99 protein-coding genes and 1 riboswitch (1 of these 100 running past the window's edge) are annotated in these 115,343 nt (G+C 67.7%); of the genes, 61 read left to right on the top strand and 38 right to left on the bottom strand.

What is annotated here, in order from left to right; genetic code table 11:
* The coding region (locus QRN07_RS04840) for a beta/alpha barrel domain-containing protein (protein WP_502934779.1) at positions 1-535 on the bottom strand (535 nt) is incomplete at its 3' end.
* Between the two features lie 102 nt (positions 536-637).
* Positions 638-1,318 carry a GntR family transcriptional regulator gene (locus QRN07_RS04845; RefSeq protein ID WP_050687827.1) on the bottom strand — a complete coding sequence of 227 codons (681 nt, stop codon included), beginning with the start codon at positions 1,316-1,318 and terminating at the stop codon, positions 638-640.
* A 123-nt stretch (positions 1,319-1,441) separates the two neighbouring features.
* Between QRN07_RS04845 and purU the strand changes: the two genes are divergently transcribed.
* The 4 genes from purU (at position 1,442) to QRN07_RS04865 (ending at position 6,510) form a co-directional block, all read left to right on the top strand.
* A complete protein-coding gene (gene purU / locus QRN07_RS04850; protein WP_285240496.1) occupies positions 1,442-2,356 on the top strand; it encodes a formyltetrahydrofolate deformylase in 915 nt (304 codons plus the stop codon).
* A gap of 53 nt (positions 2,357-2,409) precedes the next feature.
* Positions 2,410-4,902 (top strand): GcvT family protein, encoded by a 2,493-nt coding sequence (locus QRN07_RS04855; RefSeq protein WP_056595493.1) that lies wholly within the window; start codon positions 2,410-2,412, stop codon positions 4,900-4,902.
* Between the two features lie 112 nt (positions 4,903-5,014).
* Entirely contained in the window at positions 5,015-5,641 is a 627-nt protein-coding gene (locus tag QRN07_RS04860; protein ID WP_056595496.1) for a cyclodeaminase/cyclohydrolase family protein, read from the top strand.
* Positions 5,638-6,510, top strand: a complete 873-nt coding sequence (locus QRN07_RS04865) for a bifunctional 5,10-methylenetetrahydrofolate dehydrogenase/5,10-methenyltetrahydrofolate cyclohydrolase (protein WP_285240497.1) — start codon at positions 5,638-5,640, stop codon at positions 6,508-6,510. The genes QRN07_RS04860 and QRN07_RS04865 overlap by 4 nt, the downstream gene beginning before the upstream one ends.
* Here QRN07_RS04865 and QRN07_RS04870 read toward each other — a convergent pair.
* On the bottom strand, positions 6,507-7,157 hold the full coding sequence (locus QRN07_RS04870) for a GntR family transcriptional regulator (RefSeq protein ID WP_056595813.1): 651 nt from the start codon (positions 7,155-7,157) through the stop codon (positions 6,507-6,509). The genes QRN07_RS04865 and QRN07_RS04870 overlap by 4 nt on opposite strands.
* A gap of 217 nt (positions 7,158-7,374) precedes the next feature.
* Here QRN07_RS04870 and QRN07_RS04875 point away from each other — a divergent pair, with 217 nt between their 5' ends.
* The 7 genes from QRN07_RS04875 to QRN07_RS04905 all read left to right on the top strand — a co-directional run bounded on the left by QRN07_RS04875 (position 7,375) and on the right by QRN07_RS04905 (position 15,880).
* Positions 7,375-8,235: a methylenetetrahydrofolate reductase gene (locus QRN07_RS04875; protein ID WP_285240498.1), complete on the top strand. Its 861-nt coding sequence runs from the start codon at positions 7,375-7,377 to the stop codon at positions 8,233-8,235.
* 13 nt (positions 8,236-8,248) lie between these two features.
* On the top strand, positions 8,249-10,576 hold the full coding sequence (locus tag QRN07_RS04880; RefSeq protein WP_050687822.1) for an FdhF/YdeP family oxidoreductase: 2,328 nt from the start codon (positions 8,249-8,251) through the stop codon (positions 10,574-10,576).
* Positions 10,573-11,172 (top strand): GTP cyclohydrolase I FolE, encoded by a 600-nt coding sequence (gene folE / locus QRN07_RS04885; protein ID WP_285240499.1) that lies wholly within the window; start codon positions 10,573-10,575, stop codon positions 11,170-11,172. Before QRN07_RS04880 ends, folE begins: the two co-directional genes overlap by 4 nt.
* A 230-nt stretch (positions 11,173-11,402) precedes the next feature.
* The gene (gene fdhA / locus QRN07_RS04890; protein WP_285240500.1) at positions 11,403-12,620 is read left to right on the top strand and encodes a formaldehyde dehydrogenase, glutathione-independent; all 1,218 of its coding nucleotides are present in this window, start codon (positions 11,403-11,405) and stop codon (positions 12,618-12,620) included.
* Between the two features lie 83 nt (positions 12,621-12,703).
* On the top strand, positions 12,704-13,981 hold the full coding sequence (locus tag QRN07_RS04895) for a molybdopterin molybdotransferase MoeA (protein WP_285240501.1): 1,278 nt from the start codon (positions 12,704-12,706) through the stop codon (positions 13,979-13,981).
* A complete protein-coding gene (gene fdhD, locus QRN07_RS04900; RefSeq protein ID WP_285240502.1) occupies positions 13,969-14,853 on the top strand; it encodes a formate dehydrogenase accessory sulfurtransferase FdhD in 885 nt (294 codons plus the stop codon). The genes QRN07_RS04895 and fdhD overlap by 13 nt, the downstream gene beginning before the upstream one ends.
* Before the next feature lie 220 nt (positions 14,854-15,073).
* Entirely contained in the window at positions 15,074-15,880 is an 807-nt protein-coding gene (locus QRN07_RS04905; RefSeq protein WP_056595509.1) for an IclR family transcriptional regulator, read from the top strand.
* Positions 15,881-15,995: 115 nt separating this feature from the next.
* Here the strand turns inward: QRN07_RS04905 and QRN07_RS04910 are convergent, their stop codons facing one another.
* Positions 15,996-17,027, bottom strand: coding sequence for a DUF808 domain-containing protein (locus QRN07_RS04910; protein ID WP_285240503.1), 1,032 nt, complete (start codon positions 17,025-17,027; stop codon positions 15,996-15,998).
* Positions 17,028-17,334: 307 nt separating this feature from the next.
* Here QRN07_RS04910 and QRN07_RS04915 point away from each other — a divergent pair, with 307 nt between their 5' ends.
* Positions 17,335-17,907 (top strand): GNAT family N-acetyltransferase, encoded by a 573-nt coding sequence (locus QRN07_RS04915; protein ID WP_056595514.1) that lies wholly within the window; start codon positions 17,335-17,337, stop codon positions 17,905-17,907.
* Between the two features lie 184 nt (positions 17,908-18,091).
* Here the strand turns inward: QRN07_RS04915 and QRN07_RS04920 are convergent, their stop codons facing one another.
* Entirely contained in the window at positions 18,092-18,721 is a 630-nt protein-coding gene (locus tag QRN07_RS04920) for a hypothetical protein (protein ID WP_285240504.1), read from the bottom strand.
* Positions 18,722-18,965: 244 nt separating this feature from the next.
* Here QRN07_RS04920 and QRN07_RS04925 point away from each other — a divergent pair, with 244 nt between their 5' ends.
* The 4 genes from QRN07_RS04925 to QRN07_RS04940 are packed head-to-tail and all read left to right on the top strand — an operon-like array spanning position 18,966 to position 22,786.
* Positions 18,966-20,078, top strand: coding sequence for a PP2C family protein-serine/threonine phosphatase (locus tag QRN07_RS04925; protein WP_056595517.1), 1,113 nt, complete (start codon positions 18,966-18,968; stop codon positions 20,076-20,078).
* Positions 20,075-22,036: a glycosyltransferase family 2 protein gene (locus tag QRN07_RS04930; protein WP_285240505.1), complete on the top strand. Its 1,962-nt coding sequence runs from the start codon at positions 20,075-20,077 to the stop codon at positions 22,034-22,036. Before QRN07_RS04925 ends, QRN07_RS04930 begins: the two co-directional genes overlap by 4 nt.
* Positions 22,036-22,368, top strand: a complete 333-nt coding sequence (locus QRN07_RS04935; RefSeq protein WP_050686954.1) for an STAS domain-containing protein — start codon at positions 22,036-22,038, stop codon at positions 22,366-22,368. Before QRN07_RS04930 ends, QRN07_RS04935 begins: the two co-directional genes overlap by 1 nt.
* Positions 22,361-22,786, top strand: a complete 426-nt coding sequence (locus QRN07_RS04940; protein WP_056595526.1) for an ATP-binding protein — start codon at positions 22,361-22,363, stop codon at positions 22,784-22,786. Before QRN07_RS04935 ends, QRN07_RS04940 begins: the two co-directional genes overlap by 8 nt.
* A gap of 63 nt (positions 22,787-22,849) precedes the next feature.
* Here QRN07_RS04940 and QRN07_RS04945 read toward each other — a convergent pair whose 3' ends face one another.
* Complete coding sequence (locus QRN07_RS04945) at positions 22,850-24,091, bottom strand: GAF domain-containing sensor histidine kinase (protein WP_285240506.1); 1,242 nt, start codon at positions 24,089-24,091, stop codon at positions 22,850-22,852.
* Between the two features lie 244 nt (positions 24,092-24,335).
* Between QRN07_RS04945 and uraD the strand changes: the two genes are divergently transcribed.
* From uraD to purM, 5 genes are all read left to right on the top strand, one after another.
* A complete protein-coding gene (gene uraD, locus QRN07_RS04950; RefSeq protein WP_285240507.1) occupies positions 24,336-24,833 on the top strand; it encodes a 2-oxo-4-hydroxy-4-carboxy-5-ureidoimidazoline decarboxylase in 498 nt (165 codons plus the stop codon).
* Positions 24,830-25,168: a hydroxyisourate hydrolase gene (gene uraH, locus QRN07_RS04955; RefSeq protein ID WP_285240508.1), complete on the top strand. Its 339-nt coding sequence runs from the start codon at positions 24,830-24,832 to the stop codon at positions 25,166-25,168. Before uraD ends, uraH begins: the two co-directional genes overlap by 4 nt.
* 96 nt (positions 25,169-25,264) lie before the next feature.
* Positions 25,265-25,579 (top strand): hypothetical protein, encoded by a 315-nt coding sequence (locus QRN07_RS04960; RefSeq protein ID WP_050686964.1) that lies wholly within the window; start codon positions 25,265-25,267, stop codon positions 25,577-25,579.
* Between the two features lie 47 nt (positions 25,580-25,626).
* Positions 25,627-27,300, top strand: a complete 1,674-nt coding sequence (gene purF / locus QRN07_RS04965; protein ID WP_050686966.1) for an amidophosphoribosyltransferase — start codon at positions 25,627-25,629, stop codon at positions 27,298-27,300.
* Complete coding sequence (purM, locus tag QRN07_RS04970) at positions 27,297-28,469, top strand: phosphoribosylformylglycinamidine cyclo-ligase (RefSeq protein ID WP_285240509.1); 1,173 nt, start codon at positions 27,297-27,299, stop codon at positions 28,467-28,469. Before purF ends, purM begins: the two co-directional genes overlap by 4 nt.
* Before the next feature lie 404 nt (positions 28,470-28,873).
* Here the strand turns inward: purM and QRN07_RS04975 are convergent, their stop codons facing one another.
* Complete coding sequence (locus QRN07_RS04975) at positions 28,874-29,107, bottom strand: DUF3073 domain-containing protein (RefSeq protein ID WP_050686970.1); 234 nt, start codon at positions 29,105-29,107, stop codon at positions 28,874-28,876.
* A 270-nt stretch (positions 29,108-29,377) separates the two neighbouring features.
* Here QRN07_RS04975 and QRN07_RS04980 point away from each other — a divergent pair, with 270 nt between their 5' ends.
* Entirely contained in the window at positions 29,378-30,037 is a 660-nt protein-coding gene (locus tag QRN07_RS04980; protein WP_285240510.1) for a septum formation family protein, read from the top strand.
* 3 nt (positions 30,038-30,040) lie between these two features.
* Here QRN07_RS04980 and clpB read toward each other — a convergent pair whose 3' ends face one another.
* Both clpB and QRN07_RS04990 read right to left on the bottom strand, forming a co-directional pair.
* On the bottom strand, positions 30,041-32,722 hold the full coding sequence (gene clpB, locus QRN07_RS04985; protein ID WP_285240511.1) for an ATP-dependent chaperone ClpB: 2,682 nt from the start codon (positions 32,720-32,722) through the stop codon (positions 30,041-30,043).
* 196 nt (positions 32,723-32,918) lie between these two features.
* Positions 32,919-33,671: a S1 family peptidase gene (locus QRN07_RS04990; RefSeq protein ID WP_050686975.1), complete on the bottom strand. Its 753-nt coding sequence runs from the start codon at positions 33,669-33,671 to the stop codon at positions 32,919-32,921.
* 211 nt (positions 33,672-33,882) lie between these two features.
* Here QRN07_RS04990 and QRN07_RS04995 point away from each other — a divergent pair, with 211 nt between their 5' ends.
* From QRN07_RS04995 to QRN07_RS05005, 3 genes are all read left to right on the top strand, one after another.
* Positions 33,883-34,752, top strand: coding sequence for a DUF4031 domain-containing protein (locus QRN07_RS04995; protein ID WP_285240512.1), 870 nt, complete (start codon positions 33,883-33,885; stop codon positions 34,750-34,752).
* Positions 34,749-35,588, top strand: a complete 840-nt coding sequence (locus QRN07_RS05000; RefSeq protein ID WP_285240513.1) for a 2-phosphosulfolactate phosphatase — start codon at positions 34,749-34,751, stop codon at positions 35,586-35,588. Before QRN07_RS04995 ends, QRN07_RS05000 begins: the two co-directional genes overlap by 4 nt.
* A gap of 69 nt (positions 35,589-35,657) precedes the next feature.
* On the top strand, positions 35,658-36,044 hold the full coding sequence (locus QRN07_RS05005) for a VOC family protein (protein WP_285240514.1): 387 nt from the start codon (positions 35,658-35,660) through the stop codon (positions 36,042-36,044).
* Between the two features lie 24 nt (positions 36,045-36,068).
* Here the strand turns inward: QRN07_RS05005 and QRN07_RS05010 are convergent, their stop codons facing one another.
* Entirely contained in the window at positions 36,069-36,470 is a 402-nt protein-coding gene (locus QRN07_RS05010; protein WP_050686979.1) for a YccF domain-containing protein, read from the bottom strand.
* 67 nt (positions 36,471-36,537) lie between these two features.
* Positions 36,538-37,149, bottom strand: coding sequence for a phosphoribosylanthranilate isomerase (locus QRN07_RS05015; protein ID WP_050686980.1), 612 nt, complete (start codon positions 37,147-37,149; stop codon positions 36,538-36,540).
* Between the two features lie 117 nt (positions 37,150-37,266).
* On the opposite strand from QRN07_RS05015, the gene QRN07_RS05020 reads away from it, so the two are divergent.
* The 5 genes from QRN07_RS05020 (at position 37,267) to QRN07_RS05040 (ending at position 40,118) form a co-directional block, all read left to right on the top strand.
* The gene (locus QRN07_RS05020; protein WP_050686981.1) at positions 37,267-37,830 is read left to right on the top strand and encodes a HutD/Ves family protein; all 564 of its coding nucleotides are present in this window, start codon (positions 37,267-37,269) and stop codon (positions 37,828-37,830) included.
* A gap of 89 nt (positions 37,831-37,919) precedes the next feature.
* On the top strand, positions 37,920-38,450 hold the full coding sequence (locus tag QRN07_RS05025; RefSeq protein ID WP_050686982.1) for a ferritin: 531 nt from the start codon (positions 37,920-37,922) through the stop codon (positions 38,448-38,450).
* Positions 38,451-38,580: 130 nt separating this feature from the next.
* Positions 38,581-39,237, top strand: coding sequence for a nucleoside/nucleotide kinase family protein (locus QRN07_RS05030; RefSeq protein WP_050686984.1), 657 nt, complete (start codon positions 38,581-38,583; stop codon positions 39,235-39,237).
* 127 nt (positions 39,238-39,364) lie between these two features.
* A riboswitch (guanidine-III (ykkC-III) riboswitch) is annotated at positions 39,365-39,431 on the top strand.
* A gap of 10 nt (positions 39,432-39,441) precedes the next feature.
* A complete protein-coding gene (locus QRN07_RS05035) occupies positions 39,442-39,765 on the top strand; it encodes a DMT family transporter (protein WP_285240515.1) in 324 nt (107 codons plus the stop codon).
* Complete coding sequence (locus QRN07_RS05040; RefSeq protein ID WP_056595562.1) at positions 39,765-40,118, top strand: DMT family transporter; 354 nt, start codon at positions 39,765-39,767, stop codon at positions 40,116-40,118. Before QRN07_RS05035 ends, QRN07_RS05040 begins: the two co-directional genes overlap by 1 nt.
* Before the next feature lie 86 nt (positions 40,119-40,204).
* Here the strand turns inward: QRN07_RS05040 and QRN07_RS05045 are convergent, their stop codons facing one another.
* Genes QRN07_RS05045 through betT form a run of 3 tightly spaced genes read right to left on the bottom strand, consistent with a single transcriptional unit; the run spans position 40,205 to position 45,451 of the window.
* The gene (locus tag QRN07_RS05045; RefSeq protein ID WP_285240516.1) at positions 40,205-41,788 is read right to left on the bottom strand and encodes a GMC family oxidoreductase; all 1,584 of its coding nucleotides are present in this window, start codon (positions 41,786-41,788) and stop codon (positions 40,205-40,207) included.
* A gap of 4 nt (positions 41,789-41,792) precedes the next feature.
* Positions 41,793-43,289 (bottom strand): aldehyde dehydrogenase family protein, encoded by a 1,497-nt coding sequence (locus tag QRN07_RS05050; protein ID WP_050686408.1) that lies wholly within the window; start codon positions 43,287-43,289, stop codon positions 41,793-41,795.
* Positions 43,286-45,451 (bottom strand): choline BCCT transporter BetT, encoded by a 2,166-nt coding sequence (gene betT / locus QRN07_RS05055; RefSeq protein WP_285240517.1) that lies wholly within the window; start codon positions 45,449-45,451, stop codon positions 43,286-43,288. The genes QRN07_RS05050 and betT overlap by 4 nt, the downstream gene beginning before the upstream one ends.
* Positions 45,452-45,720: 269 nt before the next feature.
* Between betT and QRN07_RS05060 the strand changes: the two genes are divergently transcribed.
* The gene (locus tag QRN07_RS05060; RefSeq protein ID WP_285240518.1) at positions 45,721-46,023 is read left to right on the top strand and encodes a putative quinol monooxygenase; all 303 of its coding nucleotides are present in this window, start codon (positions 45,721-45,723) and stop codon (positions 46,021-46,023) included.
* Between the two features lie 57 nt (positions 46,024-46,080).
* Here the strand turns inward: QRN07_RS05060 and QRN07_RS05065 are convergent, their stop codons facing one another.
* The gene (locus QRN07_RS05065; RefSeq protein WP_056595819.1) at positions 46,081-46,740 is read right to left on the bottom strand and encodes a CHRD domain-containing protein; all 660 of its coding nucleotides are present in this window, start codon (positions 46,738-46,740) and stop codon (positions 46,081-46,083) included.
* A 265-nt stretch (positions 46,741-47,005) separates the two neighbouring features.
* On the opposite strand from QRN07_RS05065, the gene QRN07_RS05070 reads away from it, so the two are divergent.
* Genes QRN07_RS05070 through QRN07_RS05080 form a run of 3 tightly spaced genes read left to right on the top strand, consistent with a single transcriptional unit; the run spans position 47,006 to position 49,115 of the window.
* On the top strand, positions 47,006-47,548 hold the full coding sequence (locus QRN07_RS05070) for an RNA polymerase sigma factor (RefSeq protein ID WP_235504621.1): 543 nt from the start codon (positions 47,006-47,008) through the stop codon (positions 47,546-47,548).
* Positions 47,548-48,429 (top strand): hypothetical protein, encoded by an 882-nt coding sequence (locus QRN07_RS05075; protein WP_285240519.1) that lies wholly within the window; start codon positions 47,548-47,550, stop codon positions 48,427-48,429. The genes QRN07_RS05070 and QRN07_RS05075 overlap by 1 nt, the downstream gene beginning before the upstream one ends.
* A 35-nt stretch (positions 48,430-48,464) precedes the next feature.
* Positions 48,465-49,115, top strand: coding sequence for an MBL fold metallo-hydrolase (locus QRN07_RS05080; RefSeq protein WP_050686400.1), 651 nt, complete (start codon positions 48,465-48,467; stop codon positions 49,113-49,115).
* A 97-nt stretch (positions 49,116-49,212) separates the two neighbouring features.
* Here QRN07_RS05080 and QRN07_RS05085 read toward each other — a convergent pair whose 3' ends face one another.
* Entirely contained in the window at positions 49,213-51,114 is a 1,902-nt protein-coding gene (locus tag QRN07_RS05085; RefSeq protein WP_050686399.1) for a DEAD/DEAH box helicase, read from the bottom strand.
* Positions 51,115-51,516: 402 nt separating this feature from the next.
* Between QRN07_RS05085 and QRN07_RS05090 the strand changes: the two genes are divergently transcribed.
* The gene (locus QRN07_RS05090) at positions 51,517-52,227 is read left to right on the top strand and encodes an SAM-dependent methyltransferase (protein WP_285240520.1); all 711 of its coding nucleotides are present in this window, start codon (positions 51,517-51,519) and stop codon (positions 52,225-52,227) included.
* Positions 52,228-52,289: 62 nt separating this feature from the next.
* On the opposite strand, the gene QRN07_RS05095 is transcribed toward QRN07_RS05090, so the two are convergent.
* Positions 52,290-53,723, bottom strand: coding sequence for an MFS transporter (locus tag QRN07_RS05095; RefSeq protein ID WP_285240521.1), 1,434 nt, complete (start codon positions 53,721-53,723; stop codon positions 52,290-52,292).
* 86 nt (positions 53,724-53,809) lie between these two features.
* On the opposite strand from QRN07_RS05095, the gene soxR reads away from it, so the two are divergent.
* Positions 53,810-54,295 (top strand): redox-sensitive transcriptional activator SoxR, encoded by a 486-nt coding sequence (gene soxR / locus QRN07_RS05100; protein WP_050686393.1) that lies wholly within the window; start codon positions 53,810-53,812, stop codon positions 54,293-54,295.
* Here soxR and QRN07_RS05105 read toward each other — a convergent pair.
* Positions 54,283-55,539, bottom strand: a complete 1,257-nt coding sequence (locus QRN07_RS05105; RefSeq protein WP_082178335.1) for an MFS transporter — start codon at positions 55,537-55,539, stop codon at positions 54,283-54,285. The genes soxR and QRN07_RS05105 overlap by 13 nt on opposite strands.
* A gap of 73 nt (positions 55,540-55,612) precedes the next feature.
* Here QRN07_RS05105 and trmB point away from each other — a divergent pair, with 73 nt between their 5' ends.
* Positions 55,613-56,542: a tRNA (guanosine(46)-N7)-methyltransferase TrmB gene (gene trmB / locus QRN07_RS05110; protein ID WP_285240522.1), complete on the top strand. Its 930-nt coding sequence runs from the start codon at positions 55,613-55,615 to the stop codon at positions 56,540-56,542.
* Here the strand turns inward: trmB and QRN07_RS05115 are convergent.
* Positions 56,535-56,981, bottom strand: coding sequence for a hypothetical protein (locus tag QRN07_RS05115; protein ID WP_056595589.1), 447 nt, complete (start codon positions 56,979-56,981; stop codon positions 56,535-56,537). The two genes, trmB and QRN07_RS05115, sit on opposite strands and share 8 nt — an antisense overlap.
* Before the next feature lie 2 nt (positions 56,982-56,983).
* Positions 56,984-58,573: a WXG100 family type VII secretion target gene (locus QRN07_RS05120; RefSeq protein WP_285240523.1), complete on the bottom strand. Its 1,590-nt coding sequence runs from the start codon at positions 58,571-58,573 to the stop codon at positions 56,984-56,986.
* A 168-nt stretch (positions 58,574-58,741) separates the two neighbouring features.
* Here QRN07_RS05120 and QRN07_RS05125 point away from each other — a divergent pair, with 168 nt between their 5' ends.
* Together QRN07_RS05125 and QRN07_RS05130 are read left to right on the top strand one after the other, a co-directional pair.
* A complete protein-coding gene (locus QRN07_RS05125) occupies positions 58,742-59,620 on the top strand; it encodes a DUF1206 domain-containing protein (RefSeq protein WP_285240524.1) in 879 nt (292 codons plus the stop codon).
* A 31-nt stretch (positions 59,621-59,651) separates the two neighbouring features.
* The gene (locus tag QRN07_RS05130; RefSeq protein WP_050686385.1) at positions 59,652-60,146 is read left to right on the top strand and encodes a type II toxin-antitoxin system RatA family toxin; all 495 of its coding nucleotides are present in this window, start codon (positions 59,652-59,654) and stop codon (positions 60,144-60,146) included.
* A gap of 25 nt (positions 60,147-60,171) precedes the next feature.
* On the opposite strand, the gene QRN07_RS05135 is transcribed toward QRN07_RS05130, so the two are convergent.
* Positions 60,172-61,212: a LacI family DNA-binding transcriptional regulator gene (locus QRN07_RS05135; RefSeq protein ID WP_285240603.1), complete on the bottom strand. Its 1,041-nt coding sequence runs from the start codon at positions 61,210-61,212 to the stop codon at positions 60,172-60,174.
* Positions 61,213-61,442: 230 nt separating this feature from the next.
* Between QRN07_RS05135 and QRN07_RS05140 the strand changes: the two genes are divergently transcribed.
* The 5 genes from QRN07_RS05140 to QRN07_RS05160 are packed head-to-tail and all read left to right on the top strand — an operon-like array spanning position 61,443 to position 66,567.
* Complete coding sequence (locus QRN07_RS05140; RefSeq protein WP_285240525.1) at positions 61,443-62,666, top strand: sugar ABC transporter substrate-binding protein; 1,224 nt, start codon at positions 61,443-61,445, stop codon at positions 62,664-62,666.
* A 5-nt stretch (positions 62,667-62,671) separates the two neighbouring features.
* Complete coding sequence (locus QRN07_RS05145) at positions 62,672-63,691, top strand: carbohydrate ABC transporter permease (protein WP_082483864.1); 1,020 nt, start codon at positions 62,672-62,674, stop codon at positions 63,689-63,691.
* A gap of 10 nt (positions 63,692-63,701) precedes the next feature.
* Positions 63,702-64,589, top strand: a complete 888-nt coding sequence (locus tag QRN07_RS05150; protein ID WP_502934780.1) for a carbohydrate ABC transporter permease — start codon at positions 63,702-63,704, stop codon at positions 64,587-64,589.
* 41 nt (positions 64,590-64,630) lie between these two features.
* Positions 64,631-65,410, top strand: coding sequence for a ThuA domain-containing protein (locus tag QRN07_RS05155; RefSeq protein ID WP_285240526.1), 780 nt, complete (start codon positions 64,631-64,633; stop codon positions 65,408-65,410).
* Positions 65,407-66,567, top strand: a complete 1,161-nt coding sequence (locus QRN07_RS05160; protein WP_285240527.1) for a Gfo/Idh/MocA family protein — start codon at positions 65,407-65,409, stop codon at positions 66,565-66,567. Before QRN07_RS05155 ends, QRN07_RS05160 begins: the two co-directional genes overlap by 4 nt.
* A gap of 86 nt (positions 66,568-66,653) precedes the next feature.
* Here the strand turns inward: QRN07_RS05160 and yicI are convergent, their stop codons facing one another.
* Positions 66,654-68,834 carry an alpha-xylosidase gene (yicI, locus tag QRN07_RS05165; protein ID WP_285240528.1) on the bottom strand — a complete coding sequence of 727 codons (2,181 nt, stop codon included), beginning with the start codon at positions 68,832-68,834 and terminating at the stop codon, positions 66,654-66,656.
* Between the two features lie 5 nt (positions 68,835-68,839).
* On the bottom strand, positions 68,840-70,915 hold the full coding sequence (locus tag QRN07_RS05170) for a beta-galactosidase (RefSeq protein WP_285240529.1): 2,076 nt from the start codon (positions 70,913-70,915) through the stop codon (positions 68,840-68,842).
* A 25-nt stretch (positions 70,916-70,940) separates the two neighbouring features.
* Between QRN07_RS05170 and QRN07_RS05175 the strand changes: the two genes are divergently transcribed.
* Positions 70,941-71,966, top strand: coding sequence for a LacI family DNA-binding transcriptional regulator (locus QRN07_RS05175; RefSeq protein ID WP_050686373.1), 1,026 nt, complete (start codon positions 70,941-70,943; stop codon positions 71,964-71,966).
* Positions 71,967-72,013: 47 nt separating this feature from the next.
* On the opposite strand, the gene QRN07_RS05180 is transcribed toward QRN07_RS05175, so the two are convergent.
* The 3 genes from QRN07_RS05180 to QRN07_RS05190 all read right to left on the bottom strand — a co-directional run bounded on the left by QRN07_RS05180 (position 72,014) and on the right by QRN07_RS05190 (position 75,866).
* Positions 72,014-72,967 (bottom strand): carbohydrate ABC transporter permease, encoded by a 954-nt coding sequence (locus QRN07_RS05180; protein ID WP_050686371.1) that lies wholly within the window; start codon positions 72,965-72,967, stop codon positions 72,014-72,016.
* Entirely contained in the window at positions 72,964-73,863 is a 900-nt protein-coding gene (locus QRN07_RS05185) for an ABC transporter permease (protein ID WP_050686369.1), read from the bottom strand. Before QRN07_RS05185 ends, QRN07_RS05180 begins: the two co-directional genes overlap by 4 nt.
* Positions 73,864-74,165: 302 nt before the next feature.
* Positions 74,166-75,866: an extracellular solute-binding protein gene (locus QRN07_RS05190; protein WP_082178333.1), complete on the bottom strand. Its 1,701-nt coding sequence runs from the start codon at positions 75,864-75,866 to the stop codon at positions 74,166-74,168.
* Positions 75,867-76,062: 196 nt separating this feature from the next.
* On the opposite strand from QRN07_RS05190, the gene QRN07_RS05195 reads away from it, so the two are divergent.
* Positions 76,063-79,002, top strand: a complete 2,940-nt coding sequence (locus QRN07_RS05195) for a glycoside hydrolase family 3 C-terminal domain-containing protein (RefSeq protein WP_285240530.1) — start codon at positions 76,063-76,065, stop codon at positions 79,000-79,002.
* Between the two features lie 64 nt (positions 79,003-79,066).
* Here QRN07_RS05195 and QRN07_RS05200 read toward each other — a convergent pair whose 3' ends face one another.
* Positions 79,067-79,912 carry a DMP19 family protein gene (locus QRN07_RS05200; RefSeq protein ID WP_285240531.1) on the bottom strand — a complete coding sequence of 282 codons (846 nt, stop codon included), beginning with the start codon at positions 79,910-79,912 and terminating at the stop codon, positions 79,067-79,069.
* Between the two features lie 221 nt (positions 79,913-80,133).
* On the opposite strand from QRN07_RS05200, the gene QRN07_RS05205 reads away from it, so the two are divergent.
* The gene (locus tag QRN07_RS05205; protein WP_285240532.1) at positions 80,134-83,622 is read left to right on the top strand and encodes a DEAD/DEAH box helicase; all 3,489 of its coding nucleotides are present in this window, start codon (positions 80,134-80,136) and stop codon (positions 83,620-83,622) included.
* Positions 83,623-83,796: 174 nt separating this feature from the next.
* Positions 83,797-84,795, top strand: coding sequence for a family 43 glycosylhydrolase (locus tag QRN07_RS05210; protein WP_285240533.1), 999 nt, complete (start codon positions 83,797-83,799; stop codon positions 84,793-84,795).
* A gap of 133 nt (positions 84,796-84,928) precedes the next feature.
* On the opposite strand, the gene QRN07_RS05215 is transcribed toward QRN07_RS05210, so the two are convergent.
* Positions 84,929-86,218 (bottom strand): ammonium transporter, encoded by a 1,290-nt coding sequence (locus tag QRN07_RS05215; protein ID WP_050686364.1) that lies wholly within the window; start codon positions 86,216-86,218, stop codon positions 84,929-84,931.
* A 448-nt stretch (positions 86,219-86,666) separates the two neighbouring features.
* Here QRN07_RS05215 and QRN07_RS05220 point away from each other — a divergent pair, with 448 nt between their 5' ends.
* Positions 86,667-90,224 (top strand): discoidin domain-containing protein, encoded by a 3,558-nt coding sequence (locus QRN07_RS05220; protein ID WP_285240534.1) that lies wholly within the window; start codon positions 86,667-86,669, stop codon positions 90,222-90,224.
* A 101-nt stretch (positions 90,225-90,325) separates the two neighbouring features.
* Here the strand turns inward: QRN07_RS05220 and QRN07_RS05225 are convergent, their stop codons facing one another.
* From QRN07_RS05225 to QRN07_RS05240, 4 genes are all read right to left on the bottom strand, one after another.
* Complete coding sequence (locus QRN07_RS05225; protein WP_285240535.1) at positions 90,326-92,251, bottom strand: DUF2264 domain-containing protein; 1,926 nt, start codon at positions 92,249-92,251, stop codon at positions 90,326-90,328.
* Positions 92,252-92,329: 78 nt separating this feature from the next.
* Positions 92,330-93,076, bottom strand: coding sequence for a ThuA domain-containing protein (locus QRN07_RS05230; protein ID WP_285240536.1), 747 nt, complete (start codon positions 93,074-93,076; stop codon positions 92,330-92,332).
* On the bottom strand, positions 93,076-94,224 hold the full coding sequence (locus tag QRN07_RS05235; RefSeq protein WP_056595626.1) for a LacI family DNA-binding transcriptional regulator: 1,149 nt from the start codon (positions 94,222-94,224) through the stop codon (positions 93,076-93,078). The genes QRN07_RS05230 and QRN07_RS05235 overlap by 1 nt, the downstream gene beginning before the upstream one ends.
* Complete coding sequence (locus tag QRN07_RS05240; RefSeq protein WP_285240537.1) at positions 94,221-96,290, bottom strand: heparinase II/III family protein; 2,070 nt, start codon at positions 96,288-96,290, stop codon at positions 94,221-94,223. Before QRN07_RS05240 ends, QRN07_RS05235 begins: the two co-directional genes overlap by 4 nt.
* A gap of 161 nt (positions 96,291-96,451) precedes the next feature.
* On the opposite strand from QRN07_RS05240, the gene QRN07_RS05245 reads away from it, so the two are divergent.
* Genes QRN07_RS05245 through QRN07_RS05265 form a run of 5 tightly spaced genes read left to right on the top strand, consistent with a single transcriptional unit; the run spans position 96,452 to position 101,381 of the window.
* Complete coding sequence (locus tag QRN07_RS05245) at positions 96,452-97,465, top strand: hydroxyacid dehydrogenase (RefSeq protein ID WP_285240538.1); 1,014 nt, start codon at positions 96,452-96,454, stop codon at positions 97,463-97,465.
* A gap of 55 nt (positions 97,466-97,520) precedes the next feature.
* Positions 97,521-98,801, top strand: a complete 1,281-nt coding sequence (locus QRN07_RS05250) for an ABC transporter substrate-binding protein (RefSeq protein ID WP_285240539.1) — start codon at positions 97,521-97,523, stop codon at positions 98,799-98,801.
* A gap of 8 nt (positions 98,802-98,809) precedes the next feature.
* Entirely contained in the window at positions 98,810-99,733 is a 924-nt protein-coding gene (locus tag QRN07_RS05255) for a carbohydrate ABC transporter permease (RefSeq protein ID WP_285240540.1), read from the top strand.
* Positions 99,733-100,662: a carbohydrate ABC transporter permease gene (locus QRN07_RS05260; protein ID WP_050686347.1), complete on the top strand. Its 930-nt coding sequence runs from the start codon at positions 99,733-99,735 to the stop codon at positions 100,660-100,662. Before QRN07_RS05255 ends, QRN07_RS05260 begins: the two co-directional genes overlap by 1 nt.
* On the top strand, positions 100,659-101,381 hold the full coding sequence (locus QRN07_RS05265) for a hypothetical protein (protein WP_285240541.1): 723 nt from the start codon (positions 100,659-100,661) through the stop codon (positions 101,379-101,381). The genes QRN07_RS05260 and QRN07_RS05265 overlap by 4 nt, the downstream gene beginning before the upstream one ends.
* Positions 101,382-101,479: 98 nt before the next feature.
* Here the strand turns inward: QRN07_RS05265 and QRN07_RS05270 are convergent, their stop codons facing one another.
* Both QRN07_RS05270 and QRN07_RS05275 read right to left on the bottom strand, forming a co-directional pair.
* Positions 101,480-101,842 carry a hypothetical protein gene (locus tag QRN07_RS05270; RefSeq protein WP_327019580.1) on the bottom strand — a complete coding sequence of 121 codons (363 nt, stop codon included), beginning with the start codon at positions 101,840-101,842 and terminating at the stop codon, positions 101,480-101,482.
* A gap of 71 nt (positions 101,843-101,913) precedes the next feature.
* Entirely contained in the window at positions 101,914-103,890 is a 1,977-nt protein-coding gene (locus QRN07_RS05275; RefSeq protein ID WP_050686341.1) for a primary-amine oxidase, read from the bottom strand.
* Positions 103,891-104,014: 124 nt separating this feature from the next.
* On the opposite strand from QRN07_RS05275, the gene QRN07_RS05280 reads away from it, so the two are divergent.
* The 3 genes from QRN07_RS05280 (at position 104,015) to QRN07_RS05290 (ending at position 106,835) form a co-directional block, all read left to right on the top strand.
* Positions 104,015-104,605 carry a TetR/AcrR family transcriptional regulator gene (locus QRN07_RS05280; RefSeq protein WP_285240542.1) on the top strand — a complete coding sequence of 197 codons (591 nt, stop codon included), beginning with the start codon at positions 104,015-104,017 and terminating at the stop codon, positions 104,603-104,605.
* A gap of 37 nt (positions 104,606-104,642) precedes the next feature.
* Positions 104,643-105,740 (top strand): alanine racemase, encoded by a 1,098-nt coding sequence (locus QRN07_RS05285; RefSeq protein WP_285240543.1) that lies wholly within the window; start codon positions 104,643-104,645, stop codon positions 105,738-105,740.
* 132 nt (positions 105,741-105,872) lie between these two features.
* Positions 105,873-106,835, top strand: coding sequence for an AraC-like ligand-binding domain-containing protein (locus QRN07_RS05290; RefSeq protein WP_050686335.1), 963 nt, complete (start codon positions 105,873-105,875; stop codon positions 106,833-106,835).
* A 73-nt stretch (positions 106,836-106,908) separates the two neighbouring features.
* On the opposite strand, the gene gdhA is transcribed toward QRN07_RS05290, so the two are convergent.
* Positions 106,909-108,246 (bottom strand): NADP-specific glutamate dehydrogenase, encoded by a 1,338-nt coding sequence (gdhA, locus tag QRN07_RS05295; RefSeq protein ID WP_285240544.1) that lies wholly within the window; start codon positions 108,244-108,246, stop codon positions 106,909-106,911.
* A gap of 203 nt (positions 108,247-108,449) precedes the next feature.
* Between gdhA and QRN07_RS05300 the strand changes: the two genes are divergently transcribed.
* Positions 108,450-109,112 carry an AmiS/UreI family transporter gene (locus QRN07_RS05300; protein ID WP_285240545.1) on the top strand — a complete coding sequence of 221 codons (663 nt, stop codon included), beginning with the start codon at positions 108,450-108,452 and terminating at the stop codon, positions 109,110-109,112.
* On the opposite strand, the gene QRN07_RS05305 is transcribed toward QRN07_RS05300, so the two are convergent.
* Positions 109,109-110,575, bottom strand: a complete 1,467-nt coding sequence (locus QRN07_RS05305) for an APC family permease (RefSeq protein WP_285240546.1) — start codon at positions 110,573-110,575, stop codon at positions 109,109-109,111. The genes QRN07_RS05300 and QRN07_RS05305 overlap by 4 nt on opposite strands.
* A gap of 221 nt (positions 110,576-110,796) precedes the next feature.
* On the opposite strand from QRN07_RS05305, the gene QRN07_RS05310 reads away from it, so the two are divergent.
* Positions 110,797-112,701, top strand: a complete 1,905-nt coding sequence (locus tag QRN07_RS05310; RefSeq protein ID WP_285240547.1) for an alpha-amylase family glycosyl hydrolase — start codon at positions 110,797-110,799, stop codon at positions 112,699-112,701.
* A 108-nt stretch (positions 112,702-112,809) separates the two neighbouring features.
* The gene (locus tag QRN07_RS05315; RefSeq protein ID WP_285240548.1) at positions 112,810-113,667 is read left to right on the top strand and encodes a prephenate dehydratase; all 858 of its coding nucleotides are present in this window, start codon (positions 112,810-112,812) and stop codon (positions 113,665-113,667) included.
* A gap of 4 nt (positions 113,668-113,671) precedes the next feature.
* On the opposite strand, the gene QRN07_RS05320 is transcribed toward QRN07_RS05315, so the two are convergent.
* On the bottom strand, positions 113,672-114,349 hold the full coding sequence (locus tag QRN07_RS05320) for a zf-HC2 domain-containing protein (protein WP_056595840.1): 678 nt from the start codon (positions 114,347-114,349) through the stop codon (positions 113,672-113,674).
* A 5-nt stretch (positions 114,350-114,354) separates the two neighbouring features.
* On the bottom strand, positions 114,355-114,852 hold the full coding sequence (locus QRN07_RS05325) for a sigma-70 family RNA polymerase sigma factor (RefSeq protein ID WP_050686324.1): 498 nt from the start codon (positions 114,850-114,852) through the stop codon (positions 114,355-114,357).
* Positions 114,853-115,005: 153 nt separating this feature from the next.
* On the opposite strand from QRN07_RS05325, the gene QRN07_RS05330 reads away from it, so the two are divergent.
* Positions 115,006-115,343, top strand: partial view of a COG4315 family predicted lipoprotein gene (locus QRN07_RS05330; protein ID WP_050686322.1) — the 5' portion only. 217 nt of this gene lie beyond the right edge of the window; only the first 338 of its 555 coding nucleotides appear in the window; the start codon lies at positions 115,006-115,008; its stop codon lies beyond the right edge, outside the window.

A 115,343-nucleotide genomic window follows, 5' to 3' on the forward strand; every position in this document is an offset into this window, starting at 1 on the left:
CCGCGAGCTTGGCGATCTCGGAACGGATCTGGCGCATGTGGCCGGTGGCATTGGATACGTCGCCGGTGCCGGCCTCGCCCTTGGACCGGATCATCGCCGCGCCCTCGTTGATGCGCCGCAGTGCCTCACCCAGGTTGGTGGCGCCGCAGACGAACGGGACCCTGAAGTTCCACTTGTCGATGTGGTTGACGTAGTCGGCCGGGGTCAGGACCTCGGATTCGTCGATGTAGTCAACACCGAGGGACTGCAGGACCTGGGCTTCGACAAAGTGGCCGATCCGGGCCTTGGCCATGACCGGGACGGACACGGCATCGATGATGGCGTCAATCATGTCGGGATCGGACATGCGGGAGACGCCGCCCTGGGCGCGGATGTCGGCCGGAACGCGTTCCAGGGCCATCACGGCCACGGCACCGGCGTCCTCGGCGATGCGGGCCTGTTCAACGTTGACAACGTCCATAATGACGCCGCCCTTGAGCATCTCGGCCATGCCGCGCTTCACCCGGCTGCCGCCGGTAAGAGGTACACCAACCATGATTTCTCCTGGTCTCGGGTCTAATATCCTTTTGATATATTAGTTCGGAGATCAAGTATCCTACCCGCCAAGAGGGGTGTCAACAGCTTTCCATGCCCCGGCCTACGCGGCGAAGAGTGCCTGCCGGACAGCATGTTCAAAGCCGCTGACGTGGACGCGCGCCAGCTCGGCCGCCCTGTCCTCATCGCCGTCAATCACGGCAGCCAGGAGGTCCAGGTGCTCCCGGACATGGTGGGAGAGATCCGGCAGCCGGTCAAGGACCATGCACCAGATCCGGGTGGCAAGGTTGTCGTACCGGATCAGGACATCCTCCAGGTGCGGGTTTGCTGCCGCCGCATAGATACCCCGGTGGACACTGGCGTCAAGGCGCAGGGTCTCCACCACCGAGGCGGAGCCCACGTCATAGGCTTCGACCTCGGCCACCACGCTGCGCAGGTGCGCCCGGGTTGCCGGCGACGCCACCCGCGCTGCACGGGCAGCAGCCAGGGGCTCCAGCTGGGCCCGGATCTCGGAGATGAACGCAAGGTCCGTCACCTCCACCCTCGTGGCGAAGGTTCCGCGGCGGGGGTAGGTGACCACCAGGCGGTCCAGCTCGAGGCGCTTCAGGGCCTCCCGCACGGGTGTGCGCCCCACGCCAAGGTCCTTGGCGAGGAGGTCGTCGTTAAGCAGGTCGCCGGGCTTGATATCCAGCATCACCAGGCGGTCCCGGATCTTGGCGTACGCAACGTCCGCCAGCGACTTTCCAACTGTTGCATCCGCAAATGCCAGATATTCAAATGCCACGGCGGCACCCCCTCTTCCCTTGGGTCACGAATGCCTATTGACCGCACCCAATGACCAGTATACGCTAGGTCACAATTCTAATATATCAGTTTAGAACCTAGGAATATATCTGAAGGAGGACCCGTGACCCTCGTGGATACCGGCTCATCTGCAAGCACCCTGACCAAGCCTCATGCAGCATCGGAGACGCCGGTGCAGAAGTTCGTGCTCACACTGTCGTGCGGCGAACGCGCTGGCATCGTGCAGGCAGTCACCACCTTCCTGTTTGAACGCGGCTTCAACATCGACGAGCACCAGCAGTTCGACGACGGCCTGCGCCAGACACTGCACCTCCGCACTGCTTTTTCCCAAACCTCTGCGTACTCGCCGGACCAGCTCGAAGAAGAGTTCCGGCCCATCGCTGAGCGGTTCGACATGAAGTTCAGCTTCCATGACCAAACCAAGCAGCGCGTCCTGGTCATGGTCTCAAAGTTCGGCCACTGCCTCAATGACCTGATCTTCCGCTGGCGCGGTGGCAGCCTGGGCGGGGACCTCGTCCTGGTGGTTTCCAACCACGAAACCCACCGGGCAATGGCGGAGGCCGCCGGACTCGAGTTCGTCTACATCCCGGTGACGCCTGACACGAAGGCGGACGCGGAGCGTCAGCTGCTGGACCTGGTGGACGAGCACCACATCGACCTCGTGGTGCTGGCACGCTACATGCAGGTGCTTTCCAACGACCTTTGCCGCTCCCTGGAGGGAAGGGCCATCAACATCCACCATTCCTTCCTCCCCGGCTTCAAGGGCGCCCGGCCTTACCACCAGGCCTACGACCGTGGCGTCAAGCTCGTCGGTGCCACGGCGCACTACGTCACTGCGGACCTGGACGAGGGCCCGATCATCGAGCAGGAAGTCATCCGGGTGGACCACACGTACGGACCCACCACCCTTTCGACCATCGGTCAGGATGCGGAAGCACTGGCCCTGTCCCGTGCCGTGCGCTGGCACTGTGAACACCGCGTGCTGCTGGACCAAACCAGCACCGTGGTATTCCGGTAACCACCAGCAAAACCCGGCATCGCCCACACACGAACATCAGCAGGAGAAACCACATGGCATCGACGCCTCGCATTGTCATCATCGGAGCTGGAATCGTTGGCACCAACCTCGCCGACGAACTTGTCACCCGCGGGTGGAACAACATCACGGTCCTGGACCAGGGTCCCCTCAACATGCCGGGCGGCTCCACGTCCCACGCCCCCGGCCTGGTCTTCCAGACCAACGCTTCCAAGTCCATGGCACTGTTCGCCAAGTACACCGTGGAGAAGCTCCTTTCCCTCACTGAAGACGGCGTCAGCTGCTTTAACCAGGTGGGCGGCCTGGAAGTGGCCACCACGGAGACCCGCCTGACCGACCTCAAGCGCAAGCTCGGTTATGCCGCTGCCTGGGGCATCGAAGGCAAGATCCTCAGCCGCGCCGAGTGCAAGGAGCTTTACCCCCTGATCAACGACGAGGACATCCTGGGCGGCCTCCACGTTCCCTCCGATGGCCTGGCCAACGCCGCGCGCGCCGTGCAGCTGCTGATCAAGCGGACCGAAGCCGCCGGCGTAACGTACCTGGGCAACACAGAGGTCACCGGCATCGAACAGTCCGGCCAGCGGGTCACGGGCGTCGAGACGCCCGACGGCGTGATCCCGGCTGACATCGTGGTCTCCTGCGCCGGATTCTGGGGCGCAAAGGTCGGCGAACTGATCGGCATGTCGGTCCCGCTCCTTCCCCTGGCCCACCAGTACGTCAAAACCACTCCGGTCCCCGCGCAGGAGGGCCGCAACCCGCTGCCGAACGGCGCCACGCTGCCGATCCTCCGCCACCAGGACCAGGACCTCTACTACCGCGAGCACGGCGACCGCTACGGTATCGGCTCCTACGCCCACCGGCCCATGCCCGTGGACCTGGACGAGCTGGGCAAGTACGAGCCCAGCAGCATCAGCGAACACAACATGCCTTCCCGGCTCGACTTCACGCTCGAGGACTTCCTCCCGGCATGGGAAGCCACCAAGCAGCTGCTTCCTGCCCTGCGGGAAAGCGAAATCGAAGACGGCTTCAACGGCATCTTCTCATTCACCCCCGACGGCGGTTCGCTGGTGGGCGAGTCGAAGGAACTGGACGGCTTCTTCGTCGCCGAAGCCGTGTGGGTAACCCACTCCGCCGGCATCGCCCGCGCCGTGGCCGAACTGCTGACCACCGGCAAGTCCTCCATCGACCTCGGTGACTGCGACATCCACCGCTTCGAAGAGGTCCAGCTGACCCCCGAATACGTCAGTGAAACCTCCCAGCAGAACTTCGTGGAAATCTACGACGTCCTGCACCCGCTGCAGCCCAAGCTTTCCCCGCGCAACCTCCGGGTGAGCCCGTTCCACGCCAGGCACAAGGCCCTGGGCGGAGTCTTCCTCGAAGGCGCCGGCTGGGAGCGTCCCTACTGGTTCGAAGCCAACGCCGACCTCCTCAAGGAGATGCCTGCCGATTGGCAGCCGCCGGCCCGCGACGCCTGGTCGGCCATGTTCAGCTCACCCATCGCCGCCGCGGAAGCGTGGAAGACCCGTACGGCAGTGGCCATGTACGACATGACCCCGCTCAAGCGCCTCGAGGTCTCCGGCCCCGGAGCCATGAAGCTGCTGCAGGAGCTGACCACCGCCGACATGTCCAAGAAGCCCGGCGCCGTCACCTACACCCTCCTGCTGGACCACGCCGGTGGCGTCCGAAGCGACATCACCGTGGCCCGTTTGAGCGAAGACACGTTCCAGCTCGGCGCCAACGGAAACATCGACACCGCCTACTTCGAGCGGGCCGCCCGCCACCAGACCGAAAACGGCACGGCCAGCGACTGGGTCCAGGTCCGCGACACCACCGGCGGGACCTGCTGCATCGGCCTCTGGGGCCCCCTCGCCCGGGACCTCATCGGCACCGTCAGCAACGACGACTTCTCCAACGACGGCCTGCGCTACTTCCGGTCCAAGAAGGTCGTCATCGGCGGCGTCACCGTCACCGCCATGCGCCTGTCCTACGTTGGCGAACTGGGCTGGGAACTGTACACCAGCGCAGACAACGGCCAGCGCCTCTGGGACGCTCTGTGGAAGGCTGGCCAGCCGTTCGGCGTCATCGCCGCAGGCCGCGCCGCGTTCAGCTCACTGCGCCTGGAAAAGGGCTACCGCTCATGGGGCACCGACATGACCACCGAGCACGATCCCTACGAAGCCGGCCTTGGCTTCGCCGTGAAGATGACCAAGGACGACTTCGTCGGAAAGGCCGCGCTGGAAGGCCGCTCCGAGGAGAGCTCCACCCGCCGGCTCCGCTGCCTGACCGTCGACGACGGACGCAGCATTGTGCTGGGCAAGGAACCGGTGTTCTACAAGGACCAGGCAGTTGGCTACGTCACCAGCGCGGCCTACGGCTACACCGTTGCCAAGCCAATCGCCTACGCCTACCTGCCGGCTGCGGTGTCCGTGGGAGACGCCGTGGAAATTGAGTACTTCGGCCGGCGTATCCAGGCCACCGTTACGGCTGATCCGCTGTACGACCCCACCATGTCCAGGCTCCGCGGCTAACAGTCCGCAGGGCCATCCACCAGGGACGCGGCGCGGACCCTCCCCTCGCAACCGGGGTCCGCGCCGCGTCCCTTCCCTTCGGGCATACCCAGCCCCAGCCAGGAACGGACCCATGATCAGTTCAGAAACAATCTCCGATTATCTCGCCAGGCTTGCGGCCCGCCAGCCGACTCCCGGCGGAGGCGCAGCAGCGGCACTTCACGCTGCCCAGGGCGCCGCGCTGGTCGCCATGGTTGGCCGCTACACCACCGGCGGCAAGTACGAGCAGCACGCCGGGACCGTGCAGCGCATCATTGAAGTTGCCGACCGGCTCCGCGATGAGGCCCTGCACCTTGCCGACGCCGACGAGGTCGCCTTCCAGGGCGTCATTGACGCCTACAAGCTCCCCACCGATACCGAGGCACTCAAAACCGCGAAGGCGGCGGGAATCCGGGACGCCCTCGTCCGGGCTGCCCGGACCCCCGCGCAGCTCATTACGCTCGCCGGAGAAGTGGTGGACCTTGCAGCCGAACTGTTCGAGGTAGCCAACGCCAGCGTCATCAGCGACATCGCCGCCGCTGCCGACGCCGCACGGGCAGCCGCAACCACCGCCCGCATCAACATCGACATCAACGTCGTGGCCATCAAGGACCCCGGGGTGCGCACGGCGCTGTCGGAACAAACAGACGGACTCGAAGAAAAGACCGTCCTGGCCGCGGACAGGCTCGTGGCACGCGTCCGCGAAAGGATCCTCAGTTGAACACTGCATTGCTCTCCGGGAAGAGCCTGGCCGGGCTGATCAAGCAGCGGGCCCAGGACGAAGCCCGCGCCCTGGAAAACGACGGCCTGCACCCTACCCTCGCTGTTGTGGTGGCCACGGACGACGAATCAACGCACTGGTACGTCCGGTCCATCGAGCGGGCAGCGGAACGCGCCGGCGTCGGCTGCCGGATCATTGACCTGGGCCACGACGCCACCGAGCAGGTACTGGCCAGCGTGCTGGGGGACTTGAGCTCTGAGCCGTCCGTCAACGGCATCATCCTGCAGACCCCCCTGCCCCGGGGCGTCCGGATCGATGAGCTGGTGGGCCTGATCGCCCCGGAGAAGGACGTCGACGGTGCGAACCCCTTGAGCCTGGGCCGCCTGGCCGTAGGCCAGCCGGCGTTCGCTCCTGCCACCGCACGCGCCGTGGTGGAGATCCTTGACCACTACGACATCCCCGTGGCGGGGCGGAACGTTGTTGTGGTTGGCCGTTCCGCTGTGGTGGGAAAGCCGCTGGCCCTGCTGCTGCTCGAAAGGGACGCCGCCATCACGGTGTGCCACTCGAAGTCGGGTCCTTTGGAGACGTACACCAGGGCTGCTGACATCGTGGTGGTCGCCGCCGGACGGACGGGCCTGCTGACCGGCGGCCACGTGTCTGCCAAGGCAGTAGTGATCGACGTCGGGACCAACGTCCTGGCCGACGGATCCCTGGTGGGCGATGTGGATGAAACAAGCGTCCGGGGCGTCGCAGCTGCGCTGACTCCCGTTCCCGGGGGCGTCGGCTCCGTCACCACGGCGCTGCTGCTGCTGCACACTGCAGAGGCCGCCCGGGCGCAGTCACTGGCCGGCCGGCTTCCCGTGGCTTAGAGGACCGCCCGGATCAGGTTCTCGAATTCAGAGACGTGCTTGGCGGTCAGCCGGGCAGAGGCTTCAACGTCTCCATCGGCGATGCATTCAAGCAGCTCGATGTGTTGGGCAATGTGTTCCGAGACCGGAGGCAGCTTTTCCAGGACGAGGCTCCAGATCCTGGTGGCCAGGTTGTCGTAGCGGATCAGGACGTCTTCCAGGTGCCGGCTCCCCGCCGCCCGGTAGATGGTCCGGTGGACCCTCATGTCCAGGCGCATAAGGTCCCGCTGCGCCAACCGGCCGGCCAGGAGCTGGTCCACCTCCCGGGCGAACTCCTTCAGTTCCTGCTTCACCCTGGGCGAGGCCACCCGCGCGGCCCGCGCCGCTGCGGCTGGTTCCAGCAGCTGACGGATCTCGGAGATTTCGGCCATGTCCGTAATATCCACTCCGGAGGCGAACGTCCCCCGGCGAGGGTAAGCCACCACCAGGTGATCGCCTTCCAGCCGTTTCATGGCTTCCCGGATCGGCGTGCGGCCAACACCGAGCCGCCGGGAGATAACGTCGTCGTTGAGCGGCTCTCCCGGCTTGATGTCCAGGACGATCAGTTCATCGCAAAGAACCCGGTAGGCGTAGTCGGCAAAAGTCTCGTCGTCCTGGCGTGGCGGCACCTCAGCGCCGCCGGTTTCGACGGGTAGTCCGCTGCTGCTGTTCACGTTCAGGTCCCTTCGACCGTATGACGGAGCCTTGACTGGGACGCTCCAGGAACATAGTATTCCCAGATCTAATATATCAATAAATCCGGATAGAAATGTCAGGATTGCCTTTGCAAATGTGCCGGTTGCCGCACACTGGAGGCAGCCCAGGTCCACCAAAGAACGGAGAACGATGAGCCACGGAGCTGTGCCGCAGGTGCGGCTGGAAGTCGCTCCCTCTGCCGACCTGCTGGAGCGGCTCCCCGCCGTTTTCGGAGCGCCCGGTTTGGTCAGCGTGACATGCCTTCCGCACCACGGCCCCGAGCGGACCGTCGCGGCGTCAATCGAGCTCGCCGCGCACGGCTACCGGACGGTGCCCCATCTCGCTGCGCGGAGCATCACCAGCCATGTCGGACTGACCGGGATGCTGGAGCAGTTGCAGGCCGCCGGGATCCAGGACTTGTTCGCTGTTGCCGGCGACCGCCGGAGCCCTGCCGGTCCTTACGCGTGGAGCGGGCAGCTTCTCGAAGCCATCAAGGCCTTTTCACCTGACATGTCCGTGGGCATCGCCGGCTACCCCGAGGGCCACCCCGGGCTCAGCGCGGACCAGCTGAAGCACAGCCTTGAAGCCAAGGCGCCCCTGGCCTCCTGCATGGTCACGCAGATGTGCTTCTCCGCGAAGACCATCGGCCAGTACTTCAGGACGCTCCGCAGCAGCGGAATCGAGCTGCCTGTCTGGGTGGGCGTACCGGGCCCGGTTTCCACCAAAAAGCTCCTGACCATGGGCGCACGCCTGGGGGTGGGCCGCTCCCTCAAGCTGGCCCGCGGGACCGGCATGGCCCGCGCACTGTGGAAGCGGCATGACCTCCTGCACTATGACAGTTCCCAACTGATCCGCGACCTCCACCGGGAACTGGCAGGGGACCCCTTGTTTGCCGGCTTCAATGTGTACGCCTTTAACGACTTCCACAATCTGCCCGGACTCCTCCAGGGCGCTCCCCTGGCTTTGCCGACCGGCACCGCCCCCGACCCGATTTTTCCCGCCCGGACCTGAAGGGATAGTCCACATGGCTTCGAAGGCCCCCCGCGACAACATCGATGAGTCAAAGCTGACTCTGACCAAACCCAAAAAAACGGCAGTCGGCATACCCGCCGTCGCCAACGCCCTGAAAATTTCGCTCCAGCAGATGGGACCGCTGCGCAGCGTGCAGACGCTGCTGGCCGTGAACCAGGTGGACGGCTTCGACTGCATGGGCTGCGCGTGGCCTGAACACGAGAAACGCAACGCTGCCGAGTTCTGCGAAAACGGCGCCAAAGCCGTGGCCGAAGAGGGTACCCGCCGGCGCGTCACCCCGGAGTTTTTCGCCCAGCACTCCATCGCCAGCCTGAAGGAACGCGACGACTACTGGCTGGGCCAGCAGGGCCGCCTGACCCACCCGATGTTCCTGGATGCGGGTGCCACCCACTACCGGCCCATCGCATGGGACGAAGCCTACGACCTGGTGGCCCAGGAACTGAGGGACATGGACAATCCCGACCAGGCGGTGTTTTACACCTCCGGCCGGACTTCGAATGAAGCAGCGTTCGCGTACCAGCTCCTGGTGCGCGGGCTGGGCACCAACAACCTGCCGGACTGTTCCAACATGTGCCACGAGTCCTCCGGCTCGGCCCTCGTTGAAACCATCGGGATCGGCAAGGGTTCCGTCAGCCTGCACGACCTGGAGACAGCGTCGCTGATTTTTGTGGCCGGCCAGAATCCGGGGACCAACCACCCGCGGATGCTCAGCGCACTGGAGAAGGCGAAGAAAAACGGCGCGTACATCATCTCCGTCAACCCGCTCCCCGAGGCAGGCCTGCTGCACTTCGAAAACCCGCAGCACGTCTCCGGCATGGTCAAGGGCATCCAGCTGACGGACGACTTCCTGCAGATCCGGGCCGGCGGTGACCAGGCCCTGTTCCAGGGGCTGGGCAAGTACCTCCTCGAGGCCGAGGCGCAGGGCCGGAACACCCCCGGCCTGTCCACCGTCCTGGACCACGGATTCATCAATGACCACACGGTGGGCCTTGATGATTACCTGCGATACCTCGAAAAGGCCGAATGGGATGACATCGTTGAGGCCACCGGGCTGACACTGGAGCAGATCCACGCGGCCGGCGAGCGGCTCCTGGCCTCAAGCGCCACGATCGTCTGCTGGGCCATGGGCCTGACGCAGCACAAGCATTCCGTCCCCACCCTCAAGGATGTCGTCAACGTCCTGCTGCTCCAGGGCAACATCGGCAAGCCCGGCGCCGGAGTGTGCCCGGTCCGTGGCCATTCGAACGTCCAAGGCGACCGCACCATGGGCATCTTCGAGAAGATGCCGGAGGCATTCCACGACCGGCTGGACCACGAGTTCGGGTTCCGCTCCCCCCGGGAACACGGCTTTGATACCGTGGCAGCCATCCGTGCCATGCGCGACGGCAAAGTCCGCGTGTTTGTGGGAATGGGTGGCAACTTTGTCAGGGCAGCGCCGGATTCCGAGGTCACGGAGCAGGCCCTGGCCAACACACGCCTGACCGTACAGATCTCCACCAAACTGAACCACTCCCATGTGTCCACGGGCCAGCGGGCCCTGATCTTGCCGACCCTTGGGCGCACGGAAAAAGACACCCAGGCCACCGGCGACCAGCGGGTCACCGTGGAGGATTCCATGAGCGCCGTCCACGCCTCGCGCGGACGCATCAAGCCTGCCAGCGAGCATCTCCACTCCGAGGTGGCGATTGTCTGCAACCTCGCCGCGAAACTCTTCACCGACAGCAACAACATCCCGCTGCCCAACACCCCCAAAGCCGCTTGGCTTTCGCTCCGGGACGATTACACCCTGATCCGGAAGCACATCGAAGCCGTCTTTGACGGTTTCGAGGACTTCGAGGCACGGATCCAGCATCCGGGCGGGTTCGTCCTGCCGCACCCGCCCCGGGATGCCAGGAAGTTCGACACTGCCTCCGGCAAGGCGCACTTCACGGGCAATGAACTGGAGTACCTCAAGGTCCCCGAGGGCCGGCTTATCCTCCAGACACTGCGCTCACACGACCAGTACAACACCACCATCTACGGCAAGGACGACCGCTACCGCGGGATCCATGGCGGCCGGCGCGTGGTCCTGGTCAACGAAAACGACATCACAGAGCTGGGCTTCGCTGACGGCGAGATGGTCCACCTGATCTCCGAATTCCAGGGCATCGAGCGCCGCGCGGAGAACTTCCGCATCGTTTCGTATTCCACCCCCAAGGGGTGCGCGGCCGCCTACTATCCCGAAACCAACGTCCTGGTGCCGCTGGAATCGGTGGCGGACACCAGCGGAACCCCCACGTCCAAGTCGGTCGTCGTCCGCCTCGAAAGGGCCGGACAATGAGCGCCGCCACGGCGACGGCCCTGCCCACCAAGGGCGTGGACCTGGTCCGCGCGGAACGGGCCATCCGCGAATACCTGCTGGCCATCGGCGAGGACCCTGACAGGCCCGGCCTGGTGGACACACCTGCCCGGGTGGCCCGGGCGGCAGGGGAAATGTTTGGCGGCCTCCACGAGGATCCCCTGGCCGTGCTGGATAAAACCTTCGACCTTGGCCATGGCGAAATGGTCATCGTCAAGGACATTCCCTTCTACTCAACCTGCGAGCATCACCTGGTGCCCTTCCACGGGGTGGCCCATGTTGGCTACATCCCGTCGGCGGAGGGGCTGGTTACGGGGCTGAGCAAGCTGGCCAGGCTGGTTGACGTCTACGCCCGCAGGCCGCAGGTCCAGGAGCGGCTCACCACCCAGGTGGTGGATGCCCTGGTGACTTCGCTGCGGCCCCTCGGGGCGATCGCCGTGGTGGAATGCGAACATCTCTGCATGTCGATGCGGGGAATCCGCAAACCGGGTGCCAAGACGATCACTTCAGCCGTGCGCGGCGAACTGCGGCTTCCGGCAGCCCGGGCTGAGGCGCTCAGCCTGATCCACGGCCGGTAGGAACCTCTGGACAGGCCTTCACGGCCGCCATAGTATGTAACTGATATATCTATTCGGTACTTCTCGAAATACCAGCATCCCAGTGATGGGCCGCCTCGTTCCCGTGAACGATGCTTCGACGTTACGGCGCTACGGCGCCTGAAACCTGGGGAGGTGACCGTCGAAGCATCGCTTTCGGGCACAAGGCGGCACATCCCGCCCCCGCACCACGCCTGCCCAAAGGAGCGCACATGCCAGGAAACAGAGCCGTCGCTTTTAAGGAACCTGGCATCGTCGAGATCATCGATACCGACTACCCAACGCTTGAACTCAGGGACGGGCCCGGCGTCAACCCTGCCAACGTGGGCCGCAAGGTCCCGCACGGAGCCATCCTGCGCACCGTGACCACCAACATCTGCGGCTCGGACCAGCACATGGTCCGCGGCCGCACCACGGCCCCACGGGACCTGGTGCTTGGCCACGAGATCACGGGGGAAGTCATCGAGGTGGGTCCCGACGTTGAGTTCATCAAGGTCGGCGACATCGTCTCGGTCCCCTTCAACATCTCCTGCGGCCGCTGCCGGAACTGTAAAGAAGGCAAAACCGGGATCTGCCTGAACGTGAACCCGGACCGCCCCGGCTCCGCCTACGGCTACGTGGACATGGGCGGCTGGGTGGGCGGCCAGGCCGAATACGTCCTGGTCCCTTACGCCGACTGGAACCTGCTGCGGTTCCCGGACCGGGACCAGGCCCTCGAAAAAATCATGGACCTGACCATGCTCTCCGATATCTTCCCCACCGGCTTCCACGGCGCCGTCACCGCCGGGGTCGGCGTCGGCTCCACCGTTTACGTCGCCGGCGCCGGACCCGTAGGCCTTGCCGCGGCAGCGAGCGCCCAGCTCCTCGGTGCTGCAGTGGTCATTGTCGGCGACATGAACGAGAAACGCCTGGCCCAGGCCCGGTCCTTCGGCTGCGAAACCGTCAACGTCACCAAGGGGGACCCGAAGGACCAGGTCGAGCAGCTCCTTGGCATCCCGGAGGTGGACTGCGGCGTGGATGCCGTTGGCTTCGAGGCCCGCGGCCACGGCCGGGATGCATCCCACGAAGCCCCAGCCACCGTGCTGAATTCCCTGATGGACCTCACCGCAGCCGGCGGCTCCCTGGGCATCCCCGGCCTCTACGTCACCGGCGATCCGGGCGGCATCGACGAGTCCGCCCAGCGCGGTTCCCTCTCGCTGTCCCTGGGCACCGGGTGGGCCAAGTCGCTGTCCTTCACCACCGGCCAGTGTCCCGTGATGAAGTACAACCGCCAGCTGATGACGGCCATCCTGCACAACAGGGTCCAGATTGCCAAGGCCGTCAACGCCAAGGCCATTCCGCTCGAAGAGGCGGCCAGCGGGTACGCGGAATTCGACGCCGGTGCAGCAACCAAGTTCGTCCTGAACCCCAACGGCTACGTCAAGGCCTGACACGCGGTGCGGATCGTCCGCAGCAGCAGTGCCACGCACCACCACATCCCCAGCGCATCACAATATCCAGGAAGGCGGCATGGATGCTCACCCATGACCTCCCCGTCGACATCGGCGCTTTCCAGCAGCCGGCAGCCCCGGCCGCGTCCCCAGGGTGGACCGAGGCACGCCGGTTGGCCTTCGAGTGCGCAATCCCGTTGGCGCCGGTGGACGTACCCCTCGTGGCGGCAACCGGGCGCACCCTGACCCGCGCCGTCACCGCCCTGCAAAGCCTCCCCCACTACGCCTCGTCCGCCATGGACGGCTGGGCCGTGAACGGCACCGGCCCGTGGATCCTTACCGGACCAGGGCAGCACCTGTCAGTGGGCCAGGCTTCTGTTATCGCCACCGGCGGGCTGGTACCCGGCGGCGCCGAGGCCATCCTCCGCAAGGAGAGCGGCCAGGTGTTCCTGGCTGCTGCCGGCAGGCCGGTCCTCTCGCTCAATGCCGACGCGAAGCCCGGCGAACCACGGCGCGCCCAGCACATCCGTCCCGCAGGGGAGGAGGCCACTGCGGGTGAAGTGCTCATCCCGCGCGGCACCGTGCTCAACCCCGCGCACGTGGCCTTGGCCGCGGTAGCAGGCCACGACACAGTCCAGGTCCAGGCCAAACCGTCGGTCGCCGTCGTGCTGACCGGATCCGAGGTGATCACCTCCGGCGTGCCCGCGCCGGGCCAGGTCAGGGACACCTTCGGTCCGCAGCTGGGAACGATCGTTTCCATGCTGGGCGGCACTCCCGGAGATCCGCTCAGGATCGGGGACTCCTGCAACGAGTGGCTCGCAGCCCTTGGCGCTCCTGCTTCCGCCGGAACACCAGCGGACGTCACCATCACCACCGGCGGAACCGGCCGGTCGGCCACTGACCACTTCCGGGCCGCTGTGGCCGCGCTCGGCGGCCGGCTGCTGCTGGACGGCGTGGCCATGCGACCGGGCCACCCGGCAGTTCTCGCGGAGCTCCCGGACGGACGATTCATCGTTGGGCTGCCCGGAAACCCGTTGGCCGCCCTGATGGCCCTCCTCAGCATCGGCGCCCCGCTCCTGGCTGCCTTGGGAAACATGCCCCTGCCGGCACTTGACCAGGTGGTCTCCGGCAACGACATCGAACCCGCGCCAGGCCGGACCCGGCTCCTGCCCTGCAAAATGATCCAGGGGCTGGCCTTCCCCACGGAGCACACAGGCTCGGGCATGATGCGGGGCCTGGCCAGGGCCGACGGTGTGCTGGTGGTCCCACCTGCCGGGGTCGATTCGGGCGGCCCGGTTCCTTACCTCCCGCTCCCCTGGAGCCCGGACCAGCGACGACAGGATACGCCTTGGCACGCATGACCCAGCGCCGGAGGATCCACCGCTTCCGGGTGGACAGCAGCGGCACCGAATACCCCGTCCGGTTCACGGAGGACGTGCTGGCGGCCGAGGAACCCCTGGAAATACGGGTGGGCGGCCGTTCCTTCTCCGTCACCATGCGGACCCCAGGGGATGATTTTGACCTGGTGGCCGGATTCCTGGTCTCCGAAGGCATCATCCGCCGGCAGGACGAGCTGGTCTCCCTCCGCTTCTGCGCAGGCGAAACCGAAGGCAGGCAGACGTTCAACGTGGTCGAAGCCCAGTTGCGGCCTGACGTGCCGATGCCGGACACCATGCGCCACGTGTATACCTCGAGCTCCTGCGGCATCTGCGGCACCGATTCCATTGAGGCCGTCCGTAAGACCATTCACTTCGACGCCGCGCAGGACCCGTTCCGGATTCCCGTGGACGTCCTCGCGGAACTTCCCGACCGGCTGCGCGAGGCGCAGGCGCTGTTCGAGAAGACCGGCGGCGTCCATGCCGCGGGGTTGTTCCGGGTGGATGAGGCAGGACAGCCCGAACTGCTGTGCCTTCGGGAAGACGTGGGCCGGCACAACGCCGTGGACAAGGTGGTGGGCTGGGCCCTGCGGCAGGACATGCTGCCCCTGCGCGGGACCGTGCTGCAGGTTTCCGGACGGGCCTCCTTCGAACTGGTCCAGAAAGCCGCCCTGGCCGGCATTCCCGTGCTGGCCGCCGTGAGCGCCCCCTCGAGCCTGGCCGTGGACCTGGCCGCTGAGACCGGCCTGACCCTGGTCGGCTTCAGCAGGGGAACCAGCCTGAACGTCTACGCCGGCCGGGACCGGCTGGCACGTCCGCGCCAACCGGCAGGCGTGGTAACCCACGCCGGACTTTGACGTGGTGCCGGCCCACCCCGGTGGGGCGTTGCGTCCGGAAGGGCATCCCCGCCCGGGGGTGCCCTTCCGCTTTTAATCCCAGGAACCCGTGGGGGAAGGCCGCCGCTCCGCCAAAAGAAGCCGCAAAAGTCCGGCACCTGAGTCGGACTAGGATGAGGAAGAAGAGGCAGCATCAGGCTTCCGGCCCGGCGCCTGACATGGCAAAACGACACGAGGCATCATGGCCGCACGCAATGACCCCGATACCGAAAAGGACGCCGACTCACAAGGCGGGGGCGTCCAGTCCGTCGACCGCGCCCTGCAGATCCTGGAAATCCTTGCCAGGCAAGGTGACGCCGGCGTCACCGAGATCGCCGAGCAAATGGGCATCCACAAGTCAACGGTCTCAAGGCTGGTTGGGTCACTGGTGGGCCGGGAAATGGTCCGCCAGAACAGCGAGCGCGGGAAGTACCAGCTGGGCTTTGGCATCCTGCGGCTGGCAGCCTCCATTCCCGGGCGGCTCAGCCTGGTGCACGAGGCCGGGTCCATCCTGGAAAAACTCGCCGCGGACCACAAGGAAACGGTGAATCTGGCCGTGCTGCGCTCCAACTATGCCGTCAACGTGGACCAGGCCATGGGGCCGTCAACCCTCGCCACCTACGACTGGGTGGGCAGCCTGACACCCCTGCATGCCACCTCAAGCGGCAAGGTCCTGCTCGCCGGCCTCTCCGCGGATGAGCGGGAGCAAATATTAAGGACGGTGGGCCTGTCAGCCCGTACGCCGCTCACCATCACCAACCGCGCGGAACTGGAAAAGCAACTGCTGGGGGTCTCCCGCAACGGCTACGCGGTGGTTCATGAAGAGTTCGAACTTGGCCTGACCGCCATGGCCGTGCCCGTCTACAACCACGTAGGCAAGGTCATCGCAGCCCTGAGCATCTCCGGCCCGGCGTTCCGGTTTATGCCGGAGGACGACCCCGCGCTCATTGCGGACCTGCGGGAAGCCGGCCTGGCCATCAGCGCGAAGATGGGCTTCAGCCCCCGCTGAAGTGCCGGGCAGGGAAGACTACCCTGCGCGGCTGACGCCCGGCCCGCACACCACAACGCCTCCTCCTTCCTGGAATTTTCCAGAAAGGAGGAGGGCGTTTTCGGTGTGCCGAAGCTTACGGCATGTGGCCGGAGTCCCGTTCCGCCGCCTGATGGCCGGCGGCCGCCGAGTGGGCGTCGCCTTCCCCGTGCGCGTCATCGTTTTTGCCTTTGCCGAAGGGCAGTGCCTTCAGGAGCGGCTGCACCACAACCATCACCAGCAGGCCCCACGCCAGCCCCACGACGGCGGAGCACAGCGTGTTCACCAACCAGCCCAGGAAGCCGCCCACCACCGCGATCCCCGCGAAAGGGGCCTCCAGGGTGTGGATCAGGTCGTAGGGCTGGTGCCAGCCGAGATCGTGCGCGCCCTGCACCATGATGTGGCCACCGACCCACAGCATGGCCACTGTCCCCACCAGGGTGATGGTAGCCAGGACCGCAGGCATCCCCTTGACCAGCAGTCCGCCGAAACGCTTGGAACCGGCCGAGTCCTTGGCGCTCAGGTGCAGCCCGATGTCGTCCATTTTGACGATCAGCGCCACGGCGCCGTAAACGAGGACCGTGATCGCAAACGCAACAACCACCAGGATGAGGGCCCGGACCCACAGTGACTCATCGGCCACTTCGGTCATGGAGATGACCATAATCTCGCAGGACAGGATGAAGTCGGTGGTGATGGCGCCCTTGACCACCTTTGCTTCGGCCCCGGGTCCCCGGTCAACCGCAGGTTGGTCTTCGGCAGCCGCGTGGTGGCCGAAGAACTTGTGCCAGACCTTCTCGGCACCCTCGTAGCAGAGGTACGTTCCGCCCAGCATCAGGATGAACGGGATCACCGCGGGGATAAAGGCGCTGATAAGCAGCAGCGCCGGCAGGATGATGAGCAGCTTGTTCCGGAGCGAACCCCAGAAAATCCGCTTGATCATGGGCAATTCGCGGGACGGATCGGCCCCGGAGACGTACTGCGGGGTGACTGCGGCGTCGTCGATGACCACACCGGCGGCTTTGGCCCCGGCCTTGGCGGCGCCCGCGGCTATGTCGTCCACGGACGCGGCGGCGATGCGGGCCAGCGCGGCCACGTCATCAAGGAGCGCAACCAGGCCCCCGCTCACAGCTGGTCCCCAAGGTGGCTGGGGGCTGGCTTTTGGGCGTGGGCGCCTTGGACTGGGAGCACAATTAGCATGTTCGGAGTATATGGTGACTGGCAGCCCTTCGCAGGAAGCCCCGTCACGCTGCACCCTGCGGGGTTTTGCCTACCGCCGGAATGGGGCGGGCTCAGGCGGGGCGCAGCACACCCGGGACAGTTGAAAACCATCCCCGACCCGCCGAGAAGGATCCAGGCGCCGATCACCCGTTGCTGTTCCCTCCGCGCCCACCCCGGCTGTTGCCCGGCCGCAGGCCCGGTGGCAGGATGGCCGGATGGCGATCGAGGTCCGTCCGGCGACCGTTTTCGACGATGTCCGGACCATGGTGGGGCCCAAGCGGCCCGATGCCAACGTGTGCTGGTGCCTGAGCTACCGCATCCCATCGAAGGAGAACCAGCAGCTGCACGGGACTGAACGCGGCGACCTGGTCCGGACGCTGGTGCGCCAGGACCCGCCGCCGGGTGTCCTGGCGTACGACGGCGGCGAGGCAGTGGGGTGGGCAGCGGTGCACCCCCGCGCGGACACCAGCTTTGCCGGGAACCGGCGGATCCCGCACGTGGACGAACTGGCGGTATGGTCCGTCTGGTGCATCCGGGTGCGGCCCGGGCACCGGAAGAAGGGCATCTCCCACGCGCTGCTGGCAGGGGCAGTGGACCTGGCCCGGAGCTACGGGGCGCCAGCCATCGAGGGCTACCCGGTGGACAACGCCGGCGCCAAGGTGGACCTCACCATGGCGTACGTGGGGACGCGGAAGCTGTTCGCCGACGCGGGATTCCGAAAGGCCGCGGACACCACGTCCGTGCTCAACGGATTTCCACGGGTCCTGATGCGGTTGGACCTTGACTGACAGGACCGCCGGTCACGGCTTCTTCCACCATTTGCCCGGCCAGTCCTCGTCGATGGCCCACAAGGCCAGCAGGAGGGCATCAGCCGTGATCAGCCCGGCGATGAAGTAAGCCCACCCCGTATAGTCCACGGCAATCTCCTGACCCGGTACGCCCCAGCCACTCGATTGCCTCCAAGTGTGCCACCTAGAGCGCCGGGATGGAACGGCTCCCGCCCGGAGACCTGAAGGGTTCCGCGAACCGGTGGTGCGCCTCTGTCTCAAGCTTCAGCCGGCGCGTCAGCAGTTCCACCCGGTCCGAGATCTCCGCGCCCACCATCAGCCGGTCACCCGGCCAGCTGGAAACCTCACGGGACTCGGCCAGCGCCCGCGACAGGGCCTTCGCCGCTGCCCGCACCCTGCGGGAGTGGGAGAAGAGCCGCCGGAGCGCCTGCAACTTCCCACCGGCCCTGGGCGGCCCACCCGGCCCCGGGGCATCTGCGGCGGGGCCGTTCCCGCCGGCCATCGCCGGCGCGGGCCCAGGACCTGCCTGCGCACCCGTCCCTTCGGAGGCGCCAGCGTGCCGGGGGTTCCGCCCCGGCAAGGCAGTGCCTTCCGCTGCGGTTTCGTCGTGGATTCCGGGCGCCGCATGGCGGCCACCGGCCTTCTGCGGTTGTTGCCCGGCCTCAACCGGCAGCCGGGCAGCGGCCGACGCCGGGCTGCCGCCTGGCGCTCCGGCCGCACTCGCGGCGCCGGGCCCGCCGGCCGCCGTCGGCTGCGTGTCCGCCAGTTTTGCCCGGCTACCCACCGTGGTCCGCTGGTTCCTGTTCTTTCCCATGGCTGTCCCGCCCCTTCCCCAAGCGGCCCAGCTTCAGGTGGGGCCGCCGTCGGCCCGGTCTGCAGGAAAGCTGCGCCAGGATCCGAGTGTCTCCGCCCAGGCTCAACGTCAGGCCAAGCGGACGCAAAGATTGCCACAAGACTCCCTGCCGCCTCCGCGCCGGGCCCGGCACCGTTACTACGATTTCGGTGCGGTAGGGGCACTTTGCATGCCGCGCGGGCCTTAATGCGGTAGAAGTAGACCTATGGTCTCTCCCACCGAACTCCGCCGTGCCGTCGTCATCGAGGATGACCCCGACATCCGCGGCCTGCTGGTCCGGGTCCTGGCCAAGCAGGGGTTCGAGGTCACTCATGCCGGCACCGGGATGGCCGGCGTGGCCGAAGTCCGCCTGCAACAGCCTGACCTGGTCACCCTCGACCTGAACCTGCCGGACATCGACGGGCTGGAAGTCTGCAAGTTGCTCCGCGAGTTTTCCGATGCCTTCATCGTGATGCTCACCGCACGCGCCGATGAACTGGACAAACTGACCGGCCTGGACAACGGCGCCGACGAATACATCAGCAAACCCTTCAGCCCCCGCGAACTGCAGTCCCGGATCAACGCCCTGTTCCGGCGCAGGCCCTCCGCCGAGGCCGATTCGGCGTCCCGGAGCGAACTGCAAAGGGCCACCGAAGTGCAGCAAAGCCTGCTGCCCAAGGAAGACATCCGGGTGGCGGGCTATGACGTCGCCGGCCTGTTCAGGCCCTCCCGCAGCGTTGGCGGGGACTTCTACGACTGGTACCAGACCCCTGACGGCCTGCACCTGACCTTCGCGGACGCCATGGGCAAGGGCATGGGCGCCGCCCTGATCGCCGCCACCGTCCGGGCCGTGATGCGCTCCACCGGCCGCCGGCAGGACCTGGATGGCGCGTTCGCCGCCGCCAGCAAGGCGATCGCCACGGACCTGGACTCCTCCAATTCCTTTGTCACCCTGTTCCACGCCCGGCTGGCCGCTGCCACCGGGACCGTCAGCTACGTGGATGCCGGGCACGGACTCGCGCTGCACATCCAGGCCGGCGGCACGGCCCGCCGGCTTCCCTCCGGAGGACCGCCCGTGGGTGCCTGGGCGGGAACCCAATGGCCGCAGTCGGACCTGCTCCTGGCGCCCGGTGACTCCCTGGTGGTGGTGAGCGACGGCGTCCTGGATGTCTTCGAGTCCGTGGAAGCGTTCACCGCCGCCGTGCTCGAAGCGGCGCAGAACCAGGAATCGGCCCAGTCCGCCAGCGGCGCCATCATGGCCCTGGCCCCCGCCGATACCGCCGAGGACGACGTCACCGTGGTGGTGGTCCGGCGGCTGCCCGAAGGTGCGGCGGCATGACCCGGTTCTGGACCCGGCTGGTGGTGGTGCTGACCGTCATCACGGGGCTGAACTACATCGGCTGGCGCTGGATGGCGTCCTTGAACTGGGAAGCCTGGTGGATTGCGCTGCCCCTGGTGATCGCGGAAACCTACAGCCTGATCGACGTGATGCTGTTCGGCATGACCGTCTGGCGGCTGAAGCTCCGCAAGGCCGCCCCGGTGGCGCCCGCGGACGCCACCGTTGATGTTTTTATCACCACGTACAACGAAGACCTGGACATGGTGATGACCACGGCCCTTGCTGCGCAGCGGATCAGGCACCCGCACAGCACCTGGATCCTGGACGACGGCGCCCGCCCGGAACTCAAGGCCCTGGCCGAGGAGCACGGGCTGGGCTACGTGACCCGCAGCGGGGACTGGACCGCCAACGTTCCCCGCCACGCCAAGGCCGGCAACCTGAACAACGCGCTGATGGTTACCCACGGCGAGTTCCTGCTCATCCTGGACGCGGACCAGATCCCGGAACCGGACATCCTGGAAAAGACGCTGGGTTACTTCACCAGCGACAAAGTCGCCCTGGTCCAGACCCCGCAGTACTTCAGCAACGTCCCCGCCAGCGACCCCCTGGGCAGCCAGGCGCCCCTCTTTTACGGGCCCATCCAGCAGGGCAAGGACGGCTGGAACGCTGCCTTCTTCTGCGGCTCCAACGCCATCCTGCGCCGCGAGGCCCTGATGCAGCTGGGCCTGGTGGGGTACGTCAAGGAAACCGAGAAGAGCATCCGCCGGGCCCTGGCAGCATCCCGCTCCGCCATCCGGCAGGCCCGGAAATCCGCTGACGTGCAAGCGCCCCTGGTGGCCCAGGTCCTTGACGAAGTTGAAGCGGCCACCGTCGAGGCCCAACGGCAGCTCGACGACGGCCAGTCCCTCAGCGAGCTCACCTACCGGGTCCGGCGCCGGGTGGACAGCGCCGTGCAGACCCTGGTGCTGGCGGACGTCGAAGCGCTGCAGTCCGACCTTGAGGAGATCGCCGCCATGGAACTCGCCCACGTGGGCGACTCCGGGGTCCCGGTCGTTGCGGACGATGCCGTGCAGCGGATGTCCGCCCGCGACTGGTCCCCGCTGGGCGCCCTGGAATCAGTCCAGGCGGTCCTCGACGCGCTGTCCGTGGAACGCAACGACGAGGCCCAGCCCGTGATGCCGCTGGCCACCATCTCCGTCACCGAGGACATGGCCACGGCGATGCGGATGCACGGCATGGGCTGGGAGAGCGTCTACCACCACGAGGTGCTGGCCTACGGCCTCGCGCCGGAGGACCTGCAGACCATGCTGACGCAGCGGCTCCGCTGGGCCCAGGGCACCATCCAGGTGCTGCTCCGGGAAAACCCGCTGGTGCAGAAGGGCCTGAAGCTTGGCCAGCGGCTGATGTACTTCGCCACCATGTGGACGTACCTGAGCGGCTACGCGGCAGTCATCTACTTCGCGGCCCCCATCATCTACCTCCTGCTGGGCATCCTGCCGGTCACCAGCCTCAGCTGGGACTTCTTCATCCGCTTTATCCCCTTTATGGTGGTCAACCAGATCCTGTTCGCCGTGGCCGGCCGCGGCATCCCCACCTGGCGGGGCCAGCAGTACAGCCTGGCGCTGTTCCCAACGTGGATCAAGGCCTGCTCGACGGCGGCCCGGAACGTCTGGTTCGGCCGTCCCCTCGGGTTCGCCGTCACCCCCAAGAACCGCCAAAGCGGTGGTCCCAGCTGGAGCCTGATCCAGCCCCAGATTGTGGTGGCGATCCTGCTGGCGGTGGCCGCCGTCGTCGGAATCATCCGCCTTGCCACCGGCCTGGCGGAACCGCTGGGCACACTGGTCAACGTCGCCTGGGTCATCTTCGACCTGGTGGTGATGAGTATCCTGGTCCGCGCCGTGCTCTACAAGGGTTACGAACCGGCCGCAGAACCTGCAGCAACAGAGAGGGAATCCTGATGGAATTTAGCTATGAGGTCAAGGACTCGTATGCGGAAGTGAAGGCGGACGGGCGGCTGAACATGGTCTCTGCCCCCAAGCTGCGCGAGTTCGTCACCGATGTGATCGCCGGCGGGTCCAACCGGATTGTGGTCAACCTCGAAAACACTGCCTTTATGGACTCCTCAGGCCTTGGCGCGCTCATCGGCTGCCTCAAGGCCGCACGGCAGGCCGGCGGCGACCTCCGCATCGCCGCGGTCCAGCCGCAGGTCCGGATGGTCCTGGAGCTCACCAGCATGGACAAGGTCCTCACGGCCTACCCTTCCGCCGAGCAGGCGTTCGGCAATGACTGAGGTCCTCGCCTCCCGCAGCTTCCGCGGGCCCGCCGCCGACGACGCCATCGAGTCCGTCCACAACGACCTGGACAGCCTCTGGCTGGACGTCCCCTTTGTGCACGACATGGACCAGATGACCTTTACGACGGCGGTCATCGAGTCCGCGTCCAACATCGTCCAGCATGCCGAGCCGGCCGGCCGGGACGCCGTGGAGCTGGGCGTGGACATCACCGTCCAGCCCACCTTCCTGCAGGCCCGTGTGAGCGCCTTCAACGCCAAGCCGCCGTTCGGCCCGATGGAACCGGCCACCCCCGGCGAGGAAGCCGAGTCCGGCCGCGGGCTCGCGCTGATCCAGGCCCTCGTGACCACCGTGACCTTTGAGCGGCAGGACGGCACCAACACCTGGGTACTGTCCCGGACATCGGCACAGACTTAGTCCGCGCCCGGTCCCGGGCTCGCCAGGACCGGGCGCCTGCTGGGCGCCGGGAGCCGGCCGGCCCTAGTTACCCGTTGGGAACAGCACCGACACCGTGGCGCCGCCGCCCGGTGTCCCGCTGATCAGCAGGTCCCCGCCGTGGGCCTGGGCGATGCGCTCGCAGGTGGCCAGACCCAGTCCGGTTCCCGCGCCGTCGCCCGGCCGCCGGAGGCGGACCAGCGGCTCCACTGCCCGTTCCCGGTCTTCGGGGCTGATGCCCTTGCCGTTGTCCGCGACGTGCAGGATGACGCCCCGGGCCTTCCTGGTGGCGCTGATGAGCACCTGGAGCTCCCGGCTGCTGCTGCTGTAGTTCAGGGAGTTGGCCAGGAGGTTCTGGACCAGGGTCCGCAGCTGCGCCCTGTCGGCGAACATTTCCGCGTCCTCGCAGGTGATGCCGCTGGCCCCGCCAAGATCCAGGCCCAGGTCCTGGGCGGCTTCGGCGGCCACGGCCAGCAATGACACCCGCTCGCGGTTCAAGGCGCCGTTGGCCCGGGAGTAGTTCAGCACGTCCTCCAGGGTGCCCAGCATCCTGCGGCCGCCGCTGCCGATGTAGTCCAGGTACTCGGCCGCCGGGTGGCCCGCCGGGATATCGGGGTCGTCCTCCGCCAGCTCCACGTAGCCCAGGATGGTGGTGAGCGGGGTCCGCAGGTCGTGGCTGACGCGGCCGGCAAATTCCGCCAGCATGGTGTTGCTGCGCTGCAGCTCCTCGAGGGCATTGTTAAGCTGCAGCGTGCGGTGCTGCAGTTCCAGGAGTTCAACCACCTGCCGGGCCAGCACCTCCAAGAGGTCGATCTGTTCCACGGACGGCGCGTGCATCTGGTCGGAAAAGACGCACAGCGAGCCCAGCACCAGCCCTTCCGACGTCTCCAGCGGGACCGATGCGTAGAAACGCACTTCGGCAATTTCACCTGTCACAAAGGGGTTGCCCGCGAACCTCGGATCCGTGGACGCGTCCTGAACCACCGTGGTTGATCCACTGAGGAAAACGGCCGCGCACATCGAGTCCTCGCGGGAGCAGATCCCGGCGTTCACGCCTGAAGCGGCGATCTGCAGTTGCTGATCGGCGGTGATGATGTTGACGACGCTGTACGGCACCCCGCAAAGCGACGCCGCCAGCCGGACAAGATTGTCCAGCGAAGTCTGCGCCCGGCCGTCCAGGAGGGCCGGAACTTTGGTGCCGCTTTTCGGCAGCAGTCCGTATTCCTGCAGGTCAGAGTCACGCACCGCGTCGTCACCGGTCAGCATCTGCACAGCTGTCCCGTTCATGTTTCAGTTGCTCCCCAAGTTGTTGCCAACGGGGCAAGGCCCCTTCCGGTGATGATACCCAATGCCCGGACGCCTTGCTGTAGCCTCTTGACACGGCACCGCACCCTGGCCTTCAATATTACGTATGCTGAAATAACAGTTCCATGATGCGGAAGCCTGGCGTGCGCAAGCCGATGGGTGCCGGGAACTCCGGCCTCCGCATAGCCGTCACCATGGATGCCAGCATTCCAAGGAAGCAGCCAGCATGAAGCTTGCCGAATTTAACGCCGCGGATCCCTCCGCCGCCGCCACCACCCTCCGGCCCTGCGTCGACGTCACACGCTGGGTGGACGCCGTGGCCGCGGCCCGCCCCTTCGCGTCCAAGGCCGCCCTCCTCGAGTTCGCCTCCTCGGCGGCCGATCCATTCAGCGCCGCCGAGGTCGAAGCTGCCCTCGCCCACCACCCGCGGATCGGGGAACGCCCGACGGCGGCCGGAACCGAAGCGGCCATGTCCCGGTCCGAACAGGCCGGGGTGGACCCTGCCGACGCCGACGCCGCGACAGCCCTCGCCCACGGCAACAGGGAGTACGAGGAGAAGTTCGGCCGGGTCTTCCTGATCCGCGCGGCCGGACGCACCGCCCCGGAGATCCTTGATTCCCTGAACCGCCGGCTTGCCAACTCCCCCGCCGAGGAAGACACCATTGTGGCGCAGCAGCTGCGCGAGATTGCCGTACTTCGGCTCGAAGGACTGATCAGCGAGTGAGCGTCTCCCACGTCACCACCCACATCCTGGACACCGGCGCCGGCCGCCCCGCGGCGGGAGTCGCCGTCGTGCTCTATGCAAAGGACGCCGGAACCTGGCAGGAGCTGGCCCGCTCCACCACCGACGCCGACGGCAGGGCCAAGGACCTGGGACCCGGGCAGCTCGAACCCGGGCACTACCGGCTCAACTTTGCCACCGGCTCCTATTACGCCGGGCTGGCGACGGCAACGTTCTTCCCCGAGGTGGACCTGGTTTTTGAAGTCTCCGGGCCCGAGCACTACCACGTGCCGCTCCTCCTGAGCCCCTTCGCGTACTCCACGTACCGCGGCAGCTGATACCCGCCCGTTGCGCTATCACTTATGGTCGCCATCCGTCGGTTTTAGGAGCCATAAGTGATAGGGCAACGGGGGAGCGAATGTAGGCTTGATGGCATGTCTTTGAACCAACCCCCGGCCGAGCGGCGGGAAGTAACCGTCCGCCGTGCACCCAAGTATGTGCCGTTCCTGATCCTGGGGGCACTGGTGGGCGCCGGCGCCGCCGCGGTGGTGGCGTACGGCCTGCCCGGTGACCAGAGCTTCGATCCGGGCGCCGTGTTTGGCTTCTTTATGGTGATGTTCGGCGCCGGCGGCGCAATCCTGGGCGCCGTGCTGGCCCTGGTCCTGGACCGCCGCAGCGTGAAGCGGCAGCAGCGCGCAACGGTGGAGGCCGTGCCGGATTCCGAGCCGGACACCGATCCGCAGTCATAAACGGGCCACCGGAAATCTCCTACCCCATCTCATGAGATAATCGACCAGTGGCACGCGGCGATGGAAAACTTTCCCATGATCTTCTCCCTGGCGAAAAAGGCCCGCAGGACGCTTGTGGCGTCTTCGGAGTCTGGGCACCAGGTGAAGAAGTAGCAAAACTCACCTACTACGGGCTGTATGCGTTGCAGCACCGCGGACAGGAGTCCGCCGGCATCGCTACCAGCGACGGCAAACGCATCAACGTCTACAAGGACATGGGCCTGGTATCCCAGGTCTTTGACGAGACGACGTTGAATACCCTGACAGGGCACCTGGCCGTCGGCCACTGCCGTTATTCCACTACGGGCGCCAGCCACTGGGCCAACGCCCAGCCCACCCTTGGCGCCACCGCCACGGGCACCGTGGCACTGGCCCACAACGGCAACCTGACCAACACGGCCGAGCTCAACGCCATGATCAGTGAGCGCAATGGCGGCCAGCTCAGCGGCGAGATGAAGCAGGGCAACACCTCGGACACCGCCCTGGTCACCGCGCTGCTTGAAGGCGAAGCCGGAAAGACCCTTGAGCAGACGGCAATCGAGCTGCTGCCCAAGATCAAGGGCGGCTTCTGCTTTGTGTTTATGGACGAAGGCACCCTCTACGCAGCCCGCGACACCTACGGCATCCGCCCGCTGGTCCTGGGCCGGCTGGAGCGCGGCTGGGTGGTGGCCTCCGAACAGTCGGCCCTGGCCACCGTGGGCGCCAGCTTCATCCGCGAGATCGAGCCGGGCGAATTCATCGCCATCGACGAGGAAGGCGTGCGGTCCCAGCGCTTTGCGGAGCCGACGCCGGCCGGTTGCGTTTTCGAATACGTCTACCTTGCCCGTCCGGACGCCGCCATCGCGGGCCGTTCCGTCTATGAGTCCCGGGTGGAGATGGGCCGCCAGCTGGCCCGCGAAAACACCCAGGAGGCCGACATCGTGATCCCGGTCCCCGAATCCGGGACCCCCGCCGCGGTGGGCTACGCCGAGGAATCCGGCATCCCCTTCGCGCACGGTTTCGTCAAGAACTCCTATGTGGGGCGGACCTTCATCCAGCCGTCGCAGACGCTGCGGCAGCTGGGTATCCGGCTCAAGCTCAATGCCCTGGAATCCGTGATCCGCGGCAAGCGTGTGGTGGTGGTGGACGACTCGATCGTCCGCGGCAACACCCAGCGGGCCATCGTCAGGATGCTCCGCGAAGCCGGCGCCGCCTCCGTGCACGTAAAGATCTCCTCCCCGCCCGTCCAGTGGCCCTGCTTCTACGGCATCGACTTCGCCTCCCGCGCGGAGCTGATCGCCAACGGCGCCACCATCGACGAGATTTCCCAGGCCATTGGCGCCGATTCGCTGGCCTACATCTCCGAGGACGGCATGATCGGAGCCACCCGCCAGCCGCGGGAACGCCTCTGCACCGCCTGCTTCACCGGCAAGTACCCCATCGAGCTGCCTGGTTCGGACAAACTGGGCAAGAACCTGCTGGAACGGACGGACCTGGGTGGCCTCGCGCCGTCGTCGTCCGCCCTTCCCGGCGAGACTGCAGCCCTGGCCGTCGATTCCCACAACGACCCCGCCGAGAAGGCAGGCGCCACCGGCTGCGATCCCGGCCCGGACGCCGAATTTGAGAACCTGCTGACCGAAGCCGACATGGTGCCTGACGTACACGCCAGCGCCGCCGGCGCCGACAAGAAAGAGTCCGTATGACTTCCGCCAACACCGCCGCCGGGCCCGCTTCTGAGAAGCAGGGACAGATCACCTACGCCTCCGCAGGTGTGGACGTTGAAGCCGGCGACCGCGCCGTCGAGCTTATGAAGGGTGCCATCAAGGCCACCCACAACTCCTCGGTGATCGGCGGGGTGGGCGGCTTCGCCGGCCTCTACGACGTCTCGAAGCTGCTGACTTACAAAAAGCCGCTGCTGGCCACGTCCACGGACGGTGTCGGCACCAAGGTGGCCATCGCCCAGGCCATGGACATCCACGACACCATCGGGTTCGACCTGGTGGGCATGGTGGTGGACGACATCGTGGTGGTGGGCGCCGAACCGCTGTTTATGACCGATTACATCGCCTGCGGCAAGGTGGTGCCGGAACGCATCGCCGACATCGTCCGGGGCATCGCTGCTGCCTGCTCCGTGGCGGGCACCGCACTGGTGGGCGGCGAGACCGCCGAGCACCCGGGCCTGCTGGGTGAGCACGAATACGACGTCGCAGGTGCTGCCACCGGCGTGATCGAGGCCGACCAGCTGCTGGGCCCGGACCGGGTCCGCGCCGGCGACGTGGTGATCGGCATGGCGTCCTCCGGCCTGCACTCCAACGGCTACTCCCTGGTCCGCCGTGTCATCAACCACGCCGGCTGGGCCCTGGACCGCCAGGTTTCCGAGCTGGGCCGCACGCTGGGCGAGGAACTACTGGAGCCCACCCGCGTCTACGCAGCGGACTGCCTTGACCTGGCCCGCACCTTCCCGGTCAGCGCCTCCGCCGGCGGCGGCGCAGCTGTCCACGGCTTCAGCCACGTAACCGGCGGTGGCCTCGCCGCAAACCTGGCACGGGTCCTGCCGCAGGGCCTGGTGGCCACGGTGGACCGCGCCACGTGGGAACTTCCCGCCATCTTCAAGCTGGTCTCCGAGCTGGGCAACGTCCCGCTGGCGGACCTCGAGCGTACCCTGAACCTCGGTGTGGGCATGGTGGCCATCGTCTCACCGCAGGCCGCTGACGCCGCTGTTGCCCGCCTCAACGACCGTGGCCTGCCGGCCTGGGTCATGGGCACCGTTGCGGCCGACTCCGACTCTGTCGACAAAACCGGCCCGGATTACGTCCAGGGCGCCAAGGGCGTGGACGGCGGCGCCGTCCGCCTGGTCAACGCCTACGCCTGACCCCGCCTGGCCGGTACCTTCCGGTTGCGCTGCGGCAGCCCTGCGAAGCTTTAGCAGGGCTGCTGCGGCGCAACTGCGGCCTGGAGCCTTGCCCGGATTCCGGAGCCGCTCGGGCAGGCACAAAAAAACCGCCACCCGAGCCGGCTCTCTTACTGCGCAACAGCGGCCGGGCGCCTTGTCCGGATTCCGGAGCCGCCCGGGCAGGCACAAAAAAACCGCCACCCGAGCCGTTGGTACGGTGCCGGCGGCGGGCAGCTGACTGCATCCGGCGCGGGGAATCCTTCTGGATCCGGGTGCCGGAAAAGAAGCGCCGCACCCGCTGTGGTCACACGCGGGGCGTGCGGGAACAGCTGTGCGGCGGCGTCACAGCACTGCGGCCCGAAGGCCGGAGCGGCAAGCGACAACTAGCCGATGCGGCGGGTGTGTACCCCGTCGTCGTCTTCTTCCAAATCATCCGCGTACTTGTCCACGTAGGCCGAATAGTCCGGTTCAACCGGTTCGTTGGCGAAACGGCTCGGCGCACGGACTTCAGAGCTCTTAAGCTCACGCTGGAGAGCTGTGTAGTCAGTGTTCGGGGAATAGTACTTAATGTCCCGAGCCTGTTTGGTAGCTTTTGCCTTTTGACGGCCGCGCCCCATGGCGTGACCCCCTTTTGTACTCGGACCGGAGGTGGTCACCATTGGCGTTAGTGAGGCCCCGGAATGTTTGGTCAATTTGTCGTACCCCTAGATTACATGCTTTAAGCTGCCACTGCTTGCCAGCCGCGGCCTCCGCAGCCGGATCGCAGCAGCCCCCCCTTGCCGATCCCCCGGGTTTCCCGCTTTTTTGTTCGGTAGAGTCTTAAGAACAGCTGCCGGGACGGCCCGCACCGGATCCCGCAGTGCGGAAAACGCAGGAAGGTGCACCCCGTGAACCACCAGGATGTCCCACCCAGGCCTTCCACCCCGCCCGCCTCCGGCACGCCCTCGGCAGGCGGCGGCAGCAGCCCCGTCGGGGGCCCCAACCTGGCGCCCGCGGCTGACGCACCACGGCTGCCGAACCGGGCACTCAACCGGACAACCCTGTGGAAGGTGTTCTTCGCCGTCGTCCTGCTGCTCGTGGTGGGCGGGCTGGTATGGCTGGCGCTGTGGCTGAACTCCGGCCGGGATTCGAACGGGTCAACCAAGGACGGCGCCCTGGAAACGGCGGTCACGCCGGCCCCCACCGCATTGGAGTCCCCGAAAGAAGGCGTGGAGCCTGCCGGGTACGCGCTGGGCGACTGTTTCCGCGACTTCGATCCCGAGGCCCTGACGGCCACTGTTGTGCCGTGCACCACCGGCCACTCGGCGCAGCTGGTGTCGCTGTACCGCTACCCCGGCGACGGCACCTACCCCGGCTCGGACGCGCTCAAAGCCAAGGCGCAGGAGGCGTGCAGGGCCGCCAGGTTGTCCCCGGCGGCCGACGGCTACACGCTGGAGTTCCAGCGCAGCTACCCCAGCAGCACCAGCTGGGCATCCGGTGACCGCCGGGTGGACTGCTACGTCACGGCGGCCACCGGCAATGTCATCAATGCCAGCGTGCTGCCGTAGCCCTCAGTCCTTCCGCCGCACGGAAAGCCCGGCCCCTTCGAAGCGGCCGGCGCGGACCTGCTCCACAATTCCGTCACCCTGGTCACTGAGCGCAGCCAGGGTCCCGTCAGTGAGCTCGTCGACGTCGGCGGCGGTATCCACCAGCACCGTGTCACCATCGCTGATGTCGCCGGAGAGGATGGCCTTGGCCAGCCGGTCGCCGATCTCGCGCTGCACCAGCCGGCGGAGCGGGCGGGCGCCGTAGGCCGGGTCGAAGCCGGAGAGCGCCAGCCAGGACCTGGCGGCCTCGGTGACCTCCAGGGTGAGGCGGCGGTCCTGCAGCCGCCGGCCCATTTCCGCCACCTGCAGCTCCACAATCCGGGCCAGCTCCTCGACGTTCAGTGGGTCAAACAGCACCACTTCATCCAGCCGGTTCAGGAATTCGGGTTTGAAGGCGGCGTTTACGGTGGCCATCACGGCCTTCCGCTTGGCGTCCTGGTCCAGGGCCTGGTCCACCAGGAACTGGCTGCCGAGGTTCGAGGTCAGCACCAGGATGACGTTGCGGAAGTCCACGGTGCGGCCCTGCCCGTCGGTGAGGCGGCCGTCGTCCAGCACCTGCAGGAGGATATCGAAGACCTCGGGGTGGGCTTTTTCCACCTCATCAAGCAGCACCACTGAATACGGCCGGCGCCGGACGGCCTCGGTCAGCTGGCCGCCCTCCTCGTATCCCACGTATCCCGGCGGGGCGCCAACCAGCCTCGACACGGAGTGCTTCTCGCTGTACTCGGACATATCGATGCGCACCATGGCGCGTTCGTCGTCGAACAGGAAGTCCGCCAGGGCTTTGGCCAGCTCCGTTTTCCCCACGCCGGTTGGCCCCAGGAACAGGAACGATCCCGTGGGGCGGTTGGGGTCGCTGACGCCCGCCCGGGCCCGCCGGACAGCGTCCGAAACCGCAGTGACGGCCTGCTGCTGCCCGATCAGGCGGTGCCCCAGCTCGTCCTCCATGTGGAGCAGCTTCTGGCTTTCGCCCTGCAGCATCCGGCCTGCCGGGATGCCGGTCCAGGCCGAGATGACTTCGGCGATGTCGTCCGCGGTAACCTGCTCCGCCACCATCTGGGCTGACTTGTCCGTCACTGCGGCCTCGGCTTCGGCGGCTGCCTTCAGTTCGTGCTCCAGGGCGGGGATTTCGCCGTATTCGATCCGGGATGCGGTCTCCCAGTCGCTTTCGCGTTTGGCCTTCTCGCCGGCTATCCGCAGCCCATCGAGTTTGGCTTTGAGGTCTCCCACCCGGTTCAGGCCCGCCTTCTCGGCATCCCAGCGGGCGTTCAAGCCGTCCAGTTCCTCGGTTTTGTCGGCTTTGTCAGCCCGCAACGCGGCCAGGCGTTCCACCGAGGCCTGGTCGGTCTCCTTGGCAAGGGCCAGTTCCTCCATGGTCAGCCGGTCCACGGCGCGGCGCAGCTGGTCGATTTCCACCGGTGCTGAGTCAATTTCCATGCGCAGCCGGGACGCGGCCTCGTCCACGAGGTCAATGGCCTTGTCCGGCAGCTGGCGGCCGGAAATGTAGCGGTTGGACAGGCCGGCGGCGGCCACCAGCGCGGAGTCGGCGATGGTCACCTTGTGGTGGGCCTCATAGCGGGCCTTCAGGCCACGGAGGATGCCAATGGTGTCCTCCACGCTGGGCTCGCCCACGTACACCTGCTGGAAGCGGCGTTCCAGGGCCGGGTCCTTTTCGATGTTCTCGCGGTACTCATCCAGGGTGGTCGCACCGATCAGCCGCAGTTCGCCCCGGGCCAGCATCGGCTTGAGCATGTTGCCGGCATCCATTGACGACTCACCGGTGGCACCCGCCCCCACTACCGTATGGATTTCATCGATGAACGTGACAATCTGGCCGTCAGAGTTCCGGATCTCCTCCAGGACGGCTTTCAGCCGCTCCTCGAACTCGCCGCGGTACTTGGCGCCGGCCACCATGGACGCAAGGTCCAGGGAGATCAGGGTCTTGCCGCGCAGGCTTTCCGGCACGTCGTTGGCCACCATACGCTGCGCCAGGCCCTCCACCACGGCAGTCTTGCCCACGCCCGGCTCGCCAATGATGACCGGGTTGTTTTTGGTCCGGCGGCTCAGGACCTGGACGATCCGGCGGATTTCGGTGTCCCGCCCGATCACCGGGTCCAGTTTGCCTGCCCGTGCCATAGCGGTGAGGTCGGTGCCGAATTTTTCGAGCGACTGGAACGTGTTCTCCGGATCCGGGCTGGTGACTTTCCGGTCGCCGCGGACTCCCGGCACTGCGGCGCGCAGCGCTTCATGGGAGGCGCCGGCGTCGCGCAGGATCCGTCCGACGGAGTCGCTGCCGGCCGCAAGTCCCAACAGCAGCACCTCGGTGGAGACGTAGGTATCGCCCAGGCTTTCGGCCTCGGTGTTGGCGTTCTGGATTGCCTGCAGCGCCGGCCGGGAGAGCTGCGCCTGCTGGGTGGAGCCGCCGGATGCTGCGGGCAGGGCCTTGATGGCGCTGCTGGCCTGCACACTGACGGCATCAGGATCGGCGCCGGCTGCCTTCAGCAGCGCCACAGCCACGCTGTCGCGCTGGTCCATCAGCGCCTTGAGCAGGTGGGCGGGCTCCACCTGGGGGTTTCCGGCGGTGGAGGCGTTCATGGCGGCGGCCGAGAGGGCCTCCTGGCTCTTGGTGGTGAATTTGACGTCCAACGAGGGCTCCTTTCAGGGGCGGAAATTCTAAGTTGAGTCTACAACGCTCAACTTTGTGAAAGGAACCTTTTAGGCCGATCCGGACGGCAGTAACGTCTGCCCTCAGCGAACATGCGCCGCCAGCGTGGCTGGCGGCGACAAAACGGCGGCCGGCCCCTTGGGGGGAGCCGGCCGCCGATGGTTCTGTTCCGGAGCCTTACGAGCCAGCCACCCCGGAGACGCTGGTGATCCAGCTGAGGTTGCGGGCCACCGAGGCGTGGTCGTTGTAGTAGCGGGTAAACGTTGACGGGTTGGGTGTGGGCAGAATGCTCGATGTCGACAACACACCCACCAGCTTGCCGTTCACCACCAGGGGCCCGCCGGAGTCGCCGCCCAGCGTGTGGCCGGATTGCGACTGGGTGCGCACCGAGACGCCCCCATACGTGTCGCTGCCCTGGCCCGCCACGGTGACGTTCGCGGTTTTGAAGGTGTAGGACATGGTTCCGGCGCCCTCGGTCTGGTCGCCCCAGCCATAGACCTTGGCGGCAGCACCGGTGGCGGGGACGCTGCCGGACAGGCCCACATAGGAGCCGTAATGCGGGGTGGAGAGCTTAAGGAGCAGGACATCCCCCGTGCTGGAGGCATAACGGCCGGCAACCGTCTTCACCGTGCCGCCGGTCTCCAGATACGTGGTGCCCAGCCGCACCGACTGCAGCGACGGGGAATCGCAGTGCTTGGCGGTGATGACCCAGTTCGCCGAGATCTGGCTGCCTGTGCAGCCCACATTGGTCCCCGTGGCGTCGAAGGAAATCTGCGCCGCGTAGGGTGCCGCCGAAATCGTCGTGGTGGCACCGCCCGCGATGTCCGGGCTGGCACTGTCTCCGCCGGCGGCCGGAGCAGCATGGGCCGGCAGCGGCCCCATCAGTGCGGCGGCAGCGGCGGCGGTGGCAAGAATCCTGGCGAGTTTCAAAGCGGTGGCTCCTTCGCGGATGCCTGGCGCAGCCGTCGTCGGGACGCCAGGTCGGTTCGGTGTAGGCGGGCGGGAAGAGGTGGTGACTGTCCGCCCCTCCGGAGACTACCGGTCTTTATTATTCTTGTCACGGGCTATGACAAACTTGTAATACGCAGCCGGGAGCGCGCTGGCAGGCTGGGCGCCGGAGCCGGCCTACTAGACTTCCGTCATGGCCATCTACATCGACCCGCCGCTTTGGCCTGCGCACGGGACGCACTTCTCCCATCTGGTTTCGGATGGGTCGCTGGCGGAACTGCACGCCTTTGCCGCCGCGGCCGGTATTCCCGAAAGGGCATTCGACGGCGACCACTACGACGTGGCGGAGCGCCGCTTCGATGACCTGGTGGCGGCGGGCGCCTTGCCCGTCGAAGCCAGGGTCCTGGTCCGCAAACTCATTGCCAGCGGCCTGCGCATTCCCGCCCGGCAGCGGAACAAGTCCCTGAAGGTCCCGCTTCAGGACCGCTGGGAGGCCGTTATGCCCGGCCACGACGCCCTCTTCCTGGACCTGCTGGACCGGTGGAGTGAACCGCACCGGCACTATCACGGCCGCACCCATCTGCTGTCCATCCTCGAAGCCCTGGACCTCCTTAACGAACTGGCTGCTGTTCCCAGGACAGTCCTTTTGGCCGCATGGTTCCACGACGCCGTCTACCAGGGAATCCCCGGGCAGGACGAAGAGGAGTCGGCGCGGCTGGCCCTGGACCGGCTCCGCGGCACCGGGCTGCCGGCGGCCGAGGTCGAGGAGGTGGCCCGGCTGGTCCTGCTGACCAGCCACCACCGCCCCGAAGCCGGAGACACCGACGGGGCGCTGCTCTGTGATGCCGATCTTTCCGTCCTTGGCGGCGACCCGGCGGAATACGCCCGGTACCTTGCCGCCGTCCGGCTCGATTACGCGCACGTGCCTGACGCTGATTTCGCCGCCGGCCGGGCCGCCGTCGTCCGCCGTCTCCTGGACCTTGAGCCTTTGTTCCACGGACGGCGCGCAAGGGACCTTTGGTTGGGCGCCGCGCACCGGAACCTGCACGGAGAACTGGCATGAACGCACCGGGAACGAACCCCCGCCACGTGCATACCGCAAGTGCGGCGCACCGCCAACTGCCTTTCATGGTCAGGCTGGAGTGGGGTCACGACGGCGCCGCGACGGTTGCGCCCGGCACCGACCTCGCCGTGGTGGTGGACGTCCTCTCCTTCACCACGTGCGTCAGTGTGGCCCTGGACCGCGGCGCGGAGGTTGTTCCGTACCGCTGGCGGGATACGGGCGCCGAGGATTTCGCTGCCCACCATAATGCGCTGCTGGCCGGACCGCGTGACGGCGGCGGGCTGAGCCTGTCCCCCGCCAGCCTGCGGACCGCGCAGTCCCTGGGCCGGGTGGTACTGCCATCCCCCAACGGCTCCGAACTGTGCCACCAGCTGGCAGGCGAAGTGCCCCTGGTTGCCGCTGTTTGCTTGCGGAACGCCGCCGCCACTGCGGACTGGGTGGCAGCCAACCTGCCGGCAGACGCTGTGATCGCCGTGATTGCGGCCGGTGAACGCTGGCCCGATGGCAGCCTGCGCCCTGCCGTGGAGGATGCGATCGGCGCCGGCGCGTTCCTCACCGCCCTGGCTGCGCAGTGGCCCGCCAGGATTGCTGCGGACAATTCCCGGGGCGGACCCGAGGAAGGCGACTTTGACTGGCACGGGTATTCGCCGGAAGCGGTTGCTGCGGCGGCGGTCTTCGGAGCGGCCGAACCAAGCCTCCGGGAGATGCTGCACGGCTGTTCCAGCGGCCGTGAACTGGTGGGGGCGGGCTTTGCGGAGGATGTGGATATCGCCGCCGAACTGGACGGCAGCGACTCGGTGGCCATCCTGTCGGACGGGATTTTCCGGCGGCCCTGACCGGTTCCCTCGGGTTGCCTCGGCGGCGTGGTCCTTTACGGCCTGCGCCGGCAGTGCAACACTGCTCGGATGAGCCTGCGCATCCAAGCCGTCTGCATTGATTCCACCGATCCCCGGGTCCCGGCAGCCTTCTGGGAAGCCGCCCTGGGTTGGCGGCGGACCTACGAGGAGGCGGACGAGATTGTGCTGGAGCCGCCCGCGGGCAGTCCCGAAGACGGGGTCAGTCCGGACCTGCTGTTCCTGAAGGTACCCGAAGCCAAAGGACCCAAAAACAGGCTGCACCTTGACCTCCGGCCGGAGAACCGGGACGCCGAAGTGGCCCGGCTGGAAGGCCTGGGCGCCAAGCAGGTCTCCGTGGGCCAGGGGCCGGACGTCACCTGGGTGGTGATGGCCGATCCTGACGGCAACGAATTTTGTGTGCTGCGGGCCCTGCGGCCGGACGAAATGCCAGGCTAGCTGCACTGCCCAGCCAGCTGCGGCCTACCGGTACGCCTGGACGAACGGGGTGTTGCTGGGCACGATCTGCTTGCCCAGCGGCATCAGGGACACCGGGATGAGCTTGAGGTTGGCGATGGCCAGCGGGATGCCGATGATGGTGACGGCCATCGCGATCGCGGTGGCCACATGGCCGATGGCGATCCAGATCCCGGCCACCAGCAGCCAGATCACGTTGCCCAGCAGGGCGAACGGCCCGTTTCCGCCCGGTTTGTCCACCACCATCTGCCCGAAAGGCCACAGTGCGTAGGCCGCAATGCGGAACGACGCGATCCCCCACGGGATGGTGACGATCAGCAGGCAGCAGATGATCCCGGCCGCGAAGTAGCCCAGGGCAAGCCAGAACCCGCCGAATACCAGCCAGATGATGTTGAGCAGAGTCTTCATCTGTCCATTGTCCCCCGACGGGTTGGCTTCCGCGGTGGGTGACCACCCTGAACGATCCCTGAAAAACCTAGGTGCGGACGCCGGGCTTGGCCGCGTGGACAAAGGCCCGGATCCTGGCCAGGTCCTTGACCCCGCGGGACGCCTCCACGCCGGAGGAAACATCCACACCCCAGGCCTGCGCCGCCCCGGCGGCGGCAGCCACGTTGCCGGCGTCCAGTCCGCCGGCCAGCAGCCAGGACCGGCCGGCAAGCACCGGCAAGGCAGCCACCGAAGCATAGTCCCACGACTCACCCGAGCCCGGGACCGCGGCGTCGATCAGGAGCAGGTCCTCACCCCAGTCCTCGAACTCTTCCGCAGTGGCACCCAGGGTGATGGCCCGGACCACCTTCATGCCGGCGTCGTGCACTTTGGCAACGTCTTCCCGGGTCCTGGTGCCGTGCAGCTGGATCCAGTCGAGGCCGGCCGCGCGGGCGATTGGGGCGGCATCCGCCAGCGGCTCGTCACGGAACACGCCGATGGGCGTCACACCCGCCGGGACCTCCGCGAGCAGCGCCGCCGCCTGGGACGGCGAAACCACTCTTGGGCTGGCGGTCAGGACAAACCCCACGGCATCCGCCCCGGCCGCCACTGCTTCGCGGACCGATTCGGGCGTGCTGAGACCACACACTTTGACGAACATTCCCGGCTCCTTCAGGTACGTTTACGTGTTGTCCCCCGGGTGGAGAGTAGCAGGGACGGCCCCTTCCCGCGATGCGCGATGGCACCTCCGCCGGCTGCCGGGAACTAGGCTGGGCTGATGCAGATCATCCGCTTCGCAGACCTTAAGGCCACCCCCTGGCGCAACGGCGGCGGGGTGACCCGGGACCTGGCCAGCCACCCGCAGGGCGCGGCGGCCCAGGACTGGGACTGGCGGGTGAGCATTGCCGAGGTCACCAAAGCCGGTGATTTCTCCCCGTTCCCGGGCATGGAGCGGGTCCTCACTGTGGTGGAAGGTGAGCTGCTGCTGCTCACGGTGGACGGAGCGGACCATCCCCTGGAAAAGTATCGCCCGTTCCGGTTCGACGGCGGCGCACCGGCCGCCGGTTCGCTGCCCACCGGCGACATCCGCAACCTCGACGTCATCACCCGCAGCGGAAAGTTCAAGGGGTACACCTCCATCATTGAGCTGTCCAAAAAGCGTGCGCATCCCGTTTTTGCGGGGCAGCTTGCCGTGCTGCTGCAGGGGCAGGCAGCGGCCAGCGTGGCGGGCGGCGGCCCTGTGGACCTGGGCCGGTACGACGCCGTGGTGGGCGCCGACGAAAGCTCCCCCGAAATCCTGGGGCGGGGTTTCCTGGCTGTGGTCTCGGTCGACGCCGTCTGAGCGTTACCGCAGGTAGGCCAGCCTTTCCTTCCGCAAGCCGAGCCTTCCCACACTGGCTGGCCCGCGCGGCCGAACCCTAGACTCAAGCCATGACTTCCTCCACGTTCAACGCGCTCCTGTCCACCCAGATCGGCAACGAGTTCACGGCCTCGCAGCAGTACATTGCGGTGGCCACCTGGTTTGCCAACGAAGACCTCCCGCAGCTTGCCCGCTACTTCTACCGGCAGTCCGTGGAAGAGCGCAACCACGCCATGATGATGGTGCAGTACATGCTGGACCGGGACATCCCGTTCACCATCCCCGGCGTTCCCGCGGTCCGCAACGACTTCTCTTCGGTGACCGAGCCCCTGGCCCTGGCGCTGGAGCAGGAAAAGGAAGTCACCCGCAACATCGAGGCCCTGTTCCGGGCCGCCCGCGGCGAGAACGACGCCCTCGGTGAGCAGTTTATGCTGTGGTTCCTGAAGGAGCAGGTGGAGGAAGTGGCGTCCATGACCACGTTGCTGAACATTGCAGAGCGCGCGGACAACCTGTTCGACATCGAGAACTTCATCGCCCGCGAAACCGTGGGCGACAGCGGCCAGGACGCCTCGGCCCCGGAAACCGCGGGCGGCTCGCTCTAAGCCCACCCCCTCGGCCCAGCCCCGCGCCGCCCGGCGCCGCCCCTCCCAACTGACTCGCAGTTGTTGTCGTTTTGAGCCTCGAAAACGACAACAACTGCCAGTCAGTTGGGCTGGGGCCTAGGCTTTTGTTATGGACTCACCCGAAGCGCGGCTGGCAGTGGCCTCCCTGCGGGAGCGGTTGTCAGGCCGCCGCCGCACAATGCTGGGCATCACGGGGTCTCCCGGTTCCGGCAAATCCACGTTCGCAGCCTGGCTGCAGCACCAGTTCGGTCCCGACGCCGCCGCAGTGGTCCCCATGGACGGATTCCACCTCGCGAACAGCATCATCGACGGCACACCGCTGCGGCACCGCAAAGGTTCCATGGACACGTTCGACGCCGGCGGGTACCTCTCGCTGCTGCGGCGGCTTGTGCTGCGGGATGAAGACGTTGTGTATGCGCCCGAATTCCAGCGGACCCTGGATGAGCCTGTGGCGGCTTCCATCGGCGTTCCCGCGTCCGTTTCCCTGGTGATCACCGAGGGGAACTACCTGCTCGCCTCGCAGGCGCCCTGGCCGGAGGTCCGCGCGCAGCTGGACGAGGTGTGGTTCATTGACACGCCGCCCGCCGTGCGGCTGGGCAGGCTGGTGGACCGGCATGTGGAGTTCGGGATGGACAGGACGGCGGCGGAAGCCTGGGCACTGGGCCCGGATGAGGCCAACGCCCGGATCATCGAGGCCACGCGGGACGGAGCGGACAGGATCATCCCCTGGGGCTGCGGACCCGTGGCTGGAACGCTCCCCAACTGACTAGCAGTTGTTGTCGTTTTGAGCCCTCAAAACGACAACAACTGCGAGTCAGTTGGGAGAGGGGCACGCATTGGTGACCTTTGCCACCAATACTGGCCACCCCCGATCCGGGGTTGCTAGGCTTGCCGCAAGGCTCCACCGCTTGAGCCTCCGGACGACGGTTCAGTACCCGGCACGCGACAAGACTGGCCAAAGGAATACGTCATGTCGTGGATTATCCTCATCTTCTCCGGAGCGCTGGAGGCCGTCTGGGCCGCAGCCCTCAACAAGGCCTTCACCGCCACCGGCCGGCGCAGGCTGGCGCCGCTCGCAGTGTTCCTCGCAGCCGTCACCGCCAGCATGGCCGGCCTGGCCATCGCCATGCAGTCCATTCCCACCGGCACGGCCTACGCCGTCTGGGTGGGCGTAGGCGTGGTGCTCACCTCCGCCTACGCCATGGCCACCAAAGTTGAACGCCCGACGGCGGCCCGCCTGCTGCTGCTCACCGGCATCGCCGTGTGCGTGGTTGGCCTGAAGGTGGTGGCGTGATGCGCGGCGCGTCCTTCGCCTGGCCACTGCTGCTGCTCTCCGCGGTCCTCGAAGCCGTGTGGGCCACAGCCCTGGGCCTGTCCAACGGCTTCACCGAGCCGGCTGCCACCGCAGTGTTCGCTGTGGCGGCCACCCTCAGCATGGTGGGCCTGGGCCTGGCCATCCGCCACATCCCGCTGGGCACCGCGTACGCCGTGTGGGTGGGCATCGGGGCCGCTCTGACCGTCGGCTGGGCCATGGCCACCGGCGCCGAGGCCTTCAGCATCGTCAAAGTGGTGTTCATCGCCGGGATCGTCGCCTGCGCGGCAGGCCTGAAAGCCCTGCCGGCCGGAAAAGACGCCTCGGCCCGCTGAGTTTCCCCACCTTTGAGACGGGCCGACGGCGGGTCCCGGGGACCCGCCGTCGTACCTGCCCTCCGCACCCTAAGGTCAACGCACGGTCAGGCCGTCCGGGCCCCGCGGACCAGCTCGGCGCACCGCTCACCGATCATCATGGTGGTGATGTTGGGGTTGACCGTGGTCAGTTCCGGCATCACCGAAGCGTCCGCGACCCGGAGCCCGGTGACACCCTTGACCCGCAGTTCGGGATCCAGCGGCGACATCCCGTCCTCCGGCGCCCCCATCCGCACAGTGCCGGCCGGGTGGTAAACCGTGTTGTGGGTGGCGCGGATGTAGCCGGCGATCTGCTCATCCGTCTGGATGGCGGAGCCGGGGTACAGCTCGGTGCCCACCCACTCCGCCAACGCGGGCTGGGAAGCAATATCCCGGGCCTTGCGGATGCCGGCGATCATCACGCGCATGTCGTGTCCCTCGGGATCGGTGAAGTACCGCGGGTCAACCCTGGGTTTGTCGCGGAAGTCCCGGCTGCGGAGCTTGACCGTGCCGCGGGAGCGCGCGTGGGTGACGTTGGGAGTGAGGCAGAAGCCGTTCTCGGTGGTGGGAAACCCCTGCCGGAGCGTGTGCATGTCGAACGGGACGGACCCGTAGTGGAACATCAGGTCGGGACGGTCCAGGCCCTCCTCCGTGGGCGTGAAGATGCCCGCTTCCCACCACTGGGTGGAGGTTTCCGTCATGGGCTGTTTGGCTTCCCATTGGATGACACCCTCGGGGTGGTCCTGCAGGTGCTCGCCCACACCGGGTGAGTCCACCCGGACGGGGATGCCGAACTCCGCCAGCTGGGCGGCCGGTCCGATCCCGGAGAGCATCAGCAGCTTGGGCGAATCGATGGCGCCCGTGGAAACAACCACCTCTGCGCGCGCAGTGAGCTGGTGGGTTTTAGCGAACGCGTTGTCCACCACTGCCACTCCCGTGCACCGGTTGCCGGCGTCGAACGTCAGCTCCTTGGCGCGCAGCCCGGTCAGCAGCGTGAAGTTGGCCCGGTCCATGATGGGGTGGATGTAGGACACGGACGACGACGCCCGGGTGCCGTCAGCCTGCCGGTTGATCTGGAAGAACCCGGCACCGTTGATCACGGTCTCGCCGGTGTTGAAGTGGACCTTGGGGATCCCGGACTGTTCGCAGGCGTCCAGGAGGGCACGGCCGGTGGGGTCCGACGCCGGGACGTTCATCAGGTGCACGGGTCCGCTGTCGCCGTGGTGCGGTGCATCGGGGCCGGCGTCCTCATTGGTCTCCAGCTGCTTGTACAGCCGGTAGGCCAGCTCGGAGTTCCAGCCGGTGGCGCCAAACTTCTGCTCCCAGTCGTCGATGTCTTCGCGGGGCGCCCAGAAGGCGATGCAGGAGTTATGGCTTGAACAGCCACCCATCACTTTGGCGCGGGCGTGGCGCATAAAGGAGTTGCCGTTTTCCTGCTCCTCGATGGGGTAGTCCCAGTCGTAGCCGGATTCGAGCAGTTCCATCCAGCGGTCCAGCTGCAGGATTTCGGGCAGGTCCCGGTCGTCCGGGCCGGCTTCCACCAGGGCAACCTCCAGCGCGGGGTCCTCGCTGAGGCGGGACGCAACAGCGGCGCCGGCGGATCCGCCACCGATCACGATGTAGTCGAAGTCAGTCTTTACTGCGGAGCTCAATATCTCAGTTCCCCTCTGTAGCGGCGGCGTGGTCAGCGAACCAGCCGGTGACCTGCGGGTCGGTGTTCTGGTAGATGTGCTTGGCTTCCTGGTACTCGGCGAGCCCGGTGGGGCCCAGCTCCCGGCCGACGCCGGACTGGCCGAAGCCACCCCACTCGGCCTGCGGCAGGTAGGGGTGGAAGTCGTTGATCCAGATGGTGCCGTGGCGCAGTGCGCGGGCCACGCGCTGGGTTTTTCCGGCGTCCTGGGACCAGACGGCCCCGGCGAGCCCATAGTGGGTGTCGTTTCCGATCTGCACGGCTTCCGCTTCGGTGCTGAAGGTTTCCACGGTGACTACGGGGCCGAAGGCCTCATCCACCACCACGGACATGCCGCTCTTGACCTGGTCGAGGATGGTGGGCAGGTAGTAGAAGCCCTTCTCCAGGTCCCCGGTCCCCCAAGCGCCGCCGCAACGCAGGCGGGCGCCTTCAGCGATGCCCTTGTCCACGTAGGCGGTGACCTTGTCGCGGTGGGCTGCGGAGATCAGCGGACCTGTTTCTGCAGCGGGGTCGAAGGGGCCGCCCAGGCGGATCTGCTCAGCCCGGCGCACCAGTTCCGCAACGAAGTCTTCGGCGATGGATTCCTCCACGATCAGGCGGGCCCCGGCGGAGCAGACCTGGCCGGAGTGTACAAAGGCCGCGTTGAGCGCGTTGTCCAGGGCGGCGTCGAAATCGGCGTCCGCAAACACGATGTTGGGGTTTTTGCCGCCCAGTTCCAGCGCTACCTTCTTCACCGATCCGGCCGCGGAGGCGGCAATGGTCTTTCCTGTTTCCAGGCCGCCGGTGAAGGAGACCAGGTCCACGTCCGGGTGGCTGGAAAGGACGGTGCCCACGGTTTTGCCGGCGCCGAGGATCAGGTTGGCCACCCCGGCGGGCAGGCCCAGCTCCTGCAGCACGTCCACCATCAGAATGGCGGTGTGCGGGGTCAGTTCGCTGGGCTTGAGGACAAAGCTGCAGCCAGCGGCCAGGGCGGGGGCGATCTTCCAGGAAGCCTGCAGGAGCGGGTAGTTCCAGGGGGCGATCAGCGAGCAGACGCCAACGGGCTCGTACTCGATCCGGCTGACCACCGTGGGGCTGCCGGCGTCGACCATCCGGCCCGAATCCTGGCCTGCGAGCTTGCCGAAGTATTCGAAGCAGTTGGCGATATCGTCCATGTCGATTTCGCTTTCCACCAGGCGCTTGCCGGTGTCCAGCGTTTCCGCGCGGGCGAACTCGTCCTTGCGTTCCCGCAGCCGGTTGGCCACGTTGATCAGGAACGTGCCGCGCTCCAGCGGCGACTTGCCGGACCATTCGCCTGAGTCGAAGGCTGCCCGGGCAGCCTCCACGGCGCGGGTGGAATCCGCTGCGGTGCCTTCGGAGACTGTGCCAACCAATTCGCCGTCGGCCGGGCAATGGATGTCCCGGGTGCCGCCGTCGGATGCTGCGGTCCAGGTGCCGCCGATGTATAGCGTCTCGGTGCTCATTTTGTTTCCTCCTGCGTTTCGAAGTCTGATTCCCAGTTGTCTTTAGCGACCTGATCCTCCACGAGCACCGTGTTGCCCGGTGCTGCGCGGTTCAGGTGCAGGAATTCAAGGTGTTGCTCGTAGTGGTCCAGGACATCGGTGATGACCTGTTCCTTGGTGTAGCCCATAAGGTCGTAGCCGTGGCTGCCCTCCAGGGAAAACACCTCCATGCGGTAGTAGTGGTCGTCCGGGTCGGCGCGGCGGGTGGCGTAGCTGGGGGTTTCGTACTGGACCGGATAGATCTGGTACTTGAACGTCCGCTCCTCCCCCATGGCCAGCTGCAGGTCGATGCTTTGGATGCCACAGGCCTCCACGGTGGCTACCGTCAGCGCGGTTTCCGCGCCCTGCGCCTTCAGTTCGGCCTCGACGTCCTGCAGCGCCGGGATGGCCACTGCTTCCGCGAAGCGTGTGGTCTGCCTGCGCCCGGGGTAGCTCATGGCCCGCGTGAGCCGCTGCCGCCAGGTCCGGCCGCCGCGCTGGTCCAGGGAGCGCCCCGTGATGATGCCGGGCAGGCTGGCGCGGTAGCTGTCGTTGAGCGAGTTTTCCACCCTCAGCGCCTTGTACAACCCCAGCATGATCAGCACCAGCAGCAAGGACAGCGGCAGGCCCATCACAATTGTGGCGTTCTGCAGCGTGGTGACACCGCCCACTGTCAGCATGGCCAGGGTCAGCAGGCCGGTGGCAACGGCCCAGAACACCCGCATCCATTCGGGGCCGTCCGAGTCCGCGTCCTTCAGGTGCGACGTGAAGTTGGACATCACCAGGGCGCCGGAGTCCGCGGAGGTCACGTAGAACAGCAGGCCCGTGAAAGTGGCGACGGCGGCCGTCACCGGAACTGCCGGGTACTGGGCCAGCAGGCTGTAGAAGCCGCGTTCCGGATGGCTCATGGCGTCCTGGCCGAAGGCCAGGTTGCCGTTCATGATCAGGTCCAGGCTGGAGTTTCCGAAGATGGAGATCCAGAGGACGATGAAGATGAAGGGCACGGTCATGGTGCCCAGGACAAACTGGCGGATGGTGCGCCCGCGGGAGATGCGGGCCAGGAACAGGCCAACAAACGGTGCCCAGGCGATCCACCAGGCCCAGAAGAACAGTGTCCAGGCGTTCATCCAGTCCGTGGGCCTGTCGTAGGCGAAGGTATCGAGGGTCATGGCGGGGAACCGGCTCATCACGTCGCCGACGTTCTGGACGATCCCGTCCAGCAGGAAGCTGGTTTTGCCGGTGACCAGGACGAACAGCATCAGGCAGACGGCCAGGATCACGTTCAGTTCGGACAGCCGCCGGATGCCCTTTTCGACGCCGGACACCACGGAAACGGTGGCCATCACCACCGACAGTGCGATCAGGCCGATCTGCACCGCCAGGTTTTCGGGGATTCCGAACATAAAGTTCAGCCCGTAGTTGAGCTGCACGACGCCGATACCCAGGGACGTCGCGATGCCGAAGATGGTGCCCAGCAGCGCAGCGATATCCACGGCGTGCCCGATGGGCCCCTCAATCTTCTTGCCAAAGATCGGGTACAGCGCGGAGCGGATGCTGAGGGGCAGGTTGTGGCGGTAGGAGAAGTAGCCCAGGGCCAGGCCCATCAGCGCGTACAGCGCCCAGCCGGTGATGCCGTAATGGAACAGCGTCCAAACCAGGGCCTGGCGTGCCGCCTCAGCCGTGCCGCCCTCGCCCTGCGGCGGGGCCAGGTACTGGCTGACAGGTTCGGAGACCGAGAAGAACATCAGGTCGATGCCGATGCCCGCCGCGAACAGCATGGCCGCCCACGTGAACATCCCGAACTGCGGTTTGGAGTGGTCCGGGCCCAGTTTCGTTTTCCCGACCCGCGACAGCGCCGCCACCAGGACAAAAACGACCACTGCGGTGACGATCAGGAAGTAGTACCAGCCCATGTTGGTTGACACCCAGCCCACCATGGAGCCGATCACTGCGTCTGCGTTGTCTTTGGCGAGGATGGCCCACAGTGCGATGGCCACCACGCCGATGGCGGAGCCAAAAAAGACTGTTTTGTTGACTCTGGTTTTGGCTTCGGCGGCGGGCGCGGCGTTGGCGGCAGGAGATTGCTGCGTTTCTTCGGATGAGGGTCCCGCGGCGTGCGCGGGCGGTTGCGAATTCTGGCTCAATGGGTCCCATTTCAGTTTTGAGGCTGGTGTGAACGGCGGGGTTTGCGTGGCTCGTCGGGGCGCTCCGCAATCAGTCAGCCCGCGTCATGGTGGGTCTCGCTCACTTTCGACGCTATCAACGCCACCACCAAAGGGCCGACTTTTATGAAACCTGTCACGGGCAAGGCTGCCCGGCAGAATGTTCCGCAACGGAAGAAAACCGCATCCTGCCCCGTTGCATCTTTGACGGGCCGGCATCACCGGCCGGGGCACCGAACCGAAGGAAATACATGTCCACGATTGTTCATTTTGAAGTCCGGATCGCTCCCGACCGGCTGGCGGATGCCCGGCATTTCCTCAGCGAAACGCTGGCGGCGACACGCGCCTGGCCTGGTAATGAGGGGATCGAGGCCCTGGTGGACGATGCCGATCCGGGCCACATCCTTGTGGTGGAGAAGTGGGCCACCACCCAGGACCACAGCGACTACGCTGCCTGGCGCACCACGCCCGAAGGCGCCAGCAGTCTCGGTGAGATCCTGGCGGCCGCGCCTGCCAAGCAGATCTACTCCACCACCATGGACCTGGGTATCTAGCACCCGCGAGGGATGGCCGGCCCCCAATGCCGGCCATCCCCGGGGCAGCCTGCTGCTTTAGCTGGTCCGGTTCCGCGCCCTGACCAGCAGGAACGTTCCCAGCGCCGCAACGCCTACGGTCCCGGCCGCCAGCGTGACAGCCACTGCCGGCTGGGCGGGAGCGGCGGCGGCGGCGACTCCGGTGTCCACGCCACCCACCGGCATCACTGCCAACTGCCCGCGGACCGCGCCGGGGACGAACGCTGCCGTGTGGGTGTCGGCGGAGAACCCGGACGGGTTGGCTTCCAGCTGCTTGAGAGTGAAGCCCTCTCCGGTATCCGCTCCGTTGTCAGCCTTGATGCCCGTGGTGAAGGGGCCTTTAAGGCAGCCTGAGCTGGTGGAGTTGCCGTCGCCCACCGGGTTGGGGAACGCAATCCGCGGCGGACCGTTTTTGCCCTGGACGGCCTGGTGGATATGCGTGGCTGTCTTGGCGGCGCTTTGGTACGGACCGGTGACACCGGTCAGGCTGATGTCGTAGCAGATCACGTCCAGGTCCGAATTGATCATGAAGTTGAAGGTGCCCCACGCTCCCGGCTGCCCCGGCGCCGGCGCACCATCCGGTCCCACCACGTTCTCCGGCAGGGCCTGGACCGTGTACATGCTGGTGAAGGAATCAGGCCGGTCAACTGTTGTTTCAGCGGAGGCAGGAGCCGCCGCCACAACAGCAGCCAGTGCCATAGCCCCCGCGGTTCCCGTGAATGCAGCAATCCGTTTTTTGGCCAACGTGTTCATCGTGTCCCTTTGCTCTGCAGGCAGTCCCGGAGGTCGGGCTGCGTGAAAAGGTATACTCGCCAATGGCTGCGGGCGTTCACCGGCAGCCGAAGAAAGTTTTCTGGACCGGCACCGCAGCGATTCCTTGCCTCGGCAGTGAACGCCGGACCTCCCGGCACCGTATTCCCTGCAGAACAACCTGGCCTGCGGACGGACGACGATGCGACAGATCATGACCGACGAGAGGTGGATGGCCCCGTCCGGGCCCGCCATGGACGCATTCAACGTACGGGACGCCTTTGCCGAGCATGGCAGCGCGCTGTACGGTTTTGCGGTCAACTGCATCAGGGACCCTGCCGCCGCTGAGGAGTGTGTCCAGGAAACTTTTGTGCGGGCGTGGCGGGCCAGGGACCGGTACGAACCCGCCAAGGGCACGGAACGGACCTGGTTGTTTGCCATCGCCCGGAACGTCATCATCGACGAGCTGCGGGCCCGCGAACGGCGGCCCGTTCCCGTCCCGGATGCCCGGATGGACCTGGCCGCAGCGCCCCAAACCGGAGCGTCCGCCATCGAGGACAGGGTGGTGCTCCAAAGCGGCCTGGCCATCATCAGCCAGGAGCACCGCGACGTGATTGTTTCCGTGCAGCTCAACGGAATGTCCTACGCGGAGCTCGAGCAGCGCACCGGAGTGCCGGCGGCAACGCTGCGTACCCGCATGTATTACGGACTCAAGGCCCTGCGAAGGGCCATCGGCGATGAGGAGGAGGGACAGTGATGAACCAGCCGTCACGCGAGGATGAACTGATGGCTGCGGCCCTCGCCGGCGGCCTCAGTGCCGCCGAACGCAGGGAACTCGACGCTGCCTGTGCCGCCAACCCGGCCCTGCTGCGCGAGCTCGAGGCGCTGGAGGGCCTCAACCACCGCCTCGCGGAATCCGGCATCGATTGGACCGAGCACCAGGTTCCGGCCAGCCTCGCCGGAAAAATGGACGCGTTGTCCCGGGAACTTTCCACGCCGGAGGCCGCGGTGGAGGCGACCACTGCTGAGGTGTCTACGGCGGAGGTGTCTACGGCGGAAATCACCGGCACGCCGGGGGTACAGCCCGGAGTGCCGGCCGGCAACACGCCGCAGGCCGTAGGTACCGCGCAGCGGGAGTCCAGCCGGGCGCACGACGGGCAGCAACACGTTTTGCGGGCGCGCGACGGCGGCCCACCAACCAGTGGCGGGCGCCGTTACCGCGTGCCCCTGCTCGCGGCAGCGGCGGCAGCCCTGCTGGTCATCGGCGGGTTGGGCGGTTCGGCGCTCGCCACCTTCCAGCAGGCACCACCCACCGGACCGCCGGGAACCCTCGGTGCCATTGAGGGGGTGCAGCTTTCGGGCAGCCCGGCCGGGACCTCCTTTGACGCTTCGCTGGTGGCGCACACCTGGGGAACGGAGACGGTCCTGGCCATCGACGGGCTCACCGTGGGGGAATCCTTCGAAGTGGTGCTGGTCCGGACCGACGGCCGGGAGCTGGATTCCGGCACCTTCCTGGGGGCCGCCCAAACGGTCACCTGCAGGATGAACGCAGCGGTGCTGCGCGGGGATGTGGCGGCCCTGCAGATCAGGAACGCGGCGGGCACTGTTGTGGCGTCGTCCAACCTGCCGCGGGTGTAGCTGCGCCAGGCACGGGGCATCCCTAGACTGGGCCCATGGATTCACTCGAGTACGACCTGCCCGCCCTGACCATCCGCCGGATCTCCGTGGGCGAGGTGGACAACAACGTGTACCTGCTGACCGCGAAGGCTACGGGCGCGCAGGTGCTGATCGACGCCGCCGACGACCTTCCGGCCATCCAGGGGTTGCTGCAGGACGCGGCAGCGGATACTTCCGCGGAACCCCGGCTGGAACTTATTGCCACCACACACCGGCACTGGGACCACGTCCGGGCGCTGGCGGGACTCGTCGCGAAAACAGGCGCAAGGACGGCGGCCGGAACTGACGACGCCCCGGAACTGCCGGTCCCCGTCGATGTCCTCCTGGCGAACGGGGACGTGGGCAACTTCGACGGCTTCGACCTCACCGCGGTGCACCTGCGCGGCCACACCGCCGGTTCCATCGCATTTGTCTACGAGGACCCCGACGGGCCCGCCCACATCTTCTCGGGTGACTCGCTGTTCCCCGGCGGCGTGGGCAACACCCACACGGACCCCGCACGGTTTGGCCAGCTGCTGGGGGACGTGACCGAGCGGCTGTTCGACGCCTACCCTGATTCCGCCGTCGTCCATCCCGGCCATGGCAAGCCCACCACGCTCGGTGCCGAGCGCCCCAGCCTGCCCGAATGGCGCGCCCGCGGCTGGTGACCTGGCTCGCCCTCGGCTGGTAAGCCCTTAAACACCAAGTGCCCCGCACTGCCGTGGTGAACGGCGGTGCGGGGCACCTGGACCAGGTCAGAAACCCTTAGCGGCTGCGGCGCTCGTTGGAGGCCGGAGCTGACGCACGGCGGGGGCCGCCGCGTGCGGGACGGCCGGAACCGCCCTTGCCTGCGCCATCCTTGCCGCCACCGTAGGAGCCGCCGGAGGTGCCGCCGGTGTTGGAGGACCAGACAGCCTTGTTGCCGGCCGAGCCGGCGTTGGCGGAGCCTGCCGCCGAACGCTGGCCACCGGTGCGGGCACCGGCAGGAGCACCGGCACGCTGGCCGGTGGCGGGACGGCCGCTGCGCTGGCCACCGGAGGAAGCCGGCCGGCCGGTGCCGCCACGGGGAGCCTCACTGCGGGTGACGCGTGAGTCCGTGCGGCCGTCCGAACCGCGGCCAGCCGCTGCACGGCCACCTGCCGCGGGGACGTCGTTGCGGTGGGTGCTGGCAGTGGTGCCGCGGCCCCGGGCGTTGCGGCGGGCCGCAGCTGCCGCGACGGCGCGGTCCTCGTTCTGCTCGCTGACGCGGTCGAAAGCGGCGCGTGCTTCGGTGCGGCCTTCGAAAGCCACGGCCCGGCGCTCAGCGCGGGGAACGTCGGAACGGACCGGCTCAGCCGAAACCTTGCCGCGTCCGCCACGGCCGCCGCGGCCGCCTGTGGTGGGTGCAGCCTGGCGGCGTGCGCGCTTGCGCTCGGCGTTGGCACCGGTGGAGGTGCCGCCGCCCTGCTGCGCAGCCTTTTTGGCCAGCAGGGCCGCACGGGTCCGCGGATCGATCTTGTCGGCCATTTCGCCCACGAGCTCGGCCACCAGGGGTGAGTTGGCGGTGACGCGCTCGAAGTTGACCTCAACTCCGGCGGCCTTCATCAGCTTCTTGACATCGGACTGCTGCTCCGGGAGGGTCAGCGTGACAACCGTTCCGTCGGAACCGGCGCGGGCGGTACGGCCCGAGCGGTGCAGGTACGCCTTGTGCTCGGTGGGCGGGTCCACGTGGATGACCAGCTCGACGTCGTCCACGTGCACGCCGCGGGCTGCGACGTCGGTGGCGACCAGGACGCGGACATCACCGGAGGAGAATTCGGCAAGGTTGCGGTCGCGGGCGTTCTGCGACAGGTTGCCGTGCAGGTCGACGGCGGGAATGCCGGCGTCCGTGAGGGTCTTGGCCAGCTTGCGGGCGTGGTGCTTGGTGCGCATAAAGAGGACGCGGCGGCCTGCACCGGACGCGAGCTCAACGATCAGCTGCTTCTTGACGGTCTGGTCGTTGACCACCAGGACGTGGTGTTCCATGGTGGTCACGGCGGCCTGCGGATCGTCCACGGAGTGCGTGAGCGGGTTGGACAGGTAACGCTGGACAATTTTGTCGACGCCGTTGTCCAGGGTTGCGGAGAAGAGCAGGCGCTGGCCCTGGGTGGGGGTCATGTCCATGAGCTTCTTGACCACGGGCAGGAAGCCCAGGTCAGCCATGTGGTCGGCCTCGTCGAGGACGGTGATTTCCACGGCCTCAAGGGTAAGGATGCGCTGGCGGATGAGGTCCTCCAGCCGGCCCGGGCAGGCGATGACAATGTCGACGCCGGCGCGCAGCGCCTTTTCCTGCCGGGCCTGGGAGATGCCGCCGTAGATCACGGTGGTGTTCAGGCCGGCAGCCTTGGCCAGCGGCTCGATGGTGGCGTTGATCTGGGTGGCCAGCTCACGGGTGGGTGCAAGGACCAGGCCCATGGGGCGGCCGGGCTTGCGGAAGTGCTTGGCTTCCCGCTCAGCGAGTCGTGCTACAAGCGGGATGGCGAAAGCGATGGTTTTACCGGAGCCGGTCCGGCCGCGGCCCAGGACGTCTCGTCCGGACAGCGTGTCCGGAAGGGTCTTGACCTGGATGGGGAACGGCTCAACAATTCCCTGCGCGGTAAGGGTGTCTGCAAGTGCCTTGGGAGTTCCGAGGGCAGCGAAAGTAGTCATGTATTTATACGGTCTTTCAGGCGGTATCCAGGCGGATATCGGCCCCCGGCGCCGGTTGGACCAGGGGTTCGCCGAAGAAAAGTCAGGTGATCAACCGGGCCGCTGCATAAAAGGGCAGCCGGCCGGGACCAAATAGAACGCGTTCATCGACGCAGGATGTGCCTCTCACATGAAAAAACCCACTTCCCGGTTCCGGGACTCCGCGGCATCCGCAGGGGATTTCAGGGGAGAAAGTGGGCATCACTGCACATCAAGTTCCTCCAGTCTAGCATCCCCCGCCCGCGACCCTTCCGGAACGCGCCTCCGGGCCGCTGGCAAGGGCCGTAAAACCCGTTGTGGAGGCAGGGCGCCAAAGCTGGTCCGGGCGTTGCCTTTGGGGGCGCCGCGGGGCAGGCTTGAGGCATGAGCGAACACGCGGCGCACCAGCAGGGAACGCACGACGCCGGGACCTCCGCCGGCACAACCGGCACCGGGGACACAGCCGCCGAATGGGACGAACGGTACCGGACCAAGGCGCAGGTCTGGTCCGGTAAACCCAATCCCCAACTGGTCCGTGAGGCCGGCAGCCTGCGGCCCGGGAAAGCCCTGGACCTTGGCGCCGGGGAAGGTGCGGACGCCATCTGGCTGGCACACCAGGGCTGGCACGTAACCGCCGTGGACGTGTCCACCGTGGCACTGGAACGCGCGCAGGCGCACGCCGCGGCCGCCCATAAAAAGGCCACCGACGAAGGCATTGCGGGCCGGATCGCCTGGCAGCAGGCGGATCTGGCCCGTTGGCAGCCGGAGGGCCAGTACGAGCTGGTCACCTCCCAGTTCCTGCACTCCCAGGACCTGGCCTGGCAGGTCCCGCTGCGGGCAGCCGCTGCCGCGGTCAAGCCGGGCGGCACACTGCTGGTGGTGGGGCATCACCCGGACAAACTGCCCCCGTGGGGCGGCGCCCACACCCACGACGGAATGTTCTACACCTGCGAGGACCTGGCCAGGGAGCTGTCGCTGGATGCCGCGGAGTGGCAGATCGAGGTTCTCACCACCCGCGACCGTCCCATCACCGGACCCGAGGGCCAGGAGTTCACCATCGCCGACGTGGTGCTCCGCGCCACCCGGCTGCTGTAGCCGGCGGGAAGCAGGCAGGACAAGGACTCCGGCTCGGATCCCGGCCCGGGCTGGGGAGCCCCCTACCGAACCCGTGTTGCCTTCGGCGCCGGCCGGTCCGCCGCGGGGATCCGGGGCGCCACCACCACGGCAATGGCCGCCAGCAGGGCCGCCAGCCCAAACACGCCCACAAAGCTGCCGCCCATCGCCGCCAACCCGGTGAAGATGATTGCCGTGGCCGCCAGGGCCAGGGCCCCGCCCAACGAGTCGGCGATGCTCATCGCGGAGCTGTTGAAGCCCTGGGTCGCTTTGGTGGACAACGCCAGGGTGAGGACGCTGAGCCGCGGATACACCAGCCCCATTCCCGCTCCGGCAAACACCCAACCGGCAATGGCCACAGCCGCCGGCCAGCCCAGCCACGTGGTCACCAGCGCCACCACCACTGCGCCAAACACGGCTGCGGAGCCAATCCGGATGGCCGTGCGGTGGGCCAGCCGCTCCCCAAGCCTGCCCTGCACGGTGGAAGCCCCCGCCCAGGCCAGCGCGCCAACGGTCAACGTCAGCCCGGCGAACTGCGGTGAAAAGCCGTACCGCTCGATCAGCAGGTAGGGCAGGTACACCTCGGTGCCGAAGAACGCAGCGGAAACCAGGCCCCGGACCAGGATGACGCTGGGCAGCCCGCGGCGCGCCCGAAGGGTCCCGCCGGGAACCAGCGGGCGGACCGCCACCAGGGCCACGGCGACTGCCGCTGCTGCCAGCAGGACGGGCGCCGCGGCAAAGCCGTCCACCCGGACCCCTGCGGACAGGTTCAACCCGAGCACGGCCAGCGCTGCCAGCGCCGCCCAGGCCAGCCGCCCGAATTCCCAAGGCGGCAGCACGGACCCGGCAGGTTCGTGCCGGCCCATCCCGCGGAGGGCCGGGACCAGCATGGCCAGGGCGGGGACCACCAGGAACACCACGCCCAGGAACACCCAGTGCCAGCTCAGGGCGCTCGCCACCACACCGGCGGCGAAGGGACCCACCAGGGACGGGATCACCCAGGCCGCGGAGAATGCGGCAAAGATCCTGGGGTGCAGCGCCGCCGGGTACACCCGCGCCACCATCACGTAAAGCGCCACCGTGATGGCGCCGCCGCCCAGGCCCTGCACCAGCCGGCCGGCCACCAGGACCGGCATGGTGAGGGCAGTCCCGGCGATCACCAGCCCCACCACAAACATGGCCACGGAGAGGTAGAGCGGGGCTGTAGGGCCCCTGCGGTCGGACCAGTTTCCGGCGGCCACCATGCCGATAACGCCCGTGGCCAGTGGCCCTGCGAAGGCCAGGGCGTACAGGGCGGCGCCGTCCAGTTCCCGGCTGACCAGCGGCATGATGGTGGTCACCGCCAGGGACTCGAAGGCGCTCAGGAACACCAGTGCGCAGGCACCGATGGTGACCCACACGTGCGGGCGCTGGAGGATTCCCGGGCTGGCGGGGTCTTGCGGTTTTTCGAGCACGGGTTGGGCCTGTTCGGTGGTCATGGAGGCTACGCTAAGACCTCAACCAAGGTTGAGGTCAAAAGCGCAGCGGGTGCCTGCCTGCGGGCGGCAACGGGTTTGGGGGAAGCATGGCACATGAGGCGGCAACGGCGCACCAGCTCCTGGGCGTCGGCGAGGTGTCGCGCCGCAGCGGCGTCTCGGCGTCGGCCCTGCATTTCTATGAACGCAACGGGCTGGTCAGTTCCGAACGGACGGCCGGAAACCAGCGGCGCTACCGGCGGGACACCCTGCGGCGGGTGGCGTTCATCCGGGTGTCGCAGCGCGTGGGGATTCCGTTGAAGGACATCCTGGCTGCGCTGGAGTCCCTGCCGGAGAGCCGCACCCCCACCAAACGCGACTGGGAACGGCTGTCCCGGCTGTGGCGGTCCGAGCTGGATGCCCGCATCGCGGCGCTGGAACACCTCCGGCACGATCTGGACGGCTGCATCGGCTGCGGTTGCCTCAGCCTGAAATCCTGCCAGCTGCAGAACCCGGGGGACGCATTGGCGGGCGACGGCGACGGGCCGGTCAGGTGGCGCAGCCCCGGCGCGGCCCGCCCGCATCAGTCCACGTAGCGGCGGATGCCGGCGCGGTAGCCGAATACCGCTGCGAGCGCGCCCACCAGCAGGAACATGATGCCAGCGGCAGTGAAAGAGCCGGTGGCCTGATGGAGTTGGCCCACCAGCAGCGTTCCGGTGGAGCCAAGCCCATAGCCCACGCCCTGCATCATGCCGGACAGGTGGGCTGCGGTGTGGCCATCGCGGGTGCGGAGCATGATCATGGTCAACGCGACGGCGGTGAGGCTGCCCTGCCCCAGCCCCAGCAAGCCGGCCCAGGCCCACACCAGGTCCAGCGGGCCGAAGATACTCAGCGCGAACCCGCCGCCGGTCATCAGCGCCACCACCGTGTTGATGGCCCGCTGGTCCCGGAACCGCGCGGCCAGGGCCGGGGCGAACAGGGAGCCCAGCATCTGCAGGCCGATACTGACGGAGACCATCAGCCCGGCCGTGGCACCGTCCACGCCGCGCTCGCGGAGGATGGGCGCCAGCCAGGCGAAGACACTGAAGGACATCATCGCCTGCAGCACCATAAACAGCGTGACCTGCCAGGCCACCGGGGACCGCCACACGTTGGCGCCCCCGCTGTGGACCCGCAGCCGGGCCGGCCGGCTGCGGAGGGCGGCGGGCAGGAAGAGGAGAAGGACGACGGCGGCCGGCACCGCCCAGGCCCACAGCGCCACTGTCCACTCCCCTGTGGCCGTGTACACGGGGTAGGTAAAACCGGCGCCCAGCGCCGCGGACGCGCAGATGGCGGTGGTGTACAGCCCGCCCATCAGGCCCAGCCGGTGCGGAAAGTCCCGTTTCACCAGCCCCGGCAGGAGCACGTTGCACAGGGCGATCGCGGCGCCGCAGGCCGCGGTGCCGGCGAGGAGGGCGGGCAGGTGTCCGGCCCCGGGTCCACTGGTCCCGGGTCCGCCGGCCGGTCGCAGCAGGAGCCCCGCGGTGAGGACCGCCATGGCGCCGAGCAGCACCCGCTCCGGCCCGAACCGGCGGGCCAGTACGGGCGCCAGCGGCGCAAACACCCCCAGCAGCGTGACCGGCACGGTAGTCAGGACCACCACCGCCCAGCCGGGGAGTGCTGCCTGCGCGGTGATTTCCGGCAGGATTGCGGAGAAGCTGGAGAACACGGTGCGCAGGTTCAGCCCGATCAGCACCAGGCACACACCCAGGTAGATGGCCTGCCGCCTGCTGGCGGGCGGGGCATCGCCGCCGGTGCCGGTCCGGGGCCGGCCCGCGGCACGGGCTGCTGCTTCGCTCACCCGCCCATTCTTACAGGCTGCGTGGCCGCCGCCGGAAACCGCTCCGGGGTGCCCGGGAGTTATTCTGGAAGGGATGAGTGAATCCCCAGAATCCCCCCAGCAGCCGCATGTCCCCCGGCCCGTGACGCCCGGGACCCAGGCCTCGTTCGGCACCTACGGCGGCCGGCCGGTCAGCTTTGTGCGCCGCGGCACTCGCCTGCAGGGCCGCCGGCAGGCAGCCTGGGAGGAGCACGCGGAGCGTTGGGCCGTGGATGTGCCCCGGCACATCGCCAACACGTCGGTCCACCCGGACTACACGTTCGACGCGCAGGCGGAGTTTGGCCGCACCGCTCCATTGATTGTGGAAATCGGCTCAGGGCTGGGCGATGCCATCTGCCACGCCGCAGAGGAAAACCCGGACACCGACTTCCTGGCCGTTGAGGTGTACACCCCCGGCTTGGCCAACACCATCATCAAAATCAACAGCCGCGGCCTGAAGAACGTCCGCGTGGTGGAGGCCAACGCTCCCGAGGTCCTGGCCACCATGCTGCCGGCAGGGTCCGTCAGCGAACTGTGGGTGTTTTTCCCGGACCCCTGGCACAAGTCCCGGCACCACAAACGCCGCCTGATCCAGCCCGAATTTGCGGACCTGGCCGCCCGGGCGCTCAAACCGGGCGGGCTGTGGCGCATTGCCACCGACTGGTCGAACTACGCCGTGCACGTCCGGGACGTCCTGTCGGATTCCGTGGACTTCGAGAACCTGCACACCGGCCAGCGCCGCGGCCCCGAGAGCCCGCTGACCCAGGTGTGGCAGTCCGGCGTCGAATCCCTGGTGGGCGGCGCCCCGCTCCGTGAGGGCCGGGCACCGGTCAGCACCGAACACACCGGCCCCAACGAAGGCATCGACGAAACCGGTGGCTGGGCGCCCCGCTTCGAAGGCCGGGTCCGCACCAGCTTCGAGGCCAAGGCGCACGAGGCCGGCCGGCTGATCTTCGACCTCTGTTACCGGCGCCGGCTCAGCTGACCCGGATTCCGGCGACAATCTCCTTGAGCATGTCCAGCCGGGGCTCCACGCCGGCATCGAGGTAGGGCCAGACCACCACAACCCCCAGGAAGCGCCCACTCTCCCACAGGCCCACGGTGGCGGCCACCTTTCCGTTCCCGCCGGCGTCGTTATACCCAACAACGACGGCGTACGCGGCTTTGCCGGGCAGGTTCAGTTCGCCCTCGGCCAGCTGGGTCCCGGCCCGGTCCTCGAGGTAAAAATCAGCCATCAGGTGGGCCCAGCCGTTGGCCTGCGGTGCGCCCTGCACGGACGTGTCATCCTTGATGACCGTCACCAGGACCCCGTTGGCCAGGCCGTACTGTTCGGTGTCCGGACCGGCGGTGGAGTCGTCCAGCGGCTGGGTGTGCGGCGGGAACTCTGCCGTGAAACCCAGCGGCGATTCAATGTGCACGGACATGGTCACAGCCTCTCAAGCGTGGTGTCATTGGGGACTTTATAGTACGTGGAGACGTTGGTGGTGGCCTGGCTTTCGGTCTTGACCTCCACCTCGCCCACCTTCACGTCGATGCCGGCCTCGGTGGAGGCTGTCACCACGTTGTTGACCTGGACAGTGGCGGAACCGGCCTCGTAGAGCCTGGCCGCGTCGGCTGCCGCAGCGGTGTCGTTGCCCAGTGCGACGTTGCGCAGGTAGCTGTCCACCACCGCACGGTTGTCGCCGGAATAGTCCACGTCGATCTTCACGGTGCCCTGCGTTCCCACCGTCACGGAGGACTCCACCTTGGCTGCCTCCACGTCCCCGCCGGCCACCACACCCTGGGCCACGGTGCCGTCCAGGGAAACGGACACGGACTCGATGTTGCTGTCCTTGTCCATGTTGACCTGCAGCCCGCCCGTGCCGGAGGCCTCAAACACGCGGCCGTCCAGGTCAAGCTTGCCCTGGGCCGTCACCTCGGCGGTGGCGGCGGCCGTGCCGTCGGAAAGGTTCCGTTCATACGCCAGGTCCAGCTGGACAGACCCGGAGGCGGCGCCGGCCTCACCCTCGGCGGAGAGGGACAGGGTCCCCTTGGCCTTGTCGGTCTGGCCGGTGGAGCCGTTGTCGTCGGCGGAATCGTTGATGGTGTCCAGGATGTACCCGGGCGGGTTGGAAGCGACGTCCTTGATGTCGCCCACACTGTCCGGGGGAAGGTCGCGGTACATCTGTTCGCGGGCCGCCATGGCTTCCTCCACGCTGCCGAACGTGTACTCGCGGGACACCTCACCGTTCAGCGTCACCCCGGCGGCACCGGAGGGGTCATTAACGCCCAGGCCCATGTTGCCGTAAACCTTCATGGTGGCGGACCCGTCGGCATTCTCCACCACTTCCGTTCCCACTTCAGCGCCGCCGTGGACCCACGCCACCCGCGCTTCGATGGACGCGCTGCCGGTTTCGGAATAGACGGGGATGTCGGCCTTGGCGAGGTCCTGGAGGTGTTCCTTGGCCTGTTCCTGGGCGGCGGCGGGGATGCCGCCGTCCATGCGCATCAGGTCCTCGGCAAAGGGGCCGTCCGCACCCTCCTCTTCGATCAGGTACTGCCGGTCCTCGGCGGAAAGGGACGCCCACCACGCGGCCTGCTCCTCCGGGCTTGCCTTCAGCATCGACGCCAGACCGGACTCCAGCTCACGGCGGTGCTCGGCGGCGGCCTCTGCCTTGGCCGCCTGCTCCTTCAGCCACTCCTTGGCCTGGTCAGCAAAGGACGTGATCCGGTCCCAGGTGCCGCCACCACCACCACTTTCGCCACCGCCGCCCGATGATGAGGCCTGGTCCTGCTCATCGGCGTGCTGGCGCAGGATTTTGGAGTTGGCCCGGAGGCTGGCAACCACCCGTTCCAGGCTGGGGCGGTGGCTGCCGGTCCAGTCCTGGCGGAAACGCTCACCGTCAGTGCCCTTCCACGGCGCCGCCTGGATCTGGCTGTGCAGCGAGGTGGACCTGTTGCCCAGCAGGGCGGCGGCCTGGTCGACCGCTTTAGCCAGGGCGCGCAGCTGGCTGACGTCGGCGCCGTAAAAAGTCATGTGTTCCCCCGGTGACCTTCGCGGTACGTGGTTCGTGCCGCGCTGTGAAGTGCTGGTCTTCATCGTTGCACGGTCGCCCGGCCGGGGCGATGGGGACGGCTCCCCATCACCCCGGCCCATTGCACCGGGAACTACCCCGCGCACCGCCGGCGTGGCACGATTGCATCTGTGTGGGGGAAACTTAGCGCCACACAGCGCTCGCACGGAGGAACAGTCATCAAAAAAGAACTTAAACAGGCAGCTGACACCGCAGAGACTGTCACCAACTCGCGGTCGCTGGAACTGCTGGCACGCGCGGGCTTCGCCGCCAGCGGCGTGCTGCACCTGCTGGTTGGCCTGATCGCCATCCGGCTTGCCATGGGCGGCTCCGGCAGCGCCGACTTCAGCGGCGCCGTTGAGGAACTCTCGGCCCAGCCGGCCGGCCCGTTCCTGTTGTGGGCCAGCTTCGCCGCCTGCGCGGCGCTGGCGCTGTGGCAGGTCAGCGACGCGATTTTCGACTACAACCACCTTCCCACCAAGGACAAAGCCGGCAAGAAGGCCAAGGCAGCGGCGCAGGCAGTGGTCTTCACGGGTCTCGCCCTGACCCTGATGTCCTTCGCCATGGGATCGGGCTCCGGCGGCGATAACAAAAAGACCGCCACGGACCTGACCATCGCCGTGATGAAGGCTCCGGGCGGTGTGGCACTGCTGGTGCTGGTGGGTGTGGGCATCGCCGTCACGGGCGTGGTGTACGCCATCCGCGGCTTGCGTAAATCGTTCGAAAAGCAGCTGCTGATGCCGTCCTCGCACACGGCACGCACCGCCGTGACGGTGCTGGGCGTGGCCGGTTATGTGGCCAAGGGCACGGTCCTGCTGCTGACCGGGATGCTGATCGCCATCGCCACGCTGCGGGCACACCCGGAGGAATCCACCGGCCTGGACGGCGGCCTCCGCGCCCTCCGCGACCAGCCATTCGGGGTGTACCTGCTCGCGGCGGTAGGCGCAGGCCTCATCTGCTATGGCGTCTACATGGTGGTCCGGGCGCGGCTCGCCAAAATGGAGAAGTAGCCCCAGGATCCCCTTTCGCTAGGCTGGAACCATGCCCCAGGTACGCGCCGAACGACTCATCCGCCTCGATCCCGCGACTGTCTTCGCCTTTTCGCAGACCACCGGCGCCTTCCGGCTGAAATGGGACCCGTTCATCTCCGGGCAGGGGTTCCTGGCCGGCGCCACGGCGGCGGGCAAGGGCGTGCAGACCAAAACCCGCTCCCGGCTGGGTCTTGGCATGGTCAGCGAGTACGTTTCCTACGCCCCGCCCCGGAATGTGGGCATGACAATGGTCTCCGGGCCGTGGTTCTTCGGCACGTTCGGCGGCGGCTGGCGTTTCACCCCGCACGACGGCGGCACCAGGGCCGTGTGGAAGTACACCTTTTCCTGCCGCCCACCACTGTTGCGGCCGGTGATGGAGCGGATCGGCACCTGGCTGCTGGGCCGGGAAATCGAGCGCCGCATCGAAGCCTTTGCCAGGGCCTGCGAGGACCCCGCACTGGTGGCGGAATTCCGCACCCTGGCCGCACCGCCGTCGAACGCCTGAGCGCCTAGCCCTGAGGAAACGCGCCCTACTGCACGGCTTCCTCCTGCGCGGGGCCTTCCTGCGCGGGGACGGGACCTGTTGACCCGCCGCCTTCCAGCCGGCACATCACCAGCTCCTGCCGCAGCGACGTGGCCCGGCCTTCCAGCTGGTCAATCAGGGCCGCCACCCCCATCCGGCCAAGTTCGTGTCCCGGGGAGGTCAGCACAGTCAGTTCCGGGTCCACCATGGCAGCCATCTCCGCCGAGGATGCCACGGACAGCACGGACAGGTCCTGGGGAATCCGCCGGCCGGCGCGCCGCAGCCCGCTGGCCAGGCCCGGCGCGGCCTGCTCGTTCTGGACGATCAGCGCCGTAACCCCTGGGTAGGCCGCCAGGATTTCCGCGGCGGCCGCTTTACCGGCGGCCGGGTTCGCCTCGCACGTGAAGGCCGTGGGCACCAGGTCCTGGCGCCGCATTTCCGCTTCGAAGCTGTCCCGCGAGCGGCTGACGGGACCGAAGGCGGCAAGGCTGCGGCTGCCGATGGCGTCATCCAGCAGGGCAATTTTCCGGTGGCCCAGGGCCGTCAGGTGCTGCACCGCAGCCACCAGGGTTTCCTCAAAGTTGATGTCCACGTAGGTGAGCTCCTCCGGCGCCCTGGTGCGGCCGATGAGCGCAAACGGCGTGCCGGATTCCTGCAGTTCCTGCACCCGCGGATCGTCCAGCTCAACCTCCATCAGGAGCACCCCGTCCACCAAGCCGTTGGCCGTCAGTTCGGTGGCCTGGCCGGCCTCGTTGCTGATGGGCCACAGCACCAGGTTGTACCCCAGTTCCCTGGCCGTGGCCGCAGCGCTGGTGAAGAACTGGATCACCGTGCCGCTCATGGAATGCTGCAGGGCCGGGAACAGCAGCGCAATGATCCGCGTGCGTTTGCTGGCCAGGGCACGTCCCACGGCGTTGCGCCGGAAGCCCAGTTCCCGCATGGCGGCTTCCACTTTTTCCCGGGTCCTGGCCGAGACGGGTTTGGTGTTGTTGATGGTGAACGACACCGTGGCGATCGAGACGTTCGCATGGCGTGCAACGTCCTGCATGGTGACCACGGCAGATCCTTTCGGAGGGAAATCCCGGGGAACGCACGACGGGACGTGCCGGCGGCACCCTTCCAGTAAAGCGGTTAACTTTTTCCTTGACAAGGCCGGGCGGACGGCCCCAGACTCTTCTAAAGCCTTCCACCCAAATCCCGGCCCGCAGCGGGTCGAACCATCGGTTAAGCGCTTTACTGAAGCTGTGACGATCCCGTGAACCGGCAAAGGAGCCACCCATGAAAACACCCCGCAGGATAGCCTCGCTCACCGCCCTTGCAGCCCTGGCACCGCTCGCCCTGGCCGGCTGCAGCAGCGGAGGCGGGGCCGGCGGCGGCGGCGACGTGGACAGCCTCAGCATTGTTGACTACTACAACAACGACCCGGACAAGTCCCTGGTCCAGGCGGCCCTGGACCGCTGCGCTGCGGACCTCGGGGTGAGCATCAACCGCGAGACCGTGCCCGGCAAGGACCTGATCCAGAAGGTGCTGCAGCGTGCATCCTCGAAGACGCTCCCGGACGTGCTGATGCTGGATAACCCGGACGTCCAGGAAATTGCGGCCACCGGCGGCCTCTCCCCGCTCAGCACCTACAACGTGGACACGTCCGGCTTTGCCGACGGCATCCTCGAAGCTGCCACCTACGAAGGTGAGGTCTATGGCCTCGCCCCCACGGTCAACACCCTGGGCATCTACTACAACAAGGACCTGCTGCAGGCTGCCGGCGTTCAGCCGCCCACCACCTGGGAGGAACTGAAGGCTGCGGCGGCCAAACTCACCGAAGGCGACCGCTACGGCGTCGCGTTCTCCGGCATCGCCACCTATGAGGGAAGCTGGCAGTTCCTGCCGTTCATGTGGTCCAATGGCGGCGACGAGACGGACCTGACCAGCCCCAAGGTGTCCCAGGCCCTCTCGCTCTGGCAGGACCTGGTGACCGGCGGCTCCGCCTCCGCATCCGTGATCAACTGGTCACAGGCGGACGTCAAGGACCAGTTTGTGGCCGGCAAGGCCGCCATGATGGTCAACGGCCCCTGGCAGATCCCCGCGCTGCGCAAGAGCCCGGACCTCGCCTGGGACTCCGTTAAGATCCCCGTGCGCGAAGCCGGCCAGGAATCCGTGGCGCCGCTGGGCGGCGAAGTCTGGACCGTGCCTGAGACAGGCAACAAGGCCAAGCAGGCCAAGGCGGCGGAGTTCGTCGAATGCATCAGCAGCGACGAAAACCAGCTCGCCCTGGCGGAGGCCCGCTTCACTGTGCCCACCAGGACGGCGCTGGCCGGGGAGTACGTGTCGCGGGTCCCGGAAATGGCCAGTTTCACCGAACAGGTGGCTACGGCCCGCTCCCGGACCGGCAAACTCGGCGAGGCCTGGCCGGAGGCCGCCACCGTCATCTACGACGCCATCCAGCTCGCACTGACCGGCAAGGCCAGCCCTGCCGACGCCTTCAAACAGGCCTCGGCGGGGTAACGGCCATGAACCGCACGCAGGATGTGCAGGGCACGACGGCGGAAGGCGGGGTGGGGGTGCATCCGGAACGTCCCGGGGTGGCTGAGGGCGCCGCCGCACGGGAGCCCGGGGCAACGAACGCCGTCGCGCCCCGGGGCAGGAAGGTGACCCGCGAAGCCGTGACCCGGCTGCTGTTCGTGGCACCGGCAGGCCTGTTTCTGGTGCTGTTCTTCGGCTACCCGGTGGTTAAGAACATCACCATGAGCCTGCAGGACTACACCACCAAGACGTTCTTCACCGGCGAGGCCCCCTGGGTGGGGCTGGCCAACTACGCCACCGTGGTGAACAGCAACCTGTTCGGTCCGGCCATGGTCAACACGGCACTGTTCACCATCGGCTCCATCGCGGGGCAGTTTGTGATCGGCCTGGCGCTGGCCTGCTTCTTCCGGCGGCGCTTCCCGCTGAGCAACTTCCTGCGTGCCATGCTGCTGCTGCCCTGGCTGCTGCCTTTGATCGTCAGCAGCGCCACCTGGCGCTCCATCCTGGACCAGGACAGCGGCATCCTCAACCAGTTCCTCACCAGCCTGGGCATCATTTCCCAGCCCGTGCCCTGGCTGACCAGCCCAACGGTGGCACTGATCGCCGTCGTGATGGTGAATATCTGGGTGGGCATCCCGTTCAACGTGACCATCATCTACGGCGGCCTGCAGGACATCCCCGATGAACTGTATGAGGCAGCTGCCCTGGATGGCGCCACGGGCTGGCGGGCGTTCCGGCATATCACCTGGCCCAACCTGCAGCCCGTGGTCAGCGTGGTGCTGGTGCTCGGCGTGGTCTACACCATCAAGGTCCTGGACATCATCCTGGGCCTGACCAACGGCGGTCCCGCCAATGCCACCCAGACCCTGTCCATCCGCTCCTACCAGGAGTCGTTCACCAACTTCGAATTCGGGGTGGGTGCAGCGTTCAGCAACATCCTGATCCTGATTTCGCTGGTGTTCGCCGTGATCTACCTGCGCGCCAACCGGCGCGCGGTGGATGAGTAAGGAGGCCGCCATGACCACCATGGACCCCACAGCCACCCGGACCCGGACCCGGACAACCGGCACCGGCACCGGACGCACCGGCACCGCAAAAACCGAGCTGCGGAACGCCGCGTACACGGGCCTGGGCATCGTTTTCCTGGCCGTAATGCTGTTTCCCGTGTACTGGATGGTGAACGCCTCCCTGCAGCCCTCCGGCAACACCCTGACCGCCGGCTTTTTCCCGTGGAACCCCAGCTTCGACGGGTATGCCCGCGCCATCGCCGAGCAGGGCCCCAACCTGCTGACCAGCCTTGCCGTGTCCCTGGGAACGGTGGTGTTCAGCCTGGCAGTGGCGGCACCGGCCGCCTACGCGCTGGCCCAGTTCCGCTACAAGTGGGTCAACCTGGCCCTGCTGGCCATCCTGGTGTCCCAGATGATCCCGGGGATCGTGATCGCCAACGCCCTGTACACGGCGTACAACGACCTGGGCCTGCTTAACAGCATCCCGGGCCTCATCCTGGCGGACTCCACCCACGCCATCCCGTTTGTCATCCTCATCATGCGGGCTTTTATGACGGGCATTCCCACCTCCATCGTGGAGGCGGCCCGGGTGGACGGCGCGGGGCTGGTGCGCTCGTTCGTCTCGATTGTGCTGCCCATCAGCAGGAACTCGCTCATCACCGCAGGGCTCTTCGCGTTCCTGTTCTCCTGGAGCGACTTCCTCTTTGCCCTGACCCTGACCACCACGGATGAGGTGCGGCCGGTGACCCTTGGCATCTACCAGTACCTGGGGACACAGGTCTCCAACTGGAGCGCCGTGATGGCCACCGCCGTCCTGTCCTCCCTGCCGGCGATCGCCCTGCTGATCCTGGCCCAGAAATACATTGCGGCCGGCGCCACCGGCGGAGCCGTCAAATAACCATCGCCCGCACGGGCAGATCCAACCAGTTAGGAAAACGAATGACGCACACCACCGAGCCCGTCAGGGTCCTTGTCTGGGGCGAAAACCGCCACGAACAGGAACAGCCGCACGTCGCCGCCATCTATCCCGCCGGCATGCACACCACCATCCGCGAAGGCATCGAGGAGAACCTCGGCGTCAACGCCAGGGTCCGCACCACCACCCTGGCCGAGCCCGAGCACGGCCTCACCGAGGAAGTCCTGCGGGACACCGACGTGCTGGTCTGGTGGGGCCACGCCGCCCACGGCGAAGTCTCGGATGAGGTGGTGGAGCGTGTGCACCGGCATGTGCTGGCCGGCATGGGCCTGCTGGTCCTGCACTCGGGGCACTGGTCCAAGATCTTCGGCAAGCTGATGGGCACCTCCTGCACGCTGCGCTGGCGCTCCGGGCAGGACCGCGAAATCGTCTGGACCGTGGACCCCACACACCCCATCGCACAGGGCATCCCGCACCCGTTCATCATCCCGGCCCAGGAAATGTACGGCGAGTTCTTCGACATCCCGGTCCCCGACGAGCTGGTGTTCCTGAGCACCTTCAGTGGCGGCGAGGCGTTCCGCAGCGGCTGCACCTTCAAGCGCGGTTACGGCAGGATCTTCTTCTTCAGCCCGGGCGACCAGGACTACCCCGTGTACCACCACAAGGACGTCCGGCGGGTAATCGCCAACGGGGTCAGCTGGGCCAGGACGCTCCGGCCCGAACGCACCGATCCGGTGCTGCTGCGGTACGAAACCGAGGACTTCTACTCGGGCCACGGCTACCAGGGGGCGATGCACAATTGAGCGCCTTCGAACCTGACTTCGCGGTCCTCCCCCGGGCGACGCCGCTCAAGGTGGTCCAGGTGGGCGCCGGCGGCATGGGCAGGGCCTGGATCGCCGCCCTGCAGGCCAACCCGGACGTGGAACTGGTGGGCCTGGTGGACCTGGACCTGGCCACCGCCCGGGCCGCCGTGCAGGAAGCCGGCCTGGCAGGGCTGGTCCTGGGCACCAGCGTTGCCCAGGTTGCCGCTTCCACCGGCGCCGAAGCAGTTGTGAACGTCACCGTCCCGGCCGCCCATCATCCCGTGAACGTGGAGGCACTGTTCGCCGGCCTGCCCGTGCTGTGTGAGAAGCCGGTGGCCCCTACAGTGGCCGAGGGCCTGTCCCTGGCGGCGGCCGCGGAAGCCAGCGGGCAGCTGCTGATGATCAGCCAGTCCCGCCGGTACTTCCACGGCCTCACCCAGCTCAAAGCGGCTGCCGGCCAGCTGGGCGGCATTGGCGTGGTCACCACCGAATTCTTCAAGGCCCCGCACTTCGGCGGCTTCCGCGAGGAAATGGCGCACGTGCTGCTGGTGGACATGGCCATCCACCAGTTCGACGCCGTCCGCTTCCTCCTGGACCAGGACCCCGTCTCCGTCTACTGCGAGGAGTTCAACCCCGCCTGGAGCTGGTACAACGGGAACGCGGCAGCCACCGCCGTCTTCCAGATGAGCGGCGGTACCCGGTACACCTACACGGGCAGCTGGTGCGCCGACGGGCTGGAGACCTCCTGGAACGGTGCCTGGCGCGTCAACGGCGCCGGTGGCACTGCCCTGTGGGACGGTGCCGGCGAACCGCTGGTGGCCGCCTTATCCGGTCCGGTTGCGCTGGAGCCGGCCAGCCATGCCGAGGAGATTTCCGGCGCGCTGGTGGAATTTGTGTCCGCCCTGCGGACCGGGACGGTTCCGTCCGGGGAGGTGCACTCCAACGTGCTCAGCCTTGCCATGGTGGAAGCTTCAGTGCAGTCTGCCGGCCGGCAGGAAAAGGTACTCATCAGAGACGTGCTGGACCGGGCCTATGCGGAGGCGCTGGCCGCCGAGCGGCGCCCCGATGTCCGGGCCACACTGGCGTCCTGGGAAACACCGCACGCCCGGATCGGCGGGCCGCGGCACGTGGAGCCGGCAGGCAGCCGGGCCGGCTGACGCAGGACAGGCATCTCCTGCCCCCGGACCAAAAGCCCGCCTCCCAATCCGGGAGGCGGGCTTTTGTGCGCCGGGGATTATGGGCCTCAGACCACCCGGGCCGCCACGGCACCGCTGCTGACAGTGACCTCGAACTGCGTGCTGGTGCCGTCCGGGGACGGCACGGCGATCCGGCGGGATCCGTCAGCAGCATTGAACGCCTTGAACACCATTTCCGTGGCCCAGTCGTAGTCCGGCCGGTCCGAGACCGTGCCCAGCGGCAGCACCGCGCCTTCCCGGACCCACGTGGCGGCCTGCATCACCGTGTACTCCTTGCGGTGCCAGCGCGGGCCGGCCAGCTGCTCGCCGGTTTCCAGGTGCGTCCAGGTTCCTTCAGGAAGGTAGAAGGACACGGTCCCTGAGGGGTCCATGACAGGTGCCACCAGAAGGTCCGGGCCCAGCATGTACTGCCGGTCCAGGTGCGCGCAGCCCGGATCGCCGGGGAACTCCATAAAGAGCGGACGCATCAGGGGGATGCCCTGGGTGTAGGCCTCTTCCGCCGCTGTCTGCAGGTAGGGCATCAGCCGCATCTTCTGTTCGGTGAAATGCCGCAGCACATCCACGGACTCCTCATCCACCAGCCACGGAACACGGTACGAGTTGGAGCCGTGCAGCCTCGAGTGTGAGGAGAGCAGGCCGAAGGCGATCCAGCGCTTGAAGATCTCCGGCTCAGGGGTGCCTTCGAAGCCGCCGATGTCGTGGCTCCAGAACGAGAAGCCGGACGCCGCCAGGGACAGTCCGCCGCGCAGCGATTCGGCCATGGCGGCAAACGTCGATTCGCAGTCGCCGCCCCAGTGCACCGGCATGGTCTGCCCGCCGGCGGTGGCGGACCGGGCAAAGACCACGGCCTGGCCTTCCCCGAGCTCCTTGGCCAGCAGGTCGAACACCGTCCGGTTGTAGAGCTGGGAGTAGTAGTTGTGCATCCGTTCCGGATCGGACCCGTCATGCCAGGCCACGTCCGTGGGGATGCGCTCGCCGAAGTCGGTCTTGAAGGAATCCACGCCCTGGCCCAGCAGTCCGCGGAGTTTGTCCTGGTACCAGAGCACGGCGTCCGGGTTGGTGAAGTCCACCAGGCCCATTCCTGCCTGCCACATGTCCCACTGCCACACGGACCCGTCAGGCCTTTTCACCAGGTAGCCCCGTTCCAGGCCTTCCTTGAACAGGTACGAACGCTGGGCGATGTAGGGGTTGATCCACACGCAGACCTTCAGGCCGCGTTCGTGCAGCCGGGCCAGCATGCCCTCGGGGTCCGGGAAGGTGGCCGGGTCCCAGATGAAGTCGCTCCAGTGGAAGGAGCGCATCCAGTGGCAGTCGAAGTGGAACACGGACAGCGGCAGGTTCCGCTCGGCCATGCCGTCGATGAAGGAAGTGACGGTCTTTTCGTCGTAGTCGGTGGTGAAGGAGGTGGACAGCCACAGCCCGTAGGACCAGGCGGGGATCCGGGCCGGCCGGCCCGTGAGCTCCGTGTACCGCCGGATGATGTCCTTGGGCGAGGGGCCGTGGATCACAAAGTACTGCAGCCGCTGGCCCTCGACGCTGAACTGGGTCCGGGACACCACCTCGGATCCCACCTCGAAGGAAACCTTCTCGGGGTGGTTCACAAACACGCCGTAGCCGTCGTTGGTGATGAAGAACGGCACGTTTTTGTAGGCGAGGTCGCTGGAGGTGCCGCCGTCCTCGTTCCAGATGTCCACCGACTGCCCGTTTTTCACAAAGGCGCCGAACCGCTCCCCCAGGCCGTAGACATTGGTGCCCACGCCGAGGCTGAGCTGTTCGTGCACAAAGCTGCGCCCGGCGTCGTCCGTAATGACCCCAACGCTGCGCGCGGTGGAACCGGTGAGCAGCCTGCCGTCGCCCAGGAATTCGACCCCCCAGTCCCCTGACGTGCTGATCCGTGCCGTCAGGCCGCCGGATATGATGCTGGCCGTGCCGTCGCTGTCCGCCGTGGACAGTTCCGGGGCCGCGCCGGTGCGGTTGACGCCGAAGTGGGGTCCGCGGTCCAGGCCGCCCTGGTGGTGCTCGATGGTCACCCCGATCACGTCCGGCATCGGCGCCTCGAACGTCACCGTGAGCTGGGGCAGGTTCAGGGCGTCACCGCGGGAGGCGATGCGTTTGGTGGGGGCGTAAACCGTGAGGGTCCCGTCGCCGGCCACCACTTCGGCGACGTCGCGGGGGTGCAGCGCTGAGTAGCCCTTGCGGTACAGCCAGTAGCCGTCAGTGAATTTCATGGAGGTCAGTGTCCGTTCTCAGTGGGGGCGGGGGTGGCTTTGAGGACCAGGGCGCCGTAGGGCTCCAGGACCAGGTGGGGGCCGTGCGCGGCGCCCGTGAGCACGTCCACGGATTGTTCCGTGAGGTGCACGGCGCGCGGTTCCGGGCTGTGGTTCAGCAGGAAATGGCAGGTTCCGCGGGTGGCAAGTTCGACGTCGGAGGGCAGTTCGCCAACCACCGGTGAGGCCAGGCCGGCGGCAGCAAGCGCGTCCCCCACCAGGAGCGCCAGGGCGGCGTCCGGCAGGTCCGCCCCGGCGTACCAGGCGGTGCCGCGGCCGTGGCTGTTGCGGACCACCGCGGGTTTTCCGGCCAGGGCTCCTTCCGTGAAAGTGGCCACGGCGGTGGCTCCCGGCGCGTCCAGGCGCAGGTCCTCGGACCAGCTGGCCGCGGCCAGGCCAGACAGCCTGGAAAGGGGGGCGGAGCCGGGTGTTCCCGCGGCCGGTGCCGCACCGAAGTCCAGTCCCACCGGGCCTGCCAGTGGGCGCCATTCCTCGCCGCTGGCCCCCAGCATTCCGGCCAGCACCGACGGGAACCGGCCCTGGCGGAGGTGGCCGTTGCCGTCCGCCACACCGCTGAACGGGCCCACCACGGCGCTGCCGCCCCGCTCCACCCAGCCGGCCAGGCGGGCGGCGTGCTCGTCGCGCAGAAGGAAAAGGCTGGGAACCAGGACCAGGTTGAACCGGTCCAGGTCGGTGCCGGGGTGCACCACTTCGGCGGAAAGGCCCCGGCGCAGGAGCTGCCGGTGGTAGGCCTGCAGTTGGTCCAGTACGGCCAGCCGGTCCGACGGGCGGTCCGGTGCTTCCGCCGCCCACCAGCTGTCCCAGTCAAACAGGATGGCGATCGGCGCGGGTGCGGGTTCGCCGGCCAGGAAGCGGAGCTCCTGGAGGCCGGAGCCCAGGGCTGCCACCTCGCGGAATACGCGGGTGTCGGCGCCGGCCAGGGGCACCACGGCGGAGTGGAAGCGTTCGGCGCCAAAGGCGGACTGGCGGAACTGGAAGAAACAGATCCCGTCCGATCCCCGGGCCAGGGCGGAATACGAGTCGACCCTGAGCGCGCCCGGGTCCTTGGCCGTGTTGTGCGGCCGCCAGTTGACGGCGGAGGTGGCGGATTCCATCAGCAGCCACGGGTTCCCGCCGGCCAGTCCGCGGCAGAGATCGTGCGTCAGGGCGCCGAGTTCCCAGGTGTGGGGCTGCGCCGGGTCCGTGTACCAGTTGTTGCCCACAAAGTCGGCTTCAGCGGCGAAGCTGAAGTAGTCGGCGCCGCGGAAGAATCCCATCAGGTTGGTGGTGATGGGCACCAGGGGCGACTGGCTGCGGATCACGTCCCGTTCCGCTGTGAACAGGCTGAGCAGCGCGTCGGAGGTGAAGCGCCGGAAATCCAGGAGCTGGGTGGGGTTGTGCAGGTAGGGGGCGCTGCGCGGCGGCAGGATCTCGTCCCACCCGCTGTACCCCTGGCTCCAGAACGTGGTGCCCCAGGCGGTGTTCAGCTCTGCCAGCGAACCGTAGCGGCGGCTGAGCCAGTCCCGGAAGGCTGCGGCGGTTTCGTCGTCGTAGCTGATCTGTCCCAGTTCGTTGCCCACGTGCCACATGGCCACTGCGGGATGGCTGCCGTAGCGGGCGGCGAGCGCGGCCGTGACCTTCAGGGCGGCGCTGCGGTATTCGGCCGACGACGGCGAGAACTGGTTGCGCGAGCCGTACCAGAGGGTGGCGCCTGACTCATCCGTGGGCAGCGTTCCTGGGTGGCGGTGGCCCAGCCACGGCGGCGGGGAGGCGGTGGGCGTGGCAAGGCACACGTTGATGTTGCCCTGGTGCAGCAGATCCAGGATGCGGTCCAGCCAGCCGAAGTCCCAGGTGTGTTCGGTGGGCTGCAGCCGCGCCCAGCTGAAGACGCCCACGGTGACCAGGTTGATCCCGGCTTCCTGCATCAGCCGGATGTCCTCCGGCCAGTTCTCCTCCGGCCACTGTTCGGGGTTGTAGTCGGCTCCGAACAGCAGGCCGGTGCGGTCCGTGATGCTGCTCAGGCCGTGGCTGCGAAGTTGCATGGGATTCCTTGGTTAAATGGGGGGTATGAGCAATCGAAAGGCTTCAACGGCGGCCACCATCAGTGACGTGGCCAAGGAAGCCGGCGTGTCCACGAGTACCGTGTCCTACGTGATGAGCGGCAACCGTCCCATCTCGCAGGAGACCCGTGATGTAGTCGAAGCAGCGATGCGGCGGCTGAAATACAGCCCCCGGTCCAGTGCCCGCGCGCTGGCGTCCAGCAGGTCCAATGTCCTGGGCCTGGTGGTCCCCCTGCGGGCGGATGTGAACGTGGGCGTGGTGATGCAGTTCGTGACCGCCGTGGTCACCACCGCCCGGACCCACAACCAGGACGTCCTGCTGCTGACGCAGGACGACGCCGGCAGCATCGAACGGGTGACATCGCAGTCCATGGTGGATGGCCTGGTGATGATGGACATCGAGGCCAGGGATCCGCGCATCCCGCTGCTGGCGAGGCTGCAGAAGCCGGCGGTCCTGATCGGGATGCCTGACGATCCGCGCGGCCTGAGCTGCGTGGACTTCGACTTTGCCGGGGCGTCCCGCACAGCGGTCCGGCACCTGGCGGAGCTGGGCCACCGGAGCATCGCGTTCATCGGTTCGCCGCCGGCGTCGCTCCGCCGGCATGCCACCTATGCGGACCGGGCCCTGGCGGGCTTCGAGGATGCGTGCCGCTCCCTTGAGATCCAGGACCTGGCCGTGGCCTGCGAGGCCAATTCGAAGGACCTGGCCAAGGCACTCGACAAGATCTTCGCCGCACCGCATCCTGCCACCGCGCTGCTGGTCCACAACGAGGGCCTGCTTCCCATCCTCCGCGAGAACCTCGCGGCCCGCGGCCTGGCTATCCCTGACAACATCTCGGTGGCGGTGATCGCGCCGGCTGACGTGGCCGCGGCAGCCGTCCATCCCTGGACGGCCGTGTCCATCCCGGCCATGGACATCGGCCGGGCCGCCGTGGAGATGGTGATGGACCGGCTCAGCCTGGCCAAACCCGCAGAGCTGCGGCTGATCGCCCCCACCCTGTCGGAGGGCGAGACCACCTCGCCGGCCCGTTAGCGGACTAGCTGGTTCCGGCCGTTGTCCTGGCCGTTGTCCAGGGGCCGTCATCCCTTGACCGCGCCGATCATCACGCCCTTGGTGAAGTGCTTCTGCACAAAGGGGTACACAATCAGGATGGGCACCATGGCCAGCACAATGACGGCCATCTGCAGCGCGGGACCGGCCGCCGCGCCGGAGCCCACATCCACCTGGCCGGGCACCGAGACACCCTGGAGCACGTAGGAACGCAGCACCACCTGGAGCGGGTTCATGGAGCTGTCGTTGATGTAGAGGATGGCGTTGAAGAAGGCGTTCCAGTAGCCCACGCCGTAAAACAGTGCGATCACGGCCGTCACGGCCTTGGACATGGGCAGCACGATCTGCGTCAGGGTGCGCCATTCGCTGGCCCCATCGATCCGGGCACTGTCCAGGATGCCGCGGTCGATCCCCATAAAGAATCCGCGCAGGATGATGATGTTGAACACCGAGATGCAGCCCGGCAGGATCAGCGCCCAGTACGTGTTGATCATGCCCAGCCCGGACACCAGCAGGTAGGCGGGAATGATGCCGGCACTGAAGAACATGGTGATGAGCAGCGTGAACAGGATGGGCGTGTGGGCAAACGATCCCGGCCGGGACAGCCCGTAGGCGCAGAGGATCGACACCAGCATGCTGAGCGCGGTGCCGGTTGCCGTGATGCCCACACTGACCAGCACCGCACGGGTGACCACCCCGCCGCTGAGGATCTGCTGGTAGGCGGCGAAGGAGATTTCGCCCGGGACCAGGACCAGCCCGCCGGCCCTGGTGATGGTGCCTTGGGAGGAAATGCTGGTGAGGACAATGGTGTAGAGCGGCCCCAGCACTGCCAGGACCACCACGGCGAGCACCACCACTTTGCCGATCTTCGCCCCGGCGCCGGGCTCTTCGTCCCAGACGGGCCGTTCAGGCTTGATCCGCGGCGGACGGGCGGGTTTGCCGGGCCGGGCGGAGACGGGGGTTTTGCTGGTCAGGATGCTCATTTGGAGTAGACACCGCTCTCACCGAAGATGTGGGCAATTTTGTTGGCTGTCAGGATCAGGGCCAGGCTCACCAGGCCCTTGATCAGCCCGGCAGCGGCCGCGTAGCTCCAGTCGCCGTTCTGCACGCCGGTGTAATAGACAAACGTGTCCAGGACCTCGGACGCCCCTGCGCCTACGGCATCGCGTTGCAGGATCATCTGTTCGAACCCCACGGTCAGGGAATCACCGAGGCGCAGGATCAGCAGCAGCACAATGACGCTGCGCAGGCCCGGCAGGGTGACGTGCCACATCCGCTTCCACCGGCCGGCGCCATCCACGGCAGCGGCCTCGTACTGGGCCGGGTCGATGGCACTCAGGGCCGCCAGGAACACGATGATGCCCCAGCCGGCGTCCTTCCAGACAGCCTGGGAGGTCAATAGGAACAGGAACGTGTCCGGGTTGGTCATGATGTCCACCGCCTGCCAGCCGTTGGCTCGCAGGGACTGGTTAAGCAGCCCGGCGCCGCCGAAGATCTGCTGGAAAACGGACACCACCAGGACCCAGGAGAAGAAGTGCGGCAGGTACACCACGGCCTGGATCACTGACCGCAGGCGCGGGTTGACCAGGGAGTTCAGCAGCATGGCCAGGGCAATGGGGATGGGGAAAAAGAACACCAGCTGGAAGGCCGTTATCACCAGGGTGTTCCGGACGGCGTGCCAGAAGTCGGCGTCGGCCAGGACTCGGGTGAAGTTTTCCAGTCCCACCCAGGGGCTGTCCGGGATGCCCACGTACGGGGAGTAATCCTGGAACGCCACCACGTTGCCCAGCATGGGCAGGTAGGCGAAGACCGCCAGCAGAAGCACCGCGGGCAGTGCCATCAGCACCAGGGAGCGGTCCCGTTTGAACCGCAGCCGCAAGTTGGCCCTCGGCCTGGTCCCGTCGCCTGTTTTTGCGGGGCCTGTTTTTGTAGGGCCCGTTTTTGTAGGACCCGTTTTGTTGGTGCCTGTTCCCTTGGCGCCCGCGCCGGGGGATCCGGCGGCTGCTGTCCCGGCCACGGCTCCCCCGGCCCGCCCGCTGCCGCGGCCCGGCACGGCCGGTGGCGTCGCCGTCGGCCGCTCCCCGGCGGCTGCTGTCCCGGCCGCCGCCGGACGCAGGCCCGCCTCCTGCGCCGGGGTGGCTGCTGCGCCGCTTTCCGTCCCTGTGCCCGTGCGTGCCACGGCTATGCCAGGAATCCGGCGTAGAAGTCGCGGAGTTCGTCGCCACCCTTGCTCTTCCAGGAAGCGAGTTCGCTGTCCAGGTCCTTCATGGTTTTGCGGCCACGGATGATGTCCTTGGCCAGGTCATCGAACGGCTTGCCGAGGGAACCGTACTTGGCCGGCTCCTGGATCTGGACGCCGAAGAAGACATCCTCCACCACGTTCGGGGCCTGCCGGGCTTCCCAGCCGGACTGTGCCTGCACCAGCCCGGGGTACTGGACCATGGAGTTGACCACCGGGGGGCTGACCAGGAACGCGTAGGTGCTGGTGACCTCGGTGCTGCCTTTGTCGGTGGCCTTGGGCACGCCCTGGGCGTCGCGGGTGAAGTGCACCCCTTCCACGCCGTTGTTGATCAGGACGTGTTCCTCGGTGCCGAACGGGGCGGCCATGAAGTTGGCCAGGGCCAGCATCTCCTCCACCTTTGCGGCGTCCGCCTTTTTGATGAAGCTGAAGATTGCGGCCGGCTGCGCGCGGAACAGCGTGGGCTTGCCGCCGTCCGGGGCGAAGTAGTCCATGGGCTGCTGGTCGAAGGACGGGTTGGTGGGCAGGACCCGGGCCAGGGCCTCGTGCCAGCCGCCCATGCCGTCGGATGCCATCAGGGTGGCACCGGATTCGAAACGCTGCTTGGCCTGCTGGGCGTTGCCTGCCACGGCGTCCGGGTGGACGGAGCCGTCCGCGAACAGCTTGGCGGTCCACTCGAGGGCCGCCCGGTACTCGTCCGTTTCGAACTTGTTCTGCAGCGTGCCGCCCACTTTTTTCCACTTGGGGACCACACCGTGCATGATCTGGGCACCGGTCCAGACGTCCTCGGAGCCCCAGCGGTTCTTGGATTCGTCGGTGAGTTCCTTGGCCACCTTGCGGAAGTCGTCGGCCGACTTGGGCGGTTCCACACCGAGCTGCTTGAAGAGGTCCGCGCGGTAGAAGAGGGCATCGGAGATGAGCGCGCCGGGGTACGGCAGGCCGTAGAGGCCACCTTCGAAGCACCCCATCTTCCAGGCCGCGGTGGGGATGTTGGCGAGGTTGGGGTACTTGTTGACCTTGTCGCCGGCCAGGAACTGCGACAGGTCCTGGAAAACGCCGGCGGCGGCCTGGCCGAAGCGGGGCGGCAGGTTCCAGGCCGGGATAACCATCCAGTCCGGCACGTCCTTGGGCGAAGCCAGGACGGTCTGCACCTTGTCCGCGTAGGCGTTGCCGTCGTTCACCTGGAAGTTGACGGTGGCGCCGAGCTTCTCATTGACCGCCTTGTAGTAGCCGTTCTCCGGAAGCGCCGGCGGCACGGCCCACCAGGCGGGGGTCATGGCGGTGTAGGTTCCGCCGCTGCCCGGGGTTTTGGCCACGGACTTCACCAGCGACGCCGGGACGCTGGTGAAGCCGGGGGTGGACCCGTTCACGGAGGCGATGTCCGGTTTCAGCAGCTCCAGCGGCTTGTAGGCCGGGACCAGCTTGGCCACGGTTTCAGCCAGGCTGCCGGAGGAGGTGGCCTGCGGTGCGGCGGTGCCGGAGCACGCGGTGAGCGCCGCGGGGGCCGCAGCCAGGAACACTGCGCCGCTGAGGATCCCCAGGAATGACCGGCGGTTTACAGCAGGGGATGCAGCCTCACCGAGCAACTGACCGGCTGTTTTTCGTGGGTGGCCCGTTGCGGGATCAACATGGGAACTGCGCATAACCAGCACTCCTTCGTGGAAGTCATTTAGACAAAGCTTCAAGCGATTCATCGAATCGATTCGACTGCGTTTAGCGTAGGCCACCACCCACCTTCGCGGCAAGGGATAAATGTGTTGCGACTCACAAGCACCAGTGCAACACTGGATTTTGCCGGATTTTGTATAAGCGATTCGATAACCAGCCGATAGGATTCCAGTGCCCCACCAGCAAGCCGCCTCCCCCGCCGTGGACATCAACGTTCCGGCGCCCACCCCACCGCAGGGGCCAGAGCCGACGGTGGAGGCTGCGGCCGCCGGGTCACCGGCTGCCATCCTGGCGGCGCTGACACTGGCGCAGAAGGTGGCGATGCTGCACCAGCATTCGCCTGCCGTTGACAGCCTTGGCCTGGCGCCGTTCCACACCGGAGCCGAGGCCGCCCACGGTGTTGCGTGGCTGGGACCGGCCACCGTTTTTCCGCAGCCGGTGGGCATGGCGGCTACCTGGGACCCGGACCTGATCGAGCGCCTGGGCGAGGCCACCGGCCACGAACTGCGCGGCAAAAAAGCCACTGATCCGTCAGTCAGCCTGAACGCCTGGGCGCCGGTGGTGAACCCCCTTCGCCACCCGCTGTGGGGCCGGAACGAGGAAGGCTTTTCCGAGGACCCGCACCTCACGGCGGAGCTGGCCGGGGCATTCTGCCGCGGCATGAAGGGCCGGGACCCCCACATGTGGCTCACGGTGCCCACGCTGAAGCATTTCCTGGGCTACAACAATGAGCGGGACCGGAACGTCACCTCCAGCAACCTCAGCCCCCGGGTGCTCCACGAGTACGAGCTGCCCGCCTATCGCGGCCCCATCGAGGATGGGGTGGCCGGTGCCGTGATGCTCTCCTACAACCTGGTCAACGGCCGGCCTGCGCACGTGTCCGACCTGGTCCGGGAGCACCTGAGGCAGTGGCGCAACGGGGAAGGGATCACCGTGGTGACAGACGCCGGCGCGCCCGGTTCGCTGTTCCGGGCGGAAAAGTATTTCGACGACGGCCCTGCCGCGTACGCCGCAGCCCTCCACGCCGGCGTCGACAGCTTTACTGACGACGGTGACAACCCCGGCCCCTCCATCGCGTACCTCAACGGGGCCCTGGCGAAGGGTCTGATCGATGAAGCGGCCGTGGACGCCGCGCTGCTGCGACTCCTCACCCTCCGGGCCAGGACCGGCGAGTTCGCGCCGGAACGCGATCCGTATGCTTCGATCGGGCCCGAGGCCATTGGCACACCGGCCCATGTTGCCCTGGCCAGGGAGGCCGCCGCGAAGGCGGTGGTGGTGCTTCGCAATGAACCCGCGGCCGGATCAGCGGACCGGCTGCTGCCGCTGGGTGACCCGGCCGGGTCCATCGCGGTGATCGGCGCGCTGGGTTCGCGGGTCCTCAGCGACTGGTACAGCGGAACGTTGCAGGATGCTGTCAGCATCGCCGAAGGCCTGGGCCACCGCTATCCCGGTTCCGTTACCGCTGAGGAGGGGACCGACGTTGTTGCCTTCCGGTGCGTGCGGACCGGAGGCTACCTGGGCGGCAGCGGCGGGGCGGTGCTTACCGCCCGTGCCGGGGCGCCCGGTCCGGAGCATTCGTTCGACCTGAAGGACTGGGGCTCGGGCGAACTGACGCTGCGGCTGGTGCAGACCGGAAAATTCGTCACGGATACCGGGGACGGCTACCTTCGGGCAGCGGCGGACCGGGTGGGCGGCTGGGTGGTCCAGGAGACGTTCCGGGCCGCCTACGCCGCCGACGGCACAGCTGCCCTGCAGCATGTGGGGAGCGGAAAATGGCTGCGGATCGAGGCAGGTACGGGCAGCGCGGCGCTGGTCCCGGACTACGGCCTGGCCGATTCCTTTGTTCTCCGCGTCCTCAGCTCCGGGCACGAAGCTGCCCGGAGCGCGGCGGCCCAGGCCCACACGGCCATTGTGGTGGTGGGCAACGATCCCCACCTGGGTGGCCGGGAAACGCTGGACCGCACGTCGCTGGACCTTCCGCTGGCCGACCAGGAGCTCATCCGGATTGTCCGCGAGGCAAATCCGCGCACCGTCCTGGTCATCGTGTCCTCCTACCCCTACGCGCTGGGCGGGCTGGCCGACACCCCCGCCGTCGCCTGGACCTCGCATGGCGGCCAGGAACTGGGCCACGGTGTGGCGGAGATCCTCAGCGGGGACTCCGGGCCCACCGGCCGGCTGCCGCAGACCTGGTTCGGCCGCGACGAGGACCTGCCGGACATCCTGGATTACGACATCATCACCTCGCAGTCCACCTACCTCTACAGCAGCGCCGAGCCCCTCTATCCGCTGGGTCACGGCCTGACCTACGGCGAGGTGCGGTACGGCTCCGTTGCCCTGCGGGAACTGTCCGGCGGGACCCCGGACCGCGCCGACACCGCGGAGCTCACCATCGAGGTCCATAACGCCGGTCTGCGGCCGGCGCAGGAACTGGTCCAGGTGTACGCCTCGGCGCCGGGCCACCCGTCCGGGTTCCCGCGCCGGCTCCTGGTGGGCCATGAGCGGGTGGACATTCCCGCGGGCGGCTCCGCCACGGCCGTTATCCGGGTTCCCCTGGAACGCCTGGCCACCTTCAACGTGGCTGCCGGGCGCCTGGTGGTGGAGCCGGGCAGCTACCTGCTCCTGGCCGGCGCCTCCGCTGCGGACCTGCCGCTGGCGGTAACGCTTGAGGTGGCCGGCAGCCCCACGCCGGGCCGCAGCCGCGGCGCGTGGTTCCGGGCGGAGACCTTCGACGCCTGCGGGAACCTGGCCCTGGTCCCGGAGACGCCGCTGGCCGGCACCGCAATCGCTCCCGCAGGATGCGGGCAGCCGGCCTGGTCCGTTTACCGGGTTTTTTCGACCGAAGCGGCTGCCGGCCAGGCTGCCGCCGGGGCGCAATCCGTGCTGCTGGACGTGGTGTCCTGCACCCCGTCCGGCCCGGCAGCCCGGGCCACCGTGCGGGTCCAGGTTCCCGGCCCCGCAGGTACGTGGAACACCGCGGGAACCGGTCACGTGGACGCCGCGTTCACTGGTGTCCTGCGGATTCCGCTGGGGCAGGGACCAGCCGTCGGCGCGGCAGGGTTCCGGCTGGTGTTTGAGTGTGGCGTGACCGTCAGCCGGGTGCAGCTGGCTTAGGCAGGACTGCCGGGCCGCCCCGGAAAAGGCGGCCCGGCGGTCCCTTCAGGGAGCAGCCGGTTGGCTACGCGTCCACCATGTCGGCCTCGGCGAACTCCACGGCCGCCACGATCTCCTGGGTTTCGGGATTGATCATGAACGCCTCGTCGTCCTCCTCGACCATCAGGAAGTCGCCGTGGTCGGTGCTGAAGTGCCAGGCCAGCGTCTTGATCCCGTGGTGCAGGTAGTTCGGGTCGCCCATGGTGATCTTTATGAGCGCAAACCCTGCCACCTCGCACAGTTCCCGGATGATCACTTCGAAGTCCGGAGCGTCAGCCAGCTCGTCGGCGTCGGCCTGTGCCTGGCGTTCGGCCAGGTCCGGCACAAGCGCCACGAGGCGGTCGATGTGGGCGTCCACCTCGTCGTCGGCCAGGACAAGAAGGTCGGCCTGGCTGCGCAGCCAGGCCGCGTTCAGGGCGGTGATGTTTTCGTGTTCCAGCAGCTCCTCGAACTCGCCGTCGAGCTCTTCCATCCGGAGGACGGCGTCGGGCGTCAGATCGGAGTCCTCAGTCCCGCCATCCAGGTAATGCTCGCGGTCAGTGCCGGAGAGGTTGTCGAAGAAACCGGCTGTTCGGTTGAACAGCGCCAGGTGGGCGGTGGCGCCCATGCCGGCCATGCCTTCGCGGATCAGCGTGTCGGTGTCCTCCCGGTCGATCGCCATAAAGACGTACTGCGCGAAGCCGCCCTCAAGCGCCTGCGTCAGGTAGAAGTCCACGTAGTAGCTGCGGACCGCCACGGGTGACATCTCGGCGGTGTGGAGGAGCGCCTCATGCATGGCATCCACCAGGCCCACGTTGGCTTCGACGGTCTCCTCGTCGCCGGCTTCGATGCTGCTGCTGGTCAGGACAACGGGCTGCTGGCTGGTGATCATGGCGATCCTCACTGCTGGCGGTGGTGGTGGTGCTCGGATATTTGTCACGCTACGGGGGCCAGGGAGCCGTGGCGTTGCGGGGCACATGAACGTCAGGCGAAGTTTGGGCGGGACCTGGCACCCGGCCCGTGCGCACCGGTGCCGCCCGGCGAACTAAGATGGATCAGATCACCAACCACCGGACCCGGCCCCGCCGTGGCCTGCTGAAAGTAGCGCGCACCATGCCATCCCAACCGGACGAGAGTGCGGCCCTGGCAATACAGACCCCCGCCATCAACGACCGCTCCCTCGCGGCCGGGCTCGCCTATGCCATGGGCAGCCGCGTCTCGGGGATGTCGTTCGACGCCGGCACCGGGCTGATGCTCGGCAAGGTCCGCGGCGGCGCAGAGGTGCCGTATTCCACCACCGCCAAACTGGTCCGGAAGGCCGGCGGCTGGAGCTGCACCGTTGGTGTCTGCAGCTGCCCGGTCCGCAAGGACTGCAAGCATGTGGCCGCCCTGCTTTTCGCCGCCGAGGACAGCCCGGCGATCCGGGTCCAGCTGCTCTCCCCTGCCACCGCCACGCAGGTAGCGCGGGATCCGGCGGCCGTGGCCCTGACTGATTGGGAGGAAGCCCTCAGCCCGCTGATCTCCCGCACCGGGACGGCCCCCGCCGGCACGGGCGTCCCGCTGGCCCTGCAGTTCGAGATCGAGGAACCCGCGCCGCACTTCTCCTACACAGGGCGCCGGGATCCGGTCCGCGGTGTCCGGCAGCTCAAGGCCCGGCCGGTCATCATGGGGTCCAAGGGCAAATGGATCCGTGGCGACGTTTCCTGGAACACGCTCAGCTACCTGAACTTCCGGCGCGAATGCAACGAGGCGCACGTCGAATGGATGCAGGAGTTCCTGGCCGCGCACTCGGCATCCGCCAGCCGGATGCACAACTCCTCCGGGCTGTGGCTGGGGCTGAACTCCTACGCGGGCCGGAACCTGTGGAGCCTGCTGGCCGACGCCCGCAAGATCGGCCTGGCCCTGGTCCATTCGCGCGGCACCGAACCGGTCCGGATCGCGGAGTCCCCCGCCGCCGTCGGGCTTAACCTGGGCCGTTTCGGTACACCCGCCCCGGCGGAAGGCACACCGCCGGACGGCGGCCTGGAGCTCTCGCCCACCATCAGCGTTGACGGCGGCGAGGTGGACCCGGCCGCTGTGGGCACCCTGGGCCGGCCGGCGCATGGCCTCTTTTTCACCACCACGGCGGACGGCACTGTCCCGGAGACGCTGCCCGGAGTGACCGAGGGGCCGGCCACGGACACCGTAATTACCCTGGCGCCCCTGGAAAACGGGTTGAGCGAGGAACTTCTGGCGTTTGTGACGGCCGGCAGCGCGCTGCGGATCCCGGCCAAGGACGAGTCGCGGTTCCTCACCGGTTTCTACCCGAAGCTGAAGCAGACGGCACGGGTGACGGCGCGGGACGAGTCCGTGGAGCTGCCCACCCTGGCTGTTCCCACCCTCTCGCTGCTGGCGAACTATGGCGCCGACCACCGGGTGCGGCTGCATTGGGAGTGGCATTACAAGGCCGGGAAGCTGGTTACGGCCCAGCCGTTGTGGCGCCATCCGGGCGATCACGGCTACCGCGATGACACCGCCGAAGCGCGGATCCTCGACGGCATCGGGCAGCCCTGGGAGGCGGTTCCGGCGCTGGGCGAGTCAGCCACCGGCGGCTGGGGCACGCCCCGGCTGGCAGCGTCCGTGGAACTCAAGGGCCTGGACACGCTGGCGTTCACCGAGGACGTGCTGCCCCGGCTCCGGGAGGCGCCGGACGTTGATGTGGACACCGCCGGTGACATCGCCGATTACCGGGAGGCCGAGGAAGCCCCCGTTGTGTCGATCTCCACCAAGGCCACGGAACAGCGCGACTGGTTCGACCTGGGCATCCAGATTTCGCTCGAAGGCCAGCCGGTCTCCTTCGCCGCGGTGTTCTCGGCGCTCGCTTCCGGGCAGACCAGGATGCTCCTGCCCAGCGGCGCGTACTTCTCCCTGGACCTGCCGGAGCTGCACCAGCTGCGCGCCCTGATCGACGAAGCCCGCGAACTGCAGGACTACAAGGATGCGCCGCTGCAGATCAGCCGGTTCCAGGCCGGCCTGTGGGATGAACTGGCGCAGCTGGGAATCGTGGACGAGCAGGCGGCGTCCTGGCGCGCGGCGGTGGGCGGCCTGCTGGAAGGCGGCATCGAGGGCCTGCCGCTGCCGGCCAGCCTGGACGCGGACCTCCGGCCGTACCAGCTGGAAGGCTTCAACTGGCTGACGTTCCTGTACCGGCACAGCCTCGGCGGTGTCCTGGCCGACGACATGGGCCTGGGTAAAACCGTGCAGGCACTGGCCCTGATGTGCGCGGCAAAGGACCTGGCCGCCCAGTCCGCCGGCACTGACGGAACCGCTGCCGCCGTCGTACCCGGCAGCGTTGACGCTCAACCAACAGGTCCCGACGGCGGCGCCCCCTTCCTGGTGGTGGCCCCCACCAGCGTGGTGGGCAACTGGGCGGCGGAGGCTGCCCGCTTCGGTCCGGGGCTGAAGGTCCACACGGTCAGCGAGACGTTCGCGAAGAGCGGCCGGCAGCCGGCGGCGGCGATGGCGGGAGCCGACCTGGTGATCACGTCGTACGCGCTGTTCCGGATCGACTACGAGGCGTACGCGTCCCACGCCTGGTCCGGGCTGGTGCTGGATGAGGCCCAGTTTGTGAAGAACCACCAGTCCAAGGCGTACCAGTGCGCCCGGAAGCTGCCGGTCCCCTTCAAGCTGGCCATCACCGGAACGCCGCTGGAGAACAACCTGATGGAGTTCTGGGCGCTGACGTCCATCGTGGCGCCCGGGCTGTTCGCCAGTCCCAAGCGGTTTGCCGAAAACTACCAGAAGCCGGTGGAGAAAAACGCCGACAAGGGCCAGCTGGACAAGCTCCGGCGGCGGGTGCGTCCCCTGATGATGCGCCGCACCAAGGACCAGGTAATCAAGGACCTGCCGCCCAAGCAGGAGCAGATCCTCGAAGTGGTGCTCAATCCGCGGCACCAGAAGGTGTACCAGACGCACCTGCAGCGGGAGCGGCAGAAGATCCTGGGCCTGATTGAGGACGTCAACAAAAACCGGTTCACCATCTTCCAGTCGCTGACCCTGCTGCGGCAGCTCAGCCTGGACGTTTCGCTGGTTGACCCGTCATTGTCCGCGGTCCGGTCCAGCAAGCTCGACGTGCTTTTTGAACAGCTCGAGGACCTGGTGGCCGAGGGGCACCGCGCCTTGATCTTCAGCCAGTTCACCGGCTTCCTGGGGAAGGTCCGCGAGCGCCTTGACGAGGAGAACATCGAGTACTGCTACCTCGACGGCGGCACCCGCAACCGTGCCGACGTCGTCAACGAGTTCAAAAACGGCAGCGCCCCGGTCTTCCTGATCAGCCTCAAGGCCGGCGGCTTCGGCCTGAACCTGACGGAGGCCGACTACGTGTTCCTCCTGGATCCGTGGTGGAACCCTGCGTCGGAGGCGCAGGCGGTGGACCGGACGCACCGGATCGGGCAGGCCCGGAACGTGATGGTGTACCGGCTGGTGGCCAAGGACACGATCGAGGAGAAGGTCATGGCCCTGAAGGCGCGCAAGTCCCAGCTCTTCGCGGATGTGATGGAGGGCGACGCCCTGTCCGGCGGTGCCATCACGGCCGAGGACCTCGCCGGGCTGTTCCGGGAGTAGGGCACCCGTGGCGGCGTCCATTGGCGACACGCAAACCTCCTGTCGACGCGCAGATTCCGTGACGCACCCCGGATAAGTGCCGCGCCAGGGAATCTGCGCCGCGCGGATGCTTTTGCGCGTCGGAAATACCCCCTAAGCTGAAGCCAACGAAGTAAGTACAACGTTGGAGAAGATGTGCCACAGGAGCAGGCCAATGCCGTCCCCGCCGTGATTCCGCTGCGGCCGGACGCCTTCGCAACCCCCTACCGGGACCCCGTCTGGGACGGGCCAACGGATCCCGTCCTGGTCCGGGACCACCGCACCGGGGACTGGGTGCTTTTCTACACCCAGCGCAGGGCCACCCAGGACGGGCTGACCGGCGTGGAATGGGTGCACGGGACGGGCATCGGCGTCGCCCGGTCCGCTGACGGCGGAGCCAGCTGGACCTACCAGGGCACCGTGGCCGGCCTGGTGCCGCCCGGAACGGAACTGCCGGCAACGCTGTGGGCGCCCGACGTCGTCCGCCTGGGCGACCAGTGGTTCATGTACCTGACGGTGCTGGGCGGTGTCCGCACTGACTGGACAGGTGGGGCCGGGATTGTGCAGCTGGCCAGCCGGAACCTCACCGACTGGGAATACCTGGGCCAGGTGGACCTCGACTCGCCCCGGGTGATCGACGCCGCCGTGGCCTTGTGCGGGGACGGCCGCTACCGCCTTTGGTACAAGGACGAGGCCCGCGGGTCCAACACCTACAGCGCGGTCAGCGACGCGCCGCACGACCCGTCGTCGTGGGCGGTCGAAGGCATCACGCTTCCGGGCCGCCCGCACGAGGGTCCCAAGGTATTCCGGCTCGGTGGCTGGTACTGGATGGTGGTGGACGAGTGGCGCGGCCAGGCGGTGTACCGGTCGGAGGACGCGGCAGGCGGCTGGCTGCGGCAGAAGGAGGGCGACGGACTGATCCTTGCCGCCCCCGAGTCCGTGGCCGGCCGGGCCGTGGTGGGCCGGCATGCGGACGTGGTTCCCCTGTCGTCCGACGGCGGCCCGGACCAGGCACTGGTGGTCTACTTCACGCATCCCCACTGGGGCGGCGAAGACATTGACACCATGGCACCGGACCCCAAAACCAGGCTCAGCCACGTCCGCGCGGCCGTGGTGGAGGTCCGGGACGGCGTCCTGGTCTGCACCGCCGGCTGAGACAGACGGCAAAACGAAGGCAGAGGACCGGCTCCTGGAACGGCCGCCCAGCGCCCCCCGCTGGTACGTCCCAGGGCCCGGCCCTCTGCCTGGCTCGTCTTCCGGACGGCGCATTGGCACCGTCCGGAATGGTCTAGCTGCGCTGGGGGGACCCCAGCTCCACCGGGTCTTCATCGGTGAGGTAGGCAAGCTCCGAGTGGGCCGCGAGGTCGATGCCGCGCATTTCATCCTCGGGCTTGATGCGCAGGCCAATGGTCCGGTCCAGGATCTTGGCCAGGAGCCAGGTGATGCCGAACGAGTAGGCCAGCACCGTGACCGTGGCCAGGGCCTGGGTTCCGAGGAGCTCGAAGCCGCCGCCGTAGAAGAGCCCGTTGACGGCGTTCGGGGCTGCGTCCGTGGCGAAGAGCCCAATCAGCAGGGTGCCCAGGATGCCGCCCACCAGGTGGACGCCCACTACGTCGAGTGAGTCGTCGTAGCCGAGCCGGAACTTCAGTTCGATCGCCAGCGAGCAAACCGCACCGGCGATCAGGCCGATGGCCACCGCGCCCAGCGGGCTGACGGCGCCACAGGCAGGCGTGATGGCGACCAGCGCGGAGATGAGGCCGGACGCGGCGCCCATGCTGGTGGCCGCGCCGTGGCGGATCCGTTCCACCAGGGCCCACGCCAGGAGGCCGGCCGAGGCAGCAACTGCGGTGTTAAGGAAAACCACCGACGCCGACTGGCCTGCGGACAGGGCGGAGCCGGCGTTGAAGCCGAACCATCCCACCCACAGCAGGCCGGCACCGATCAGCACCAGCGGCCGGCTGTGCGGCTTGGTGTGTTCCATCTTGGGCCAGCCCGAGCTCCTGCCCAGGACCAGGGCCAGGGCCAGGGCCGCGGCGCCTGCGTTCATGTGCACAGCCGTGCCGCCGGCGAAGTCGATTGCCTTGATGCCGCTGGCAATCCAGCCGCCGGTGACGCTGCCGTCCGCAGAGGAGAACGCAAACACCCAGTGGGCGATCGGGAAGTAGACAATGGTGGCCCAGATGCCGGCAAACAGCATCCAGGCGCCGAACTTCATCCGGCCCGCCGCTGCGCCCGCCACCAGTGCGGTGGTGACGCAGGCAAAGAAGAGCTGGAAAGCTGCGAACAGTGCTACCGGGATGGACGCCTCGTCATCCGCGGCGAGCAGCTGTCCCAGACCGGGGAATTCGGTGATGTCGCCGATCAGCCCCAGTCCGCCCACTGAGTTGCCGAAGGCCAGTGAGTAGCCAAAGAGTGCCCACAGCACAGCCACCAGGCTGGCGCCGCCGAAGCACATCATCATCATGTTCAGAATGCGGCGTGAGCCCACCATGCCCCCGTAGAACAGGGCAAGGGCGGGGATCATCATGCAGACCAGCGCTGAGCTGGCCAAAATCCAAGCGACATTTCCCGAATCCATGGGAAACCCCTTTCGTGATGCGAGGAGAGAACGGAAATCGCCCGTGAATGCCGCTCCGGCAGAAGGGGCGCGGAATCAGAACCGCGTCCAGCGGAGGGCAGCTTTCGCCGTCTGTTTCCAGAGTAAAGCTGGCATCTCCGGGTGGGTTTCCGGTGTGTTAAATGATCGTTTCGGTTCGCCGCACGCATGTTTCAGGCGTCCCGCGGCCATCGGGCACGGCACGGGTTGTCCTGCAGGACGCGAAGTCGAAGTTTCGCCGGCGGCCGGGACGGCCTGCCCACGGCCGGTACCGCCGTCGAACACGTCCTGAACACCCGTGACCGAGTGCGACCGAACTTGTTCGGATGCCTTGTTCCGTTCCGACCCCGCCCATAGTCTCGCTGTGCCCGGACTTCCCGGCTGCGGGACCGGCAACAGCTCCGCACCCCCATGACTGCGAGGTACAACAATGACGTTTTCCGCACGAAGAACCCGACGGGCCAGGAAGCCGGTGGCCGCGCTCGCTGCCGCGGTGACGGCGGTGGCCGGGCTGGCGTTGCTCCCCGTGGCACCCGCCGGCGCTGCAGACCCGCCCACTCCGGTGACCATCACGCCCAACCCGGCAAGCCGCGGAGCCGCGTTCGAGGGCTGGGGCACCAGCCTGGTCTGGTTCGCCAACGCGACGGCCGGCTACTCCCCCGAACTCCGCGAAGAGCTGTACCAGAAGGTCTTTGGGCAGGAAGGCCTGAACCTCAACATCGCCCGCTACAACGTGGGCGGCGGCAACGCCTCCGACGTAAAGAACTACCTCAACGACGGCAGCGCGGTGGAAGGCTGGTGGCAGCCGAAAACGGAAGTGCCCGCCGGCACCGCTCCGTCCAACCTGTACAACCCTGACGGCACGGTGGACAAAGCGCAGGCCAACAAGCTGGCCTTCCTGGAGCAGTGGAACCCGGATGATCCCGCGTCCTACAACCCGGACGCGGACGCCAACCAGCGCTGGTGGGTGGAGAAGCTCGCCGCGGAACAGCAGATCACCCACTGGGAAGCCTTCAGCAACTCCCCGCCCTGGTTCATGACCAAAAGCGGCTACGTCTCGGGCCAGCCCACCCCCGCCAAGGGCGAAAACCTGCTGCCCCAGGCGGAGGCCAAGTTCGCCGCGTACATGAAGCATGCCGTGCAATTGCTGGAGGAGGGCAGCGGCATCACGGTGAACACCATCGACCCGTTCAACGAGCCCAACTCCGGCTATTGGGGCACCGACATCGACGCTGCCACGGGCAAACCCCCCACCAGCTACACGCAGAAGCAGGAAGGTGCCCTGATTTATCCTGCGGCGCAGGACCGCGTCACCCGGCTGCTGGCCGCCGAACTGGCCAAGGCCGGCACCACCACCGGGGCCGTCATCTCCGGGATGGACGAGACGGATCCGGGCAAGTTCATGACCAACTGGAACGGCTACAGCCAGGCCGCCAAGGACGCCGTGGCGCAGCTGAACGTCCACACTTACGGCACCGGCGACCGCCGCCGGGTCCGGGACCTGGCCAAGTCTGCGGACAAGCCGCTGTGGATGAGCGAAGTGGGCGGCTCCTGGCGCGGCAACCCCGCACTCGGCGACTCCACCGGGGGCTGGGACCGGTCCAACATCGCGAACGGGCTGGGCATCGCCGGGCGCATGGTGGATGACCTGCGTGAGCTGGAGCCGGACGCCTGGGTGTTTTGGCAGCCCGTGGAGGACACCTACAAGCAGGAAAAGGGCGACGGCGGCTGGGGCTCCATCTACGTGGACTTCGACTGCAACTACGCCGGCCGTGAAGGGTCCTCCAACCGGCGGATCAACGACGGAGCCAGTGCCGAAGCCGCCAAGTGCAAGGTGCTGACCAACCAGAAGTACAACACCACCCGGAACTTCACGCATTACATCCGGCCGGGCGATTTCCTGATCCAGAACGACAACGCCAAAACCGCGAGCGCCCTGAAGGCGGACGGCAAAGGCGCCACGCTGGTGCACTTCAACGACACCGCGACGCCGGAGAAGGTCACCCTGGACCTGAGCCGCTTCGGTTCCATCGCCCCCGGCGCTACCGTGACCCCGGTGATCACCACCAAATCCCCCCTTGAGGACATCGAGCGGAACGCGCTGGTCAAGGGCGCCCCCGTCGCCGTTGATGCCGCGGCGAAGTCCGCCACGCTGGAGGTGCCGGCCGCTTCGGTGGTGACGTTCGTCGTCGACGGCGTCAGCGGCGTTGCCGCCGACGCCGCACCGGTGCAGGACGGCCACAGCTACCACCTCACCGGTGACGCCAGCGGCAAGGACCTGACGGCCCGCGCCGACGGCTCCGCCGCCATCCAGGACCCGGGGTCCAGCATGGCTGCGGTGGCCCCGCAGGTGTGGACCTTCAACGCCGTCCGCAGCGACGATGAGTACGCCCACAACCGGCGCTGGGTGCTGACCAACAAGGACGGCCGGGTCCTGGCCGGAACCGGCGGCGTGCTCAACGGCAGCCAGGCCGGTACCGCCACCCTGTCCGGAATGACACTGGAACAGGCAAAGGCCACGCCCGCGGCGCAGTGGATCCTCAGCACGGAGAACGGCCGGAAGTGGTCGCTGGTCAACGCTGCCGCGGCCAGTGCCCTGCAGGTGGCGGGCAGCCAGACGACGGCCGGGACCGCGGTTTCCCTGGGCTCGTCCACCGGAACCACCGCCACGGCCACCGCCAACCCGCACCAGGTGTGGGGCTTCACCGACCTCGAAGACCTGCAGCTGCTGGGCACCACCAAGGTGGACCTCAGCACGCCGGTGGGGGTGGCCCCGGAACTGCCGGCGACCGTCATCCCCCTGTACGGCAACGGTGCGGGCCGGCCGATTGCGGTGCAGTGGCAGCAGATTGACCCTGCCGCCTGGGACAGGGCGGGCCGCGTGACGGTCACGGGTTCCGGGACGGACCTGTACGGCGCGGGCTTCAATGACGCCACCGTGACGGTGGAGGTGGGCCGCTACGCCGCCACCGATCCGGTGTCGGCCACCGTGGGGGCAGGCTCCACCCTGGCCGCGCTCCAGGCGGCAGCACCGGGCAGCGTGCCGGGCCAGATCAGCGCCGGGCCGGCCCGGAACCGGCTCACGGCAACGTGGGACTGGAATTCGTTCGACGCCGCCGCGCTGCAGGTGCCCGGGACGTACACCGTCCGCGGGACTGCGGCCACCGGGGTTTCCGGGGAGCAGCCGCTGGCAGCCGTACTGACGGTGATCGTGGTGGCCAGCGAAACCGTGGACAACATCTGCCGGGCGGATCCCGCCACCACCGCCACCGCCAGTTTCACGGAAGGGTCCTACCTGGCCCGCAATACCTGCGACGGCAATGCCGGCTCCGCCTGGTCCAACTGGGTCAGCGCCGGCCGTGCGGGTGACAGCCTCACGTATGGGTTCGGCCGGGAGTACACGGTGGATTCGGTGACGGTGACGTCAGCCGAAAAGGCCGCGCAAAGCCTGAAGGTTCAGTACCAGGACGCGGCCGGAGCATGGCAGGACACGTCCGCCGGGACCATCACCGGGCTCAGCACCGCAGCCCCGGCAACCGTGGCCTTCAGCCCGGTGGCAACGCGCGGCATCCGGGTGGTGCTGGCCACCCCTGGTTCCTACACCAAGGTGGCCGAGGTGGCCATCCGGGGCACCCGGCCGGCTCCGGCCGGACTGCCCACCCTGGGCAGGCTGCTGGTGGACCAGCAGTCCGTGGCGGGGTTCGATCCCGATGACTCCGGGTACAGCGTCCTCACGGCCACCGCAGCCTTTCCCACGGTGGCGGCAGTCCCGCTGGACACCAACGCCCGGGTCACGGTGATCCAGGCAAGCAGCGGGAACCCGACGGCGGAAGTCACCGTCAGCGCCCCGGACGGCACCACGCGGGCATACACCGTGGCGTTTGTGACCGGCAAGGACGCCTGTAAAAACGGCGGCTGGGCCACCAACCTGGACCCGGGCTTCCGGAACCAGGGGGCCTGTGTAAGCTACTTCGCGGCCGGGAAGTAACCGCACGGCAAAAAGGGGCCCGCGGCGGGGTGTCAATCCCGCCGCGGGCCCCGCTGTGTGCGCCTGCCTGCCTGGCCGGTTAGACCCAGGGACCTGCGGCGCTATTCCAGCCGCGCCCACACCGCCGCGAGGTCCACGGCGGTGCCGTCGGCAAACACAAAGCTGCCGCCGTCGGACCACCGCGCGCCGGCAAGTTCCCGCTCCAGCCCGGCACCGTCCAGGCCCACGACGGCGGCATAGTCACCGTCGCGGGCGGCGCCGGCGGTACCAACCCAGGGGATGGTGAGCCGCTCCCCCATGGGGTGCGCGGCCTCCCGGACCCAGGTGCCGGCGTCGTCCAGTGGCCCGCCGGCACAAGGCGCGGCCAGGATCCTGCTCAAAACGGAATCCGCTCCATCCTGGTCCACCGGCCAGCCGCCGATCCGCAGGCGGGAATCCGCCCCGGCGGCGGCCGTCCCGCGGAGCCGCACCAGCCGCAGCTCCACCGCCCCGCGGGTCAGCGACACCACGGTGGCCTGGGGCCCGGCGACCGCCACGCCCGCTGCGCCGCTGCCATGGTCGGGGCCGGCGTTGGGGTCCACGGAAATCCAGTGCGCCGTGAACCGGGACGCACCCAGCAGGACACCATCAAGGTCCGCCTGCGCCAGGACGGTAAAGCCGGTCCGGTGCGTCAGCTGCCCGGACCCGGACTGCAGCACCACCGCGTTGTCCAGGGATTCCGGTGCCAGGTCCGGGAAGGTGTGGGTGGAGTAGCCAAGCCGGGCATACAGCGGCGAATCCGCCACCGTGCTCCCGGGGTTGGCGTGGTCGGTGCCGTGGTTCCGGACCCGCACCACGCCGTCCGCCACCGTGCCGTTTACCTGCCAGCCGGGGGCGGCAATCAGCCGCCGGGTGTCCGCGGCCTCCACCGGCAAGGGCTCCTCCACGGCAGTCCACACGGGGTGATCCGCGGGCAAAGCCAGGCCCATCATGCCCTTCGCTGCCCAGTACGGCGACCCGGAACCGGAGTAGGACTGCTTCATGCCGGGGAACTCGCCGTGCCAGCCGATGGAGAGCAGCCCGTCCGGGGTGAGGGCGTCCCGCTCCATGAAGTAGGACAGGATCCCGGACGCCGCCCGCCGGGACACCCCGGGACTCAGCCGCGTCTGGCCCAGCAGCTGGCCGGACCAGAACGGCGCCGCGGCGGCGAAGCGGTAGATCAGGCTGCGGCCCTGGATCAGCGGGGCCCCGTTGCCGCCCACCAGATGGATGGCGTCGGCCAGGAAATCCGCCAGCCGGCCGCCGTCGAGGTCCCGCCGGGCCCGGACCCGGGGGTCCTGCGGCGCCATCAGCTGCAGCAGCTGCGGATAGACGTGGAAGGCCCAGCCCACGTAATGGTCGTAGGCGCGTTCGGGGCCGTCGGCAAACCAGCCGTGGCCGCGGTAGAGGGCATCGTGGGTTGCCAGGCCGGCGTCGATATCGGCGTCGGAGTACCGGCCGCCCACGCTGGCCAGGAACATCTCCACCACAATCTGGAACCACACCCAGTTGATGGGCGGGTACTCCTCGCCGATTACCGTCTCGAACCAGGCCACCAGCTGTTCCTGGACCCGCTGCGGCAGTTTGTCCCACAGCACGTCCCGGGTCAGGGCCAGGCCAACAGCCAACGACGCCGCCTCCACCTTGGCCTGCCCCAGCTCGCCGGGTGTGGGCCACCGGTCCGGATTGGCCGGGTTGGTGCCGGCGTCGAGGCCTGCTGCGTACCAGTCGGCCAGCCAGCCGGTTCCGTCCGGGTCACCGGCCAGCCGGAAGGACGCCAGCAGGAAGGTGCGGGCGAAGGCCTCCAGCGAATCGCTGCGCGGGCCGTAGGCGCTGCTGGCGCCGGGAAGGTAGAGGTTGGCGTGGTCGGGGGTGGCGAACCGGTGGGCGGACCGCAACATATGGTCCGCGTAGGCGCACCAATGGTCGCGGGTCAGGCCGGTGAGCGGGGACAGTTTCCGGTCCAGCGGCGGGAGGACAAGGGCGGGCGGGGCGGCACGATGGGTCATGGTGTCCTGGCGGGTCGGTGGCAGGGGCGGTTGATCGGTGGCAGGCGCCTGGTCAAAAACAGGTTGGCAGGAGCCGGGTCATGCGGGGGCCGGGGCTTGCGCGCCGTCCGGGCTGCCGGCGGTGAGCCAGCCGATGGCCTGGCGCAGCAGCCTGCGGTGTTCGGGTGAGGCGTAGGAGGCGGCGTCATGGCCCAGCGCGTCGTACACAGTGCGGCCGGAGCCGCCGCTGCCTGCGCCAGGGCGCTCCAGCGACCACACGGTGGGATGGTCCAGGCCGTTGTGGACGTGCGTGGCGTGCACGGTGATGCCCGGCGCGGTGCGCAGGTAGCTGTATTTCTCATCGGGCAGCACAAAGTCCGGGATGCCCGCCACCACGGGTCCGGACTCCGGCCGGACCGAGATGGCCGCCGGGCCGTAGTCGGGGTGCATGGACGTACCCCGGATCCACCGTCCGCCCAACCCGTCCTCCCATTCGGGCAGGTCGGTGAAACTGGTGGCGCTGGAATGGGACGCCAGCAGGGGCCTGCCCAGCCGGAGCCAGCGGGACAACCCGGCAGCGGCCTGCGGCGTCCCGGGTGAGGGTGCGCCGTCCCGCGGCAGGCCCACGTTGATGGCGAGGAGGGCCGGCAGGTCCGCGCCGGGCAGGTCCGCCAACGCAGCCAGTGCGGCGTCCACGTCCGGCGGCAGGACGGCGTCGAACCCTGCCTCCCGGAGGAGGTCCGCGAGCGCTGCGGAGGTTTCCGCAAAGGGATGCCACGGGTCGGCGTAGCGGCCGGTCCCGCTGAGCAGCAGCGCCGTGGGACGTGCCGGCGTTGCCCCCGCCATCACAGCGTTTCCTGCAGCAGGCCGGCGGCGGGGACGCGGGGCGCTCCCACGGAGGAGTCGCGCAGGATCAGGTCGGGGTTGAGGCCGACCCGGTGCACGGGCCGCTGCCTTCCCTCTGCGAGCCGCGCGGCCATCAGCTGCACCGCCACTTTCCCCACATACTGCTTGGGCGGCCGAACGGCGGAGATGGCGGGTTCGGCGAGGTAGGCCACCTCGTCGTCGTAGCCCACCACCGCCATGTCCCCGGGAACCTGCAGGCCGCGGTCCACGCAGTGCTGCACAAACGCCACCGCCTGGGTGTCCGAATGGACCAGCATGGCGGTGGTTCCGGTGACACGGCAGAGTTCAAGGACGTGGTCGAAGTGTTCCGCCCTGCCGCCCGGGCCCTGCGTGGCCGAGTCCTCATGGACCGAGCCTTCCAGCGGGATCTTCATGGCGGCCAGGGCCTGCCGCCAGCCGCGCACCACGTGTGGGCTGGTGGGACTCGCGGAGTCCGTGAGGCAGCCGATCTGCCGGTGCCCCTCCTGCCACAGGTGCCGCACGGCCATGCCGGCTCCGAACGAGTGGTCAGTGGCCACCCACTCGAGGCGGTGCGCCGGAACCTCCGCGGGCGGCCGGCGTTCGGCGAGGACCACGGGGATGGGCAGCGTGTTGAGCCAGCGGAGCAGCTCACGGCCGTGTTCGCCGGTCATGTCCGGTGCCACGATCAGGCCGTCGATGTTCTGGGTGTCCAGCAGCGCCTGCACCTGCCGGCGGTTGTCGGCGGCGTCGTAGGCGGAGCCGCGGACCAGGATCCTCAGGTTCTGCTCTTCGGCTTCGGCCCGGGCGCCGCTGATCACCTGCGGCCAGTAGTAGTCCAGCGAGGGCACCACCATGCCGATGGAGTAGCTGTTCGACGCCGGCCTGGCCGCCGCCGACCGGTCCAGTGGGCTGCGGAGGGTGGCGCCGCCGTGCACCCGGGACACCAGGCCCTCGTCCGCCAGGATGTTCACGTCCCGCCGGATGGTCAGTTCGCTGACACCCAGTTTGGCCGCGATCCCGCGGACGGTGATGGCACCGTGGGCCCGGAGTTCCTCCATGAGGCGCTCCCTGCGCTGGAGTGAAAACAGGGACTTCCCGGCGGGGACGGATGCTGGCGGGGTGCTCATGGTGTGGCCTCCACGGTGAGGGTGAATGCGCCGGCGGCGCGGTTGTCGGCGGACATCCTGAAGCGCAGGCGGGTCAGCCTGGCACCCCAGACGCCGGCCAGGAGCGGGTCGTCGAGCTGCCATTCGTCCACCAGCACGACGGCGGATTCCGGCTCCCAGCGCAGGGCGGCGCCGCGGGTGGCAGGGTTGCCGGGCGTTGCGGCGGTTCCGGGGACGGGTACGGGGATCCCTGCCGGCGATATTGTTGCGGTGCCGGCGTGGGCGCCGGTGCCGATCCGCACGGTTCCGGCAGCAAGGTAGGTGATGGAGGTACCGTCCCCGGCCGCGCCTTCCTGCGGTGCAGCAGCCAGGTCCCAGGTGTCGGTCACCCGTACCTGCCGGGCGTCACGGTCCAGGGCCGCGGTGCGGACCCACTGCCCGGGGGCCAGCCCATAGGCGGCCCCCAGTTCCAGTCCCAGCACGGGATTCCCGGCAGCCGGCACGTGGACAACGTGCGCGGCAAACTCCCTGCCGGTGCCCTGCTCCTGCCCGGCGGGTGCCGGGACGCTGTGCCAGGCACTCTGCATGGCGCGGATGCTGTACCTGTCGGGCCCAAACGTTTGGGCCGTGTATGTGGGCTGACCGGCATCCACCAGCAGCGGCACACCGTCCACGGCCACCACCACGGATCCCACGTCGCGATGGTTGTGGTGCTCGCCGTTGTGCCCGCCCTTGGCTGCCAGGAACAGTCCGGTGCTGCTGCCGGCAGTTTCGCGGGCCACCATCACCTGCACCGAGGGCAGGTAGGCGAACGGCACCAGCGGGTACCCCGCGCCGACCACGGAGCCGGAGCCCGGACCGGCTTCCTCGCCGACGGATGGTCCAGCTGCCACTCCATGGGCGCCGGCGGCCAGGATCGGCCGCAACATCCTGCCCAGGCCCGCGGCCGGCGCCGGCTCCCCGGAGTCTGCGGCTTCGGCGTGCGCTGCCGCGTCGGCGTTGCCCAGCTGGCCGGCCCACCGGCGCAGCATGCTCCACGGCAGCGCCGGAGCTGCCTGCGCCGGACCGTCCGCCACGTTCAGGTACCAGCTGCCGCCGATGTGCATCCGGTGCGGGAAGGCCGCCATTTCGCGGACCACCGGCAGGTCGGCGTCGAGCGCCCCGCCGGTTGCCTCCGTGAGCAGCGAGAGTCCCTCCAGCGCCCTGCCCGCGCCGTTCCACCAGTAGGCAAAACCCTCATCGATGGCCCCGTCGGCCGGGATGGCGGCCAGGAACCGGTCCAGGCCTTCGATGCACCGCGCAACAGTCAGGGCCCGGACCCAGGGGTCGTCAACCAGGAACAGCGCAGCGGCCAGGAGGTTGGAATGGATCCAGGGGTTCCAGTTGTGGACATCGCCGTCCAGGCCAAGCCAGTGCCAGTCCAGCCGGTCCAGGAAGGGCCGGATCACGCGGGCCTGCACTTCGTCCCGGATCCGGCGCCGCAGTCCCGGCGCCCTGCCGTCCAGTTCGGCACCCAGCACCAGGTCCAGCCAGGCCAGCTGCGCCGCCACTTCCCCGGCGCCCAGGTCAAGATAAGGCCGGTCCAGATCCGGCAGCACGTCCCCCGTGCGGGTGAACACGTCGTCGTGCGCGGCCCAGCTCCACGAGCTTTGTTCGCAGAGCAGGAAGGCGCCGTCGATCACTTCATCCAGCCAGGCCGGTGCTGCCCCCGACGGTCCGTCCGGGTCAGGGTTTTGGCCGGGCTGCGCTGCCAGTGCCAGTACCACCGCACGTGTCAGCCGCTGCTGCCGGGCGCCCACCAGCCCCTCGTAGGCGGTGCGGTTGCCGTCCCTGAAATACCGGGCGTAGTGGGACACCAGGGGCTGCGGCCACGGTGTGCCGCGTTCCGCCCGGGCGTCCCGCTGCAGTTGGCCGGTGCGCGGTCCTGCCGCCGCGCACCATGCAGGATCGCCGACGGCGGGAGCCGCCAGCCGCCCGCGGGCGCCGGCCAGCAGGGACACCAGGTTGCCGGCGGAAGCGGTATCGCCCCACGCGGCCGCCAACGGAAAGGCGGGAGGGAGTTCGGGAGAGCCGTGCTGGGACGTCATCGGGAAAACTCTTCTTTTGTTCGACTCTGATTGTTTCAGATCGAGTACGAATGGCTTGGTTGAACTGTGCTGTTCATGAGTATGTACTGGATTCCAGATGTGATGCAAGCCATGAACTGCCCGGCCTGGAGCAGTTCCCAAGAACGGAAAAGGAGGCCCGAATGCCGGCTAAACTCAAGGCAATGCTGGTGATGAACAGCGAAACCTACTCCGATCAGTTCGACGCCGCCCGGCTGGAGCGCCTGGCCTCAATGGTGGACCTTGGCAGCACGCCCTGGACCGCTTCCCTGACGGATCCGGGCCTCGCGGACCGGCTGGCAGAGGTGGAAATCCTGCTCACCAGCTGGGGGGTTCCCGCCTTGGACAAGGAAACCCTTGACCGCCTGCCCAGGCTCAAGGCGGTGTTCCACTGCGCCGGGACTGTCCGCAGCTTCGTCAGCCAGGAACTCTGGGACCGCGGCATCCTGGTGACCAACGGCGCCGATGCCAACGCCATCCCCGTGGCGGAGTTCACTTTCGCCTCGATCGTGCTGGCGGGAAAGAAGGCCCACGTCCTGGCCAACGATGCCCGGACCTTCAGGACGGACTGGAGCTACACCACCCGCCGGGGCGAGCTGGGGAATATCGGCCGTACCATCGGCGTGATCGGCTTTTCCCGGATCGGCCGCCGTGTGGTCCAACTGGTCCAGCAGCTGCAGGATGTGACCTGCCTGGTCAGCGACCCGCACGCCGACCCTGCAGCCGTGGCAGCCGCCGGTGGGACGCTGGTAACCCTGCCGGAGCTGCTGGCCGCCTCCGACGTGGTCAGCGTCCACGCCCCCGCCCTGCCGGAGACCCGGCACATGCTGGGCGGCCTGGAACTGCGCGCCATGAAGGACCACGCCACCCTGATCAACACCGCCCGCGGCTCCCTGGTGGACACCGCGGCGCTGGAGGCGGAGTGCGCCACCGGCCGGATCAACGCCCTGCTCGACGTGACCGAGCCGGAACCGCTGCCTGCGGACTCGGTCCTCTATTCACTGCCCAACGTGGTGATCACCCCGCACATCGCCGGCTCGCTCGGCACCGAAACCCGGCGGATGTCCGATGCCGCCCTCAACGACCTGGAACGCTACCTCACCGGCCGCCAGCTGCTGGCCCAGGTGGTTTCCGAAGATCTCTCCCTCAGCGCCTGACCCGGCATCACCGCCGCATCCGCGGCACCACCAAAATCCCCTTAAGGAGAACGCAATGAAGCGCACCACTCTCGCCGCACTGGCCCTGGCAGTCACCGCCGGGCTGGGCCTGACCGGCTGCGCCGGCGCAGCCGGCCCCGCCGAAGAACAGGGACAGGAAGGTAAAACCCGCCTGACCGTGTCCGTGTGGAACTACGAAGGAACCCCCGAGTTCAAGGCCCTGTTCGACAGCTACGAGGCAGCGAACCCGGCCATCGACATTGAGCCCGTGGACATCCTGGCCGACGACTACCCGCAGAAGGTCACCACCATGCTGGCCGGCGGCGACACCACCGACGTCCTGACCATGAAAAACGTGATCGACTACGCCCGCTACGCCAACAACGGCCAGTTGCAGGAAATCAACGGCGTGGTGGACACCGTGGGCAAGGATTCGCTTGCAGGACTGGATGCCTTCAACATCGACGGCAAGTACTTCGCCGCCCCCTACCGCCAGGACTTCTGGCTGCTCTACTACAACAAGGAACTCCTCAAGGCCGCCGGCGTGGACAACCCGGCCCACCTGACCTGGGACGAATACTCGGCGCTGGCCAAGAAACTCACCACCAACGCCGACGGCAAAACCACCTACGGCACGTACCACCACATCTGGCGTTCGGTGGTCCAGGCCATCGCCGCGGCGCAGAACGACGGCGACCAGAACGGCGGCGACTACGGCTTCTTCGAGGACCAGTACAACACCGCCCTGGACCTGCAGAAGAGCGGCGCCACCCTGGACTTCGGTACGGCCAAGAGCCAGAAGACCAGCTACCGGACCATGTTCGAGACCGGCCAGGCAGCCATGATGCCCATGGGCACCTGGTACATCGCCGGCTTCCTGCAGGCCAAGAAGGACGGCAAAACCAACGTGGACTGGGGCCTGGCGCCGCTGCCGCAGAAGTCCGACGACGGCAAGGTCACCACGTTCGGTTCGCCCACCGCGTTCGCCGTCAACAAAAACGCCCAGCACTCCGACGAAGCAAAGAAGTTCATCGAATGGGCCGCCGGGGAAGAGGGCGCGAAGGTCATTTCGAAGATCGGCGTGGTCCCCGCCCTGCAGAACGACGCCGTCACCGACGCCTACTTCCAGCTCGAGGGCCTGCCCTCCGATGAGCTGTCCAAGAAGGCCTTCACACCGGACAAGACCGCCCTGGAAATGCCCGTCAGCGACAAATCCGGCGCCGTGGACAAGATCCTGAACCAGGAGCACGACCTCATCATGGTGGGCGAGCGCCCGGTGGCGGATGGCATCGCCGAAATGGGCAAGCGCGTCACAGGCGAAGTCCTCGGCAAGTAGCTTCTGCCATGACCACCGAAACACTGACACCCGCACCGGTGCCCGTCAGCCGGGGCAACCGCAAACAGGCGCGGCGCAACACGCTGATCGGCTGGACCTTCATCCTGCCGAACTTCCTGGGCTTCCTGGCCTTCACCCTTATCCCCGTCATCGCGGCGTTCGCGCTCTCCTTCATGGAATGGACCTCGTTCACGGCACCGCGCTGGGTGGGCCTGGAAAACTTCCAGCGGATGCTCCAGAGCGACACGTTCTGGGTGGCCCTGCGCAACACCGTGGTCTACGCGCTGGGCCACGTGCCCCTCACCATGGCCCTGGCCCTGGGCCTGGCCATGCTGCTTAACCGCAAGCTCAAGGGAATCGGCTTTTTCCGGGTGGCCATCTTCTTCCCCTACATCACCTCCCTGGTGGCGGTGGCAGTGGTCTGGAACATGTTGTTCAGCCCGGACAACGGACCCATCAACCAGTTCCTGAATGCGATCGGCATCGCCGAGGCTCCGGGCTGGACCTCCAGCTCCGACTGGGCCATGCCGGCAGTGATCATCACCAGCGTGTGGCGGGACATGGGCTATTACATGATCCTGTACCTGGCCGGCCTGCAGGCCGTCCCCACGGAACTGTATGAGGCAGCCGAGGTGGACGGCGCCAGCGGCTGGCAGCGGTTCTGGAACGTCACCATCCCGTCCCTGCGGCCCACCACGTTTTTTGTGGTGGTCATGCTGACGGTGTCCAGCTTCAAGGTCTTCGACCTGATTGTGGTGATGACCAACGGCGGGCCCGGGCGCGCCACCACCGTGCTGTCCCAGCTCATCTACCAGGAGGGCATCGGCGAAGGGAAGTTCGGCTATTCGTCGGCCATCTCCCTGGTGCTGTTCCTGATCGTGCTGTCCATCACCGTCCTGCAGTTCAAGCTTCAACAGCGGAGGGAACGCTGATGACCAACATGGCCGAAGACCTCAAGGCAGAGGCACCCTTCCTCAGCGGCGCCCCGGCACCTGCTCCGGAAGACCGGCGTCGTACGCAACGGGAATCACCGCGCGAACGGAAGAAGCGCACCACCGACGTGGTGATCTACGGCGTGCTGGCCGTGCTGGTGGTGGCGCTGATGGTGCCCTTTTTCTGGATGCTGTCCTCGTCGCTGAAGGAAAACAACCAGGTCCTCACCGTCCCCATCCAATGGATTCCCAGCGATTTTGTGTGGAGCAACTACACGGACATCTGGACCCGGATCCCCATGCTGGGCTACCTGCAGAACTCGCTCTACCTGGCAGTGATCATCACGTGCCTGCAGGTGCTGACCGGTTCGCTGGCCGCCTACGGCTTCTCCAAGGTCCGCTTCCCCGGCCGGGACGTGCTGTTCCTGGCGTATATCGGCACCATCGCCGTGCCGTGGCAGGCCTACATGGTGCCGCAGTACATCATGATGCAGAACCTGGGGCTGACCAACAGCTTCAACGCCCTGATCCTGCTGCAGGCGTTCGGCGCGTTCGGGGTGTTCCTGATGCGGCAGTACTACATGACCATCCCGGATGAACTCTGCGAGGCCGCCCGCATCGATGGCCTGAGCGAGTACGGCATCTGGGCGCGCGTGATCCTGCCGCTGTCCAAGCCGGCCCTGGCCAGCCTGGCGCTGCTGACGTTTGTGAACACGTGGAACGACTACATGGGACCGTTCATCTACCTCACGTCCAACCGGCTCTGGACGGTCCAGCTGGGCCTGCGTTCCTTCGTGGGCCAGTTCGACGCCGAATACGCCATGATCATGACCGGGTCCGTCATCTCGGTGATCCCCATCCTGGTGATCTTCCTGATCGGCCAGCGGTACTTCATCCAGGGCATCGCCACGAGCGGCATGAAGGGATGACCGCCGTGGGAGGAGCCGGGCGGCGCGGGCTGCTGGGCCGCGTGCCCAGTCCGGGCTTCGAGGCGTTTGGCAGCATCTTCGGCTTCATCTACACCTTCCTGGCCGGGAATATGCTGCTGGCACTGGCCAACGCGCCGCTGGTGCTCTGCCTGGCCCTGGTGGCCGATCCGCTGGCGGCGTGGCCGTTTTTCCTGGCGCTCTCGGTGACGGTCCCGCCGTCGCTGGCCGGCCTGTTCGCGGCCTTCCAGGCACTGAACGGCGACGGCGGCGCGGTCAAGCCGGTCGCCGCCTTCCTGCGCGGCTACGCAGCCGCGTTCCGGCGGACGGCCCCGCTGGGCCTGGCCGCCGTGGCGGCGCTCCTGTTCCTCGGCGTGGACCTGGTGATTGTCCAGTCCATGCCCGCCGCCGCGGTGCTGGCTCCGCTGATCGTTGTGGCCGCCGCCGTCACCGTGGGCGTCACCGTGACGGCAGCGGCGGGCACCGTCCTGCTGCCCGGGGCCGGGTTGAAAGCCCTGCTCAAGGCCTCGCTCTACCTCTGCCTGCAGCGCTGGTACCTGAGCCTGGCCATGCTGGTCCTGCTGGGGATCATCGCCTCCGCCGCGCTGCTGCAGCCGGTGCTGGGCATTGCCTTGGCCCCCGCACCGCTGCTGTTTGTGGTCTGGAGCAACGGCGCTTACGCGTTCCACCAGGTGCTGCGGACGCCCTCTCCTTCGGCCTGACCGGGTTGCCTAAGCCGGTTGCCTAAGCCGGTTGCCTGACCCGGCGCAGTTCCCCGCGAGATGGCACTTCGCGGCAGTCCCGGCGGCAAACATTGCCGTCAAATGCCATCTCGCGAGGGGAATCCTGCCGCGGCGCGCAGTCTTGCCACCAGTGTTGCCGCGAGCAGTGCCGTGCCCAGTTCCAGCCCGATCACCAGCAGCAGCGGCCCGGCACCGACTGCAGGGGAAGCGGACGACGCCGGGCCCCCGCCGTGGGCGTGGCCGGCACCTCCCGCGCCCAGCAGCAGGACGCTGTGCACGGCCACCATCAGCACCGCCGCCCCGGCAATCTGCCGGAGCGGCCGCACGGCACCGTGCCGCCAGATATGGACGGCGCAGGGGACACAGATAGCGGCCAGCAGCACCATCAGCACGCCCAGCCAGGCTCCGTGGTTCCCTGCGGCCGCGAGCCACAGGTGCACCGCGCAGGACACCGCAGTCAGCCCGGCGCACAGCCTGCGGTGCAGGACCGGGCCCGCTGCGGCCGGCGGCTTCAGTGGCAGGAGGTGGATGGCGCACCGCCGGCCTCGGCGTGGCAGGCGGCGCTTGTGCCGGCGGGGACGTCCAGCACCGGGCTGCGGTCAAAGAAGCCTTCGGGCCGGAGCTTGAAGCCTACGGTGTCCACCGGCATGATGGGCCAGTCCTCCACCCGTGGGAAGTGGGTGAGGCCAAAGGTGTGCCACACCACCAGGTCCTGGCCGTCGAGGTCCCGGTCCTGCGCCACGTAGGCCGGCAGGCCGGCCCCACCGGGGTGCTGGTTCACAAAGTCGCCCGTGGGATACCGCTCGTCCTCGGCGTAGCGGGTGACCCAGAGGTCCTTGGTGGCGAAGGCTGCCCGCCTGGCGATGGATGAGTCCGGGTCCGCCAGCAAAGTGGGCTGGTTCTGGGAATGGAGCTTGTAGCCCACCGGCTCACCCAGCCGGTTGCGGGACTCCGGGTTGGAAATGATCCAGGTCCGGCCGGCCTTGGCGTCGGCCTCGCGGACGCCATCGGATTCGCGGGCCAGGACCGTGCGCTTGCGGGTGAAGGCGTTGCCGCGCTCATTGCCTTCGCCCATGGCCTGCCGGACTACGTCCTCTTCCACCACCCGGTTGGTGAAGCCGTCCACGGCCATGTCCAGCCGGGCGCTGAAGAGGTGCTGGTGGAAGGGTGCGCCCAGGCCCGGGGCGAGCTGGGAGATGTTGTCCGACCCGCCCTCGGGAAAGGCGCTGGTGAACACCACGCCGGTGGCCTTGGCCTCGAATTCGATGGTGCCGTCCAGGTACAGGTACCAGTAGAACCCGTAATCGTAGTTGCCCACGGTGGTGAAGAAGGAGATCACCAGCCGGCGGTTGCGGCGGGTGTAGTTGATCCCGCTCCACAGGTCGCTGTGTTTGGCCAGGATCCCCCAGTCCTCCTCGTGCATGCAGATGCCGTTCCGGATTTCGCGCGGATTGCCCACAGCATCGCTGATTACGGGGCTGAGGTAGGTGATCTCGCCCAGGCAGTCGCAGCCGAGTTCGAGTGAGTTGGCGTACTGGCCCACCAGGTATTCGCCGGTGTCGAAGTAGTTCTGCCAGGACCGCACCGGGGAGGGATCGCCGTACGGAACCACCATCTCGGCAATCGAGGCGCGGTTGATGATGGGCCGAAGCCGGTTCCCGTCCTGGAACGCGAGGTTGTGCAGGACCACCCCCTCGCGGACGTCGAACCCGACGTCCACGCTCCACTTTTCCCACTCCACATGGTTTCCGTTGGTCACCGTGAAGCTGGGGCCTTCGGGCTGGGTGATGCTGATCGGTTTCTGCGTGGTGCGCAACGGGCCGGTCAGTTCCGGATCCGTGTAGTTTCCGTGCTCAGCCGGAACGGGCATGGCCCCCAGGTCGAGTACCCGGGTGACCTCCTTGCTGACCACGTCCACGTAGGCCACCAGGCCGTCCACAGGGTGCGCCCAGGCGCTGTCGCCGGGGAAATCCTGCACAAAGGCCAGACCGCGCAGGATCCGGCGGCCTTTTTCCTCCGGGTAGTCGAAGACACCGGCGGACAGCGGGGCCACGCGGACCCTGGCCACGTCCAAACCGCGGTCAGCGAGCGCCTTGAGCCAGCGTTCGTCGCCGGCCAGCAGGTCTTCCACCAGCCCGAATTCCTCTTCCAGGACCGGCAGTTCACCGGTCAGCGAGGTATCCAGCACCACGGCGGACACCACCAGCCCGTGCGTCACCGAGACCACAACATCGGTGGGCGCCCCGCCGGAAATGTCGTGGACAAGGGCCCGGAACCGCCTGTCCGCAGGCTGCCCGCCTGCTGTTGGGCCGGCGTCGTCCGCGCCCTGGGCACCCCTGCGGCCGGCGGGTTCCACAAGGCCAAGGTAGGCAATCCGGTGGTGGGGCTCCAGGTGGCCCGATGCCCGGAGGATGGCTGCTGCGGCAAGGATCTCGGCTTCGTTGGCCAGGCCGAACGCGGCTGCTGTGGCGGATGGCGCAGGTGTCATGGGAACTGCCTTTGGTCAGGACCCTGGGGGTCTCCGGGCTTTATTTTCTATAGTTGTAGAGAATAAACCTCCGTACCATGGCTCACAAGAGTCGAAGCCAAACTATTTCCTGGGAGCAGCCGCGGTGCCGAAGATAGTTGACCATCACGAACGGCGCCTGGAACTGGTCGATGCCACCTGGCGGATCATCGCCCGCAACGGGCTGGAAGGCGCCACCCTCCGGGAAATCGCCCTGGAGGCCGGCTTCGCCAACGGGGCGCTGAAGCCGTACTTCCCCACCAAGGACACCCTGCTGGAATTCGCCTTCAGCCATGTGTTCAACCGGACCAACCAGCGGATCGCCGGGGTCCTGGGCACCATGACCGGACTGGCCGCACTGCGCGCTTTCTGCCTGGAGGTCCTGCCGCTGGACGAGGAACGGATCAACGAGGCCCGGATCGTCATCCCGTTCTGGCAAAAGGCCGTCAACGACCCGCAAAAGGCCCGGATCCACCAGCAGTCCATGGCAGAGTGGGCCACCACCATCCAGCGGCTCCTGGCCGAGGCCCGGGCCGCGGGCGACATCCGGGCGGCCGTGGACGACGCACTCCTGGCGGGCCAGCTCCTGGACATGCTGCTGGGCGCGCAGATTGCCGCCGCCCTCTCCCCCGCCGGGTCCCCCATCGCCGGCCAGGCCGAGCAGCTGGAGGGCTACCTGGCCCTCCTGGCCGTCTGACCCCACCCGTTTTCCGTTTCCACGAAGGAGCTCCCCCATGGCCATCCCCCACAGCATCGACACCCCGGACATCCTGGTGGACGTGGACATCCTGGACCGGAACATCGCCCGGATGGCCGCCTCGGTGCGCTCCAGGGGCCTGGCCCTTCGGCCGCACGCCAAGACGCACAAGATCCCGGAGATCGCAGCCCGCCAGATCGCTGCCGGGGCGGCCGGACTGACGGTGGCCACCGTGGGCGAGGCGGAAGTCTTTGCAGCAGGCGGCGTGGACAACCTCTTCATCGCCTACCCGCTGTGGGCATCAGCGGGTAAGGCGGAACGGCTCCGGCTCCTGGCGGAGAAGGCAACCGTGACCGTCGGCGTTGATTCGGCGGCCGGCGCCACCCGGCTGGGCACCGCACTGGGCGCAGCAGCGGGAACCGTGAGCGTCCTGGTCGAAATCGACAGCGGCCACCACCGCAGCGGCACACTCCCGCAGGAGGCGGCGGCGGTGGCGCAGGCCGCAGCCGCTGCCGGGCTGCAGGTGGCGGGGGTCTTCACCTTTCCCGGCCACAGCTACGCGCCCGGCATGCCTGCGGCAGCCGCCGCCCAGGAGCAGTCCGCGCTGGCCGCGGCCGCGGCAACCCTCGCTGCCGCCGGCTTCGACGCCGCCACCCTCAGCGGCGGCTCCACGCCCACGGCGCTGCTCACCGACGGCTCGGTCGCCACGGAAGTGCGGCCCGGCGTCTACGTCTTCGGCGACGCCCAGCAACTGGAACTGGACCGGTGCGCCCTTACGGACATCGCGCTGACCGTCGCCGCCACGGTGGTCAGCCACCACAGGACCGAACCGGGCAGCCCCGTGCGCTTTATCATCGACGCCGGCAGCAAGATCCTGGGCAGCGACAGGCCCGCGTGGGCCAGCGGTTTCGGCCGGCTGATGGACCACCTGGATGCCCGGATCATCGCCCTCTCCGAGCACCACGCCACCGTGGAGTGGCATGGCCCCGACCCGCTGCCTGCCCTCGGCGACCGGCTGCGGATCATTCCCAACCACGTCTGCCTGGCCATCAACCTGGTGGACGATGTTGCGGTGGTCAGGGGCGGCAACCTGGTGGACCGCTGGAAGGTCGCGGCCAGGGGCCGGAACAAATAGCGGGGCGGATTCCCGGGAATTCTTTTTTCGCCAGCTGTTGAAAAAAGGATCCTGCGGACGTAATCTGGGCTGACTGTGTCCCAGGACACAGGCAGGGGGATTTGCCAGGACCCGTCCCACGTCAGGATTTCCATGCCCGTAAGAGCTCCGGCCACGCCCGCCACACAGCACGTCACCACCAGCGTCGCCGGTTCCTTCGACCACTGGCGGCACCTGGTGGCCGAGTCGTTTGTACCGCTGGCCGCGCACAGCGAAGCGCCGGAAGCCTTCCAGGGGCAGCTCCGGGCCCGGGTGCTGGACCGGATGTCCATCGTGGAGGTCAGCGCCGCCGCGCACACGGTCCAACGCACCCCAGCCCTGATCGCCCGGTCCACGGGGCGCTACTTCAAGCTCAACCTGCAGCTGGAAGGCAGCGGACTGCTGATCCAGGACAACCGCGAGGCCGTCCTGCGGCCCGGTGACCTGGCCATCTACGACACCAGCCGGCCCTACACGCTCACGTTCGAGGAACGGGCCCGGCTGATGGTGGTGATGTTCCCCTGTGATGCGCTGGCGCTGCCCAGCGACTGCGTGGGCCAGCTGGCGGCCGTGCGGATGGCGGGCAACGCCGGCCTGGGTGCCCTGGTGGGCCAGTTCATCCGGCAGCTATCGGAGAACCTCGACGTCCTCAACGGTCCCAGCGGCTCACGGCTGGCAGCCAACGCCCTGGACCTGGTGTCCACCCTCCTCCACGCGGAGATGGACATCACCCCGGACCGGCTGACCCCTCAGGCCCTCCTGGCGGTTTCAGCCCGCGAATACATCGAAGCCAACCTGTGGGATCCGCAGCTTTCGCCGGCCGCCGTCGCTGCGGCGCATTTCATTTCCACCCGCCACCTGCACAACGTCTTCCACGAGAGCGGCACCACGGTGGCAAGCTGGATCAGGGGCAGGCGGCTGGCCGGCGCCGGGCGGGACCTGCGGGATCCGGTCCACGCCGGGAAAACGGTGGGCGCCGTTGCCGCGCGGTGGGGTTTCCTCGACGCGGCCCATTTCAGCAGGACCTTCCGCGACGCCTTCGGCGCATCGCCCAGCGACTGGCGCCGCGGCGCCTGACCCGCGCTGCGACCCGCGCCGTTACCCAGCGCCGTTACCCAGCGGCCCTGCCTAGCGCCCCTAGCCAGCGCCCCTAGATCAGGCCCTGGGCCAGCATGGCGTCGGCCACCTTCACAAAACCGCCGATATTGGCGCCGAGGACATAGTTGCCGGGGTCGCCGTACTCGTCGGCCGTGGCGGCGCAGCTGTGGTGGATACCCACCATGATCTCCGTGAGCCGCGCTTCGGTGTGCTCAAACGACCACGAATCCCGGCTGGCGTTCTGCTGCATTTCCAGCGCCGAGGTGGCTACCCCGCCGGCGTTGGCGGCCTTGCCCGGACCGAACAACACGCCGGCATCCTGGAAAACGGCCACGGCGTCACGGGTGGAGGGCATGTTGGCGCCCTCTCCCACGGCCAGCAGACCGTTGCGCACCAGCTTGGCGGCAGCATCGCCGTCGAGCTCGTTCTGGGTGGCGCAGGGCAGCGCCACCGTGGCGTCCACATCCCACACGGAACCGCCCTCAACGTAGGAGACGCCGCCGCGCCGGACCGAGTACTCCTTGAGCCGGGCGCGGTCCACTTCCTTGACCTGCCGGAGCAGTGCCACGTCGATGCCCGCAGGGTCCACGATGTAGCCCGACGAATCGGAGCAGGCCACCACGGTGGCGCCGAGGGATTGGGCCTTGGCCACGGCGTTGATGGCCACGTTGCCCGAACCGGAAACCACCACACGCTGCCCGTCGAAGGAGGTGCCGCGGGTTTTCAGCATCTCCTGGGTGAAGATGACCGTGCCGAAGCCGGTGGCTTCGGGACGGACCAGCGAGCCGCCCCACGAAATGCCCTTGCCGGTCAGGACGCCGGACTCGTAGCGGTTGGTGATGCGCTTGTACTGGCCGAAGAGGTAGCCGATTTCGCGGCCGCCCACGCCGATGTCGCCGGCCGGGACGTCGGTGTATTCGCCGATGTGCCGGTAGAGCTCGGTCATGAACGACTGGCAGAAACGCATGACTTCCGCGTCGCTGCGGCCGCGGGGGTCGAAGTCCGAGCCGCCCTTGCCGCCGCCGATGGGCATGCCCGTGAGCGCGTTCTTGAAGATCTGCTCGAAACCCAGGAACTTCACGATGCCCAGGTAGACCGAGGGGTGGAACCGCAGGCCGCCCTTGTAGGGGCCCAGCGCGGAGTTGAATTCCACCCGGAAGCCGCGGTTGATCCGGACCCGGCCCTCGTCGTCCGTCCACGGCACCCGGAAGATGATCTGCCGTTCCGGTTCGCAGAGCCGTTCCAGGATGGCGGCTTCGAGGAATTCCGGATGCCTGTCATGGACCGGGCCCAGGCTTTCAAAAACCTCGGTCACCGCCTGGTGGAATTCCGCTTCCCCGGGGTTCCTGGCCAGGACGGTGTCCCGAATGGCCTCCAGCCGTGCATCCATGCAGTATTTCCTTACGTCGAGCCAATCAGGGGGCTGCCGCCGGCAGTGCAGTGGCTGCGGCGGGTCCTCCATCCAAGCTAACGGATTGCGACCGGGCAGCAGTAGGCACCGATCGAACTGTCCGCTAATGTCCGTATTGTGACACTTAGATTCCACAAAACGAAAAAAGTATGCACCCTTCGGGGTCTTGGGGCGGGTGCCTGATGGCCTATCTCTGCCTGCTCCTCTCCGGGGCCGCGCTGCTCGCCAACGGCCTCGCAACCCTGGGGCGCATCCCCCGCCGCGACGCAGGTGTCCTCAGCCTGGCCATCGGGTCGCTGCAACTGGTGCTCGCCGTGGGATACCTGGCGGCGGCCGCTGCCGGACCGGCCGGCGCGGCGTTGCCGGCGGAGACCCTGATGACCGCGGTGGGGATGGTCCTTTTTGGCCTGACCTATGTCCATGTGGGCATCGATACCCGGCTGGGTTTGGGCTCGCAGGGCCTGGGCTGGTTCTGCGGCATGGTGGGCTTTGTGGGCCTGCTGCTGGCCGGCAGCTGGTTCGCGTCGAACCCGTTCCTCGCGGTGCTCTGGCTGTGCTGGTCGCTGTTGTGGGGGCTGCTGTTCGGGTCCATGGCCCTGGGCTGGCGCCGCGTGGACCGGTTCACCGGTTGGGCCCTGGTCCTGGCCAGTCAGGCCACGGCGACAGTGCCCGGGTTCCTGGGCCTTGCTGGGCTGTGGCCGCAGCAGGGTGAGGTGGCTGCGGCGGCAGCGGCCGGGCTGGCGGCACTCCTGCTGGCCGCGTTCCTGCTGGCCCGCCGCGGCACGGTTCCGCCGCGCGCCGCCGGGAGGGTGGCCGCCGGCGCCCTGCCGGACGGCGCCCGCTAAGCCCGTCCGGGCGCTGCCCCACCGCGGCGTTCAATCGCCAGTTCCACCAGGGTTCCGGCAGCAAACACGGCAGGGACAGTGGCCAGCAGGACTGCTGCGGTCCCTGCGCTGCCGCCGATCAGGGCGGTGAAATTGCCTACCACCTGCGCGAGCACCCAGATCAGCAGGACGGCGCCCAGCACCGGTGCGATCCTGGTCTGCCACAGCGGGCCGGTCTCGCGCTGCCGGTGGAAATACCGGACGACGGCGGCTGAACAGAGGATGTACAGCACCAGCAGTGCCGCGACGGCCAGTCCGCTGAACCAGGAGAACAGGCTCAGCACAGGGTCCAGCCCCAGGAGCGCGAAGGGGGCGACCAGCGCCACCGCCAGCGCGGTCTGCAGCCAGGCGGCAACGGCGGGCGCGTGGTGCCGGTTGGTGCGGGCCACGGCAGCGGGCATGGACCCGCGCAGTGCCAGTGAGTGGAGGTACCGGTTGATGCCGTTATGGAATGCGACGATGCCGGCCAGCAGGGAGGTCACCAGCAGGATGCCGGTGGCCACCCCGGCCCACGGGCCAAACAGGTCCACCATGGGCCCCAGCACAAAACTGGTGGAGTCCCCGGATTCCAGGGCGGCCCCGGCTGCTGCCATGACCTGGGACGGCCCGTAGTAGCTGACCAGCATCCAGGAGGTGAAGGCGAAGAAGATGGCGATGACGCCTACGGAAAGGTAGGTTGCGCGGGCCACGGTCCGCTGCGGATCCTTTGCCTCAGCGGAGTAGATGGCGGTGGACTCGAAACCGAACATGGACGCGACGGCGAACATGATGGCCACCCCGGGGGCCCCGGCGGCAATGGCAGCCGGGGAAAAGGACGCCGCCAGGTTCAAGCCTTCCGGGCCGCCACCCTGGAACAGGACGGTGAAACCGAACAACAGCAGCACTGCCACCTCAAGTCCCACCAAAACCGCCAGCACGCGGGCGCCGAGTTCGATGTTCAGCGAACCCAGCACCTGCACGCCTGCCATGGTGGCCAGCGCCGGCAGCCACCACGGCACATCAATACCCACGGACGCCAGGAGCCCGGAGAAGGCAGCCCCGTACAGCCCGTACGTGGCGGCCTGGATGGTGTTGTAGGCCAGCAGTGCGAGCCACGCCGTCCCCGCGCCGGTCCGCGGGCCAAACGCCGCCGTGACGTAGGCATAAAACGCGCCATTGGCCCGGATCTTCCGGCTCATGGCCACAAAACCTACGGCGAAAACAGCGATGACGGCGCCCACCACCAGGTATGCACCCGGTGCACCCGCGCCGTTGCCCAGCGCCGCAGCAAGTGGCGAGGCCCCCACGATCCCGGTTAAGGGCGCCTGGGCGGACAGCACAAAAAAGAGGATGCCGAGCACCCCAACGCTGCCGGAGCGCAGGGCAGTGGAATGCTCTTTGGCACGTGTGTCCACGGTTCGTCGTTCGGAATTCGAAATGCTCATGGGATCCCTCTTTAACAGTCAAAATTGCGCCGGGGCCAGCTGTGGAATCCAGCTTGGCACCGGTGTCCGCGGGCGGTTTGTCCGGCAGCGACCGGAACTTGTTTGTCAGCGCAGCGCGCCGTTGGCGCTTCTTCCGTTCCGGCGCGGGCAACGGTGGCATACTGCCGTAACCAGGTGCCGCCGGATCAAGCCCGGCGCGGGGTCCGAAGGAGCACTCGTCCATGCAGGAATCCGTCAGGGTGGATGCCGCGGCACACCAGCATGTCCTGGAAGCCATCAGCCTGGCCCAGGGCCCCGCCCGGGCTGTTGACCCGGCGTTCGCCGCCCGCCTCGAAGATCACCTTCCCGCCCTCTGCGGCCTGTTCCATTCCCTGTACGGCCAGCGCCCCGACTGGCTGGAGCAGCTCACCGCGCTGGTGCTCCAGTGCGCCGCGTCCTGGCAGGAGCGCCCGGCAGAGCTGAAGGCCGTGGATGCCGAACGCGGCGCCGACCCCGGCTGGTTCCAGGCCAACACCATGCTGGGCGGCGTCTGCTACGTGGACCGGTACGCCGGCACCCTGGAGGGAGTACGGGCCCGGATCCCCTATTTCAAGGAGCTTGGCCTCACCTACCTGCACCTGATGCCGCTGTTCCTGGCGCCGGAGCCGCACTCGGACGGCGGCTACGCGGTCTCCAGCTACCGGAAGGTGAACCCCAAGCTGGGCACCATGGAGCAGCTGCGGTCCCTCGCGGCCGAGCTGCGCGCCAACGGGATCAGCCTGGTGGTGGACTTCATCTTCAACCACACCTCCGACGAACACGAGTGGGCCCGCAAGGCCGCTGCCGGGGACCGGGAGTTCAGCGACTACTACTGGCTCTACCCGGACCGCACCATGCCGGATGCGTTCGAGGAGCACGTCCGCGAAATCTTCCCGGAAAACCACCCCGGCTCGTTCATCCGTACCGAAAACGGCCGCTGGGTATGGGCCACGTTCCACACGTACCAGTGGGACCTGAACTACTCCAACCCTGACGTTTTCCGGGCCATGGCCGGCGAAATGCTGTTCCTGGCCAACCAGGGCGTGGACATCCTGCGGATGGATGCCGTGGCGTTCATCTGGAAGGAACTGGGCACCCCCTGCGAGAACCTGCCGCAGGCCCACACCCTGCTGCAGGCCTTCAACGCGGTCTGCCGGCTGGCCGCGCCGTCGCTTCTGTTCAAATCCGAGGCGATTGTCCACCCCGATGAGGTGGCCCTGTACATCAGTCCCGGCGAGTGCCAGATTTCGTACAACCCGCTGCAGATGGCGCTGATCTGGGAATCGCTGGCCACCCGGGATACGTCCCTGCTGGGGCAGGCCCTGAAGCGCCGGCATAACATCCCCGACGGAACTTCGTGGGTGAACTACGTCCGCAGCCATGACGACATCGGCTGGACGTTTGCCGACGAGGACGCCGCCGAGCTGGGCATCAACGGCTTCGACCACCGCCGGTTCCTGAACTCGTTCTACGTCAACAGGTTTCCGGGCAGCTTTGCCCGCGGTGTTCCGTTCCAGGACAACCCCCGCACCGGGGACTGCCGGATCTCAGGGACGACGGCGTCGCTCTGCGGCATGGAGGACAACCCCTCGGAGGCAGTGGAACGGATCCTGCTGGCCCATTCGGTGGCCTTCAGCACCGGCGGCATTCCCCTGCTGTACCTGGGCGATGAAGTGGGCCAGGTGAACGATTACCAGTATTACCTTGAGAAAGGCCACGACGCCGACAGCCGGTGGGTTCACCGGCCGCGCTATCCTGCGGAAAACTATGCGCACAAGGCCGAGGCTCGCACCCCGGAAGGGGCCGTGTTTGCCGGCATCCGGCGGATGGCCGCGGTCCGGGCCGCCACCCCGGAACTGGCGGGCACCCGGCTGATCGACTTCGCCGCCAACCACCGGAGTATCCTGGCGTACCAGCGCCCGGGCGAAGACAGCCGGATCCTGGCGCTGGCCAACTTCAGCGACTCCCCCGTGATCCTGCAGGCGGCGACCTTCGCGGGTTTCGCGCCTGCCGCCGTCGACCTTCTCTCGGAAACCGAGCAGGACCTGGCAGACGGGCTGGCGCTGCTCCCCCGCCAATTTGTGTGGCTGCGCGTCACGCCCCTCTGACACCTCCCCACCCAACTGACTCGCACTTGTTGTCGTTTTGGGCCCTCAAAACGACAACAAGTGCGAGTCAGTTGGGGAGGCGGGCGCAGGCGTGAAACCATACGGAACATGGCCCAGAAGATTGCGTACCAGGGTGAGCCCGGCGCCAACTCAAATATCGCGTGTCAACAGATGTTCCCCGAGCTGGAAAGCATCCCGTGCGCCAGTTTCGAGGACGCCTTCGAGCTGGTCTCCAGCGGGGAGGCGGACTTGGCGATGATCCCCATCGAAAATTCGATCGCCGGCCGGGTGGCGGACATCCATATCCTGCTGCCGCAGTCCAACCTGCAGATCGTGGGCGAGTTTTTCCTGCCCATCCATTTCGACCTGCTGGGCATCCCCGGCAGCACCATCGAGGGTGCCACCGAGGTCCACAGCCACATCCACGCGCTGGGCCAATGCCGCCGCCTCATCCGCGAGGCCGGCCTCCGCCCCATCATCGCCGGGGACACCGCCGGTTCGGCCCGGGAAGTCAGCGAGTGGAACGATCCCCGCAAGCTCTCGCTCGCCCCGCCGCTGGCCGCACAGATCTATGGCCTGGAAGTCCTGGCCTCCCGCGTGGAGGACGACCCCTCCAACACCACCCGCTTTGTGGTCCTGGCCCGCGAAACCGGACTGCCGGCACGGGACGAGGTTCCCGGCCTGGCCGTGACCAGCTTTGTGTTCCGCGTCCGCAACGTCCCGTCCGCCCTGTACAAGGCGCTGGGCGGGTTCGCCACCAACGGGGTGAACATGACCCGGCTGGAGAGCTACATGGTGGGCGACGAGTTCGCGGCCACCATGTTTATGGCCGACGTCGAAGCGCACCCCGAGGACCTCCCGCTGAAACTGGCGTTGGAGGAACTGGAGTTCTTCACCACCGAGGTGCGGATCCTCGGCGTCTACGCGGCAGCGGATTTCCGGGCGGACGCACCGGCGCCGGTGTAAAGGCCTACCCGCCCGGCACCGCGATGACGGCAACGGTCTGCTGTTGCCCGTCACGCATCTCCACGCCGGCGATGCTGGCGAGCTGGACCGGGGTGGCGCCGGTGATCCGCACCCGGCCGCTCGGGGTTGCGGTCCACGCGCAGGCCCGGTCCTCGCCGCCGGCGCGGTCCTTGACCCAGAGCGAGAACGTGCCATCCACCGGCAGGCTCTGTCCGTCCACCGCAAGTTCCGTGCCCCAGGTTTTCCGCACCAGGCCCACGGTGAGCCGGACCCCGTCGCCCGCCTGGACGGAGTAGGTGGCGTCTGGTTTGGCGGGCGGGCTGAGCAGCGGCCCTGCCAGGATCCCGGCAGCCAGGCAGGCGGCGGCAGCCGCGGCCACCGCGGCTGTCCACCGGACGCGGACCGTACGGCGGCGGGCGGCCAGCTGATCCAGCAGGCGTTTGGGAACCGGCGGCGCACCGCTCTCCGCCGCTACCGCCGCCTGTTGCGGGCTTGCTGCCACGCCGGGAAGCACAACGGCGTCCCCCACCGGCACCGCGTCCAGCAGCGCCGGCAGGCTGGAAAGCTCGTCCAGCTCCTCCCGGCACGTGGCGCAGGACCCCAGGTGCTGTTCGAACAACGTCACGTCCGACGGGTCGAGGCCGCCCAGCAGGTAGGCGCCAAGAAGCTGGTGCGGTTCCATGGCGGTCACCGCTGGACCCCCATTTCGTCGAGGATGGTCCGCAGCGCCCGGACGGCGTAGAAAGCCCGGGACTTCACGGTTCCGCTGGGGATATTCAACTTTTCCGAAGCCTCCTTCACGGTGTATCGGCGGTAGTGGAGGGCCACCAGCACATCGCGGTGTTCGGCGCTCAGCCGCAGCAGCGCCTCCTCCATCAGGACCCGGGTGAGGAGCTCGTCCACCCGCTCGGCTGGATCCACCGGATCCACGGGGTCTCCGGTGGCCTCGGCCGGCCGGCGCTGGGACCTGCGGTAGTTGTCGATCATGATGTTGCGGGCCGTCCGGAACAGGTAGCTGCGCAGGCCGCCGGTGATCTCCGGGGCCTGCCGCCAGACGCGCAGCACCGTCTCCTGGACCACGTCGTCCGCGATATACGGGTCCCGGCAGGCGCTCAGGACAAAGCGCCGCAGGGCAGCGCCGTGGTCACGATAAATCGCCGCCACCACTTCCTCATCCAGCGACATGCCCTGCCTCCCGCGTCGAACCCGCCTGCCTCTAAAGACGTCCGCAACCACACAAAGGTTCAGTTCCGGTTCCCTGAACCATACTTGCCCGCACGGCGTCTAAGAGGGTAGCGCCGGCCTCCGCGTTGGCTGGCTCGAGGCAAGGAGCAAAAGATGCACAAGAACCTCAGCTTTGGCCTGTCGGCTTTGGCGGCCGCCGCACTGCTGTCCGGCTGCGCAGTCGGCGGGGGAAGCAGTACGACGCCGGCGCCCACCCCGTCCACGGCGGCGTCGGTTCCGGCATCCGCCCCGGCGTCCGGCCCGGCGACGACGGCGGCCGCCACCTCCGGTGCAGCCGCTTCGGCGAAGCTGATGACGGCGGACTCCGCGCTCGGGCCGATTGTGGTGGACGGCAACGGCATGAGTATCTACTACTTCACCAAGGACACCAAGGACTCCGGCACCAGCGCCTGCACCGATGCCTGCCTGGCAGCGTGGCCACCGGTCACCAC

The organism is Pseudarthrobacter sp. MEB009, from assembly GCF_030208875.1.
Lineage (GTDB): Bacteria > Actinomycetota > Actinomycetes > Actinomycetales > Micrococcaceae > Arthrobacter.

Coding starts and splice junctions, on each gene's coding strand:
- QRN07_RS04855 (WP_056595493.1), top strand. CDS start 2,410: ATGGCATCGACGCCTCGCATTGTCATCATCGGAGCTGGAATCGTTGGC.
- QRN07_RS04860 (WP_056595496.1), top strand. CDS start 5,015: ATGATCAGTTCAGAAACAATCTCCGATTATCTCGCCAGGCTTGCGGCC.
- QRN07_RS04875 (WP_285240498.1), top strand. CDS start 7,375: ATGAGCCACGGAGCTGTGCCGCAGGTGCGGCTGGAAGTCGCTCCCTCT.
- QRN07_RS04880 (WP_050687822.1), top strand. CDS start 8,249: ATGGCTTCGAAGGCCCCCCGCGACAACATCGATGAGTCAAAGCTGACT.
- folE (WP_285240499.1), top strand. CDS start 10,573: ATGAGCGCCGCCACGGCGACGGCCCTGCCCACCAAGGGCGTGGACCTG.
- fdhA (WP_285240500.1), top strand. CDS start 11,403: ATGCCAGGAAACAGAGCCGTCGCTTTTAAGGAACCTGGCATCGTCGAG.
- QRN07_RS04895 (WP_285240501.1), top strand. CDS start 12,704: ATGCTCACCCATGACCTCCCCGTCGACATCGGCGCTTTCCAGCAGCCG.
- QRN07_RS04905 (WP_056595509.1), top strand. CDS start 15,074: ATGGCCGCACGCAATGACCCCGATACCGAAAAGGACGCCGACTCACAA.
- QRN07_RS04915 (WP_056595514.1), top strand. CDS start 17,335: ATGGCGATCGAGGTCCGTCCGGCGACCGTTTTCGACGATGTCCGGACC.
- QRN07_RS04920 (WP_285240504.1), bottom strand. CDS start 18,721: ATGGGAAAGAACAGGAACCAGCGGACCACGGTGGGTAGCCGGGCAAAA.
- QRN07_RS04925 (WP_056595517.1), top strand. CDS start 18,966: ATGGTCTCTCCCACCGAACTCCGCCGTGCCGTCGTCATCGAGGATGAC.
- QRN07_RS04930 (WP_285240505.1), top strand. CDS start 20,075: ATGACCCGGTTCTGGACCCGGCTGGTGGTGGTGCTGACCGTCATCACG.
- QRN07_RS04935 (WP_050686954.1), top strand. CDS start 22,036: ATGGAATTTAGCTATGAGGTCAAGGACTCGTATGCGGAAGTGAAGGCG.
- QRN07_RS04940 (WP_056595526.1), top strand. CDS start 22,361: ATGACTGAGGTCCTCGCCTCCCGCAGCTTCCGCGGGCCCGCCGCCGAC.
- QRN07_RS04945 (WP_285240506.1), bottom strand. CDS start 24,091: ATGAACGGGACAGCTGTGCAGATGCTGACCGGTGACGACGCGGTGCGT.
- uraD (WP_285240507.1), top strand. CDS start 24,336: ATGAAGCTTGCCGAATTTAACGCCGCGGATCCCTCCGCCGCCGCCACC.
- QRN07_RS04960 (WP_050686964.1), top strand. CDS start 25,265: ATGTCTTTGAACCAACCCCCGGCCGAGCGGCGGGAAGTAACCGTCCGC.
- purM (WP_285240509.1), top strand. CDS start 27,297: ATGACTTCCGCCAACACCGCCGCCGGGCCCGCTTCTGAGAAGCAGGGA.
- QRN07_RS04975 (WP_050686970.1), bottom strand. CDS start 29,107: ATGGGGCGCGGCCGTCAAAAGGCAAAAGCTACCAAACAGGCTCGGGAC.
- QRN07_RS04995 (WP_285240512.1), top strand. CDS start 33,883: ATGGCCATCTACATCGACCCGCCGCTTTGGCCTGCGCACGGGACGCAC.
- QRN07_RS05000 (WP_285240513.1), top strand. CDS start 34,749: ATGAACGCACCGGGAACGAACCCCCGCCACGTGCATACCGCAAGTGCG.
- QRN07_RS05005 (WP_285240514.1), top strand. CDS start 35,658: ATGAGCCTGCGCATCCAAGCCGTCTGCATTGATTCCACCGATCCCCGG.
- QRN07_RS05010 (WP_050686979.1), bottom strand. CDS start 36,470: ATGAAGACTCTGCTCAACATCATCTGGCTGGTATTCGGCGGGTTCTGG.
- QRN07_RS05015 (WP_050686980.1), bottom strand. CDS start 37,149: ATGTTCGTCAAAGTGTGTGGTCTCAGCACGCCCGAATCGGTCCGCGAA.
- QRN07_RS05020 (WP_050686981.1), top strand. CDS start 37,267: ATGCAGATCATCCGCTTCGCAGACCTTAAGGCCACCCCCTGGCGCAAC.
- QRN07_RS05025 (WP_050686982.1), top strand. CDS start 37,920: ATGACTTCCTCCACGTTCAACGCGCTCCTGTCCACCCAGATCGGCAAC.
- QRN07_RS05030 (WP_050686984.1), top strand. CDS start 38,581: ATGGACTCACCCGAAGCGCGGCTGGCAGTGGCCTCCCTGCGGGAGCGG.
- QRN07_RS05035 (WP_285240515.1), top strand. CDS start 39,442: ATGTCGTGGATTATCCTCATCTTCTCCGGAGCGCTGGAGGCCGTCTGG.
- QRN07_RS05040 (WP_056595562.1), top strand. CDS start 39,765: ATGCGCGGCGCGTCCTTCGCCTGGCCACTGCTGCTGCTCTCCGCGGTC.
- QRN07_RS05050 (WP_050686408.1), bottom strand. CDS start 43,289: ATGAGCACCGAGACGCTATACATCGGCGGCACCTGGACCGCAGCATCC.
- QRN07_RS05060 (WP_285240518.1), top strand. CDS start 45,721: ATGTCCACGATTGTTCATTTTGAAGTCCGGATCGCTCCCGACCGGCTG.
- QRN07_RS05065 (WP_056595819.1), bottom strand. CDS start 46,740: ATGGCACTGGCTGCTGTTGTGGCGGCGGCTCCTGCCTCCGCTGAAACA.
- QRN07_RS05070 (WP_235504621.1), top strand. CDS start 47,006: ATGACCGACGAGAGGTGGATGGCCCCGTCCGGGCCCGCCATGGACGCA.
- QRN07_RS05075 (WP_285240519.1), top strand. CDS start 47,548: ATGAACCAGCCGTCACGCGAGGATGAACTGATGGCTGCGGCCCTCGCC.
- QRN07_RS05080 (WP_050686400.1), top strand. CDS start 48,465: ATGGATTCACTCGAGTACGACCTGCCCGCCCTGACCATCCGCCGGATC.
- QRN07_RS05085 (WP_050686399.1), bottom strand. CDS start 51,114: ATGACTACTTTCGCTGCCCTCGGAACTCCCAAGGCACTTGCAGACACC.
- QRN07_RS05090 (WP_285240520.1), top strand. CDS start 51,517: ATGAGCGAACACGCGGCGCACCAGCAGGGAACGCACGACGCCGGGACC.
- QRN07_RS05095 (WP_285240521.1), bottom strand. CDS start 53,723: ATGACCACCGAACAGGCCCAACCCGTGCTCGAAAAACCGCAAGACCCC.
- soxR (WP_050686393.1), top strand. CDS start 53,810: ATGGCACATGAGGCGGCAACGGCGCACCAGCTCCTGGGCGTCGGCGAG.
- trmB (WP_285240522.1), top strand. CDS start 55,613: ATGAGTGAATCCCCAGAATCCCCCCAGCAGCCGCATGTCCCCCGGCCC.
- QRN07_RS05115 (WP_056595589.1), bottom strand. CDS start 56,981: ATGTCCGTGCACATTGAATCGCCGCTGGGTTTCACGGCAGAGTTCCCG.
- QRN07_RS05120 (WP_285240523.1), bottom strand. CDS start 58,573: ATGACTTTTTACGGCGCCGACGTCAGCCAGCTGCGCGCCCTGGCTAAA.
- QRN07_RS05130 (WP_050686385.1), top strand. CDS start 59,652: ATGCCCCAGGTACGCGCCGAACGACTCATCCGCCTCGATCCCGCGACT.
- QRN07_RS05135 (WP_285240603.1), bottom strand. CDS start 61,212: ATGCAGGACGTTGCACGCCATGCGAACGTCTCGATCGCCACGGTGTCG.
- QRN07_RS05140 (WP_285240525.1), top strand. CDS start 61,443: ATGAAAACACCCCGCAGGATAGCCTCGCTCACCGCCCTTGCAGCCCTG.
- QRN07_RS05145 (WP_082483864.1), top strand. CDS start 62,672: ATGAACCGCACGCAGGATGTGCAGGGCACGACGGCGGAAGGCGGGGTG.
- QRN07_RS05150 (WP_502934780.1), top strand. CDS start 63,702: ATGACCACCATGGACCCCACAGCCACCCGGACCCGGACCCGGACAACC.
- QRN07_RS05155 (WP_285240526.1), top strand. CDS start 64,631: ATGACGCACACCACCGAGCCCGTCAGGGTCCTTGTCTGGGGCGAAAAC.
- yicI (WP_285240528.1), bottom strand. CDS start 68,834: ATGAAATTCACTGACGGCTACTGGCTGTACCGCAAGGGCTACTCAGCG.
- QRN07_RS05170 (WP_285240529.1), bottom strand. CDS start 70,915: ATGCAACTTCGCAGCCACGGCCTGAGCAGCATCACGGACCGCACCGGC.
- QRN07_RS05175 (WP_050686373.1), top strand. CDS start 70,941: ATGAGCAATCGAAAGGCTTCAACGGCGGCCACCATCAGTGACGTGGCC.
- QRN07_RS05180 (WP_050686371.1), bottom strand. CDS start 72,967: ATGAGCATCCTGACCAGCAAAACCCCCGTCTCCGCCCGGCCCGGCAAA.
- QRN07_RS05190 (WP_082178333.1), bottom strand. CDS start 75,866: ATGCGCAGTTCCCATGTTGATCCCGCAACGGGCCACCCACGAAAAACA.
- QRN07_RS05200 (WP_285240531.1), bottom strand. CDS start 79,912: ATGATCACCAGCCAGCAGCCCGTTGTCCTGACCAGCAGCAGCATCGAA.
- QRN07_RS05205 (WP_285240532.1), top strand. CDS start 80,134: ATGCCATCCCAACCGGACGAGAGTGCGGCCCTGGCAATACAGACCCCC.
- QRN07_RS05215 (WP_050686364.1), bottom strand. CDS start 86,218: ATGGATTCGGGAAATGTCGCTTGGATTTTGGCCAGCTCAGCGCTGGTC.
- QRN07_RS05220 (WP_285240534.1), top strand. CDS start 86,667: ATGACGTTTTCCGCACGAAGAACCCGACGGGCCAGGAAGCCGGTGGCC.
- QRN07_RS05225 (WP_285240535.1), bottom strand. CDS start 92,251: ATGACCCATCGTGCCGCCCCGCCCGCCCTTGTCCTCCCGCCGCTGGAC.
- QRN07_RS05230 (WP_285240536.1), bottom strand. CDS start 93,076: ATGGCGGGGGCAACGCCGGCACGTCCCACGGCGCTGCTGCTCAGCGGG.
- QRN07_RS05235 (WP_056595626.1), bottom strand. CDS start 94,224: ATGAGCACCCCGCCAGCATCCGTCCCCGCCGGGAAGTCCCTGTTTTCA.
- QRN07_RS05240 (WP_285240537.1), bottom strand. CDS start 96,290: ATGACGTCCCAGCACGGCTCTCCCGAACTCCCTCCCGCCTTTCCGTTG.
- QRN07_RS05245 (WP_285240538.1), top strand. CDS start 96,452: ATGCCGGCTAAACTCAAGGCAATGCTGGTGATGAACAGCGAAACCTAC.
- QRN07_RS05250 (WP_285240539.1), top strand. CDS start 97,521: ATGAAGCGCACCACTCTCGCCGCACTGGCCCTGGCAGTCACCGCCGGG.
- QRN07_RS05255 (WP_285240540.1), top strand. CDS start 98,810: ATGACCACCGAAACACTGACACCCGCACCGGTGCCCGTCAGCCGGGGC.
- QRN07_RS05260 (WP_050686347.1), top strand. CDS start 99,733: ATGACCAACATGGCCGAAGACCTCAAGGCAGAGGCACCCTTCCTCAGC.
- QRN07_RS05265 (WP_285240541.1), top strand. CDS start 100,659: ATGACCGCCGTGGGAGGAGCCGGGCGGCGCGGGCTGCTGGGCCGCGTG.
- QRN07_RS05275 (WP_050686341.1), bottom strand. CDS start 103,890: ATGACACCTGCGCCATCCGCCACAGCAGCCGCGTTCGGCCTGGCCAAC.
- QRN07_RS05285 (WP_285240543.1), top strand. CDS start 104,643: ATGGCCATCCCCCACAGCATCGACACCCCGGACATCCTGGTGGACGTG.
- QRN07_RS05290 (WP_050686335.1), top strand. CDS start 105,873: ATGCCCGTAAGAGCTCCGGCCACGCCCGCCACACAGCACGTCACCACC.
- gdhA (WP_285240544.1), bottom strand. CDS start 108,246: ATGGATGCACGGCTGGAGGCCATTCGGGACACCGTCCTGGCCAGGAAC.
- QRN07_RS05300 (WP_285240545.1), top strand. CDS start 108,450: ATGGCCTATCTCTGCCTGCTCCTCTCCGGGGCCGCGCTGCTCGCCAAC.
- QRN07_RS05305 (WP_285240546.1), bottom strand. CDS start 110,575: ATGAGCATTTCGAATTCCGAACGACGAACCGTGGACACACGTGCCAAA.
- QRN07_RS05310 (WP_285240547.1), top strand. CDS start 110,797: ATGCAGGAATCCGTCAGGGTGGATGCCGCGGCACACCAGCATGTCCTG.
- QRN07_RS05315 (WP_285240548.1), top strand. CDS start 112,810: ATGGCCCAGAAGATTGCGTACCAGGGTGAGCCCGGCGCCAACTCAAAT.
- QRN07_RS05320 (WP_056595840.1), bottom strand. CDS start 114,349: ATGGAACCGCACCAGCTTCTTGGCGCCTACCTGCTGGGCGGCCTCGAC.
- QRN07_RS05325 (WP_050686324.1), bottom strand. CDS start 114,852: ATGTCGCTGGATGAGGAAGTGGTGGCGGCGATTTATCGTGACCACGGC.